This is a genomic window from Nitrogeniibacter aestuarii, assembly GCF_017309585.1.
GTDB lineage: Bacteria > Pseudomonadota > Gammaproteobacteria > Burkholderiales > Rhodocyclaceae > Nitrogeniibacter > Nitrogeniibacter aestuarii.
In genome coordinates, this window is sequence record NZ_CP071321.1 from 2,811,352 (window position 1) to 2,925,120 (window position 113,769).

Consider the following 113,769-nt stretch of genomic DNA (forward strand, 5'->3'; position numbering starts at 1 on the left):
CAGAACATGTGCTGGTTGGGCAGGCCCGTCAGCTTGTCGAAGTTGGCCAGGCGCTGGATGCGGTCGTCAGCCTGGCGGGCTGCACGACGCGCTTCGGCACCGCGCAGTTCGCGTTCGATGACCGGCACGAGACGCTCGTAGCGCCCCTTTTCGATCACATCGTGCACGCCGTCGTACATGGCCGAGGTGGCCAGTTCGTCGGCAATATGCCCCGAATGGATGATGAAGGGAATGTCGCGGCCGCTGTGTTTGAGCACCTCATAGGCCCCCAGCGCGTCGAACCCCGGCATGTTGTGATCGGAGATCACCAGATCCCAGGTGTCGTCGGTGAGTGCGGCCGCCATGTCGAGCGGATTGTCCACGCGTCGATAGTCGATGACCACGCCCCGCTGCCCCAGCTCAGCCTTGAGCAGATAGGCATCGTCTTCCGAATCGTCCACGATCAGCGCGTGGATCGGATCTTCCAACTTGGGAGCGAGGTTGTAACTCATTTACACATACCGGTGAAGCGAACGGACGGCCTTTGGAAAATTAGCGGCGCGTCATATCTGTTCTTGAGCCTTTGGCGTACCGTCCGTCGCCGAATCAACGACGGACAGCTGAGGCGCTGCGCCGGGTGCGTGTTGCACCGTCGCCACCTGATTCCGGCCCTGAGCCTTGGCCACGTAAGCGCCCTGATCCGCACGCTTGATCATGGCATCGGCGTCCGCCATGCTGCTGTCGCGCTGCGCCACGCCGACGCTGATGGAGGTGCGCAGTCGCAACCCATTGACGGACACTTCGTTGGCATGGACCGCCAGCCTGATGCGCTCGGCGCATCGCATGGCGGCCTGCAGATCGGTGTCCGGGCACAACACCAGGAACTCGTCCCCCCCGGTCCGCGCCACCACGTCCTGGGATCTCAAGCTGGCATTGATGCCCGCCGAGGCATGTTTGAGCACCGCATCGCCCACGTCGTGACCGTGCGTATCGTTGATCTGCTTGAAGCTGTCCAGATCGATCACCATGCACGAGAGCGGCCGACGCGAGCGGATCGAGGCTGCCCACTCCTGCCCGACACGGTCGATGGCATAGCGCCGATTGCGCAAGCCGGTGAGCTGGTCGGTCAGCGCCACCTCCTGGAGTCGACGATTGGTGACCGCCAGTTCGGCGGCAAAGCGCCGGATCTCTTCCCGATCTCGCTCGATCTCCTGCTGCAGGCGGATGACACGATGACCGGCACGAAGTCGTGCCGCCAGCACCCGGCTGCGGATCGGCTTGGAGATGAAGTCATCGACGCCGTTCTCGAAGGCCTCGATGAGTCGCTCATCATCCTCCACAGAGGTCAGCAGAAGAATGTAGATCGCACGCCCGATCCGCGTCTGACGCAAGGCGCGGGTCAGCGCCACGCCATCAAGTTCGGGGAGCTGGGCGTCGACCAGCATCATCTGGGGCTGCACTTCCAGTGCCAGTTCAAGGCCATGGCGACCATCGTCGGATTCGAAGACACGATGTCCGGCGCGTTCAAGCACGCCACGCAGAGCGTTGCGCACCTCGGAGCTGCGCTCGACCACCACCACGCGCATCGAGACGCCCGAACTGGGTGACATCGCGGCGTCACCCCCTTCCCCACCTGCGCCCCGGCCATCGGATCGGCCTTTTGCGCCGGCGCGCCGTGATTGTTCCGAGGGAATGGGCGCATGGGTGGCCACCTGAAGCATCTTGCCCCACTCCACCCAGGCCCGAGTCACCTCGCCAATCATGGTATCGAGTGCCGCAGCGTCCAGACCCACCTTGGCCGCGACGCGTTCGAGGTGCTCCTTGAGCACCGGACGCGCGGCCGGGTCAGCCAAGCAATATTGCGCAATCTCGGAGGCAATGTAGGCCGTTTCGAGCACCGACGCATCACGCCCGTGCTCCTCGAACGGCGCACCGGATGGCGCCTCGAAGTGAAACGCCACCTCCTGAAACACCTTCGGCATGCCCCAGTCGCCCAGCATGGCTGCGCTCAGATCGCGGTGCGACATCGCAAAGGCCTCGCGCTCTAGGCGCACCAGCCCTTCGACGTCGCTGGCGCGGGCTTCCACCAGCACTTCGCTGTATTCGGACGGGAACAGGGTCGCCATCGCCAACTCGCCGATCCGTGCCAGCAGACCGAGGCAGAACATTTCATCCGGCGATGCACAACGCAGTCGCTTGGCCAGCATCTGGCAACTGATTGCCATGAGCAAGGCGCCGGACCAGTAACGGTCGTAATCGAAATGCTCGCAGCGGCCGTTGCGGTAGTTGGACAACAGGGAGAAGCCCAGCGCCATGTTGCGCACTGCCGGCAAGCCCACCACCATCAGGGCATCCTGAACGGACACGATCGGGCGCCCCGGCAGCAACGCGGCACCGTTGGCCGCCTTGACCAGTCGCCCGACAAAGGCCGGATCGGTCTTGATGACGCGCGCCAGTTCGGCCAGCGACAGATCATCCTTCCGCGTCAGCCGAATAATGGCCAGCGCCGAGCCCTTGGGCGAGGGCAGATCGCCCGAGGCCTTCAGCTGCTGCAATTGGGTAATGTCGATTGGAGGCGACATGCGCCGGGTACCATCCAGTCAGCCCCTCACCGGTGATCGGATCGGGAACAAATTCGTTGCCAGTTTCTACGGGTATTATGCGCCGGACTTGAGACAAAATTTGACATCCCGGCATGCAAATTGCCCGAAATGAAAGCGTCGGCCCGACACCGTCCTCATGGGGTTGAACGCCTGCTAGAATGCGCAAAACCGGAGACTTGAATGAATTTCTGTTCCGCCTGTGGCGCCACTGTGAGCTTTAGGATCCCGCAAGGGGATTCGTTGCCGCGCCATGTCTGCGACACCTGCGGCGAAATTCACTACTCCAACCCCAAACTGGTGGTTGGCGCCGTCGCCGAACACGAGGGCAAGATCCTGCTGTGTCGCCGGGCCATCGAACCGCGACTGGGGCTGTGGACACTCCCCGCCGGCTTCATGGAAAACAGCGAAACCACGGCCGATGCCGCTGCACGCGAGACCCTTGAAGAGGCCTGCGCCCGCATCGAGGTCGTCGACGCGTTTTCCATGGTGAGCATTCCGCACATCAGTCAGGTGCATCTGTTCTACCGCGCGCGCCTGCCCGAGCCGGTGTTCGCCCCGGGCGAAGAATCGCTTGACGTGGCACTGTTCGACGAACAGGACATTCCGTGGGACGAACTGGCGTTCCGATCCGTGCGACTTGCACTCGAACACTATCTGGCGGACCGCCGCGCGGGCCGCTTCATCTTTCATTCCGACGACCTGGCCATGGAGCCGGTGAAAAGCATGTGACCCAAGGAACCGGACACGCCGTTTCCTGATCGAACCCGTTAGGCCGACGCATTGCCCGATGCGTCATCGCAGGAGGAACGACGCATCATGCACGCGGTGGATGTTTCCGATGTTCTGATCGGCACAGGCCGATCCCGACGCCCCTGGATTCTCACGCTCGACATCAATGGTCGCCCGCATCGCTGGGTCAGCTGGCAGGCAGCGTGCACCTATCACGCCCGCGGCATGGTGGCCTGGTCAATCGGTGACGAAGCCTTTCGCATCCTCGGCGGCACCAGCCGGATCACCGGCCAGCGCTCTTCCATGAGCAGCCAGAGCATCATTGCCATCAAGGGTCGCGCGCTACGCCCGGCCAGCTTCAGGCAGGTACCGCCCCTGAGCAACCGGGAGCTGTTCCGCCGCGATCGCCATACCTGTGCCTATTGCGGCACCACGCTGCCCGGCGCGCAACTGACCCGCGATCATGTGGAACCGGTCTCGCGCGGCGGGCGCGACGTGTGGATGAACGTGGTCACCGCCTGCCGCCACTGCAACCAGAAAAAGGACAACAAGCGCCCCGAGCAGGCCGGCATGGCCTTGTTGTATGCCCCTTACGTGCCCAACAAGGCCGAATTCCTCATCCTGTCGAACCGCAACATTCTGGCCGACCAGATGGACTTTCTGCTCCAGCATCTGCCCTCGCAAAGCCGGGTGCGCGATCTGGACGCCTGACCACCCGGCGCCCAGTCTGGCTCACGTTGCGGTCGCGGGCGCATCCGGCAAGTCGGGCTTGATGTCGGCGGTCTTGGCCGGGCCTGTCTTGGCCGCGCGTTTCGGGATCTCGGCCGGATCCGGATCGATCATCGCCAAAACCACCCAGCCCGCCTTGGGCACCACGGTGTTCTCATCGATAAACACCTCGATCTTGCCCTTTGGATCAAGCGCAAACAGCGGCGTGGCGCGGTCGCCGTACTTTTCGCAGAACTGCTCGAAACCGAAGGTTTCGGAAATATTGGTCTGACGAATTTCGCCCCCGCGCGCCAGACGACGCGACAGGTCGACAAAGGTGGCCTTCTCCCCGAATGCCCACTGTCCGCCACCGGTCGAGACGCTCTTGCGCCCTTTTTCGACCTGACTGACCCGCAGCGCGTAGGTCCGCTTCGGGCCGAAATAGGCACGAAAACGGGTACATGCCAGTTCGTTCAGATGCTCATCGGCCGTCAACGCGAGCACGCGCCCCAGGCCCGAGGTGTCGAGATAGACCTCGGCGTGCTCGGAGAGCGGGTTGCCGTAGTAGGTCTTCAACCCCGCCATGCGCGCACGGCTCACGTTGTCCCACAGGGTATCGGTCAGGCGGACCGACACGTCCTGCTGGGACAGTGCCTGCGCAATGGCGCGCGCCAACGGATTGGCGCCGACGATCAGAAAGCCGCCTGAGCCGGGTTCCGCCACCTTGAGGGCACGGGCCAGCGGCCCGGCCGTCAGGCTCTGCAACACGACCGTACCGATGATGACCACAAAGGTCAGCGGCACCAGCATCTCGGCCTTTTCAAACCCCTGCTGCTCAAGCTGAATGGAAAACAAGGCCACCACGGCGGCAGCCACGATGCCTCGCGGGGCGATCCAGCCCAGGAGCGCGCGCTCGCGCCAGTTGAGCGTCGAGCCTTTGGTGGCAAAAAGCACCTTGATCGGACGCGCCACGAACTGCATGACCAGGAACACCTGCACAGCCACCCAGCCCAGCTCCTGAAGCAGCCCCAGATCGAGGCGCGCGGCGAGCAGAATGAACAGCGCCGTGATCAGCAGCAGGCTGAGGCTTTCCTTGAACGCCAGAATCTCTTCGACCGGCACCCCCTTGCGGTTGGCCAGATAGATCCCCATCACCGTCACGGCCAGCAGACCCGATTCCATCGCCAGCGCATTGGACAGCGCAAACGCGCCCATCACCGACGCCAGGGTGGCCACATTGAACAGATAGTGCGGAAACCAGTCCCGGCGCAGCGCTTCGCCGAGGAAGTAACCCACTGCGATCCCCACGAGCATGCCCGAGGCAATCAGCTTGAAGAAGGTCATGAAGGTTTCGACCACGGCACCACCGGCGCTGGTCGACACCAGGAATTCATACACCAGCACCGCCAGCAAGGCGCCGATCGGGTCGATGATGATGCCCTCCCAGCGCAGGATACTGGCCACCTTGGCCGTGGGCCGAACGGTGCGGAGCATGGGCTGAATGACGGTCGGGCCGGTCACCACCATGACCGCACCGAACAGGATGGCGATCCCCGGCGGAAACTCGGCCAGCCACCACGCCGCAAAGGCCGTGATGGTCCAGGTGAACAACATGCCGGTGGTCACGAATCGCCGCACCACCTTCTCGAGGCCGGCGATTTCGGAAAACTTGAGCGTCAGACTCCCCTCGAACAGAATCACCGACACCGCCAGCGACACGAAGGGAAAGAGCAGATCGCCCAGCAGCGCATCCGGGTCCAGCCAGCCAATGACCGGCCCCACCAGAATCCCGCTGATGAGCAGGAACAGAATCGCCGGAAGGCGCATCCGCCAGGCAAGCCATTGGCAGGCGCCGCCGATCACGGCAATACCGGCCAGCAGGACAATGATGTGTTCCGACACTAGGCGATCCTCTCGCAGACGCTCAGAGGCGCCAGCATAATTCAAAAAAATTCATTTCAGGTACGTCGACGCACGCGACGAACACTTCGTTCCCCGCCTTCGTGTCCGGCCGATGAACGCCAACCGGCCGGCAATGCACCTTCGCACCACTGGCCGGGCGCGAGCGAATCAAGCGACCAGTCGCCGATCCGGGTCCGGATCAGGCGCAGCGTGGGGTATCCCACCTTGGCGGTCATGCGCCGCACCTGTCGATTACGGCCTTCGGTAATGATCAGTTCGACCCAGGTGGTGGGAATGTGTTTGCGCTCGCGTATCGGCGGCGTGCGCGGCCAGAGCCACTCCGGTTCCGCCACGATCCGCGCCTGTGCAGGGCGCGTGGTGAAATCCCCCAGCGAAACGCCCGTGCGCAACTGTGCCAGCGCGGCTTCGTCCGGGACGCCTTCGACCTGCGCCAGATAGGTCTTGGGTGCCTTGTACTTCGGATCGGAAATGCGCGCCTGCAGCCGGCCATCATCGGTCAGCAGCAGCAGGCCCTCGCTGTCGGCATCGAGCCGGCCTGCCGGATACACGCCCGGCACGTCCACAAGCGACTTCAGGGTCTGCCAGTCACCCTCGGGCGAAAACTGGCAGAGTACATTGAAGGGTTTGTTGAGGAGGATGAGGCGGGACATGGTGGTATCCCGCCCATCGGGACACCGCTGACCGGAATCGGTCAGGCGGCGTAGCAGCGAAGGCGCTGGGCGAATTCCTGCAGCTGGATAATGCCGCTACGCTCGGCGCGCTCCAGCCAGTCGCGCAGCTGTGCCAGCAACTGGTCCTTGGACGCCGTCGATCTCGCCCACAGGGCATTGAGCTCCTCGCGCATGTTCTCCAGGGTGGCAAGACGCTCACTGCGCTCAAGTGCCGCCTGACGCTGTGCGGCCTCCTCGGCTTCGAGCTTGTCAGCGAGAATCAGCCGGCGCATTTCGCCCGATTTCAGCGTGAAAGTCGATGCGTGCTTGACGCGCAATTGCTCGATTTCTTCCTGATACGTGGCCTTGAGCGAGCGCAGATAGCGCGTCATCACGTCGTAGCGATGGGTGATGATCGCCTGCAGCATGTCGCTATCGGGCACTGAGCGGGCCAGAACGAACTTGGGCGTGGGAATGGTCTTTTTCGGCTTCGCCATGCCGAGCATCTGCAGGATGCGAATGTACATCCAGCCGATGTCGAACTCGTACCACTTGGACGACAGCTTGGCCGACGTCGCAAAGGCGTGATGGTTGTTGTGAAGCTCTTCACCGCCAATGAGAATGCCCCAGGGCACCAGATTGGTGGCGGCATCGGAACAGTTGTAGTTGCGGTAGCCCCAGAAGTGCCCAATGCCGTTGATGACGCCAGCAGCCCAGAACGGGATCCATGCCATCTGCACCGCCCAGATCGTCAGACCGATCGGCCCGAACAGGATCAGGTCGATGACGGCCATGAAGGTGATGCCGAGCCAGTTGCGCTCATACACGTTCTTTTCGAGCCAGTCGTCCGGCGTGCCATGACCATAGCGATCCAGCGTTTCCTGGTTTTTCGCTTCGGCCCGGTACAGCTCAGCGCCTTCCCAGAGCACTTTGGACAGCCCGCGGGTCTGCGGGCTGTGCGGGTCTTCCTCGGTCTCGCACTTGGCGTGGTGCTTGCGGTGGATGGCCGCCCACTCCTTGGTGACCATGCCAGTGGTCAGCCACAGCCAGAAACGGAAGAAATGGCTCGGAATCGGATGCAGTTCAAGCGCACGGTGCGCCTGGTGACGATGCAGGTAGATCGTGACAGAAGCGATGGTGACATGGGTCATCCCCAGTGCCACCACGATGTAGCCCCACCAGGGCAGGTCAATCAAACCGGAAAACATGCGCGATTGCGCTCCTTCGACAAAGAATGTGTGGATTATACGTGACGGAAGCGTGCTTCAAGAATCTGCGACGCAACATGTCAATGGGCTCAAACGCTGTCACAGCGGGCGTTTCAATCACTCGACGAGCCGGACCGGCAGACGCTTGACAGGCTTCGCTGCCCTGTAATGCCGCTCCCAGTTGGCCAGGTAGGCGTCTGCAACGGGTCGGTTGTCATGAAAGATGACCACGTTTTCCGCGTTCTTGTTGGCGGCCGACCAGGAGTAGTTGTATGAGCCGGTCACGACACGACTATGACGCATTGCGACATCAATCAGCATGAGCTTGTTATGGGATGCCTGATAGTCGATTTCAAGGGCCACCGGGATATTGGCCGACAGCAAGATGGGTAGCGCGTTGCGGCCACGCTGGTTCTGCCGGGCATCGGCCATCACGCGCACCTCCACACCGCGCGCCTGAGCGCGGACCAGGGCGTGCGCGAGGGACTTGCGGGTGAAGACATACATCTGGACGTGAATACTGCGCTTCGCGCCGTCGATCAGTTCGATCAGCCGGGCTTCGACCGGGTCATGCGGTGAAAACAGGATTTCAACCTGCCCCTGAGCCGGAATCGGCCCCACACCCGCATGGGCCAGGTATGTGACGAGGCACAGCCCAACCAACCACAGACGCTTCAAGCAGACCTCACAAGGCGTGCCCCGAAAAAGCCGTCGGTATCGTGGTTGAGCGGATCGAGACGCATGGTGTCGGTCGCGCCCGGCAACGCGATGCCCTGCTTGGCCAGCACGTCATCGACCGGCGCCAACGCGAAGCCCGGGTGAGACGCGAGAAATGCCTCCACCACGGCTTCGTTTTCTTCACGCAGCACACTGCAGGTCGCGTAGATCAGCACACCGCCCGGTTTGAGCAAGCGCGCCGCTGCCGAGAGGATGCGGCCCTGCAAGTCGGTTTTCCCGGCGATATCGCTCATGTCCTGACGCCATTTCAGGTCAGGCGAACGGCGCAGTGTTCCCAGGCCGGAGCATGGCGCGTCGACCAGAACCCGATCCACCTTGCCGGCCAGGCGGTCGAGCCGACTGTCCTGCTCATCCTTGATGGCCATGGGATGAATCGATGTCACCCCGGCACGCCGCGCCCGCAGGGACAGTTCGGACAGGCGCCCTGCCGAGACGTCGAACGCGTGAATGCGCCCCTTGTCGCGCATCATGGCCGCCAGTTGAAGGGACTTGCCACCGGCACCGGCGCAGAAATCCACAATCAGCTCGCTGCGGCGCGCGCCCACCAGAAAACCCAGCAACTGGCTGCCTTCGTCCTGAACTTCGAGCGTCCCGTCATTCATCAACGGATGACGGTGCAAGGCCGGCTTGCCCTGCACCCGCAAGGCGTGGGGCGACCAGCGGCCCGGCGTGCTCTCGATGCCATCCTTCGCCAACTGCGCCTGAATCACTTCGCGCTTGGCCTTGGCAACGTTGACGCGCAGATCAAGTGGTGCGGGCTGGTTAAAGGCATCGGCCATACGGCGCCCCGCCTCGCCTCGCCCCCACGGCCACGCATCAAGCAACCAGTCGGGCATGTCGGCAGCCACCTCGTCATCCAGAGCGGCCACGTCGAGCCGGGCCCAATCGCCGTCGAGCCAGGCGCTGACCAGTGCGTCCGCATCGCCCGCGTCGGTGGCGGCCGCCTGCACACGGAGCAAATGGCGGACACAGCCGAACACGATATCGGCCAGTTGCGCACGATCACGCGCCCCGAGGCGACGTTCACGCTTGCAGTACTGAGAAATCACCAGATCGGCGGGCTGATCGAAGTGCATGACCTGCGCCAGCACCACGGCGGCATGCTCGCGAACGGCTTGGGGAATGTGGGTGCTCATGACGCATTGTCCCCCAGGATCACACGCTCCGCCTGCTGATCGAGAATCTCGCCTTTGCGATCGGTCATGCGGACCCGCACGGGCAACAGATGGTTATCCAGGGCCAGCCACAGATCCAGCGAAACCTCCTTGTTCAGGGAGCGCACCGCGAGATGCCGGGTGCGCACCTGCCCCATGGGCAGATCGAGTGTTTCGATGCCCTTGTCTTCGATGACGGACTGCGAGGCGGCCTTGTTGTTGATCAGCGTGATCTTCTGGTCGATCCCGTCGAGTTTCAGTCGCGGCAGCTGATGCATGATGCTCAGCACGTCCTGATCGCCGGGCTGGATCGCCGCTTCGCGCTTGCTGTCACCCCGGTCGATGAAGACACGCTGGGCATCCCAGTCAAATCGCGCGCTCTGGAACGGTTTGCCCTTCTGATCCGCGGTGAACCGGCTCGGCTTGAGCCCGGCTGATGTCACCGTGCCTTCGCTTTTCTGCTCCAGTCGGAAGTTCTTCACCAGCGCAGCCAGACCCGAGGTTTCGACCAGCGAGCGCATCGAATACGATTTGGCATCATGGCGCCAGGTATGCGTGGTCTTGCCCAGCCGCAGGCCGTCGTCACCGTAATACACCCGAAACTCGATGGTCCCCCGCGTCGGCCACGTTGCCGTAGCCTGGGCCAAGACCTGGCCGGACGCGACGATAGCAAACAGGGCAAGCGACATCAGCCGCAGGTATCGGAAAATCGGTTTCATCAGCACTCCAGTGCCGGATTGATGCTGCAGCCGGATTCAGGCGCCGCCAGCACGACCGCGCGGCCGTTCTCGAGCCGGACCCGGTCTTCAGCGATCCAGCGCACCGCTTGGGGATAGATGCGATGCTCCTCGACGAGCACGCGCTCGGCCAGGGTCTCTTCCGTGTCATCGGGCAGCACCGGCACCGCGGCCTGAATCACGATGGGTCCGTCGTCCAGCGTCGGTGTCACAAAGTGGACCGTGGCGCCGTGAAAGCGCACCCCTGCGTCGATGGCCCGTCGGTGGGTCGCCAGCCCGCCGAATGCGGGCAACAAGGACGGATGAATGTTGATCATTCGCCCTTCGTAGCGGCGCACGAAGCCGTCGGTCAGCACCCGCATGAAACCGGCCAGCACGACCAGATCCGGTGCATGTCGATCAATGGCCTCGGCCAGCGACTGATCGAACAGGGCTCGCGACTCGAAGGCTGTGTGATCGACCACCTCGGTATGAATGCCGCGCCCGGCCGCAAACTGCAGCCCGCCCGCCTTCGGCCGGTTGCTGATCACGGCCGCAATCCGCACACCGGGAATGTCTGCCTGAACGATCGCTTCCATGTTGGAACCGCGACCCGAAATAAGAATGACGATGGACTTCATGTGGCCTGGCGAAATTGGGGCTTACAGGGGAAGAAAAACGGCTGAGGCGGCACTCTGGATGACACGGGTGATGGTGCGCCCTTCACGCTCGGCGAGAATTTCGGCCAGCACATCGAGGGAGCCGATCATGCGCCCGAACTCGCGCTCGAAGCTCAGATTGGTCACCGGGCCAACCTCGTTGGACAGCAGCAGCAACTCGCCCGACGCCTCGCGGGCATTCGCGAGCTTCCACGCGGCGATCTCGAAATTTCGGGCAGCATTGTACAGGCGTTGCGGGTCCAGGTCGTCCAGCAGGAAAAATTCGGTGCGATCGCCCGTGGCCTGTTGCACCATCCCCGCCAGACCGACGATGAACGCTTCCACCCGATCGCCCGGATACGCCGGGTTCAGCGCGATCTGGACGGCTTCGGCGCCACGCCGGTAATTGAGCGACTCCAGTCGCCAGCGGTGATCCTGGTCGAAGAGTTTGCCCACGGCCGCGGCCGCATCGGCATGGCCCGCTTTTCGCCACTGGCCCGGATTGCGCAGATAAAGCTTCAAGGCCAGGCGTCGGAGCGAGTCGAACACCGCGCGATGATGCAGTTCTGCGACCTGATCGATGTCGGACTTGGCGAGCGACTGCAGCCGGAAGCCCTTGGCGCGCTCCCCCTGGGGTGCCGTACCGGGTGAAGCACACCCGGTGAGCGCCACGACCAGCGCCAGGGAATGAAGCGCGCGCGCCCGAACCATCAGGCCTCGATACGGCGCCGGTGACGCATCCAGCTGAGAAACAGGGGCATGAGCGAGAGCGCAATGATCGCGAGGATCACGAAGCTGAGGTTGTTCTTGATGAACGGAATGTTACCGAAAAGAAAGCCGGCGAAGGTGAGCGAATAGATCCAGATGAAGCCACCCAGAACATCCAGCGGCAAGAAGCGGCTGTAGGTCATCTTGCCCACGCCCGCCACAAAGGGCGCGAAGGTGCGCAGAATCGGCAGAAAACGCGCGATGATGATGGTCTTGCCACCGTGGGTTTCGAAGTAGCTGTGCGTCTTGTCGAACGCCGCGCGGTTGAAGAACTTCGATTCCTCCCACCGGAACACTCTCGGCCCGATGTAACGTCCGATCCAGTAATTCGTGTTGTCGCCCAGCACCGCGGCCAGGAACAGCAACCCCGACAGAATCCAGATGTTCATTCCCCCGGCCGCCGCGGCGGCCCCGGCCACGAACAGGAGCGAATCACCGGGCAGGAAGGGCGTCACGACCAGCCCTGTCTCGCAGAAAATGATGGCAAACAAAATGGCGTAGACCCACACCCCGTACTCGGCCAGCAGCACCGCAAGATGCTTGTCCAGATGCAGGATGATGTCGATAAACGTGGCGAACAGTTCCATGATGCACCGCAAAAATTGACTTGCCCGCATCATACCGAAGGTTCGATCCGGTCGCCTGCGAACGAGACCACATCCCTGCCTGGGCGGCAGCCAGTCCGCGCGAGACAAGCGCGGGCAAAGCATCCGTATAATCGGCGCTTTGACACCGCGCGACCCATTCTCATGACTGTCATTCACCGACTCTCGGACGCCCTCATCAACCAGATCGCCGCAGGCGAAGTGGTCGAGCGGCCGGCCTCGGTGCTCAAGGAAGTGCTGGAGAACGCTGTCGATGCCGGCTCGCAGGCCATCGAAGTGGCCCTCGAGGCGGGCGGCGTCAAGCGCATCCGCGTGAGCGACGACGGCTGCGGCATCGACAAGGACGACCTCGCCCTGGCGCTTGAACGCCATGCCACCAGCAAGATCAATTCCCTCGACGACCTCGAATCCGTCGCGACCATGGGCTTTCGTGGCGAGGCGCTGGCGGCCATTTCGTCGGTGGCGCGCACCACCATCACCAGCCGTGCACGTGCCGCGAGTCATGCCTGGCGGGTGGACAACCCGGGCAACGCGCCCGTGCCGGCGGCGCTGAACCAGGGCACCGTGGTCGACGTTCAGGATCTCTACTACAACACCCCGGCGCGACGAAAATTCCTCAAGACCGAGGGTACCGAGTTCGCCCACTGCGACGACGCCTTTCGCCGCGTGGCCCTCGCCCGCCCCGACATCGCCATGCAGCTGAGCCACAACGGCCGCGTCACGCAGCGCCTGCCGGCCGGTGACATGGCACGGCGCACCGGGGCCCTGCTCGGTGACGATTTTCTGGATCAGGCGCGTCAGATCGACGCCGAGGCCGGCACCATCCGGCTCACCGGCTTCGCCTCCCTGCCCGCCTATTCCCGCGCCAGTCGCGATGCCCAGTACTTCTTCGTCAATGGCCGCTTCGTGCGCGACAAGCTGATTACGCACGCCGTTCGCGAAGCCTACCGGGACATCCTGCATGGCAGCCGGCATCCGGCCTATGTGCTGTTCCTCGATATCGACCCGCATACGGTGGATGTCAACGTCCACCCCGCCAAGATCGAAGTGCGTTTCCGCGAAAGCCGGGCCGTCCATCAGTTTGTCTATCACGCACTCAAGCGGGTGCTCGCCGAGTCCGGTGCCGGTCTCGCCGTCCCGCCAATCAGTGACGATCCGATGCCGACCGGCGCAACGCCGATGCTCCGGCCCTCGCCCGGTTACAACACCGCACCCGCCCCGGTACAGAACACCCTGGCCATGGAGAGCGCGACCCGCAGCTATTACGACTTCGCCGCCTCGGCACAACCGGCACGCGTGCCGTCGTCCGGTAGCAGCGTCCCGCCACCGATGCCCATGCCGGATCACGCCCCGGGCGAAGCGCCGCCGCTGGGCTTTGCCCTTGCGCAACTGCATGGGGTGTATATCCTCGCGCAGAACGCGCAGGGGCTGGTACTGGTGGACATGCACGCGGCCCATGAGCGCATTCTTTACGAGCGACTCAAGACCGTGCTCGATGGTCAGCCGTCCATTCAACGCCTGCTGATTCCTGCGGTACTGTCGCTGTCCGCCAAGGAGATGGCCACCGCTGAGAATTGCCAGGATGTGCTGGCGGACATGGGGTTTGAAGTGTCGCCGGCCGGGCCGCAGGCACTGAGTGTGCGCAGCGTGCCCAACCTGCTGGCGTCGGCGGACGTGCCCGAACTCATCCGCGCCGTGCTGGCCGACCTGGAAGACATGCCGGCCTCGGAAGTGGTCACGGCACGTCGGAATGAACTGCTCGCCACCATGGCCTGCCACGGTGCCGTTCGCGCCAACCGCACGCTGACGATTCCGGAAATGAATGCCCTGTTGCGGCAGATGGAAACCACCGAACGGGCCGACCAGTGCAATCATGGCCGACCCACGTGGACCCAGTTCTCGATGGCCGAGCTGGACCGCTTTTTCCTGCGTGGTCAGTAGGCCGTCGGTACGATCGCCGGGCTCACCTTGCTGACCCGCCAGCCCATGCGCGCGAGCTGGGTCGGAATCCCCGTCTCGCCCACCATGTGGCCTCCGCCCACGGCGACGAACAATGGTTCCGGATCATCGAGCAGCGCGTGAATGCGCAACGACATCTCGGCATTGCGCGCATCGATCAGGTCGGTCATGAGCGGCTCGATGGCCTCGGCATCCATCCCTTCGAACATGAGCATCATCAGCGCCTCATCGTCGCCACGGGCCCACGCACCGATCATGCGCGACAGATAGGCCTGAAGTTGCTGATCCTGAACCAGGGTCAGCGTCTGCACCAGCGCCTCCTGCTGGGCCTCATCGCCGCCGGCCGACAAGGCCAGCACCTGGCGCTCCACCGTTTCGAGCGAGGTCAAGCGCTTGCCGGCTGCCACGGCACGGCCATGCAGGACCAGGTCGACCCCGTGGTCGGTCGAGAAACCCGCTTCGGCAGCCGCTGCACTCAGCAGCCAGTTGGTGGCGAACCAGGGTTGCATTGACTGCAATAGCGCTGACGGCAAGCCCAGGCGCTCGGCCACATTGCTCAGATCGCGAAACACGGCCTGCGGCAGGCGATGACTCAGGCGCTCTCCCTCGGGCAGCAACCCCGCCGCCGAGATGGCCGCAAGCACGGCCGGGTCCGTCACATCCAGTTCGAAGGCAACCCGTTCGGACCGGGAAAACGCGTCGTTGACCGGACCGGGCAAGGGATAGCAACTGGCGTTGCACAAGTGCACCGTCCCGAACAGATAAGCGCGAACCGAGCCCTGCGCGTCGCGCACTTCCCACAGGCTGGGGGCCGCCATCGCCTGTCCGACGAGGGCAAACATCACGAGCAGGCTTCGAAGGACGGCGTTCATGGTGATCAAGACTGGACACAGGCAGCACCCCGCTGTGGACGACAGCAGGCGGACGAGCATTCTAACGGAATAAAGACCACAAATCCTGAGCTCGGAGATGCCCCCTGAATCGCGCAGCGCCCGGAGGCATCGGTAGAATGCGCTCATGTCTCAGCATTTGCCCCCAGCCGTCCTGCTCATGGGCCCCACCGCCAGTGGCAAGACCGCGTGCGCGCTATCCCTGGCAAAGCACCTGCCGATCGAGATCATCAGCGTGGATTCGGCGCTGGTGTTTCGCGACATGGACATCGGCACGGCAAAACCCAGCGCAGCAGAGCAAGGTGTCTGTCCCCATCACCTGATCGACATCCTCAGCCCGGAAGAGGCTTATTCGGCGGCACGTTTCCGGGAAGATGCCCTGTCGCTCATGACGCAGATCACCGCGCGAGGGCGCATTCCTGTGCTGGCGGGCGGCACCATGCTCTACTACAAAGCCTTGCGGGAAGGCCTCTCGGAACTGCCGCAGGCCGACGAAGCCGTCCGTGCCGGGATCGACGCGCGGGCGCGCGCCCACGGGTGGCCGGCCCTGCATGCCGAGCTCGCGCAGCTGGACCCGTCCGCGGCCGCCAGCCTGAACCCCAACGACGCCCAGCGAATCCAGCGGGCGCTCGAAATCGTCTCGCTCACCGGCCGCTCCCTGGCCGAGAACTACGCGCAGCGGGAGATGAGGCCACCACCTTTTCGCTTTATCGGCGTCGCGCTCGACGCGGCCGATCGCAGTGTGCTGCATGCCCGCATCGCTCAGCGTTTCGACGCCATGCTCGACGCCGGCTTCGTGGACGAACTGCGCCGCTTGCGAGAACGCTACGTGCTGGATGTCACCATGCCCAGCATGCGCAGTGTGGGTTATCGACAGGCCTGGGCGTATCTCGACGGCGAAGTGGATGCCGCGACGTTTCGCGAGATGGGCATCGCCGCCACCCGGCAGTTGGCCAAGCGACAAATCACCTGGCAGCGCAAGTTTCTGAGTCAATGGCCAGATCTCACGCCTGTGGACTGCCTCGACCCGGACCTTCCGGGCACGGTCAGCGATACCGTTCGACGTCAGTTGGACGATCCGCTCCCGCCTGCGCTGGATTCGTAGTAACCGGCCCGGCGCATGATGAACTCCACCTCGCGCTGAGACTCGTTCACCACCCGGTCCACCGACCAGCCCAGTTCGAACATGTTGCCGACGTTGACACCCACCGCGTGGCCGATCGCGGTGAACTCGGGGATATTCACCCACTGGATGCCGATATACGGCTTGGGCTCCAGGGTTGAATCGATCTGGTCGGCCGCTTCGATCGCACTGAGCACAAAGCCCGCAAACGGCGCGGCTGCCTGATAGGCCGGATTCGCGTAGGTGGACCGACGGGTGCCGGGCGGCACCGCGACCCAGCCCCGGGCCTTGGCCACCCGGGCAATGTAGTCGCGCGACGTGGCCCATTTGATGAAGGTCTGGGCGGCTTTGCCACGCGCCGAACTGCTGGGCACCGCCAGTGCCCAGGTCCATAGCCAGTGGGAGCCCTTTGCGGTTCGGGCCGTCGGCGCCGCTGCAAAGCCCAGCTTGTCGGCCACGCTCGAGGTGCCCGGGTTGTAGAGTTTGCCCGCAGCAACCGTGGCATCGACCCACATGGCGCAGTGCCCATTGGCAAATAGCTCAAGCGACTCGTTGAATCCGTTCTCGGTCACACGGGGCGGGCCAAACTGCCCGATGAGCGTGCGGTAGCGTTGCAGCGCCTCACGCCAGGCGGGTGAATCGAGATCGGGTCGCCATTGCATATCGAACCAGCGCCCGCCGTAGGCATTGACCATGGTCGACACAATCCCCATGTTCTCGCCCCAACCCGGCTTGCCGCGCAAGCAGATGCCGTAGACGTCATCCGCGGGCGCATGAAGTTTCCCGGCAAAACCAAGAACATCATCCCAGGTGGGCTGGCCCGGCATCTGCAGCCCCTTGGCTTCGAACAGATCCTTGCGGTAATAGAGCATCGAACTCTCGGCGTAGAACGGCAGTGCGTAGAGCTCGCCGTTGAAGGACAGCGCCTCGCGCACACTGGGCAGCAGGTCGTCCAGACCGTAGGCTTTGCTCACCCGGACCGGCTGCAAAAAGCCCTTCTGAGCCCAGATGGGCGCCTCGTAGGCGCCAATGGTCATCACATCCACGTAGCCTTCGCCAATCGCCAACTCACTGAGCAGCCGACGGCGCAGTGTGTTCTCCTCGAGCACGCGCCAGTTGAGCCGGATGCCCGGATGTTCAGCCTCGAAATCAGCGCTCAAGCTCTTCATGACCAGCATGTCTTCATTGTCGACGGTCGCAATGTTGAGCGTGACTGTCCCCGCCGTTTGCGGCACCGGGGTCGCCAGTCCGTGGTCCTGTTGCAAGGCGAGCAACCCGCCCGTCTCCCGAAGGCGGGCCAAGCCCTGATTGAAGGCGTCGAGCATGGCCTGCCCTTGAGCCCGCCCCCGGGGAATACCGAGGCGAAATTCGCTGCGAGAGACCATCACCGGCAGGAATTCGAGCTTGCCGATCAGGTGTGGCCGACGCTCGACCATCACCGCAGCTGCGGCGAACTTGTCGATCAGGGCAAAATCGATTCGGCGTGCCACCAGCTTGTCGATGTTCTGCTGGTTATCGACCGCAAATTGCAGTCGCCCCACACCCGCGCGCTCGAGCACGGCGGCCGTCCCCGCCCCCCGTACCACGCCAATGCGAAAACTCTCGAGTCGCTCCAGCAACTGCCCCACGTCACCCGCCTCGGCCAATCGTGGATCGAGCGCTTCGCTCTTGAGCTTGAGCAAGCCGATATCACCCGCCGGAAAGGTGTCGCTGAAGATGAAGTCGTGGTCGTCGACCGAGTCGTCAATGACCAGCACACCATCCTCGACACCCCGAATTGCCTGCAGACGGGCGCGCGCCGGCGGGAAGAAATCGATCTTGGCCTGATAGCCGCCCAGGCGAAACGCCTCGACCACCACTTCGTGCGCATACCCGTCACGACGAAGAGCACTGCCGATATACGGGCTGTACTCGACGGCAGCGATCCGCACCACCTTTTCCGTCGCCCAGGCGGAGCCCGCGGTGTTCAGGGCAACAACCATCATGAGGCACCGGGTCACCCGGGCAAACGAGCGCATCAATCGAGACTGCATGTCGGCCACCCCGTCAGGGCCGCACCGGTGCGTGGCACGGTCGGCTCCATCTGAACGAATGAACAATCAAGGTCATTCATTCACAACGGCCACAATCACCCCGGCTTGAACGCGCTGAAAGCCCGGGCCACCATGACTGCCAAAGGATTTCATACGAATAAACGATTCCCGTTCAAGACTCGTCGTCATACACCCGTTAGTACCTGCATAAGTCAATCCGGATGCCCGCCTCGGGCATACCGGAGAACCTCAGCTCGCCCTCGGGAGAAACAAGTGACGTCGACCGTCCGTACAGAAGACCTCAACACGCGCGTGGACGCGCCCATCAAGCCCCCCGGCCTCATTGACCTGAGCCAGAGCGCCCGCCTGCGCACCTCGATGTTCGGCATGGCGGTGCTGTTCTTTGCCGTGCTCGGCAGCCTCGCCATCTTCGATATCGTCAGCGGCACCGCCATTGCCGTGGTCGCCTGCACCTTCGGCGCCGGCATCGCCTTGGCCGACGCCGTCCAGATCCGCAAGATGGATTCGACCATCGACCAGATGGCCACCGCGTTGCAGAACAATGAAGAGATGAACGATCTGTCCAGCGAGTTCGTGCTGCCGGAACAGGCCCCGATGCGCCATATCGCCACCCTCATGGCGCAGCGCGACCGCAAGGTTCGCGACCTGGTGGTGCGCGTTCGGCGCGGCACCATCGGCATGAGCTGTGAGACGGCCCGGCTCAAGGCCTTCCTGCGGGAGTCCAGCGCCCTGGCAGACCACCAGCGCAAGCTGGCCCAGGGTGTCTCGCAAGCCAGTGAAGACGCTCGCGGCGCGGCCGAGATGGCACTCAATACGGCGGACGAATTACAGGAGGCAACCCGCCGCAACATCGACGCCGCCAAGGCCTCGCAAAACGAACTGCGCGAGGCCAGCGCGGGGGTTGGCCGTGTCGAAGAACACCTGACCGCCTTCGATGGCAAGGTGGGCGAGCTGGAGAAAAACTCCGGCGAGATCAGCGAAGTGGTGCGCATCATCAGCGAGATCTCCGATCAGACCAACCTGCTGGCCCTCAACGCCGCCATCGAAGCCCAGCGTGCGGGCGAAGCCGGCCGCAGTTTCGCCGTGGTGGCCGACGAAGTGCGCGAACTGGCCGAACGGGTCAAGCACGCCACCGACCAGATTTCCGAACGCATCGGCAGCATGAGTCAGCTCGTGGGGTCCACCCGCGAAGAGAGTTCCGTCATTCTCGGCCACACCCATCACATGGCCGAGGCCGTTCGCCGTGCCACCGATCGTTTCGACCACATGGTGGGCGACTTCGAATCCATGAGCGGCCAGCTGCTCGAATCGGCCAATGCCATTCGCAGCCTGGGCGAAGCGAACCGCCAGATCGATCACCAGGCCGGTCGCATCACCGACAGCTGCGACCAGGTCAGCGACTCGATGCTCAAGGCCGAACACAACATCAATCGCGTGACCCAGGCCGGCGAGAACATCCAGGCCATGACGGCAGGCTTTCATATCGGTGCCGACGGCCTGGAAAGCATGCTGGCCGCCCTGCGCGACGCCCGCACCCGGATTGAAGCGCAACTCGCTGACGGCATCTCCGCCTGGCGAGAGCACATGGACAGCCGCAACGAGGGCGCTTCCGTGCTGGCCCAGGGCGCCTGCCTGCAGGCCGTCCAGAGCGCGGTGGAATCCATTCAGCGCGACATCAAGGGGCTCACCTATGCCGCGGTCTCCGCCGCCAACGGCAACACCGTGGCCGGCAGGATCAGCAACGACCGGGCCTTGCCTGAGGTGACCCAGCGCGCACTGAGCAGCGACCGCGACATGCTGCTGCAGACCTATCTGGACGATGACGACGGTGCCGCCTGCGACATCTCGATGCCGCTGATGGCAGGTGGTCGCAACGTGGGCGCCATTCGCATCGGGCTCTCGCCCCGTCATCTCACGCGCTGAAAAAACGGCATCGGCCGCGGACCGCGCGGCCCGATGCGGGTACTACCCTGTCAAAGATCACGCGCACTGCATTATTCCCCTGGCAGTGCGCGCTGATGGTTTTACAATACCCCCTTTCTTTGACGGGACTCGAACATGGCCATCCGTGGCGTTTTCCATGCCGTGCCGCGCAGCGCATTCGGCGCCACAATCCGTACCACCGATGACATCGCCCGCTTTCTGGCAGGCACGCACCCCGTCCGCAGCCCTGCACAACTGGACGTGGCCGACGCCTGGGCATGCCTGGGCGCACTGTGCGCGCACTTCGAGTTGCCACGGGTCATGGGCATCGAACCCCTGGCAATCCCCGACCAGCTCAGTACGCTGTACATCCCGGCCTATCGGGTTCCCGGCATTGCCAGCGCGCTTGAGCAGATCGGCCCCGGGCAGCTCGCCGCCGGCATGGCGGCACTGAGCGCGGCGCCACCTGCCGACGGTGCAGCCTGGGCACGCGACCAACGCGGTCTCGCCCTCATGTTCCTGCAGCTCAAGAAGCTGTACCGGGCCTGCGCCGACAACGGCTACGACCTCATCTTCGTCAAATCCAAGGGCGCGCCGGGTCACTGAACGCACGGCCCGGCGATCAAGCTGCGCCCCATTGACGCATCGCAAGGTCTACCAGCCCATTCGCGCGACAATACAGACGTTGATTCACTGACCGCGCCCCATTGCCGGGGACGGACGTGGTCACCCCTGCCCACCCCGGCGCGATGGAGGTGTCTCATGAATCAGCGCGCAATCCGTCTATCCCTTCTGGCGCTCACGCTTGCAGGCAGCCTGGGCCTGAGTGCCACAGCACTCGGTCAGGGCGGCCCCGGGCCAGCCCCCTTCAGCGCTTTCGACACCAACGGCGACGGCAAGATCAGCGCCGAAGAGTTTGCCCGGCATCGGGCCGAACGCATGAGCGCCCGAGCCGAAGAAGGCCGCCCGATGAAAAACGCCGGTCAGGGCCCGAGCTTCGAGTCCATGGACACCAATCGAGACGGCGTACTCACACCGGACGAAATGCGGCCCATGCGCCCGCCGCGTGCGGGCATGTCGGGCGGCACGGCTCAGCCGCCCATGGGGTCACGACCTCAGCCCCCGCGTTTTGCGGACGTGGACACCAACGGCGACGGCAAGATCGACGCCGACGAACTCAATGCCATGCGCGCCGGACGCCTGACCGAACGCGCCGCGGAAGGCCGCCCGATGCAGAACGCCGGCAACATGGAGTCCTTCGAGCAGATGGACCTCAACGGTGACGGGGGCATCAGCGCCCAGGAGTTTGGCGCCCATGTCGAGCGCGACCGGGCGCGCATGCGGCGTTAGGCCGCCAGGGCCTGCCATATCAGGCGCGCTGCCAGGGCACTGAGGACGAGGTTGAAGAGCAGCCCGAAATGATGGTCTTTCATGCGCTTGAGCACATTCAGGCCGACCCAGGTGCCCAGGGCGCCACTGGCGATCATGGCGATCCACAGGCCCGCCCAGGGCATCAGATCGAACCCCGCGTGCGAGAACACCGAAATTTTCAGTACGTTCTGCATGCACATGGCCATCGCAAAGGTGGCCACGGTGCGGAAACGGTCGGCGTGAATCTGCTTGATGAAGGCCGCCACCAGCGGGCCGGTGGCACCGGCAAACAGCGTGGCGAAGGTGGTCAGGCCACCGGCAATGGCGACGCCTGCGGGCCCGAGCACCAGCCGGGGTAGCTTGGGGCCCCAGCACAGATAGAGAATGAAGCCGGCGATGCACAGATACAGCACCGCCGGCGGCAGGCGCACCAGCACCAGCGCCCCGAGCACCGCGCCCACCACCGCCCCCGGAATGAAGGCGGCCATGGTTCTCCAGTCGATATGGCGCCAGGCCATGAGCGCACGCCCGCCATTCGAGCCCAGCTGAACGACGCCATGCAGGGGAATGATCACCGCCGGGGGCAGTACCTGAGCCATGACCGCCAGCAGCATCACCCCGCCCCCGGCCCCCAGGCTGGCCGTCAACAGCGAGGTAAAGGCGGCGACGCCCACCAGTAGCAGATAGATCGCGGGCGGGATGTCACCAGGCAGGAGCAGCCATTCAGGCATTGGGGAATTCCAGATGAGAATGCGGGTCAACCCGCGGACAGGAGCCCACCGGGCTCGTTGTGCAAAGGATACATCTGCTCGCAAAACGCGCCCGCAGTGACAGCGACTCGTCGTATGATGCGCTGCGCAAAGGCGCCCAGCCACGGACCCAATTTCTCGAGTCTTCACTCCAATGGATCGACGCGATTTTCTGAAAGCTTCCGCCACCGCCCTGGCCGCCATCGGCCTGCCGGCCATCTCTCCCCTCACCCACGCCGCCGAACTGGTCAAGGTGGGCGCTGCCCAGGCCTTCGACTACGCCTGGCTCAAGGGCAAGGCCCGTACGCTGGCGGCCGCGCCCTACGAGGCACCGGCGCAGATCACCCAGCCGGAGCTCAAGGCGCTCACCTTCGACACCTTCCAGGCGCTGCGCTTCAAGCCGGAGCATGGCCTGTGGGCCGGTGAAAACCGCGGGCTGGAGGTGCGCTTCTTCCACCCGGGCTATATCTTCCCCACCCCGGTGCACATGTACGAAGTGGTTGACGGCGAAGCCCGGCAGCTGGCCTACGACCCGGACATGTTCGAATACAAGGGCACCGGCGTGAATGGCCGCAAGCTGCCCAAGGATCTGGGCTTTGCGGGCTTCAAGCTCATCAACCACACCGACCCCACCCGCGACATCGCCGCCTTTCTGGGCGCGAGCTACTTCCGTGCCGTGGGCGGCGAGATGCAGTTCGGCCTCTCGGCGCGCGGGCTGGCCATCGACACCGGCATGCCCAAGCCCGAAGAGTTTCCGGTCTTTACCGCCTTCTGGTTCGAGCGCCCGCCCACGAACTCGGAACACATGACGGTCTATGCCCTGCTCGAGTCACCCAGTGTGGCCGGCGCCTATCGCTTCATCATCGAGCCGGGCAGCACCATGGTCATGGATGTGGATGCCGCCATCTACCCCCGCACTGGCGTCGAGCGTCTGGGCGTCGCCCCGCTCACCAGCATGTACCAGACCGGCGAGAACGATAAGCGCATGGCCAACGACTGGCGGCCGGAGATACACGACTCCGACGGCCTGGCCATGTGGACCGGCAGCGGCGAATGGATCTGGCGCCCACTCACCAACCCGGAGAACCTGCGCTTCAACGCCTATGGCGATGAGAATCCGCGCGGCTTCGGTCTCATGCAGCGCGACCGCAACTTCGACCACTACCAGGACGACGGCGTCTTCTACGAACGCCGCCCCAGCCTGTGGGTGGAACCGAAGGCGGCCTGGGGCAAGGGCTCGGTCCAGTTGGTCGAGATTCCCACCGTGGACGAGACCTTCGACAACATCGTGGCCTTCTGGCATCCGGAACAGCCGGTCGAAGCCGGCCAGGAACTGCTCTTCGGCTACAAGCTGTACTGGGGCACGCAAATGCCTGCCGATACCCGCAAGGCCAAGGTGGTCGCCACCCGCACCGGCATTGGCGGCGTGGTCGGCCAGCCGCGCACCTACTTTTCATGGCGTTTTGCCATCGACTTCGCCGGCGGCCAGTTCCCCATGCTCGGCGGCGACATCAAGCCCGAACTGGAACTGAGCACCTCCGCCGGCAAGGTGGAACTCACCTCGGTACGCCCCTTGCACGCCATCAATGGCTATCGGGCCATGTTCGATCTCGTCCCGCCCGAGGGCGACAACACCCCCATCAACCTGCGCCTGTTCCTCAAGGCGGACGGTCATGCGCTGAGTGAGACCTGGATTTACCAGTACTCACCGCCCAACAACCGCTGAGTGCGCCACGGCCCGAACACCCCTGCAGCCAGGGGCGTTCGGGCCGCTTGATTTCTGGTTCGGTCTGGCTCCTCCGGGGCGCGCTGAAACCTGCCCCTGTCACAGCCCCTGGTGGCGCTGCATGATGGCCAACACGGACTGGAGCCGCTGTGCCAGGCTCTCATCGTGATTTGACAGCGCACCGTCGATCCCGAGTCGAGCCTTTTCCATGAAGTCGTAGCGGACCGTATCGGTGGCGATATCGACCGGCTTTCCCGATGCCACTGCGATTCTCATGGTCATGCCCATGAACGGCGCACCTTCTTCAACGCTCATGCGCCCGCCCCGAATCTCTTCATTGACCCAATCGAGCATTTCCCGACGCGTCATCCGGGTAAAGTCCGCCGGGCCATTGGCATGCTCTGTTGCCGTTGCCAGGGCCGAGGCAAATGTCGGTGCACCGTCGGCACGATGTCTCGACGAGGCTTGGGGACGACTGGCATTCAAACGAACACTTTCCTCGGTGATTTTCACGATTCTCTCCCTCAGAACGGGGCGCTGTTGCCGCTCAATGAACCGGCATCAAACGGCCGCCGTTGCAAATACGATTGAAACCGGTGCCTTCAGGCACATGGAATACATCCATTAAGGTTAGCCCAATCTGCCATGAACGCCAGATCAGCCAGCCCTGCGCACTGCTGGCGACACACTCGCTCACGCCTCCGGCCGCCAGTACTCACGCGCCTCGGCCGGCAATCGGGCCAGCACAGCGTCGAACGCGTCGTTATCCACATGCTTGCGAAGCGCCAAGGCAACGGCCGGCACCGCGTTGGCGGGTGAAAAGTTGTGCTCATGACGCACGGAGCGCACATCGGCAAGCCAGTCATCGGGCCGGCCGAAAGGCACCACCTCCTGCTCGAAGTTCCAGTCTTCCAGAAACAGCGCCCGGATCATTGGCGGTAGCACCAGGGCAAAGCTGAGCGCCTGGCCGACCGAAAGCCGACGACGAAACGCATGGAGCACCCCCACCACCATGTTCCAGGCCATGTTCGTGGTGGGTAGATGCGCGCCATCCCGTGCATCGACCATAAATCGCTCGAACTGGAGGGTGGGGTTCTGATACTCGAACGGCAGGGTCATTTTTGTTGCTGGTTTATCTGACATGAAGAAGTGCCGCTGGCGCACAACACGGCACGGTGAAACATCGACAAGGCGGCAGGAAAGCCACGTGACTTCGCGCGCCAGACGCTGCCGACTGAATGCAGTTCAATGATAAAAGCATCCGCCGGGCACTGCACACGCCGTCCGACGCCACACGCACCCGAGCCGGGGCCGGGCATCCACCCCGACAGCGCCCCCGCCTGAAGAACCTGAAATAATGCCGACGTGCCCCGCATCCAGAGCTTCGCGCCCGTGAGCGCCCCCGACGCCAACCGCCTCATCCTCGGCAGTATGCCGGGCAAGCGCTCGCTCGCCGAAGACCAATACTACGCGCACCCGCAAAACGCCTTCTGGCGCATTGTGGCGACCGTGTTCGGATTCAATCCTGAGCTGCCCTACCCGGAGCGCTGCCACGCGCTTTTGAACGCACGGGTGGCCCTCTGGGATGTGCTTGGCGAATGCGAGCGCCACAGCAGCCTTGATTCAGACATTGTCGAAACGAGCATCCGGGCCAACGATTTTTCCGGCTTTTTTGCCGCCCATCCGCACATCACCGCCATATTTTTCAACGGGGCCAAAGCGGAACAGAGCTTTGTTCGCCATGTGCTTCCCGGGCTGGAGGCGCCCTTCGCGTCGATCCCGCGCATGCGCCTGCCGTCCACCAGCCCCGCTCACGCGGGCATGCGTTTCGAGGCCAAACTTGCCCTGTGGCGCACCGCCCTGACCACCGCCGCCGACGATATCCGTTAAGCATTTACCGGGTTTCACTTCGTTTCCTGCACAGCTGTTTTGCTCAAACAGATGTCAATTTTTCGCAACATGCGCCCGCTATGGTCCCCCCTCAGCAGTGGACTCAGGCTGCAGGTCGCTCGGCGTCGAGCGGCCCCAAACCGCGATCAGGACTCAGGAGAGAACAAATGAAAATGACCAAGCTCGCGCTGGTGTGCGCGACGGTATTTGGCGTGGCCGCTGGCGCCCACGCCGGGGGTGACCGCCACCATCACGGCCACGGCCTGGACGTCGTCCCGGCGGACCAGAAAAACAACGCCTACTGGCAGCAAGGTGTTGAAGCCCTGAAGGAAAAATACCCGGCCCTGCGCGGTGCCAAGAACGTCATCCTCTTCGTCGGTGACGGCATGGGCGTATCCACCGTGACCGCCGCCCGTATCCTCGAAGGCCAGCTCAAGGGCATGCTGGGTGAAGAGAACGATCTGTCGTTCGACACCTTCCCCTACACCGCCATGATGAAAACCTACAACGTGGACGCACAGACCCCCGACTCCGCCGGCACCATGACCGCCATGATGTCGGGCGTGAAGACCGACGTGGGCGTCATCGGCGTGGATGAAGACATCGTGCGCGGCGACTGCGCCACCGTGGCCGGCAACGAGCTGATCACCGCCCTGGAACTGGCCGAGATCGCCGGCAAATCCACCGGCGTTCTGTCCACCGCCCGCATCACCCACGCCACCCCGGCGGCCACCTACGCCAAGTCCGCCGACCGCAACTGGGAAGACATCTCCGACCAGCCGGCCAGCGCCCAGGGCGAGTGCGAAGACATCGCCTCGCAGCTGGTGAATTTCGAGTCCAACCTCAAGGCCCGTTTCCCGCGCGCCAGCAAGGTCAACGGCATCGAGGTGGTCATGGGTGGCGGGCGACGCCACTTCCTGCCCAAGGACGCCGCCTTCAACTCCCCCGACGCCGTCAGCGCCGTTGAGGGTGATCGTACCGACGGCCGCGACCTGACCGCCGAGTGGAAAGCCGCCTACCCGAACGGCGCCTACGTGTATGACCAGGTCGGCTTCGACAGCATCGACCCGGCCACCACCGAGCGCGTGTTCGGCCTGTTCAACGAGTCGCACATGCAGTACGAAGCCGACCGTGCCAACGACATCGCCGGCGAGCCCTCCCTGAGCGAGATGACCGACAAGGCCATCGATATCCTCGACAACAACCGCAAGGGCTTCTTCCTGATGGTCGAATCCGGTCGTATCGACCACGGTCACCACGCCGGCAACGCCCATGCCGCCCTGACCGACACCATCGAATTCGCCAAGGCCGTCAAGGTGGCGGTCGAGAACACCAACCCGAAGGACACGCTGATTCTGGTCACGGCCGACCACTCTCACGTGTTCACCATCGCCGGTTACCCGAAGCGGGGTAACCCGATCCTCGGCAAAGTGGTCAGCGTGGGTTCCGACACCCCCGCCCTGGCCGCCGACGGCATGCCCTACACCACCGTGGGCTACATGAACGGTATGGGCTTTGCCGACCTCGGTTCCGAAACCGACGCCGACGCCATCTACAGCGGCACGCCCAACGCCGGTCGTCAGGACCTGACCGGTGTCGACACCACTGCCCCGGGCTATCACCAGGAAACCCTGGTGCCGCTGGGCTCCGAAACCCACGCCGGTGAAGACGTGGTGCTCTACGGCAAGGGCATGGGTTCGCACCTGGTGGGTGGCACCAACGAGCAGAGCTACGTCTTCCACGTGATGAACGCCGCCGGTCGCCTCGAAAAAGCTGCCGCCAAAGGCATGCGCTGATCCAGGTGCCTGAACGCACCATTGCATGCGGCTGATGCCGATTGTGAGGGGCCACCGTGCCCCTCACGTTTTTCATTTCCAACGCTCAAGACCATGAAAACACCCCTGATCCTCACCGCCGCCATCGTTCTGCCACTACACAGTGCCATCGCCTGCGACATGGACGCCAACCATCTCGGCGCCCGCTATGAATCAACCGTCCACAGCGGCCACACCAACACGCACGCGGACGACCACGCCCACGACCAACAGGTCACCATGACCCTGTGGCGCAACGGCAAGCGAGTCGCGCACGAGTTTCCCAAGGCCGGCATTACCGAAATCTGGTGGAACACGCCGAACGGTTTCCTGGCCGTCACACGCAACTTCGACAGCGCCCGGCGCAGCATCGAATACGCCCCCATGGACCTCAACCGTGGCAAGGGCGACTCGGACTGGAGCGTCAAATACCAGCTCGTGAGCAACACCCTCAAGAACAAGATGCAACTGACCCGCCAGGAAGGCAGCGGCTGCGAAAAGATCGAGCACTACACGCTCAGCGAAAACGGCATCACCTACCGTCTCGCCTGGCAACCGGCCCGCCAGCTCGTGCAATCGTACGAAGTCGAGCGCCCCAACGCCGTCGAACACTGGACGCTGCAGGACGTCATCACCGACACCGACCGCATCGCGCAAAGCTTCGAGCGCCGCGACGCCTACCAGAGCACCGACTACGCCGACATCGGCGACAACGAAAGCGACCCGTTCCTGCTCAAGCTGGTCAGCCTGGGCTTCGTCACTCACGCCTCCGGCTTTTACAACGCTGACGGCACCCCCATCGACGACGGTCATGGGCACGGCCACGAAGGCCACGCACACTAAAGAAACGCCGGCCGAGCCCATCGCGCGGCCGGCGATCTATACTTGAAGCGAAGGGGCCGTAGCTCAGCTGGGAGAGCGCTGCGTTCGCAATGCAGAGGTCGGGAGTTCGATCCTCCTCGGCTCCACCACCCACCGGCCGCGAGCCGGCGAACCTTCAGTCTTTTCCCGGCTCGTTCAAGACCCGGACGACGTTGAACCCCTCCTCTGCCAACGGCGGCTCGAAGTACGCCGTCACTCGTTCGAACATCTCCACCGTATCAGTCGCCGCCCGTTCGGGTTGCTGCGTTCGACGGAGGGCAATACGCGCAAGACACACCTCATCAGTCACATCGATGAACTCGAGCCGATGCGGCGCCCCGGCATTTTCGAAGATGTCGCGAAACCACGCACGCTGGCGCACCGTGTTCGCCGGAAAGTCCATGACCACGTTCGTTCCGGCCGAGAGTACTGACTGCACAAGCAGCTTCATCGGCGCTCTGAGGCGCTGAGCCCGGGAGATGTAAGCCTCCACCGAATGGATCTGGTCAGGATAAAGGGCAGAGAGCCAGGCGTCCTCGGAGATCAGTACGGTACGCGGCGCACATGCGAGTTCAGCGGCACGGGTCGATTTCCCCGCGCCCATCTTGCCGCAGAAAAAGATGAGGGTTCCGGTCTTCATACCGCATCAAAGTGATCATAGCGTCCAGGAAACCCAGGACGATTCAAAGTGAATGATCCGATTCGACCAGACCGTCGATCAGACTTGATTTGTGGGAGCCCATATACGCCTTGTCAGGCACAGCGAACTCAAATCCTCAGTTCCATCGTTGTAACGCCGCCAAACCCCAGAATACTCTTCAGTTGAGGGAACCTCTCCGTTTTCACACCTTTAAAGCCGAAGCGTTCATAGAGTTTGCGTGCTTTCGGGTTGGTATCAATAACATCCAACCTCACTCGATTGAAGCCGTGGATCTGCGCAAATGTTCGGATCTCTCCCAGTAATCGCTTTCCGATACCCATCCCCCTCGCCTGAGATTGAACAGCAATACCATCCATAACGAGTTCATTCGGGCTTGGCGTTCGTTCGAAAAGACTGAACACGATTGCGGCCCGATTCCCTCCAAGAAAACCCAAATGAGATAGCAAATGGCGATACTTCACACCGCTGGTGAGCGACTTACCATGGGCATGAAACCCTGCGATCCCAACGAGGCTACCGTCCACTAGTGCCGCTATGGCGGAGTCAAGATTGAACCCTTCGGCAAACAGCGCCTTTCGCTTCTCCCCATCTGGTACGGCCAAGGCGAGCTTTTCACCAAACGCTTCATCGAAAAGATCGACGGCGACAGACCTATGTTCGTCGGGGATTCCCACTTGGTAAGTGACTGTTTCTGGTTTCACGATCTTGTATGGCTAACGTTTGAATTCATCGGCCTGCCCAGCTTTTCGCGCAGGTCCGGTGGAATGATGGGTTGGGGTTCGGCTACGGAAGAAGCACGTTGCCGTAACCCGAGAGAAATGCCGTAGCGCAAACGACAGCGCCACCGACCACCACAATGAGCGCAGCAGGGATTCTTGAAAAGGCTGTAGCTACAGCAAGCAGCCCAAGGAGCGCAGCGACACTGGCGACGAGATATTGCGCATGAGCAACGAAGTGTACGAGCCACGATACCCCGATGTAACCCAAGAGGCCGACACCGGAAACAACAGTAGCAAATAGACCGAGCCCCACAAGGGTTCCAGCAAAGCCGGCAATTCGGTCGAGGGCGTCGGCTATGGGGCCTCCAAACAGCGGTCTGAGCTGCGGAAAATTTATTTCCAAGAAGGCAGGCTGTGACTCGAGATTCATTGCGCGGCGAACGTCGACAAGCGAAACAATGACTAGCGGCAGAAACAGGAGTAGCGAAAGCAACAGCGCGACGAGCCCAAGAGCCGTCGGCCAATATTGGTATGAGACGGCACTTCCACCGAGCAGCAGGGGCAAAGACCAGAGGCGCTTGAGTATGTGAGGCACTAAGACGCCCAACGTGCTAGGTCAGCGGCGGGCGAAGGCCGTCCGCTGGAGCGGAGGGTTGGGCGTCTGCTTCGCGGCCAAGTAGCTCCAGAACGGTGAAGTGCGCGATTCGCTCGGCGCCGGCCATAAGGAACCCCACCTGGCCCACACGTAGCCACTGCCGCAGATCCTCTCGATATTCCGGCTGGTCGAACAACACCCACATAGTAGCCGTTCCACATTCCAACGGTTCATCACTCTCTGGAATGGGTTGGCGCGCCACTGACTCGAACTCCGGCCAAATAGACCACTGTCGAGACTGGTCGTCGTCGGCCGCCCAATGCACATTGCTGCGCATGTGTTGAAAGAGACGCTGCCGCGCTGGCAGCCGCTTGTACGCGACCCTAAAGTCCGGAGCCCTTCCAGTTTTCTCGGTGTAGCTGTTCATGACGCCCAACGATTGAGTTGTGGGGCCGCGGAAAATGCGCAGCATTTTGCACGGCCCCACACGAACGTCTTGTTATACGGCGCGCTAACTAGCATTCGGCATCTTTCCAATAAGAAAAGCAGGCTTCAAAGCGACCACCATGTTAATGGTAGAGATAACTGCCAGCGGTAAAATCCAAAACGAATACTCGGCAAAACCGTAGACAGCATAAGAAAATATCACACTGAGTATCAGCGCTGAATTTCCTGAAATAGAAATTTTTTTGAAGTACTTGTCGCGCAGTTGACGTCCGAGCTTTAGGCTTCTGCGATACGTTATAACGAAGCCTATCGCCGCAAGCGGACCGGTTAAAAGGAGAGCAAAAGCGATTGTTGTTGCTAGAGACAATTCTCGATATAAAACAAATGCTCCCAGCGCCACTAGCGGGAAATTTAGTGCCATGGTCACAAAGAGTGTTACGTCGCGCCTTTTCATGACAACATCCCTACGCCACATAACGCCAGCCAGCATGCGCGGCTGCGAAATGGAGGCGAAGCCGTAATGTAGCAGGCGTCGCCGTGCCTGGGCTTGTTATGTGCTTACTCGTCATATTCAATGAAATCCAATAGGCCTTCGTCCTTGAATCTTTGTATAGCCTTTTCCATCAACTCCAAGGATACCGAATCTCTAAACACCGTAACGGTCCTAGTTCTTTCTGTGTCATCTCGGAAAATCTCTATCACAAGCTCGTCATCTTGGTATATCTCGACACCAATACCGTCTCTTGGATTCACATCGCTAGCAACAACGACTCTATCTTTTGGGAAGGACATTCAGCCCCCGTGACACCTAACGAATGAAAGGGACTTCCCCGTCCCGGGTGTGCGGGCGAAGCCGCGCTCGGCATCGGGTGCCATGATGGAAATAGCGGTTCTCATCAATCACGCAGGAGGGGAAGTCCATGACCATTATTGTCCTTGAGATCGATCTGGCCAAGAGCGTATTCGCTGTGCATGGGATCGGTCAATCCGGCAAGCCCGAACTGGTGCGCCCTCGGGTAGCGCGTGAGCAACTGCTTGAGCTGGTTGCTTCGCTGCCGCCGTGCCTGATCGGCATGGAAGCGTGCTCGGGTGCGCATCACTGGGCCCGGCAGTTCCAGGCCCTGGGTCATACCGTGCGGCTCATGGCGCCCAAGTTCGTCGCCCCTTACCGGCTCAGCGGCCGACGCGGCAAGAACGATGCGGCCGACGCGGCGGCCATCTGCGAAGCGGTGCAACGGCCCAACATGCGCTTCGTGCCCATCAAGAGCGAACAGCAGCAAAGCGTGCTTTGCCTGCATCGCACCCGCCAGGGTTTTGTGACCGAGCGCACCGCCACCTACAACCGTATCCGCGCGCCTGATCAGCGAATTCGGGATCGTGCTGCCACTGAAGGTCGAACGGCTCCGAGTGCAGATCCGGGCTCATCTGGATCAACTCCCCCCGTGGGCGCTTCGCTGTGTCACCGATCTGCTCGAACACGCCACCGAGCTGGAGCGACGCATCGAGGAATACGACCACATCCTCAAGCAGATGGCTCGGGAGGATGGACAAGCCCGTGCCCTGATGCGTCTGCCCGGCATCGGCCCGGCCACCGCCAGCGCGCTGGTGGCCAGCGTCGGCAACGGACACGACTTCAGCAACGGCCGCCAGGTGGCCGCGTGGCTCGGGCTGGTGCCCGGCCAATACAGCAGCGGTGGAAAGACACGACTGGGGCGCATCACCAAGGCGGGAGACGCCTATCTCAGATCGCTGCTGCTGATGGGCGCCCGGGCGATCTTGTCCGGGCTGGGCGAGAAGCAGGATCGGTTCAGTCGCTGGGCTCGATCGCTGGTCGAAAGACGCGGCTACTGGAAAGCGGCCGTGGCCATCGCAGCGAAGAACGCGCGTCTGGCCTGGGCGGTATTGCACTACGGTGATCAGTTCCGGCTTAAGGCCGATCCGGTCGAATGATCTAGAACAGGAAATGAATTCTGGCAGGACAACACAGCGTTGATGTGAAGCGGTTTGGACCCGCGTGGGGCGTACCTGATTAACTCCAGGGGTGGCAACACCGAGCCCGGCTAACGAATGAGGCCCCCACGCGCGTCTTTCATCAGGGTCCGGGCCATTAATGCCCAACATGACCGGTTGTAGTACCGCAGTCCTTCAGCTTCTTCGACACGTCGTGTTGCCAGCACCAGGAGAATCAAATGATTTGAATCGATGCTTGCGATTCGGGGGGAAGCCCTTGTAGCCGTGTTAAGGAGCGGCTGGTGCGCAGCAGCGGTTGCGCAACAATGGCGAAGCCATGCGCAACAAGCTGCGGAGTGCCAGACGTCCCAGCGAGCATAGCGAGCGACTTGAACGCCTTGTTAGCCTATTCTTCAACGACTCTTTCGACCACCGATGCTTTTGCCGCTTTCGGGCATTCGATGCTCAAAGTTTCCGAATGCGAATTGACGGTGCCCCATTCTCTCGTAATTTCCCAATCGGGCAATTCATCGATATCGACATTCGACGGAGAAACCGCGAATGACCAATGACCTGTGTAGTGCACGTGGATGAAAAGCCCCTGAGCATCATCACCGCTCGAAATAGAGAAAGTTGCGACGTGACCTTCGGACCTCATATTGGGGTGGTTGTATGTTGTGAATTCATTGTCTTCACAATCAACCCCGGAACAACAAATCTGACTGTCTCCGGCGCCCCAAAACTTCGCTATTCGCGTTTTTGAAAAAAGTCCCATGATTCTCCTTATTGAAGGCTAACGAATTAGTTGTGGGGCCGGGAAAAATGCGCAGCATTTTTGACGGTCACACACCAACGCTTTGTTGGGCGGGAGTATCACTTGTGCGCAGCCTCATTCGCAACATGATCAATTTCTGCAAGAACCCGTGAGACGAACTCATCTTCGTCGCGAGCCTCCATGCCAAAGACAAATTCAGGGTCGCGAACCAAGGATGACACTTCAAAACCTTGGGTATCGTGCGACACCAAAGGTGGCGAAGGCAATGCCAGCGTGGCGGCATAGATACGATATGACCAAATACGGCAGCGATAGACCGCCGGCAACTCTGTTGATGTGAATATCTCAACCCGAAATATGGTGTCGGTAGGGCCGACACTGGGACCAACTCGAGAACGCGCGCCAACCGGAAAGTTCTGTAGCTCATTGCCTAGCGCTCTGCTGCCCAACGCCAAGCTCAGCCGCGCGGTTTTTGCGTCGGCTGGGGCGCCGTGTTAGGTGCCATTAATCCAACCAGCTTCGAAATCAATGCCTTTTTCATTTGCATTAGCCTCAGCTTCGTTTTTTATTGTTTCTAAACTGTCAGTAATTATATTGCTACCTGGGTCTATTTCAGTCCAGCTATGAGACCTAACATTATCACCGGCATCTCTCCAGCCAACCCAAGCCTGATACCTAAAACCATAGGTATTATTTTTCCTTTGAAATATCTCTAAAACTATATCTTTAGTTAAATTACTTCGATAAAGAATCGTATGTTCCAATGGAATATATTCGTCTTCCGGCGGAATCACCGGATGCATAAATTTTCCTACCAAAGTTTGCAATTGTAATTTCCTTTATACGCCTAACGCCTCAAACACCGGCGTGGTGAAGTTGGCGGCTTTTGTGCGTGTTTTTGCACAAAAGGTGACAGCTTTGCCGCGTCCGCGTGCTTTGAATTGTTACACGTTGCTTACTATTGAAAGACATTACCTTCACCTGCTTGCGCGGAAATTTCACCGTATTGAAGCTGGCCATTGTTTAAGGTGTAAGGAAGCAGAACAACAATAGAATAGCCGGACTCATGATCCAGCTCGATAGCTAATGCATCTGAAGGTTCGCCGTTAGCTAATCGAACCCTGACATCGTAGACAAGAGCAGTAGCCTTATATTCCTTATTCTTGGCTGCTGTATGAAATGCCTTATGAAGCATGTCTATGACATCTGAGGAGGCAGGATGCTCGTCGCCATCATATGCTGCGACACTTACAATTTTCCCTTCAGGAGTCATTGCGCCGCCATAAGGAAAGAATTCACCATGTTCGGACAATAGTTTTTCTGCAAGCGGTAATACTGCATCCATTAATTTTTGAGATTCTTCTTTTCCTTCTTGCACAGTTCCCCCGAAGCAAAATCCTGAAAATACCAATAATATTGTTGCGATGGTTCGTTTAATCATGACGTGTAACGCCTTGGTCAGTGGACCAGTGTAGTGGAGCAATTTTTATGGCAAAAAGAGCGCAGCGATACCATAAAAATTGCGTAACGAAACTGGTTCCACTGCACCAAATTGTTATGCTTGCACACGCTATTTTTCCTTCGCTTTTATTGGAATATATATCTCAAAGACGGAATTTTCATTGTCGGAACCCAAAAACCTTGCATCGTATTTTTCAAAGTCAAATGGTCCAGCAAGCTCATATCCTGATTCTGGCAACCAGTCTTTGTAGATATACTGAAACTGCTCACCTAATCGGGCCGTAATTGAACCTTTGTACTCAAATACAGCATACTTGTTCGGTGGTATGTGTTTAGCTGACATTTGCACTGGAACGTTCGAGAGATCTTCTACTTGCCGTCCTGCCATGTAGAACCATTTACCTTGCGTGTGGTGCTCTTTGGTATAAGTCTCGATCCCGTATGAAACCGTATCATTCGTAATATTCGGTATTGATCCTTCGAAATTAAAAAGTGCAGACCACATGTTCGGGAATGACCCATCAGAAGGATTTCCAAATGTCTGCATCCCCACAACGTGGAAACCATCTAATTCAACTATTCTTGGGCTCATGACTTCACTCGCATTACTCATCCCTATTGTAAAAGCCAACAATCCAATCAATAAAATCGATCTCATATGCACGCATCCTTAATCAGCATAACGTTGGAGTTGCGGGGCCGGGAAAAATGCGCAGCATTTTTGACGGTCCCACACGAACGAATTGTTGGGCCGGTCATTACGCAATATGCCGGAATTGCCGGTGGGGCCGAACCGGGAAAATGAGTATTGAGGGTTCATTGTTGGAGTACGAGAAAGAGAGCAATGACACCAATGGCGACTAGCGCGCCGCGAATCGGGAATAACGCCCAAGCGTTCAGCGCAATAAACGCAACTTTCAGAACCCCGTGAGGCCATAGTGGTTGCTTCCGGTACCACTCTAGCTTTTCATACGCGCCTTTCCGCTCCTGCGACGTGGCATAGAGTAGCCAATAAGCCGGCAGGCCAATTAGCCACAAAAATGCTAGAAATGCGGCGAAGAACGCTAATGACATGCTAGGCCCAACGATTTACATAAGGGGCGCAGCGCGAAGCGCAGCGTCCCAGCGCGAAGGGCGACTTGATGTAATTGTTAGGCGACGGCACGTGCAATTTGAGGCCACCGACGCCAGAGACCGACAACAACGGCGCAACCCAGCGTAAGCAAAACAATAGGCAATACATATTGCGGAAACTCACCAACACGGTAGATGGGAAGTACCCAGAGTGCCTCCCACGCACGAGTTGAAGGAAAGCTCAGCCCCAACTGGGGATACACATAAGCCGCAAAAAGCCGAACCGGTACGGTAACAATAAGCCAAATGAAGAACACCGAACCATATGCCAGCGCCGAACCCACCAGAATAAATGCCCCACGCTGAGGCACGGCGTGCCCACCGCGAACTACTAGAGTCAGCGCAACGAGAAGCGGAGAAAAAACGAACGCGAGAAGTGCTCCGAAAACAGAGAACGCCAGCAATAGGTCAGACATGTATTTACGGCGCCTAACGCCTCGCTAAACGGCGAGCGTCAGCGAGTCCGGTGGAGGCCACGCCTTTTGTGGCCGGAACGTATTTGAGCGGCTTGTTATACGTTTGCAACTAGATTACCGAAGTCATTTGCAGCAAACACCAACTCCTCAGTTTCATGGTCTAGCCAGTAGACCGTATTACCAATACTACCGTTGCTTTCTATTTTATACACGAGCACATCGCCACCTCCATTGTTACCAATAACAATTAAATTTTCGGGAAGACGATAATGTGCACGCGCATTATTTGTTTCGTGGACAATACTATTGCATGTTCTTTTAATGCGCTTCTTGTCTGATGTGTCGTAGAACGGATGAAGCTCAAAGTAGTCTGTTGATACCTCTACACCGCCGCCGTTTGATTTCATCATCTTTTCTCTGAACGAAGCAGGAAACTTTACTCCCAGTTCCGCCTCAGCATTAGCTATGTATTTCTCGTCTACGGGGAATGCCATGCTGACCCTCTTACGTATAACGTAGAGCTCAGGGACGCGCCGCTTGCGGCGCGTCCCCTGGAGCGCCTTGTTCGGTGACTGGCGCGGGCAAATGTGCCTTCCACTTTTCCTTCACATACTCCATAAACCCATCTACGGGCGCGCTCCCACAAATTGGTGCTAACTCTTGGCCAACTCTTGTAAGTAGTGCGTGTCCGAGTTGCAACTCATTGCCTGTGTCTTTGGGCATCTCTAGAAGTAATGGCTGGCCGTAGTACAAGACGTGGAATTTTTTTGGCAATTCGAGTCGTCGGAACCCGGAAAGGCTATTGAATTGGATTAATCCAATGCTTTCCAAGTGGCTTAGGACGCCGAAGTCGATTTGGTTTTTATTATAAATTTCTGCTTGAACATCGAATATTAGTGGGACGACATTGCCAATCTGCCAACAAAACCCACAAAGCCTCGTAAATGAGTCTGCATCAACTTTATCGAGGTCGCCCAAAAAATTAACTGTGCGCTTGGAATATGTGCCAGGTTTATTTGCCTCCCCGGCCAATACACGTGACCAAAGCCCCTGCATTTCCTTGTTTGAAACAATTCGCGATTTGTCGAAGAAATTAGTCACCCAGTCGTCATCCATCTGTGCGGCATCGGCTTTTTCTTCAAGGTGCGGTATTGCTTGGCACGTAATATCTTCAATGTTTTGCTGTTTTTTCGCCTCTTCATCAATGAAACGATGCATGGCACGACGATGTAACTCGGTAATTTGTATTTCGGCTTGTGCCTTGATGATTGCGGCTTCCGCCTCAGCTTTGGCAATCCGCTTTATTTGATAAGGCTCGAATATGCCACCTACGGCCTTTGATACCTTTTTGATCAAAGTATCCGCAGGCTTGGAAATGTCGCCGAGGTTGACTAATGAGTTGTTCGTTTCATTGGGCATGATTTGTCACCGAACTACTAGTAGACACCAAATGGTGTCATAAATGAGATATACGACAGGTGCATATCCTGCCGAAAGCGTGCTAACCTACTGTAATTTCTTACAGCCACAGGATGATATGCACCAAATGTCCAATAATCTTCCACCATCATTTCCTGGGCCGCGTTTGCTGGATGTTGTTCGGGAGCGTCTTCGCGTGAAGCACTACAGCATCCGCACGGAGAAGACATATGTCACCTGGATCAAACGATACATCCATTTTCATGGCAAGCGCCACCCGAAGGAGATGGGCAAGGCGCAGATTGAAGCATTCCTGACGGCGTGGCGGTCAAGCGGAACGTATCGGCAGCGACGCAGAATCAGGCGCTTTCAGCCTTGCTGTTCCTCTATCGCGAGGTACTTGAGATGCCCCTGCCCTGGCTGGACGATGTCGTTCGGGCCAAACGGCCGGCCCGTTTGCCGGTTGTCCTTACCAGAAAGGAGGTTGCGCAGATTCGCAGCCAGATAGAAGACCCCAGGCTCAAGCTCATTTACGATTTGCTGTATGGCTCCGGGCTACGACTCATGGAAGCTGTTCGACTCAGAATCAAGGATATCGAGCTTGAACGCGGCGCGATCCTTGTACGGGACGGTAAAGGCGGCAAGGATCGCATCACCATGCTGCCGGATTGTCTGGTCGACGCCATCTCAACACAGATCAGGCAGGCGACGGCACTTCACGATCTCGATCTCAGCAATGGCTACGGACGTGTCTGGCTGCCGCATGTCCTTTCAGTCAAGTATCCGAACGCGGCCACGTCTTTAGCCTGGCAATATGTTTTTCCCGCGGCCCGCATGTCGATTGACCCACGCAGCGGCAATACCGGGCGACACCATCTGGATGAAAAACAGGTGCAACGCACGGTCAAACGTGCCGTGAAAGCTGCAGGGATCAACAAACCAGCAACGCCCCACACCTTGCGCCATTCGTTTGCCACCCATCTGCTGGATTCGGGCTACGACATCCGCACCTTGCAGGAACTGCTGGGTCATTCAGACGTAAAAACCACCATGATTTACACGCATGTATTGAACAAGGGTGGCCGCGGGGTGAAAAGTCCCCTCGATACGCTGGATTGACGCCCCCGAGCGCAAACGGGGCGTCAGCGCTTGGCGAAAACGGCCACAAACAACGGGGTCGCAACCCAGCGCTCGAGCCAGCCACGCACCGCGGGCAACGGAGCACTCGCGAACCACGCTCGATCAACCCCCGCAAACTGCCGCACAAACGGCATGAGCGCAGCATCGGCGATGGACACCCCCTCACCCGTCAGGTTGGCGTGCCGCGCGAGGCGCGCGTCGAGATCCGCCAGATGCATCTCCACAGCCGCATCACGCCATTGCGCTTGCGTACGCGCCGGGTGGCGCTCGGGGTATTTGTAGGCGTCGAGCAGCGGTTTGAAGTCGAGGTCATTACGGCGGATGAGCGCGTCGATTTCGTCCGCCGGCGCGGCGGTGAGCCAGCCGTCCGAGTCGTTCTGCCCGAGCGCCCAGCGCATGATGTCCAGGCTTTCGTCGATGACCGTACCGTCCGGCAATTGCAGCACAGGCACGGTGCCCTTGGGGGAGATGGCGAGCATCTCGGGCGGTTTGTCGCGCAGGACGACTTCACGCAGGTCCACCTCGAGGCCCGCCTGCCAGATGGCGAGACGGGCGCGAATGGCGTAGGGGCAGCGGCGGAAGGAGTACAGGACAGGGAGGGTCACCGCGTTCCCACGCGCTGTCACGGCTTGAGCCGGTAGCCGGTCTTGAAGATCCAGGCGACCACGGCGATACACACGGCCAGGAAGAAGATGGTCATGCCCAGGCTGAGCGCGGGGCTGACATCCGCCACGCCATGAAAGCTCCAGCGGAAGCCGCTGACCAGATACACCACCGGGTTGAGCAGGGTCACCTTCTGCCAGAACGGCGGCAGCATGTTGATGCTGTAGAAGGTGCCGCCCAGGAAGGTGAGCGGCGTGATGATCAGCAACGGCACAAGCTGGAGCTTTTCAAAGCCATCGGCCCAGATGCCGATGATGAAGCCGAGCAGGCTGAAGGTGATGGCGGTGAGGATGAGGAAGCTCACCATCCACACCGGGTGGTCAATGGTGAAGTCCACAAAGGCGGTGGCGGTCACCAATATGATGAGGCCGAGAATGATCGACTTGGTGGCCGCCGCGCCCACATAGGCAATGACGATTTCCAGATACGACACCGGTGCCGACAGCACCTCGTAGATGGTGCCGGTGAAGCGCGGAAAGTAGATGCCGAACGAGGCGTTGGACAGACTCTGCGTGAGCAGGGACAGCATGATCAGGCCGGGCACGATGAAGCTGCCGTAGCTGACCCCGTCCACTTCAGGAATGCGCGAGCCGATGGCGGCGCCGAAAACCACGAAGTACAACGAGGTGGAGATGACCGGCGAGATGATGCTCTGGGTCAGCGTGCGCCAGGCCCGGTGCATTTCGAACATATAGATGGCGCGAATGGCGAGCAGGTTCATTGGGCGCCCTCCTTGAGCAGGGAGACGAAGATGTCTTCCAGCGAGCTTTGTTCGGTGTGGATGTCCTTGAAGTCGATGCCGGCGGCGGCGAGCGCGCCCAGCAGTGCCGCGATGTTCGGTGGCTCGCCTTCGCGCCCGTAGGTGTAGATCAGCGCACTGCCATCGTCCGACAGATTCAGCGGCCAGCGATGGAGGCTGTCGGGGATCTGTTCGATCGGCGTGGGCAGTTGCACGGTGAGTTGCTTCTGGCCGAGCTTGCACATGAGGGCCGCCTTGTCTTCGACCAGGATGATCTCGCCCCGGTTGATCACGCCGATGCGGTCGGCCATCTCTTCGGCTTCCTCGATGTAGTGGGTGGTGAGGATGACGGTGACCCCATCTTGCTGCAGCGTGCGCACCAGATCCCACATGTCTCGCCGCAGTTCCACGTCAACGCCGGCGGTGGGTTCGTCGAGAAAGAGCACGCGCGGCTCGTGGCTGAGGGCCTTGGCGATGAGCAGGCGACGCTTCATGCCGCCCGAGAGCGTCATGATCTTGTTGTTGCGCTTGTCCCATAAAGAGAGGGACTTGAGCACCTGCTCGATGTAGGCCCGATTGGCGGGTTTGCCGAACAGGCCACGCGTGAAGCTCACCGCGTTGAACACCGTCTCGAAGGCGTCGGTGGTGAGCTCCTGCGGTACCAGACCGATCATGCCGCGGGCAGCGCGGTAGTCCTTGACGATGTCGTGGCCATCGATCGTGACGGTGCCGGTCGAAGGATTGACCAGACCGCAGATGATGCTGATGAGCGTGGTTTTGCCCGCGCCATTGGGGCCGAGCAAGGCGAAGATTTCGCCTGCCTGAATCTGCAGGTCAACCTGCTTGAGTGCCTGGAACCCGCCTTCATAGGTTTTGGTCAGGCCTGAGATGTTGATCATGGTTGTCATGGGCTGAAACAATATCAGAGACCCATGCCACCCCGGTTTAAGTTCCCGGTCATCGGGTCCGCCCCAAAAGAAAAAACGCGGGACATGCCCGCGTTCTGCAAGAAGACGCCTGGAGGGTGCGTCTCTGACCAGCCCCGTGCCCTGGATCGCCTCCGTTATCCGAAGGTCGCCCACTGACACATGGGGTTCCAGCTTTTTGCTGTTCTGCTTCTCTCTTTGGTATGGATTTTTCGCTGACCGGCGATCACTCACCGGGCAGGCACAGCTTACGAAACACTTTGCAAACTGCCGCGGCAGTATCTCACACAAACGTTCATTCGAAATTTCAATTTAGCCGAACGAGTGCCTGAGGCGTACCAAGGCCGGGGCCTTTGCCGTAAAGTAGCCTCAAAACACAAAAAACCCTTTGGAGGCAGACACATGAAAGCAGTGGTCACCGGTCACAGCAAAGGGCTCGGCGCCGCCATTGCCAGCGCGCTGCTCGAGCGCGGCATACCGGTCATGGGCATTTCACGCAGGGCCAACAGCGACCTGGCCCAGCGCCATGGTGAGCAACTGACCGAGGTGGAACTCGATCTGGCCCATGGCGCTTCGGTGGCCCACTGGCTCACTTGCGGCGATCTGTCGCGCTGGCTGGCCGACGCCGATACCGCCCTGCTCATCAACAATGCCGGCGTGGTCACCCCCGTGGCGCCGCCGGGCAAACAAGGTGCTGCAGCGGTTGCGCTTGCGGTCAGCATCAACGTGGCGGCACCGCTGATCATGGCCGATGCGTTTGTGTCGGCCACCCAACACATGCCCGACCGCCGCATCGTTCATATTTCGAGCGGTGCTGCACGCAAGGCCTATGCGGGCTGGAGCGTTTATTGCGCCACCAAGGCGGCGCTCGACCACCATGCCCGCGCCATGATCGAAGATGCCGTGCCAAACCTGCGCGTCTGTGCCCTTGCCCCCGGCGTGATCGACACCGACATGCAGACCACGCTGCGTGGATCGTCACAGGACAATTTTCCGTCCCTGCCCCGCTTCGAGGCGCTCAAACGCGAAGGCGGGCTCACATCCCCCGAGGATTGCGCTGCCCGGCTGGTGCCCTATGTGCTGTCGGACGCCTTCGGCCAGGCGGCCACGGCCGATCTGCGCGACATCGACTGAGCGCTCAGCGGTTCGGGACCAGACCGTAGGCCTTGAGCTTGCGGTACAGGGTGCGCTCCGAGATCCCCAGGCGTTCTGCCAGCGCATGGCGGCTGCCCTCGTGAGCCGCCACGACGGCCATCAGGGTGCGGCGCTCCATCTCGGCAAGATCGGTGGTGAGTTCAAGCTCGGGTGAGGCCGGGTTTGCGGTCAGCGCCTCTTCCAGATAGATATGTTCCGGCCCGATCTCGTCGCCGTCGCACATGAGGCTGGCGCGCTCGAGCACGTTGCGCAACTCGCGCACATTGCCGGGGAAGCGATGTTGCACCAGCCGCTGCACGGCGCCCGGTGCAAGCTGCAGCGCCCGGCCCGGCGTCAGGCGCCGCAGCAGCACCTCGGCCAGCAACGGGATGTCCTCGATCCGCTCGCGTAACGGCGGCACCTCGATGGGAAAGGTGTTGAGCCGGTAGTACAGGTCGCGGCGAAAGCGGCCGTCTTCAACCATCTCGCGCAGCGGTCGATGCGTGGCCGAGATGATGCGGATGTCGGCCTTGCGGGGCTCGGTCGCCCCCAAGCGGCGGTAGGTGCTGGTTTCGAGCAGCCGCAGCAGTTTGACCTGCATGCCCAGCGGAATGTCGCCCACCTCGTCCAGAAACAGGGTGCCGCCACTGGCCGCTTCCACCAGGCCGATCTTGCGCTGTGTGGCCCCGGTGAAAGCGCCGCGCTCGTGGCCGAACAATTCACTTTCGAAGAGCGTTTCGGGCAGACCGGAACAGTCGATCGCCACGAAGGGCTGACCGGCGCGACGGCTGGCCTGGTGAATGGCCCCCGACACCAGTTCCTTGCCGGTGCCCGACTCTCCCTGCAGCAGCACGGTGGCGTCGGACGGTGCGACCCGCGAGACCAGCTCGAGCATGGCCTGAAAGCGAGGCGCGCGCCCCACCAGCCCGGAGGCATCCGACAGACCACGCGCCACGGGCAGCGGCGCCATCTTCTCGATGAAATGGGTGATTTCGCCTGCAGTATTGCGTACTGGGGACAGTTCGATGCTCTCGTAGCTCTCGCCTTTGGGGGTATGGTGCAGATGCATCACCCGTTCGCGCTGCCCGGAGCCCAGCGAACGCGCCAGCGGGCAACTTTCGCCCGCCTGGTCGCACGGTACGGCATAGTGATGCGACACCTCGTAGCAGGTGCGCCCGATCACGCTGCGCCCGGTGCCGTGGGCCCGTCGATAGGCCGCGTTGGCCGCAAGAATGCGGTAATCCCGATCGAAGAGGATATGCGGCTCGTCGAAGCTGTCGAGAAACGAGACCAGTTCGGCCAGCGGGCGGATGGGTGCAGTCATTGCGTCACTGCCAAAATGTCAGCGAGACTGCCAGTTTAGCACCGGAATGATGACAGAGCTCGCACCGCCGACAGGTTGCCTGCGCAACATTTCGTTGATTTCCATAGCAAATTTTTCAATGAAACTTCTGGCACGTCCCATGCACTTAGAGATGCATGCAGCACTGCCCACCCAAACCCATGACAGACGCCCTGCTCCTGAAAAAACTTGCCGTCGTCATCACCATCAAGCTCGTCGCCATCACGGCGTTGTGGTGGCTCTTTGTGCGTGACGAGCGCGTCACCGTCGAACCCGCCTCGGTGGCCGAGCACATCGGACGCAGCGCGACCGAACCCCCAACCCATCCCGATACATTCAAAAACCAAGGAAAGACCGATGGTCACTGAGCAACTCGTCGACCTGTCCCGTCTGCAATTCGCCATCACCGCGCTGTACCACTTCCTCTTCGTGCCGCTGACCATCGGCATGGTGTGGATTCTGGTCATCATGGAGTCGGTGTACGTGATGACGGGCAAGCAAATCTACAAGGACATGACCCGATTCTGGGGCAAGCTCTTCGGCATCAACTTCGCGCTTGGTGTCACCACCGGCATCACCATGGAGTTCCAGTTCGGCACCAACTGGGCCTACTACTCGCACTACGTGGGTGACATCTTCGGCGCGCCACTGGCCATCGAGGGCCTGATGGCCTTCTTCCTGGAATCGACCTTCATCGGGCTGTTCTTCTTCGGGTGGGACCGCCTGTCGCGCAAGCAGCACTTGCTGGTGACCATCCTCATGGCGATCGGTACCAATCTGTCGGCGCTGTGGATTCTCATCGCCAACGGCTGGATGCAGAGCCCGGTGGGCGCCGAGTTCAGCTATCAGACCATGCGCATGGAAATGGTCGATTTCTGGGCCATCGTGTTCAATCCGGACGCCCAGGCCAAGTTCGTGCATACGGTCTCGGCCGGCTATGTGACCGGCGCGATGTTCGTGCTCTCCATCTCGGCCTACTACCTGCTCAAGGGCCGGGACCTGGCGTTCGCCAAGCGCAGCTTCCGCATCGCGGCGGCCTTCGGCTTCGCCTCTGCCCTGTCGGTGATCGTGCTCGGTGACGAGTCCGGCTACACCGTGGGCGAAGCCCAGCAGACCAAACTGGCCGCCATGGAGGCCATGTGGGAGACCGAGCCGGCTCCGGCGGGCCTGAAGCTCATCGCCGGCATCAACGAAAAGGAAATGAAGAACGACTGGGAGGTCGAGATCCCCTACGTGCTCGGTCTGATCGGCACCCGCTCGCTGCACCATGAGCTGCCCGGCATCAAGGACATCATGGCGGAGAACCGCAAGCGCATCATCTCGGGCATCGAGGCCGTCAAGGCCCTGGAGGCAGTGCGCGCCGATGCCGGCAACGAAACGGCCAAGGCGACTCTTGAGCGCCACATGGATGACCTGGGCTTCGGTCTGCTGCTGCGCAAATACGTGACGAGCATGGACGACGTCACCCCCGAGATCATCGACAAGGCCACGGCCGACACCATCCCCCGTGTCACCCCCATGTTCTGGGCCTTCCGCGTCATGGTGGGCCTGGGCTTCTGGATGCTGGCAGTGTTCGGTGCCGCGCTGTACTTCTCGGTGAAAGGCAACTTTGCCCACAAGCCCTGGCTGTTGCGTGCGGCACTGTTTTCGCTCCCCGCGCCCTGGCTGGCCTGCGAGGTGGGCTGGTTCGTGGCCGAGTACGGCCGCCAGCCCTGGACCATCTACGGGGTGCTGCCTACCCATCTGTCGGTGTCGACCCTGAGCGTGGAATCGCTCTACGGATCGCTGGCCGGCTTCGTGGGCTTCTACACCCTCCTGCTGATCGTGGAGATGTACCTGATGATCAAGTTCGCCCGCACGGGCCCGGGCAGTCTGGGCACCGGCCGTTACGCCAACGAAGCGGCCCACGCCTGAGGAGACTGACATGCCGATCGATTACGAAACACTCAAAGTCATCTGGTGGCTGCTGGTGGGCGTGCTGCTGGTGGGCTTTGCCATCATGGACGGCCACGACATGGGCGTGGGCACCCTGTTGCCCTTCGTGGGCCGCGACGACACCGAGCGCCGCGTGGTGATCAACACCGTGGGCCCGCACTGGGACGGCAACCAGGTGTGGTTCATCACCGGCGGCGGCGCCATCTTTGCCGCCTGGCCGCTGGTGTATGCCACCGCCTTCTCCGGCTTCTACTGGGCCATGCTGGCGGCGCTGTGGGCGCTGTTCTTCCGCCCGGTCGGGTTCGACTACCGAAGCAAGCTCGACAGCCCGCGCTGGCGCGCCACCTGGGACTGGGGCCTGTTCGTGGGCGGCGCCGTGCCACCGCTCATCTTCGGTGTGGCCTTCGGCAACCTGCTGCAAGGCGTGCCCTTCCACTTCGACAACCAGCTGATGTCGTACTACGAAGGCACGTTCTGGCAACTGCTCAACCCCTTTGCGCTGCTGTGCGGCGTGGTGAGCACGGCCATGATCACCTTCCATGGCGCGATCTATCTCATGCATCGAACCGATGAGGCCGTGTACGCACGCAGCCGCACCGCGATGCTGATCTTCGGCACGCTGCTGCTGGTGGGCTTCTCGGTGGCCGGCGTCTGGCTGCAGAGCATTCCCGGCTATGTGATCACCAGCGCGGTCGATCCGTCCGCCCTGCCCGACCCGATGGCCAAGACGGTAATGCGCGAGGCCGGTGCATGGATGCTCAACTATCAGGCCATGCCGGCCACCATGGCGCTGCCGGTGCTGGCCTATGTGGCCACGCTCGCCGCCATGGGATTCGCCGTCCTCGGGCGCACACTGCTGGCATTTATCTGCTCGTCACTCGCACTGGTGGGCGTGATCGGTACGGCGGGCGTGAGCATGTTCCCGTTCATCATGCCCTCCTCGACCGACCCGCGCTCGAGCCTCACGGTGTGGGACAGCGTATCGAGCCATCTGACATTGACGATCATGTTCTTCGCCACCGTGATCTTCATGCCCATCATCGTGGCCTACACCAGCTGGGCCTACAAGGTGATGTCCGGCAAGGTCACCGCCGCCTACGTGCGTGAAAACAGCCACTCGGCCTACTGATTTAGGAGACGAACACCATGTGGTATTTCGCCTGGATTCTCGGTGTCGGCTTCGCCGTCCTGCTCGCCATCCTCAACGCCATGTGGGGGGAAATGGAGATGGAGCGGCAAGCCAGCCATCAACCACCCACGGAGCCGCCCAATGAGCACGGCCACTGAGCCCGACACCGGCACCCGGATCGCCTGGCTGCCGCTGCTGGCGGCCATCGCGATCACGCTTGGCATCACCGCCAATCCGCGCCTGCTGGCCGATGGCGCCGGCAGTGCCGACCACTGGGCCGCCATGGCCCTGTTCTGGGCCATGAGCGCGGGCTTCGTGCGCGGGGTAGGCTTCATCCCGCGTCAGCCGGTGCTGCGCTGGCTGTTTTCCGGCTGGGCATGCGCGGTCGGGATCGGTCTGGCGCTGCTGCGTCTGCTCTGAGCGGCGGGCATGTACTTTCGCCAGCTCCCTCACGTGCACAGCGGCGCCTTTTGCTATCTGCTGGCCGATCCATGCGCCCAGGAAGCGGTGGTGATCGACCCGCATCCGGATCAGGCGGACCTTGTTCTGGCCATCCTGCAGGAACGCGATCTGCGGCTGATTCACGTGCTGCGCACCCATCTGCACGACGATCATGAACCCTGCGGCGCCCTGTGCGACTTCACCGGCGCCACCCGGATCGCCGGCCCGGGCTCGTCCGACACGAAGGCCTGCATTGTCACGCACGGTGACACCTTGGTGTTCGGCTGCGAGGTGGTCCGCGTGCTCTCGACCCCGGGGCACACACCCGACGCGGTGAGTTACCTGTGGCGAGACCGGCTCTTCAGCGGCGATGCCCTCCATCCGGATGGCTGCCCCGCCCCGCTGACCACCACCGACCCGGGCCAGTGGTACGACAGCGTCACCCGCCGGCTCTTTCTGCTTCCGGACGAAACGCTGGTTTTCCCGGGCCACGCGAGTGCCGGGCGAACGGTGAGCACCATCGCCGAGGAACGACGTCGCAACCCGGCCTTTGGTGCAACGAGTCGCGACGGCTTCATAACCGACACCCTCGCCCGAACGGCAATCCCCCGAGACTTCTGACCCAGATCAAATGCCTTGCGCATTGCGGTGACGAACGGACGCTCACGCCCTTGAATGCGCGAAACCACGCGCGTAAAGTGACTTTGCCGCACCGCAACATCCGCGGCGTGCTCGGCTGCAGCCGGACCGAGCCGAATGCCTCAACGACAATTCGTCCCCGACTGCCCGCCGATCCATTTTCCTGGAGGTATCGGTCATGGACAGCACAAGCATTTCAATCGCCCTGAGCGGTTCAGGTGGTACCGGGGTCATGACGGCGGGCAGCCTGTTGCTCGACGTGGCGGCTAGGGCGGGCTACTACGGGTTGATGACCCGCACACTGGGTCCGCAGATTCGTGGCGGTGAGGCCGCAGCACTCATGCGCCTGGGCGTGGCCGAGGTCACCGGCCCGGACGACACCTATCACGTGCTGCTCGCGCTCGACTGGGGCAACATCGAGCGCTTTGCCGCCGAAATCCCCTTGAACGCTGAAAGCATCGTGATCAGTGATCCGGCCCATGGCCCGGTGCCCGAGGTCATCGCATCGACGGGCGCGCGACTCGTCGAGATCCCGCTGGGGGCCCTGGCGGCCACCGTGGCCAATGGACGACCCAACATGGTGGCGCTCGGCGTGCTGACTGCGCTGCTGGGCCTCAATCTCGAGCACACGACCGCGGTCGTCGCGGCGGAACTTGCCGATCGCGACGACGAAACCCTGGCCGCATCGCTCGGCGCCGTGCAGGCGGGTTTCAGCGCGGCCGACCCATGCGTCTGCCCGGTCACCCTCGCGCCCCCTGCGCGCGCAGCCGGCACCCCACGGTGGGCGCTGTCGGGCAATGAAGCCACCGGCGCCGGCGCCCTGCGTGGCGGCGTGCGCTTCGTGGCGGCCTATCCGATCACGCCGGCGACCGACATTCTTGAATACCTCGCCGTGCACCTGCCGCGGCTGGGCGGTGCGCTGGTGCAGGCTGAAGACGAGCTGGCCTCCATCAACATGATCCTGGGCAGTTCGTTCGGCGGCACCCCCTCGCTCACGGCCACCTCAGGCCCCGGGCTGGCACTCATGACCGAATCGATCGGGCTGGGGATCGCAGCGGAAGTGCCGGTGGTGATCTGCAATGTCATGCGCGGCGGCCCCTCGACCGGTATCCCGACAAAATCCGAACAGAGCGACCTGAACATCGCCATCCATGGCGTTCATGGCGACGCGCCACATGTGGTGACCGCGCCCACCTCGATCTCGGATTGCGTCTTCACCACCCAATGGTCGGTGCATCTTGCCGAGTGTCTTCAGGTCCCCGTCATCACGCTGTCAGACCAGGCCATGGGCCAGGCGCGAACGGTGATCGACGCCCCTGCCATCGTGCCGCTGAACGGCCAGCGCAAGCTCGCGACCACCACCGTCGAACACTATGAGCGCTATGAAGTCACCGCGGACGGCATCTCGCCCATGGCGCTGCCCGGCACACCGGGGCTGGAGTACACCGCCGATGGGCTTGAGCACAGCCCCCGTGGTACGCCATCAACCCAGGCGGCCCATCATCAGGAGCAGCTCGACAAGCGCCAGCGCAAGCTCCTGCAGTTCGACTACGGCCCCTTCTGGGCGGACATCGCCGGCGACGGTGACATCGCGATTCTCACCTGGGGTTCCGTGACCGGTGCGGCCATGGAAGCGGCCGAGCGACTGCGCAAAGGCGGTGTGGCAGTCAAGGTGATTGCCATGCGTTTGCTCTCGCCCGCCTTGCCGGATCGGCTGGCAGACGCCTTGGTCGGCGTGGATCGCGTACTGGTGGTCGAGCAAAGCCACAGCCAGCAGTTTCTGCACTATCTGCGGGGCCACTTCGCTTTACCTGCGCGCACCCGGACCCATGCCCGCCCCGGCCCGGTGTCGATTCGACCCGCTGAAATCATGGCCGCGGTCGATGACCTGTTTCAGGAGGCCTGAACCATGAACACCACTGAACCGACCCGACTCACACCCAAGCAATACAAATCGGACATCAAGCCCGTCTGGTGCAAGGGCTGCGGCGACTTTTCCGTCATCGCCGCCATTACCCGTGGTCTGTCACAGCTGCAATTGCCCAGGGAGAACGTCGCTTTCGTCTCGGGGATTGGCTGCTCGTCACGCATCCCGGCCTATTCGGCTGTCTATGGCTTTCACGGCGTCCATGGCCGCGCGCTGCCCATCGCGACCGGGCTCAAGCTTGCTCGACCGGAACTGACCGTGCTGGTGGCCGGTGGCGATGGCGACGGATTCTCGATTGGCGGCAACCACTTCATGCACAGTTGCCGACGCAACGTGGACCTCACCTACGTGGTGATGGACAACAGCGTCTATGGCATGACCAAGGGCCAGGCCTCGCCCACCACCGCCAGCGACTGGACGGGCAGCAAACTCACGCCGGAGGGGCCGGGCATGCCGCCCTTCCGCCCACTCGAGATCGCCCTGTCGGCCGGTGCGAACTTCATCAGCCGTGCCACGGCCAACGACCCCAACGGCATGGCCGAACAGATCGTCGAAGCCATCCGGCACCCGGGTTTTTCGCTGGTGCATGTGCTGTGCCCGTGCGTCACCTACCGCCCCGAACAACAGGAGCTGTTCAAGGCGCGGGCGCACGCGGACTGGCAAAGCACGACCGAACGGGCAGAAGCCATGCACCGCCTGGCCGACGACGACGGCTACACCACCGGCATTCTGTACCAGGGCGACCGCCCCGCCTTCATGCCGCCGCCCGAACCGCGGGCAACGCTCGAACAGATCGAGACCGAATTCCGGATCTGACCCGCACCCACCAGGCAAAAAAAACGCCCCGAACGGGGCGTTTTTTCGTGTTCGGCCGCGGCTCAGCGATCAGCGCGGCGCAAGAAGAATTCGAATTTGCCTTCTTCGATTTCACCGCTCTTGAGCAATTCATTACCGGTCTGGCGGGCAAAGGCCTCGAAATCGCGGACGGACCCCGGATCGGTGGCCAGTACGCGCAACACCTGGCCGGTCTCCATGGTGGCGAGCATCTTCTTGGAACGCAGGATCGGCAACGGGCAGCTCAGGCCACTGGCGTCGACTTCGTTATCAAAATTCATGGGTTCTCTTGCCTTGATTCAGGTTCGCCTCGGCGGGCGTTGTGGGGTCATTCTAGCGCCAGCACTCAGCCCCCGCTACGGCGCCGCTCGGCGCGCTCTTCGTCCGCACGGGCACGCAGCTCGCGCAAGCGGGCGTCAATGGCGGATTGCGTGTAGAAATCGCCCTGGTTGCTGCGCTGAGCCAGTTCGAGCTGCTCAACGGCGGCAACCCACAAGCCCTGATTGGCATAGACCTCGCCCTGGGCGCGGTGGTACTGACTGGTCTGCCCGGTGCTCTGGTAGGCCCGCGACAGTCGCGACCACAGCCGAACATCGTCGCGACGCTGGATCAAGGCCGAGTTGAGCACCTCGATGGCCGCCTTCGGCTTGTCGGCATACAGCTGCGCATCGGCCAGGCGGTAGACCAGGTAGTAGGCATCGGGGTAACGGGCAATGGCGTCGGTGAATATCTGCTCGGCGCGTGGCCAGTCCTTGCGCGCCGTGGCCAGCTCACCCCCGAGGCTCAGCACCAGGGCATTGCGATCGGTATCGCCGAATCCGTCGTAGATGCGCTGGGCCTCGTCCAGCTCTCCGGCATGCATGAGTGCATTGACATAGGCGTAGCGCTGACCCGGCGTAGGCTGCTTGCTGCGCAGAAACAGGGACTTCTCGCGCTCGACCATCTCGCGGGCATCGCCGCCCGACGAAGCCAGGCGTGCCTGGATCAGCAGAAACTCTTCGGAACTGGGCACCTGGCGGAAACGCATGCCGGCCACGCGGTTCTCGATGTCGGCAATCCGCTCGGTGGTGAGCGGGTGGGTGCGCAGGTAACCCGGTGCGTTGTTTTCATAGAGCCGCGATTCACGCTGAAGACGCTCGAAGAAGACGGGCATGTCGCGCACGTCGAAACCTGCGTTCTGCAGCGACTGAATGCCGATACGATCGGCCTCACGCTCGAAATCGCGGCTGTAGCTGAGCTGATTCTGCGCACCGGCCGCCACGCCCCCGACCACGGCCGCCTGTGCCAGATCCCCGCTACCCCGCGAGGCGAGCACCGCCAGCAGCATGGAAGCGAGCATGATCATGCTGCCCTGCCTCTGTTGCCCCACCATGCGCGCAATGTGGTGCTGGTCGACGTGGGCCACCTCGTGAGCGAGCACCGACGCCAGTTCGGATTCACTCTGTGCCGCTTCGACCAGACGGGTATGCACGCCGATGAACCCACCGGGCATGGCGAACGCGTTGATGGTGTTTTCGCGCAAGGCGAAGAACTCGAACGACTGAGTCGAGCCGGCCCCCTGGACGATGCGGTTGCCGATACGGTTGAGGTAGGCCTCGGTTTCCGGATCGTCGAGATACGCCGGATCGCGCCAGCGAATTTCGCGCATCACCTGCTCGCCGATACGCTGCTCGGCCTGGGGTGACAGATCGGTGGCGGAAGACTCGCCCAGGTCGGGCAATCCATTGGCCATACCTTGCGTGGCAAGGCAGGCGCTGAGCATGAGGGCAAGGGCGCGTTTCATCATCGTGGTGCTATGATACCTGCGCTCAAAATCAGTTCCACACGCCATACACTCCGATACCTTTGCCTTACCTATCATGACAGATCGCCTTACGCATTTTGACGCTGACGGACAGGCCCATATGGTCGATGTCGGCGGCAAGACCGAGACCAAGCGCGTTGCCGTTGCCGAAGGGCGCATCACGATGGAACCGGCCACCTTCCGGATGGTGAAAGAAGGCTCTGCCAAAAAGGGTGACGTCATCGGCATCGCGCGCATCGCGGCCATCCAGGCCTCGAAGCGCACGTCTGACCTGGTCCCCCTGTGCCACCCGCTTCCGCTCACCCGCGTCGCCGTCGATTTCACGCTCGACGAAGCAGCCAGCAGCATCACCTGCAACGTGACCGCCGAAACGGTCGGTCGCACCGGTGTCGAAATGGAAGCGCTGACCGCGGTACAGGTCGGCTTGCTCACCATCTACGACATGTGTAAGGCCGTCGATCGCGGCATGTGCATGGAAGGCATCCGCCTGCTCGAGAAGCTCGGCGGCAAGTCTGGCCACTGGAAGTTCGACGCCTCCTGACAGCGTGACTGCGGGCGCGCCGGTGAGCAATCTCATCAAACCGTAACCTAACTCAGGTGATACTCCACCGCCCATGAGCAAGGAAATCGAACTCAAGCTCGCGCTACCGAAGGCCGCACTGACGGCCCTTCGCCGCCACCGTATGCTCCAGAGCGCTGAAAAGCTCGGCAACGCGGTCACGCTCATCAACACCTACTACGACACGGCCTCGCTCACCCTGCGCGATCGCAAGGTGGCCTTGCGAACCCGCAAGCAGGGGCGCAAATGGTTGCAAACCGTCAAGTGCGCGGCCGTCTCCGCGGGCGGACTGTCGTCCCGGCCCGAGTGGGAAAAGGACTTCCTCGGTGCCTTCGACTTCACTGACGTCACCGATGGTCCCACCGCAGCACTGCTCGACGAGGTCGCTGATTCGCTGGTGCCGATCTTCACCACCAACTTCCGCCGGGACACTTACCGCCTGAATCCGGACAGTGGCGTCGAAGTCCTGCTGATGATCGACAACGGCAAGGTCGAAGCCAACGAGCGCAGCGCCGACATCTGCGAGGTTGAGCTTGAACTCGTCAGCGGCAAGCCCGACGACCTGCTTGCGCTCGCCTGCGAGCTGGCCACCGACATACCGCTCATGCCCGCCGATCGAAGCAAGGCAGAACGTGGGTACCGTCTGTTCAACGATGTGCCGGAGTCGCCTGTGCGCGCAGCGAAATCGGCGATCAGGCCCGATCAGTCGCCGATCGATGCGTTCAAGGCGCTCGCCAGCGAATGCCTGAGTCAATGGCAGGCCAACGCCCTGGCTGCCGTCAGCGAAGACGAGCCGGAATACGTGCACCAGATGCGCGTGGCCCTGCGACGCCTGCGCTCGCTGGTCAAGCTGTTTGCGCCAGCGCTGCCGGACGAGTTCGTGCAGACCTGGGCGGCGCTACTACGTGACACGGCCAGCGAGATGGGCGATGCACGCGACTTCGACGTCTTCCTTGAAGAAGTGCTCGACCCGGTCACGCCCGCCCCCATGTTGTCAGAAACGCTCACCAACTGTCTGCGCGAGCGTGTGCTTGCCGAGCGCGCACGGGCTCGCGCCGAGGCACGTGACCGGCTCACCCACTCGGATCAGGGCTTGCGCATGCTGCGATTCGCTCGCGCACTTCACGCGATGCAGTCCAACGCACTCGATGCGTCGGCCGATCTGACGGCCTTCGCCCTGCTACAGATGGACGGACTGAAAAAGCGGGCACGCAAGCGCTTTGCGCTCGCGCAGGGCCCGGACCCTGACCACATTCATGAATTGCGGGTCGCGCTCAAGCAGTTGCGCTACGGCAGCGAGTTTTTCTTGCCCCTGTTCGACGCTGACGCCATGAAGCCGTTCATGGCATTCATGCGACGGGCGCAGGAACAGCTGGGCTACCTGAACGATGTCGAGATCGCCCGGGGACGCATGCTGGGCTGGCTTGATGCCAGTCCTGAACTGAGCCCTGCTGCACACTTCGTGATTGGCTGGCATGCCCCGCGCTGCCTCAAGATTCGCCGACGCATCCTGCTCGAAGTCGAACCCATGCTCTGGGGCAAGGCGGCATGGAAGCGGCCGCGAAAGCAATCGAAACCGAAGGACTGAGGCACCATGGATCTTCTGTTGTGGCGGCACGCCGAGGCGGTCGACAGCATCCCCGACAACCTGCGCGAACTGACCGATCGTGGCCACAAGCAGGCGCGCAAGGTCGCCAAATGGCTGGATGAAAACCGCCCCAAGCGCCTGCGCGTGATGGTCAGCCCGACCATGCGGACACGCCAGACAGCCGCCGCCTTCACCGACGATTTCGAGATCATCACGGCCCTGAGCCCGATGCACGGCGTCTCGGACATCCTCGCGGCCACCGGCTGGCCCGAGGGTCGCGGGGCCGTGCTGGTCGTCGGCCACCAGCCCACGCTGGGCCGGCTGGCGTCCCTGCTGCTGTCTGGCGAAGAGAACTACTGGTCGGTCAAGAAAGGGGCCCTGTGGTGGTTCACCAACCGGGTACGCAACGACGAAACCCAGACCGTACTGCGTACTGTCGTCTCGCCGGATCTGCTCTGATCCGCCCCTTCGGTTGGTGCACCGCAAGCTCAAGCACGCCTTGTTTTTTGCCGTTATGGCACCATATTGAGCTTGTCAGCCAGCGGTAAGATTGTCGCGCCAGACTCCACTCCCCACAGCCGGGAGATCCGGTCCGGGCGCATGATCGAGGGGTACATGATTCGCAGATTCCTGCCGTCTCACGAAAGCATCAAGGAGCATCGCCTGCTGCGCTGGGTCGGCCCGCGTCTGCACGACCCCTCCCTCTGGAAGCTCAACCGGCGCACCGTCGCCAAGGCAGTTGCCATTGGCGCGTTCTTCGGGCTGATGATCCCGGTGGCACAGATCCCCGCTGCGGTGATCGCGTCCCTATCATTTCGCGCCAATCTGTGGATCGCCGCCGTCAGCACACTGGTGAGCAACCCGTTCACCTATGCGCCCCTGTATTACTTCGCCTATCAGCTGGGCGCGGGGATTCTTGGTGTTCCCCCGAAACCCGAAGTGGTCGAGGCCCCCGTGGTCGAGACCTTCACCCAGTGGCTCGTCCACGCATGGACCTGGGTGACCGGCATCGGACAGCCACTGCTGCTGGGCATGCTGCTCATGGCGGTGACCGGCGCCATCGTCGGCTACTACCTGACCCAGACCGTTTGGCGCTACCATGTGAAGCGTAAATGGCGTTCGCGCGGACACGGGCGACGTCATGGTGAGGCGCACTGAACGGCAGTTGCCGTTTGTCGATGCTGCTCTGCACAAATCAAAACGTTTGTTTTACACTCCACGGTCCTTTCTGACGACCGACGGACACATTCCTCGGGCTGGTGATTCACATGGATGAAAAACCTGCTGAAGGCACCCGACGCATCATCAACGGGCGCCTGCGCGTGCACTACGACGGTTTCTGGATCAAGGTCTACGACCCGCCGGAAGACAATCTCTCGGCTAAAAAGAAGCTGATCGAGGCACTGACCCGTCGACTCTTCAACCACGTCGAGCACGGAATCAACATTCCGGGCCGACGTCTGGAAGCGGCCCGCAAGGCCTATGAAGAAGAGGAAGACGCAGCACTCAAGCGCGTCAAGGGCGGCATGCTGGCAGGCGCCCTGTTCAATCGGGCCGCCGACATCTTCACTAAACTGGTGGAGTTGCAATCCATGGGGGTGGAGATCGAGGGCGACAATCCGCTGATGCGCCAGTGCGGGGCCTGTTTGCAGAACGCCCTGGAGCTGGGCAAGCTGGTGAACCATCTGTCCGGCGAGGAAGGCATTGATGAACTGTGGGGCGAGCCTTTCCGGGCCTTCTCGATCCCCATTGATGCCTTTTACGAGAGTCGCTACATCAAGATCGCGCAAACCATGCGCGACATCGATCTGATCTCCCATGCCATGGTCGGCACGTTTGCCGGCAACACCTCATTCGAGGGCATCGAGCCCCTCATCCGCGAGTACGCAGATGCCGCCCGCGAGAAGTGCGAAACACTTCGTACCGATCCGCACATCTTCGATATCTGGCCGATGTTCGTTGTGGCCGGCGAAAAGCTGAACCGGTTCCAGCCGCATCTGCCTCCACGGGCAGCACGCACCCAGGTGCGCATGGCCGAAGGCGGGCTTGACCTGCTCAAGGCGGGCACGGCGCTGGTGACCTACATCACCCGCGCCCGTGTGCCCATGCCCAAGAGCACCCGTGACTACATCGAACAGTGCAACGCGTTTCGCCTGCGCTGGAGCGGGCTGGACTGTACTCCGCCGGCACGCATCCGCGTCGCCTGAAGCCGCACCCCTCAACAAAAAAGCGACCTGACGGTCGCTTTTTTTCTGCCCAGACACCCGGTCAGGCGATGATGCCACCGCCAAGGCACACCTTGGATTCGTAGACCACCACACTCTGCCCCGGCGTCAGCGCCCACTGCGGTTCGGCAAAGGCAATGGTGGCACCGCTGGCACTCACTGCATCGATTTCGCACGGCTGGTCGGGTGTGCGGTAGCGCGGCTTGGCCGTATAGACCCAGTGCGTGTGCGGATCACGACCTGAAATCCAGTTCAACTCGATCGCCTCAAGCTGCGTCTTGAGCAGGGCCGGATGGTCATGCCCCTGAACCACGTAGAGCACGTTACTGGCCATGTCCTTCTTCGCGGCATACCAGGCGTCATGCTCACCGGCGTCGTCCTGGTTGCCCTTTATGCCGCCGATCAGCAAGCCCTTGCGTTGACCGATGGTGTGATACATCAGCCCTTGATGCTCGCCGAGCACCCGATCATCGTCCAGCGCACGAATCTCGCCCGGTTTGGTTGGCAGATAACGCCCGAGAAACTCTCGGAACGGTCGCTCGCCAATGAAACAGATGCCGGTGGAGTCTTTTTTGGCGTGGACGTGAAGCCCGGCCTTCTCGGCCAGTTTGCGCACATCGCGCTTGTAGATGTCACCGAGCGGGAACAGGGTCTTGGCCAGCTGCTCCTGATTGAGCCGATAGAGGAAGTAGCTCTGATCCTTGGTGCCGTCTTCGGCCTTCATCAGCTGGAATTCACTACGCCCATCGCTTTTCCATTCCCGCACCCGTGCGTAATGGCCGGTCGCGATCTTGTCGGCCCCGAGACCCATGGCGTGATCAAGGAAGCAGCGGAACTTGATCTCCGAATTGCACAGGATGTCCGGATTGGGCGTACGTCCGGCCTCGTATTCCTTGAGGAAGTCGGCGAACACCCGGTCCTTGTACTCGCTCGAGAAATTGACCACTTCCAGATCGATGCCGATCACATCGCAGACCGAGGCCACATCGATCAGATCCTGACGGGTCGAGCAGTATTCATCGTCGTCGTCATCTTCCCAGTTCTTCATGAACAGGCCGACGACGTCATAGCCCTGCTCTTTGAGCAGCAGGGCCGCCACCGAGGAATCCACACCACCGGACATGCCGACGACCACTTTCATTCCGTTCGGGTCCATCTCACGGGACATAAGGTCCATCTCCATCAAGCCAGTCGTCCAGAGGCAGTACCACGGCGGGCGCCCCCTGTTCGACAAACCAGCTGTCTATCACGAATTTTGCACCGTGCGCTGCCTCCTCCGACATTTGTCGGGGCGCAGAGACCGCGGGTGCCTCAGGGGCCGGACAGTCACACAGGGCCATCAGCACTGGCACGTGGTCAGGCAGCGACAATGCCGCTGTCGCGGCGGCGGAAGCCACGCCCTGAATCTCCTCGACCACCGCGGAAAAATGCTGAAACAGGACCAGCGAGGTCCGACGCTCACGGGGTGCCACCCGATGGAAACGCAACAGCCCGCGCGCCTGCAACACCTCAAGCAGTCTCATGGTGGTGGTCGAGTGGTCGATGCAGTCCATCTTCCCATACACGCCCTGATCGGCGAAATTGCCCGCGCGGTCAGCGCTGATGGGGGATTGGACGCCCGCCGCCCGATACAGTTGCCCCACCGCCACGGCGATGCGCTGACGCTCTTCCTCAGCACTGCGTGCCTTGGCGAGCCCCTCGGCCACCTCGTCGAGCTGTGTCTCGGAGAATTCCACCGTCGCCTGGGCCTGACATCCGTAGTTGAAGCACACATCCACTTGCGTGGCCGCCCAGAGGGCCTGGGAGATCAGCAACAGGAGAATGGCAACCGGCAGGCGCACGCGGGATTAGGCGGGGATGTAATGCCGGATCACATCCAAGGGAAGACGGCGCCCGCTCAGGTAATCGTCGACACACTGCATGACCAGCGGACTGCGATGCCGATCCTTGCAGGCGATGATCTCTTCCCGTGTCAGCCAGACAGCGCGCACGATGCCATCATCGAGGACCCGATCAGCCACGCGCTCGCCGGTGTCGCCGGTGAAGGAAAAACGCAGGTAAGTGACCTTGCCGTCGGGGCGCGGCCACTGGTAGATACCCAGCAGGTGCGTCGGCTTGAACGGATGAGCGGTCTCCTCGAGCGCCTCGCGGGAAGCCGCCTCGATCAGCGATTCGCCTTTCTCCAGATGACCGGCGGGCTGGTTGAACCGAAGGCCTTCGGACGTTTCTTCCTCCACCAGCAGGAAGCAACCATTGCGCTCGATGACCGCACAGACGGTCACATTGGGTTTCCACACTCTTTGCATATTTGATCGCACCGCAACAACAGCCGACATTCTAACCTGCCCGCACCCTTGAGAGGGGGTTCGGTAACGGACAATTTCCACAGCAAACGAGTGAATCCGAGCCGCGCCGAATCGGCGAAGATGCGCTAGAATCTCGCGTTTGGCGTGCCCTCTCGGGCAAATGGCCGCAACCACAGACACAAGCTGGAGAATTAACCATGTCCATGGCCGATCGCGACGGTTTCATCTGGTACGACGGAAAAATGGTGCCCTGGCGTGAGGCCACCACCCACGTGCTGAGCCACTCGCTTCATTACGGCCTTTCTGTCTTCGAGGGCGTCCGCGCCTACAAGACGGCCAAGGGCACGGCCATTTTCCGCCTGCGCGAACACACCCAGCGCCTGGTCAACTCGGCCAAGATCTACCACATGCCGGTCAATCATTCGATTGACGAGCTGATGGAAGCCCAGCTCGAGGTGGTGCGCTCGAACAAGCTCGAGTCCTGCTACCTGCGCCCGATCATCTTCTACGGCTCAGAAAAGATGGGTATCTCAACCCGTGGGGTCACCACCCACACGGCCGTTGCCGCATGGCCCTGGGGTGCCTACCTGGGTGAAGAGGGTCTGGAAAAAGGCATCCGCGTCAAAACGTCGTCTTACGCCCGCCACCACGTGAACGTGACCATGCCGCGTGCGAAGGTCGCCAGCACCTACGCCAACTCCATTCTGGCCAACCTGGAAGCCACCCAGGACGGCTACGACGAGGCGCTGCTGCTCGACGTGAACGGCTTTGTGGCCGAAGGCGCCGGCGAGAACCTGTTCATCATCAAGGACGGGCGCATCTACGAACCGGAAATCGCCTCCGCGCTGACCGGCATTACCCGCGACTCGGTGATCCAGATCGCCCGCGAATTCGGCATGGAGGTTTCCCCCCGCCGTCTGACGCGCGACGACATCTACATTTGCGACGAAGCCTTCTTCACCGGCACCGCCGCTGAAGTGACGCCGATCCGCGAGCTCGACAACCGCACCATCGGTACCGGCCGTCGCGGCCCGGTGACCGAGCGCATCCAGGCGCGTTTCTTCGAAATCGTGGGCGGCCAGGCCCCTGAGTACGACCACTGGCTCTCCTACATCTAATCTCACGGACACGAGAACTGACATGGCTGAGAAACAGGACAAGGACCAAGTCATCGAGGTCACTGCCAAGGACCTCCCGCTGCACTGCCCCGGCCCGGGCGCCCCGCTGTGGTCACGTCACCCGCGCGTCTTCCTGGACGTGCTGACCGAAGGCGAGGTCACCTGCCCCTACTGCAGCGCGAGCTACAAATTCACGGGCGAAAAGCCCAAGGGCCATCACTGATCTCCGGGCCGCCCGGAGACGGCCGGCCCCCAACGATCGGAGCCTTGCGTGAGCAAAGCGGTTTTTACGTCCCCACAGGAAGTTGAAGACGCGTTCTACGACGCCTTCGCCCGTGCCGACCTGGAGGCCATGATGGTCGTATGGTCGGAAGACGAAGAAGTCATCTGCATTCACCCGGGTGCGCCCCGGGTGGTCGGCCTCGCCGCCGTGCGAGACTCATGGCGCCAGATGTTCGCCAGCGGCACACGGATGCGGATCAGCGTGTCGAACGAGGTGGTTTCATCCGGCACGATGATGGCGATCCACTGTGTGCTCGAGCACATTCAGGTCGAAGGCGACAACGAGTTCCATTCACCCATCGTCGCCACCAACGTATTCATGCGCGGCCCGATGGGATGGCGCATGGTCGCCCATCACGCTTCGCCCACGCCCGAGTTCGAACCCCTGAGCGCCAGCGGCGGTCCGCATATCGTGCACTGAGAAACAGGCGCGTCCGATGAGCGAATCCGATTATCTGGCGCCCGTCTGGCTTCCGGGTGGCCATCTCCAGACCATCTGGCCATTGACCCGGATGCCGCCGCGCCCGGATTACATGCGGGTGCGCTGGGAGACACCCGACGAAGATTTCATCCACGCAGACTGGATCACGAAGCGCCCCGGTGTACCGCTGGTGGTGTTGTTTCATGGACTTGAAGGCAGTTCCGACTCCCACTATGCGCGCGCCATCATGGGGCATTTTCACAAGATCCGGTGGAATGGTGTCGTACCCCATTTCCGGGGCTGTTCCGGCAAGCCCAACCGGCTCATGCGTGCCTACCACTCCGGCGACAGTGAAGAAATCGGCTGGATTCTGTCGCGCATCGCCGAGCGCTACCGCGAAGGTCCGATCTTTGCCGTGGGCATCTCGCTCGGTGGTAACGCGCTGCTCAAGTACCTCGGCGAGCAAGGCCAGGAAGCGCGCAGCCTGCTGCGCGGCGCCGCGGCTGTGTGCGCTCCGCTCGATCTAGAGATCTCCGGCCGCGCCCTGGGCGATGGCTTCAACCGGGTGTACACCGAGCGCTTCCTGAGGACGCTCAAACGCAAGGCCCTGGACAAGATCGACATCCACAAAGCCACCGATTACGATGTGGACCGAATCCGCAAAGCACGAACGCTTTATGAATTTGACGACGCCTTTACCGCGCCGGTCCACGGTTTCGACGGGGTGCTCGATTATTGGCGCCGGGCCTCTGCGCGGCCACTACTGCACGGCATCCGGGTGTCGACCCTCCTGCTCAATGCACGTAATGACCCGTTCGTCCCTCCTGAAATCCTGCCGCCGCCAGACACGCTGCCCCGTCACCTGACGCCGGAGTTTCCCGATGCAGGCGGCCACGTCGGCTTTCTGCGGGGGAGTTTCCCCGGGCATCTCTACTGGCTACCGCAACGACTCGAAGCGTTCTTCAGACGCCGGCTCAAGCCGAAGAGTCGCACAGTGTCACGCACGAAAAATATCAATCTGGAATAATCCGCCCCATTCTCACCCCATTCTTCCATTCACGAGAGACTTCTAATGCAACTGGACGCATCGATCTTCAAGGCCTACGACATTCGCGGCATCATCGACAAGACCCTCACGCCAGAGGTTGCTCGTGCCATCGGCCATGCACTGGGTAGCGAAGCGGCTGCGCGCGGGCAGTCTGCCATCGCCGTCGGCCGTGACGGCCGCCTGTCGGGTCCGTCACTGGCAGGCGCCTTGGCCGAAGGCATCTGCGCAGCAGGTGTTGACGTGGTCGATATCGGTTGCGTACCGACGCCGCTCACCTACTACGCCGCCTACCAGCTCGGGACAAACTCCTGCGTGAGCGTCACCGGCAGTCACAACCCGCCTGACTACAACGGTTTCAAGATGGTGCTGGGGGGGCAGACCCTGTTCGGCGACCTGATCCAGGATCTCAAGCGCCGCATCGAGGAAGGCGATCTGGCCTCGGGCCAGGGCACTGTCCGCCAGGCGGACGTGATTGGCGACTACGTCGAACGCGTCGTTGGCGACGTCAAGCTCGCCCGTCCCATGAAGATCGTCATGGACTGCGGCAACGGTGTCGCTGGTGCCGTCGCGCCCGAGCTGTTCCGTCGCCTCGGTTGCGAGATCGTCGAGCTGTTCTGCGAGGTCGATGGCAATTTCCCCAATCACCACCCGGATCCCTCCAAGCCTGAAAACCTCGCGGATGTCATCCAGGCACTCAAGGACACCGATGCCGAACTGGGTCTGGCCTTCGACGGCGACGGCGACCGGCTGGGTGTGGTCACCAAAGATGGCGAAATCATCTATCCGGACCGCCAGCTCATGCTGTTTGCCGAAGACGTGCTCTCCCGCGTTCCCGGCGGCCAGATCATCTATGACGTGAAGTGCACCCGCAACCTGGCCAGCTGGATCCGCGAGCGTGGCGGCGAACCGGTGATGTGGAACACCGGCCATGCCCTGGTCAAGGCCAAGCTCAAGGAAACCGGCGCGCCCCTGGCCGGTGAAATGAGCGGACACGTGTTCTTCAAGGAGCGCTGGTACGGCTTCGACGACGGCCTGTACACCGGCGCCCGCCTGCTCGAAATCCTCTCCGCCCGCCCGGACGCCAACGCAGCACTCAAGGCGCTGCCCGATGCCGTGTCCACGCCGGAACTCAACATCAAGATGAACGAAGGCGAGCCCTTCGAGCTGGTCAAACGTCTCAAGGAAAAGGCCAGCTTCGACGGCGCGCGCGAACTCATCACCATCGATGGCGTACGGGTCGAATACGAAGACGGTTTCGGTCTGGCACGTCCGTCCAACACCACACCGGTCGTTGTCCTGCGCTTCGAGGCCGACAGCGAAGCGGCGATTGCCAAGATCCAGTCCGCCTTCCGCGAAGCCATCGAAAACGTCTGGCCGGGTATCGAACTGCCCTACTGATCAGCGCGTCCAGACACGCGACCATGCACCTGTGCCGGCGCTGCCATGCGCCGGCATTTTATTTCCATCATCCGCAAGCACGCCCGTGACCCAGACCGCCTACTGCCCCGCCCTGCTCGTCTCCGCACCTGCCTCAGGCCAGGGTAAGACCACTGCCACGGCCGCACTCGCCCGCTGGCATGTGCGCCAGGGGCGTCGGGTGCGCGTCTTCAAGACCGGGCCGGACTATCTCGATCCCATGGTGCTCGAACGCGCCAGCGGCCAACCGGTCTATCAACTCGATCGCTGGATGGCGGGCGACGCGCATTGCCGCCAGCTACTGCATGAGGCAGCACAGACCTCCGATGTCATCCTGGTGGAGGGCGTCATGGGGCTGCACGATGGCATTGCCTCCAGTGCAGCGCTCGCCGAGACATTCGGCCTGCCCGTGCTGGCGGTTATCGACGGTTCGGCCATGGCCCAGACCTTCGGTGCCATTGCGCTGGGTCTGGCCACCTATCGCCCCCAGCTCGATTTCTTCGGCGTGCTTGCGAACCGCATCGGGAGTGACAGCCACGCCACCATGCTCCAGGAAAGCCTGCCCGACGGTATCGCCTGGCTCGGCGCGCTCAAACGCGACGCTGACGCTGCGCTTCCCTCCCGTCACCTGGGGCTTGTCCAGGCCGATGAAATCGCCGACATCGACGCCCGCATCGACCGGGCGGCCGATGCCTTCGACGCGATCAATCCGCCATTGCCGGCCCCGATCGCGTTCGCTGCACCGACACTCGAGCCACTGCCTCGACACCTGGCTGGCAAGACCATTGCCATTGCCCGCGATGCTGCCTTTGCGTTCATCTACCCGGCCAATCTGGACTGCCTGCGTGCCATGGGCGCGCAACTGGCGTTCTTCTCGCCATTGGCCGATTCAGCGCTGCCCGAGTGCGATGCCCTCTATCTGCCCGGCGGCTACCCGGAGCTGCACCTGGACACGCTCGACGCCAACGACGCGATGCGCGATGCGATCCAGAAGCACGCCGGCGCGAGCAAACCCATCGTGGCCGAATGTGGCGGCCTGCTCGCCTGTCTGGAGGCCTTGAGCGACGCCGATGGCAAGACGGGCCGCATGCTGGGCCTACTGTCCGGCACCGCAAGCATGACCAAGCGCCTGGTGAATCTGGGCATGCACAGTGTCGAACTGGATGGAGAGGTCATTCGCGGACACAGCTTTCACCATGCCCGTACCGAGGTGACGGAACCCGCCCATGCCACGACACGCCCGGAACGACTCAATGGCACGCCGGAAGCGGTCTATCGCAAGGGCAGCGTGTTTGCCAGCTTCCTGCACATGTACTTCCCGTCGAATCCGGCCGCGGTCGCACGCCTCTTCAATGGCGTCTGAGCGCTCTAGACGGCGTCGACCTGAAGACTTTCCAACCAGTCGAGCACCGCGAACCCCGTCCCACGCTCCCACCCTTTGAGACGTTCTTTCGGGATCAGCTTCACCTCGGCCAACTCTTCATTGAGCGTGATCTCGCCCGTCACCTGCACGTGATAGACCAGCAGCACCTGGTTGGCTTCGGCAAACGGGTAGTTGCCGATCCAATGCACTGCCTGGGCATCGAGTCCGGTCTCTTCCTTCACCTCCCGGACGACCGCCGCCTCGGGGTGTTCTTCGCGTTCAAGAAAACCGGTCACCAGCGCGAACTTGCCCTCAGGCCACGCGGCATTGCGCGCCAGCAGCATCTGTCCGTTCCGATCCAGGCATTCGATGAGCGCGCAGACCACCGGGACCGGATTGCCCCAGGCAACGAATCCGCACGCGTCGAGCGTGCATACACGCCGTATGGCACCGCCGAGTTCCCGGTCGGAGAGCGGGGCGGCACATTTCGGGCAGAACAACCAATCACTCATACCGGACTTCTCCGCTGTGGAGCAGCCCCCCGGTCCCCAGACGTGGGGCTGCCCGGAACTGCGTCACTTGAAATACTTAATTGTCATATGTAGGGTGCGCACTTTCCTGAGAAAACGCATCCGACGCAAATGACAGACAAGACGATCAAAGGCACCTTCAAGGGCACCCCGTTCAAGGCGACACGAACCGCTGACTTTGCCGCCCGCCTCGCGGCCGCCGGTATTGATGTCACAGTCGAATGGAAACGCAACCACAAGCCGGCCAAATCGCCGGAGTCAGCCAATTCGGCGACGTTCAATGTCGATGGAACTCCAATACTGACGCAGGTAGGCGCCGCCGGAAACTTTACGACAGAACCGCTGGACCCGACGCAGACCGATACGTTTATCTCCCTGCTCAAAGAGGAGGACATCGTCCAGGAACCGAATGGCGCGCTGGCACTCATTCTGGTGGGGGTCTATTGCGTCCTGCACGTGGCCCTGTTCGGCTGGCGACTGAACAGTTTCAACCCCGATGAGGTCATTCTTTTCCTGCATGGCGTCGGCGTGCTATGCGCGCTGATCGGCCTGATCATGATGCACGCCCGAGAACTGCCTGACGAAGGGCGCGCATCCCTCGTGGTCCCCGGCATTTTCGCCATCCCGGGCTTCATTCTAACGGTACCGTCTGCCCTGTTGCTTCTGCCAGCCTACCTGTATGCCGGCCGTCGTCACGCGTATGACGTCATCCACCAGTACGGCGAAGTCCCCGACGCCGACGCGACCGCAACTGCGTGAAAAAAACGGGGCGCAAGGCGCCCCGTTTCGTTCTTCAGCACGGCGTGCTTAAAGCTTGCCCGCGACCCAGTCAGCCACGCTAGCGAGCGCAGCCGGCAGATTTTCCGGCTGCGTGCCACCGGCCTGAGCCATGTCCGGACGACCACCGCCCTTGCCGCCGACCTGCTGAGCCACCATGTTCACCAGCTCACCGGCCTTGATGCGGTCGGTGGTGTCTTTCGTCACACCCGCGATCAACGTGACCTTGCCGTCGTTGGCCGTGGCCAACACGATGGCGGCGGTGCCAAGCCGGTCCTTCAGTTTGTCCATGGTTTCACGCAGGCCGGCCACATCGGCGCCTTCCATCAGGGCGGCGAGCACTTTCACGCCCTTGATATCGACCGCCTGACTGGCCAGATCGTCTCCGGCGCTCGCGGCGAGCTTCGACTTGAGTTTGGCCAGTTCCTTCTCGAGTGCCTTGACCTGATCCTGCATCTGACCGACCCGCTCGGGCAGTTCGACCGCAGGGGCCCGAGCGGCTGAAGCAGCCGCCTCAAGCAGCACTTCCTGCGCCTGAATGCGCGCCAGTGCGCCCGTGCCCGTGACCGCCTCGATACGACGTACGCCCGCCGCCACACCGCCTTCGGAAACGATCTTGAAGAAACCGATATCACCCGTGCGTGCCACATGAGTGCCGCCGCACAGTTCTCGGGTGGAGCCGATGGTCAGCACACGCACTTCGTCGCCGTACTTTTCGCCGAAGAGCATCATTGCACCCGTTTTCTGGGCCTCCTCGATGGGCATCACCGTCGCGTCCGTAGCCGCGTTTTCGAGAATCTCTTCATTGACGATGCGCTCGATCTCGCGAATCTGGTCCGCCGTCACCGGCTGGTTGTGCGAGAAATCGAAGCGGGTCTTGTCCGGGTCGACCAAAGAGCCTTTCTGCTGCACATGGCTTCCCAGCACGACGCACAAAGCCTTGTGCATCAGGTGCGTGGCCGAGTGGTTACGCATGGTGGCGGCACGGGCGATCGGATCGACACGGGCTGCGACCGCGTCACCGACTGACAGCTTGCCCGTCGTCAGGGTGCCATGATGGCCGAACACGGCCGCCTGAATCTTCTGGGTGTCTTCCACCTGGAAGTGGCCCTGACCGCCAATCAGCAGGCCTTGATCGCCCACCTGACCGCCGGACTCGGCATAGAACGGGGTGTTGTCGAGCACCACCACGCCCATCTCGCCCTCCGCCAGGGATTCGACCTTGGCACCATCCTTGTACAAGGCCAGCACCGTCGCAGACTGCTCAAGCGAATCGTAGCCGTGGAAGACCGTCTCGGCCCCTTCGTACTCCAGCTGCATGGCCATCTTGAACTTGCCGGCCGCGCGGGCCTGCGCCTTCTGGCGCGCCATGGCGGCATCGAAGGCGGCCGCATCCACGGTGACCTCGCGCTCACGGCAGACGTCGGCCGTCAGATCGAGCGGGAAGCCGTAGGTGTCGTGCAACTTGAAGGCGGTCTCACCATTGAAGACCTTGATACCGCCCTTCTCCATCTCGGCCAGTTCGGCTTCGAGAATGGCCATGCCATGTTCGATCGTCTCGAAGAAGCGGCTTTCTTCCTGGCGCAGCACATCCATGATGCGCGCCTGATCGTCCACCAGTTGCGGATAGGCTTCACCCATCTCCTTGGCCAGGTCCGGCACCAGCTTGTGGAAGAAGGCGGCACGGGCACCCAGCTTGTAACCATGGCGGATGGCACGGCGGATGATCCGGCGCAGCACGTAACCGCGCCCCTCGTTGCCCGGGATGATGCCGTCGGCGACCAGGAACGCGCAGGCGCGAATGTGGTCGGCAATCACCTTCAGCGACGGGCTGTCCATGTCTGCGTCCGACGTTTCGCGCGCGGCGGCGGCGATCAGATTCACGAACAGGTCGATTTCGTAGTTGGCGTGCACGCCCTGCAGCACGGCGGCGATGCGCTCCAGGCCCATGCCGGTATCGACCGAGGGCTTGGGCAGCGGATGCATCACGCCCTTGTCGTCCCGGTTGAACTGCATGAACACGTTGTTCCAGATCTCGATGAAGCGGTCGCCGTCTTCCTCGGGGCTCCCCGGGGGACCGCCCCAGATGTGCTCGCCGTGGTCGTAGAAGATCTCGGTACAGGGGCCGCAGGGGCCCGTGTCGCCCATCATCCAGAAGTTGTCGGAAGCGTAGCGCGAGCCCTTGTTGTCGCCGATGCGGATCACGCGCTCGGCGGGCACGCCGATCTCTTTCGTCCAGATGTCGAAGGCTTCGTCATCTTCGGCATACACGGTGATGGTGAGCTTCTCGGCCGGCAGGCCGAAGCGCTGGGTGAGCAGCTCCCACGCGTAGTGGATGGCGTCTTTCTTGAAGTAGTCGCCAAAGCTGAAGTTGCCCAGCATCTCGAAGAAGGTGTGGTGACGCGCGGTGTAGCCGACGTTTTCCAGATCGTTGTGCTTGCCGCCGGCACGCACGCACTTCTGCGAGGTGGTCGCACGGCTGTACGGCCGCTTGTCGAAGCCAAGGAACACGTCCTTGAACTGGTTCATCCCGGCGTTGGTGAACAACAGCGTCGGGTCGTCGTGCGGCACCAGCGAGCTGGAGTCGACGATTTCGTGACCCTTCTCGCGGAAAAACTCGAGGAAAGTGCGGCGGATCTGGGCGCTTTTCATGATCGGGCTATGTGCGTGACGGCGTGTTGGCCGCCCGAAAAATCAAAACGCCCATCTTATCATGGTGCCCGGCGCAATCGACCCCGCCCACGCGAGTGCGCAGGCGGGTTTCAGCGGGATTTACGGCAGGTTGAAAATCAGCGAAATGCGCGCCAAAGGGTCGACGATCACACGACTGCCGTGATGGTGATCATGTCCCCGGTCCCGATAGCCTCGGGCTGGCGCACGGTCGTGCCCCCGGTGATAGCCGCGATCCCAGCCGTCGTGACGACTGTAGCGGTAACCGCGCCAGCGCTCGCCATCGTGGCGCTCCTGGTGGATGCGGCGATCCTGCCGTGCGATCTCTTCGCGGAGATGGCGCCGTTCGTGACGATCCACATGACCGTCGCGACGCGCCTGGCGCTGCATCCGGTCGATACGGTCCTGCCCCCGTTCGAGGCGACGCACTTCGTGGCGGGTCAGATCGCCGGAGCGATAGCCCTGTTCGATACGATGCTGCTGGCGATCCTGGCGCTCATCGACCCGGTCGCCACCCCGAGCCATGGCAGGCACGGCAACGGTGCAACCGGCGATGATGGCACTCAACGTGATCAGTTTCTTCATGATCCTGCTCCTTGTGTTTATCTGTGAGTGGGGCCCACACCCGCATCAACGCGGGGGCTGTGTAAAGCGCGCACACACAGGTTGTAAGCGTTGGTAAGGCGCCCCAAGGCGCAGAACATCCGCCACGGCTACAATCACCGTTCAACACAGGGAGAAGACACACATGGGACACCGCCTTTCGAAGATCTACACGCGCACGGGCGACGCAGGCACCACCGGACTAGGCAATGGCAACCGGGTTTCCAAGAACAGCCTGCGCATCCATTCGCTGGGCGACGTGGACGAACTGAACGCCAACATCGGCATGCTGCTGACCGAAGCCCTGCCCGATGACGTGCGCGCCCTGCTGGTGGACGTCCAGCACGACCTCTTCGATCTGGGGGGCGAGGTGTGCATCCCCGGCATGAGCATGATCACCGACAAGCAGGTGGACAAGCTCGAAGCCGCGCTCGACGCCTGGAACGAAGCACTCGAACCCCTCAAGGACTTCATCCTCCCCGGCGGCTCCCGTGCCGCCGCCCAGGCCCATCTGTGCCGCACGGTCTGCCGCCGTGCCGAACGCATGCTGGTCGCCCTCACCCAGGAAGAAGCGGTCAACGACGGCCCCCGCCAATACCTCAACCGTCTCTCCGACCTCCTCTTTGTGCTCGGGCGCCATCTGAACAGGGTGGACGGCCATGGCGACGTGCTGTGGCAGAAGGGCAAGAACGCCTGAGGCGGGCACGGCCGGAGCGAACGAATCAACTTCCGCGGGGTCTCTGGCAGAACAGGCCAACGTGGCCAGGAGGGGTCCATGTCGTATCTGTCAGCCCCGGGCCGGGTCGTCGCCCTCGTTGCCATCCTGATCGGTAGTGCCGCCGCGCCTGCACGTGCGGCAGAGGCGTTGGCCACCTTCGCAGGCGGATGCTTCTGGTCACTCGAGGCCGCTTTTGACAAGCTGCCCGGCGTCCTCGAAACCACCACCGGCTACACCGGCGGCCAGGACGATGCCCCCACCTACGAGCGCGTCACCTCCGGTAGCACCGGGCACCGTGAAGCCGTCCGGGTCCGCTACGACCCGGAAAAGCTCACCTACGAAACCCTGTTGGTGACGTTCTGGCACAGCATCAACCCGGTCGACCGGCAAGGCCAGTTCTGCGACGTGGGGCCCTCATACACCACGGCCATCTTCACCCACTCTGCCGAGCAGAAACGCCTGGCCGAAGAGTCGCGAACGTTTCTGGAACAGCTGAAGTTTCGACGCCCGCTCGCCACGGACATCCTCGACGCCAAGCGCTTCTATCCCGCCGAGCCCGAGCATCAGGACTTTGCCCGGCAACACCCCCAGACCTACGCCCGCTACCGGCGGCAATGCGGCACTGACCTCGGCTTGGCCGCCATCTGGGGGCGATAGCGCGACCGCCGTCCGGCGCCGTGGCGGGCGCAAACGTGCCACGCGCCCGGGGCTCGGACTACAATCGCCGCCTTGCCCGTTCCAGCCAGCTCCATGCGTATCGAAGACCTCCGCCAGCACCTGCGCGCCCTCGGCGCCAAGCCTTGCCACGAAGACAAGATCTTCCGTGCCTGGGCTCAGGTGCGCGCCTTCGATTCGGGGCCGCACCCGGCCGAGCATTTCCTGCCGCTCAAACTGCGTCGGGCCCTGGACGAATGGCTGCTGCCGTCCATTGAGGGGCTGGCCCGCGTCAAATCCACCCACCGGGCCGAAGACGGTGCGTCACGCCTGCTGGTGGAACTGGCCGACGCGCAGACCGTAGAGAGCGTGCTGCTGCCTCGCGGCGGTGTGTGTGTATCGACGCAGCTGGGCTGCGCGGTCGGCTGCCAGTTCTGCATGACCGGCAAGGAAGGCCTGATTCGCCAGCTCGGCAGCGCGGAGATCGTCGCCCAGGTGGTGCTGGCGCGGCGTCTGCGCAAGGTGAACAAGGTGGTGTTCATGGGCATGGGTGAGCCCTCGCACAACCTGGACAACGTGATCGAGGCCATCGAATTCCTCGCCACCGAGGGCGAAATCGGCCACAAGAACCTGGTGTTTTCCACCGTGGGCGACCGGCGGGCCCTCGAGCGCCTGCCCCAGGCCCGCATCAAGCCCGCCCTCGCCCTGTCACTGCACACCACGCGCGACGATCTGCGCCGGCAATTGCTGCCCCGGGCGCCGCACATCACGCCTGAAGAACTCGTCGAGCTGGGTGAAGCCTACGCCCGCGCCACCGACTACCCGATCCAGTACCAGTGGACGCTCATCGACGGCGTCAATGACAGCGACGCGGAGATGGAAGCCATCGTGCGCCTGCTCAAGGGCAAGTACGCGGTCATGAACCTCATTCCGTACAACCAGGTCGAGGGGCTGCCCTATCGTCGGCCGGACCCGGCACGCACCGCCGAGCAGGTGCGCTTCCTGCATCGGGCCGGCATCCTCACCAAGACACGCCAGTCGGCCGGGCAGGACATCGATGGCGGCTGCGGTCAGCTGCGGGCGCGACAGATCACGCTGGAGCGCAAGCCACGGGCGGCGTTCAAGACGGGGCCGGCGGCTGAGGCCTGAGCTCCGGCATCAGCGCGCCGGGTAGCCGGTCATCTCCAGATAGCCGACGCCATCGCGCCCGTCGTTGATGGTCACCACGCCTTCCCAGTAGGGAAACTGCCCGCCCATCCACTGATCCTCCTGCGTGGCCTCGACGCGCCACGATTTACCCATGCGCGGCAGGCTGACGGTCCAGCGCAGGGGCAACTCGCGAGTCTCGTCGGGATTCGACGCGCCCGGTGTCTTGACGAGGCGCCGCTCCAGCACCTCCAGCGAGATGTCCTCGGGGCCCAGCGTCGTGCTCTCGCCCGCGGGTGTCACCCAACTACCGCTGAGCCAGTGTTGCCCGTCGTCATGGCGCAGGCGATACACCATGAGCGCATGCCCGTCGGCCAGATGCAGCGAAAACCAGTCCCAGCCCTGCTGATTGTCCGCCAGCGGCTGCGAACTCCACTCGCGGTCCAGCCAGCCCTCGCCCTGCACGGCCACCGGCTGGCCGTCGACCGTGATGCGCCCGCTCAAACGCAGATGCGGCTGGCTGTAGTAGTAGCTCGCCTGCCCCTGTGAGGATTTCTGGCTGAATCCGCCCGAGCCCTGTAGCACGTAGGGCGTCTCGCTCGCGATCATGAGCTCGACCTGCGCGCCCTCGGCATCGAACACGAGCTGCGCCGGGAACATATCCTCGCCGCGCGCGCGCAACTGCCAGTCGTCCAGCCAGGCCTTGAACCCGCCATCGTCGAGCCCCACACCGGCCTGGCCAATGCCGCCACGGGCGTAGCGGCGTGCATGGCGATGCCCCTCCGGCGTCGTCACCGCCGCATGGGCCATCCAGACCACGTTGCTCGACCAGCCGCCGGGGTCGGGATCGGGGGACTGCTGGGAGCGAAACAGGGTCCACTGGATGCCCCATCGGCGACCCGCCTCGTCGGCGAGGTTGCCGGTGAGGTACCACCACTCGATGCGATACCCCGGATGAAGCTGGTGGTCCTGAGGGAATGCGAACACCCGCCCCGGTGTCACCTGCTCGAAACCGTCGCCGCTGTGCCTGAGCGTGTCGTAGGGATCGACGCTCTGGGCGAATCCGGTACAGGTCAGCAGCCACAGGAGGCAAGCACTCAGCCATCGCATCATGCGCCCGCCCCCACCTGCGCCATGGCTTCCGGCAAGCGCTTGCGCATCAGGACCATCACCAGGGTCAGAACCAGGGCCAGCAGCGCCGCCACCAGCGACAGCAGACGAAGCGATGGCGCCGGCGACCACAGCATCGGCATGGTCCAGCCAAAGGAGACCACGTTCAGGTCGTGAATCAGCAGCCAGGAGAGCACCGCACCGAGCGGGACCGACAACATCCACGTCACCAGGGCGAACAGCCCCATGGGCACCGCCACCACCCCGAGCAACTCCTTGCGGGTCACCCCGAGTGCCCGCCAGCGCGCGAACTCGGGCATGCGCTCATGCAGAATGGCCAGCCAAGCACTGAGTAGCGCCACCGCAGCCACCAGCAGGGTCAACGTATTCATGGCCGCGGTCATGGCGAAGGTGCGGTCGAAGATATTGAGCGACAGCTGCTTGATGTCCCCCTGCGCGATCCACTCACCCGGCAACACCCCCGCGTCGAGCAGCGCCGCCTCCAGATCCGCGGTGTCGGAGCCGGGCGTGAGCCACAGGGCTAGGCCGAATCCTGGCGCATCGGGCCACACCTGCCTCATGCGCGCTTTGGGCAGATAGAACTGGTACATGGCGTTCCCGTAGTCATGGAAAAAACCCACGACCCGGAATGTCTGAACACCGCCCGGTGTTGTCAGCGCCACCGTGTCGCCCAGAGCCAAGCCGCCCAGAAAATGCGCCTGTTCATTGGCCAGAATGAGTGCCTCACCCGTGCCCGACGCACGCCAGTGGGCCAGCGCATCGGGCAAAGCGTCGCTCAAGGGCAGTTGTTGCGTATCGGGCGCCTGCGGATCGAGGCCGAGCACCCGGGTCGGCCGGCCGTTCCAGCGCACCATCTGGCCAGTGCGTGCATGGCCGGATGCCAGCCATGGCGCTCTTGCGTGTTCCGCCAGAAACACATCCGCATCCAGACGATTGCTTTGCACATACACATCTGCACCGATCCTCACCGCCATCCAGTCGCTCAGCGCTGTGCGAAAACTCGTGATCAGCGTCTCCACCCCCAGATTGGCGGTCAGGGCCAGCAGCAGGGCCATCATGGCGGTGCGCAAGGCGGGCAGTTGCGCCCAGCCATCACTCACCATCCAGCGTGCGCGCAACCCGCGCGAACGCGATGCGGCCGCGATGCGCCCGTGCGCCCGGGCCAGTACCGCGGGCAAAGCCCAGGCCGCGGCGAAAAGCACCAGCCCGAGCAGCACGAAGCCGCCCTCCACCGTGCTCATGGCCTGGTAAGTGATCAAGGCCGCAAGACCGAGACCGCCCGCCCCCAGCAACAGGCGCCGTCGGGCCCGGGCGTCGGCGTGCCAGCCGGCCGTCGCCACCGAAGCCACGGCCGGCACCCCGAGCTGCTGCCACATGGGCCAGGCCAGCGCAAACAGCAGGCCGATCAGGGTCATGCCCCAGGCCAGCAGCATGGTGCGGGCCGAGAGCAACAGGTCGGCGCCCACCACGGCACCGTAAAGATTCTGCAGGCTGGCACTCACACTCGGCAGCAAGGCATGGCTGATCCCCCAGCCCGCGAGCAGCCCGCCAAGCGTCCCGACGACGCTCCACAGCAGCGTCTCGCCGAGCACGCCCAACGCCAGCAGACGCACGCTCACGCCCATGAGTCGCAGATTGCGGAACGTGGGTCGGCGATACCACAGCGAAAAGCGCACAGCGTTGAAAACGATGAAGAGGCCCACTGCGAAGGACAGCAGGCTCATGGCCGTCAGGTGGGTGTGCAGGCTGGCGGTGAGCTCGGTGAGATCCAGCCGCTGCTGGTTGGGCTCCAGCCGCAGCCCCTGGGGCAAGGCCGCCTGCAAGGCCTCGCGGCGAGCACCGTCCATGGGGCCGACCGCCAGAGACGTGAAGCCCTGCCGCCCCATGAGCGCGAACGCAGCCGCCACGTCCATGAACACCTGCCGCCCCTGCTGCTCACGGCTGGCGATACGCGCCGGCGGCAGGAATCGCCCGTCACGCAGCTGCAGCCGATCACCCTCGCCGACACCGAGTTCGCCGGCCAGATCAGCAGGAAACCAGGCCTGAAACGGCGGCTGCACATGCGCCAGCCAATCGATCCGGGCGCCATCCCCACTACCCGACATGCCTTCGGGCAGAGCAAGAACGTCGGTCGCGATCAGGTGGATGGGCTGGTCATCGCGCGTTGAGACACGCAACTGAACCAGAGGGAACACCTCGGTGAAGCCCGCCGTGCGCAGTGCGATGTAGTCTTCGGGCGCAACTTCACCGCCATCGGCGCGACGGATCCAGTCGCTCGCCTGGGCGCCCAGGATGGCATCGGCCTCGGCGTAGCTCGCGCGGGCGTGGCTGTTGATGACCTGCACCGCTGACCACAAGGCCACACCGGCAACGAGCCCGGCGAGCAGGAAAAGGCTTTGCCACGGGTGACGCCAGTAATGACTCAGCAGTGCCCGCAGAACCCAGGCAAACCGTCGGAGACGCGTCGTCACGCAGCCTCCGCGGCGTCCAGGCGCGACAGGCATCCCTCATGCAGCCAGTACTGGGTATCGAGAAAACCGGCCATGGCACGGCTGTGGGTCACCATCAACAGGGCGCAGCCGGCGTCGCGCACCAGCTCGACGAACAGCGCCATCACCGCCTGACTGCTGCGCTCGTCCAGATTGCCCGTGGGCTCATCGGCCAGTACCAATGGTGGCCGATGCGCCAGCGCCCGTGCGATGGCCACCCGCTGCTGCTGGCCGCCCGAGAGCTGGTGCGGGTACTTTCTCAACTGATCGGACAAGCCCAGACGCGCGATCAGATGCGCTTCAAAATCGGCATCTTCGCGCCCGCATAGCGCCGCCTGAAAACGGATGTTGTCCGCGACATTCAGGGTCGCAATGAGGTGGAACTGCTGGAAGACCAGGCTGACCGCATCGCGCCGCAAGGCCGCGCGGCCCGATTCACTGAGGCCATCCACACGCTGTCCGTCCACGAGAACATGACCCGCGTCGGGCAGGTCGAGCCCGGCCGCCAGTTGCAGCAAGGTACTCTTGCCGCTGCCACTTTCGCCCAGCAAGGCGGCCGACTGGCCGCGTTGTAGCGAGAAGTCGACACCGGCGAGCACCACCGTTTCACCCTCGGGCTGGGCGTAGCGCTTGACCACGCCACGCATGTCGAGCATGGGCAACGCGTTCATCGATGCATCATCGGCGGTGTCTCTCCACCCAGCGCGATCTCGACCGAGTCCTCATCCTCGCCGCTCAGCCAGCCGGCGCTGCGATAACGCACGGTCACCTTGTCGCCCGGTGCCTTGTCCAGCAAGGCAAGCTTGAGATCGGCGAAGGTGGGGGTGGGAATGCCGTCGATGGCGACAATCACATCCCCTTCGCCCACGCCCACCGGCTTGAGCGGACTGTCGTCCACCAACCCCTGAACCTTGACCGAATCGCCGGTGGTATCGAGAAACGCGCCCAGTTTTCCGGCCGGCGGCAACACCTGCTCTCGCGACAGTACGATGAAGTCGGCCACATCGGCCTCACCCACCAGTTCGGCGCCCACCAGCAGGCGCGTGCCCCGTATGCCGGTCCGGCGCTCGAGGCGATCCGGAATGCCATCGCCGTACATTACGTGCCCGCTGCCCGCCAGCACGACCATGCGCCGCCCCGGATGAGCCGCGAGATGGTCGGCTGCGCGCTGGGCCATGGTCTCGTCCCAGGTCTGCATGACCTCGAAGAAGTGATCGAAGCTTTGCCCCTGGGGCGGGTGCGCGTCGAAGGCGGCTTTCACGCGCGTGCGGTAGCCCTCTTTGACGGGGCCATACTCGGCCGGCAATGTCGCCCGCTCGTCGGCCGGCAGTGCGCCAAGCCCGTCCTGCCCGATCTTGCGGGTCAGTTCCACCGGCGCGTTGAGGGCGATGATGGGAATGCCATTGTGCTTGGCGTATTCGATGATGGGCCGGTAGAGTCGATAGTCGAAACGCCAGCGATCGAAATAACCGCTGCGATCGAGCATCTGTGCTTCGGTAATACGCCCGGCCAGATAATCATCCAGCGCGGGTTGCGCAGGGGTCTGGAACCATTCCACCCCGAGGGCTACATCGCCATGCCTGCGGTGCAGGAACTTGAGCACCTCAAGCTGAACCAAGTGATGATCGTAGCGGGTGTGTGATTCACCAACGAAGACAATGCGGTCGTCCGGCAAGGCGGCGAGCATCTGCTGCAGCCGCGGTGTTTCGCCCACGCTCAGCACCGGCGGGTCCATGGCGGTATCATCCGGCGCCTGCGCGGTTTCCATGGCGCCACAGGCCACGGTGCCCAGGCTCATGGTCGTGACCAGTACAGACTTAAGAAGGGTCTTTTGCCACATGCGGTTCGTTCCATCCCGTTGTTATGCTTTTCACCGGCTCGCAGGGCTCATCCTGCTCGTCGGCGCACTCATGCTCTCCCCGGTCGCCATGGCGACCCCACCGATGGTGATTCAGCATGATCTCACCGTCAGCGTGGCGCCGGCCAGGCACCGCATCGAGGTCAGGGACACCCTGACGCTTCCGGCCACCGCCCCCGTGCCGATCCGCTTCTGGCTGGGCAGCGAATTCACGCCCACCGCCACGGGGGCCACGCTCAGCCGGTTGGACGCCACTTCCGACGGTCGGTTCCGCGTGTGGACACTGCGCCCCGACGGCGATCGACGCACCGTGACCCTGGAGTATGCCGGCACCATCGACGACAAGCCACGCAGTCCGGCCCACGGCATGCCCACGGCATGGGTCGACGACACCGGAGTCTATCTGGATGGCGGCAGCGGCTGGGTACCGCGCACCGATGGCGATGCGCTCACCTTCACCCTGAGCATCACGGGTCCGGCCGACTGGACCTGGATCAGCCAGGGCGAACGCAGTGCGGATGGCCGCCAGTGGTCGATCACCACGCCCCAGGACGACCTCTACCTGCTCGGTGGGCCCTTCATCCGCCAGGCGCAGAAACATGGTGCACTGACCCTGGAAACCTACCTGCTCAAGGACGACCCGTCCCTGTCGCGCATGTATCTGGCGGTCATGGGCGGCTATACCGACTTTTTCAGCGAACTCATCGGCGCCTATCCTTACCCGCGCTTCGCCGTGGTGGAAAATCGCTGGCAGACCGGTTACGGCATGCCGGGCTTCACCCTGCTGGGCAGCCAGGTGATGCGCTTGCCCTTCATTCTGCACAGCTCACTCCCGCACGAGATCCTGCACAACTGGTGGGGCAACGGCGTGTGGATCGATGCGCGTGGTGGCAACTGGGCCGAAGGGCTGACCGCCTACCTGGCCGATCATCTGATCAAAGAGGCCAATGGCGGCGGCGCCGAATACCGCCGCAAGCTGCTGGAGCGCTACACCAGCTTCGCCAGCGAAGGCCGGGACATCGCCCTGCGGGACTTCCGCGCCCGTCACAGCGACGCCACCCAGGCCGTCGGCTACGGCAAGATGCTCATGCTCTATCACATGCAGCGGCGCCAGATGGGCGATGCCGCCTTTGTCGATGCCTTGCGCACGCTGTGGAAGCGCCGGCAGTTCCAGTTCGCCAGCATGGATGATGTGCTCGATCTGATGGCCGCTGGCAACACGACCGGCGCACTGTCCCCCCAGTGGCTGGACTCCCCCGGTGCCCCGCAACTGGCCATCGAGTCCGTCGACACAGCCACCGACGCAAGCACTGCCCCGTCTCTGGTCATCCGGCTCAGGCAAACGCAGGGCGGTACGCCCTACCCCCTGTCGGTCCCGGTGTTCATCCAGACGGCCGACGGCCATCAGCAGCTGGAGACGCTGACGTTCGAGGGGGGTGTGGCCCAGTGGCGCGGTGCGCTCGACAGCCCGGCCGTGCGGGTGGATGTGGACCCGTTTTTCGACGTCTTCCGCCGACTCGACCCGACGGAGCAACCGGCCTCGCTCTCGCGCCTCTACGGGGCCCAGACGCAATGGCTGATTCTGCCCTCCAAAGTCCCCCCCGAGCAGTTGGCGGCGTGGCGCCGTTTTGCCGAGGCCTGGCAAGCACGCTTCGGCAATGTGAAGACCCTGCTCGATAGCGAGCTGGCGCACCTGCCTGACGGCGCTGCCTTCTGGGTCCTGGGGTGGGACAACCGGGCGCTGGCCGCCATTCGCGACCGCATCAACAACCGCAGCCAGCGATTCGAAGGCCCTTCGATGATGGTCGATGGCCTGCGCTACGAGCCGGAGCGCAGTGCGATGATCCTGCTCGACACCGACAATCGCCGCCCGCCCCTGGGCTTCATCGGCGCCCGCGCAGCACAGGACATTGACGGCCTCGCCCGCAAGCTGCCCCATTACAGCACCTATGGCCGCCTGATCTTTTCCAGCGGCACGCTCAAGCGCGAGCTGGCCGACACCCTCCCGGTGGCCAACTCACCCCTGCGCGTGGTCCTGGGCGCCCGCGATCCGGGCCCACCGACCGACCCGCGACCTCCGCTGGCCGATCAGGTGAAGGCCCCCTTACCGGCACAGCGCTGAGCCCCGACAGGCAACCCTTTAACGCGTCGCATTCATTGACATCGCAACGGAGACGACCGTCTTGGGACCTCGTCCATGCGAAGGCAACGCCCGGCGGGCATGACGACCCATCTAGCCTTGGGTTCCGATCGGCGACAGCAGCGCCGGATTTTCAATCAGATTACGCACGCCATGCGCGTGATGCTCCTCAAACTCGTTCTTCTCGCACCAACGGCCCACCGTGGCGATATCCACCTTCGTCACATGGGGGTTGACCTGCCAGGTGACCTGATACGGTGAGCCCTTTTCGTTGTAGCCGGGCCCTGTGGTCGAGCCTTCGTATTCCACCATGTCGCTGGCCTGCAGCGCGGTGTCCGACGCTTGAAAATAGCCGCCTTTCTGTCCGACCCTGGTCAAGGCACCGAAATCCATGGCATTGCGATCATTGACCAGAACGAACACCTGAGCATCGACCCGCAGTTGCGGATTGCTGACGGACTCGCTCAGGCAGGAGTTCAGAGTCGGTCCGGGGCGGACCGTGGCGGTGGAATACACATAATGAACCTCGATGGTGTCGCCCGGCACCAAAGCGCCATGTTCGCCCGCGCAAACAGGTTGAGCCAGCGGCGTCAGTTCGGCGCGCGTCAGATGCCCTGAAAAGCGGTACCCGCTTTCATTTCCGAGCCCGTCACCATCACCCGCGTAGTCGCCGAACGCCTCGCCCTTGTGCTCCGCATTCTTGTGAAAGTGGATATTGCACAAGTTCATCTGCGCGATCGGTGGCGCCATCGAAAAGACATCGGTGTTCGATCCGCCCTTGCGATCGATATCGCGCGGCGACTGTGGGCCAAAACCCTTACCCCGCGTGCTCTGCGCCAAATGCTCGCGCTGCTCCGCAACAGTCGAGAGATGATGATCCGATCCGGCCGAAGGAAAGTCAGCGGCACTTGCCGCGCACCCGACCAGGGACAGAATTCCTGCGAGATAGCATTTCGTCTTTGTCTGCATATTTGTACTCCGAGAGATTGAGGTGAGCTTCACCAGTGATAGGCGGTCTGCGACAGACCACCGAAAACGAAGCGCTTCAAACCCCACAGCTGCCTTCGGGCAGGCGGACAGATCACCGACTCGATGCGACACCGGCACATCCGCCCCCTGTGGGAGATCGCGATGGTCAAGGCAGCAGTTCCACGGAGGGATCCACCCGTGCGCCCGGTGGGCATGCATGGCGGGAGATCAACGGGCATGTGATGACGCTGTCCTGGACGTGATCACAGTGAATCGCACGATACGTGCCAGGCCAGCACTCAGTGAATTCGACGGGTGAGAGACAGGGACGGGGCGTCATGGTGGAAAACCACCACCCGACAAGGGGGAAAACCACCGCCCGACCGGTGGATATTCTCCAGTCGCGGTCAATCCCGTTTCAACGCAGCAGAAGCCTGCGTCTTAAGCTTCGCCAAACAGATCCGGCTGGGCTTCGGGGTCGCTGTCGTCCGAGTCGACAAAACGCACCCCCACCCCCAGCAGGCGTACCGGCCGCCCCTTGCGGGCATGGCCGGTGCGCAACAGCGCCCGCCAGCGATCTGCCGATGGCGCATCGGCCACGCACTCGACCGTGGTCTGGCTGAAATCGTTGAACTTGATCTTGACGAAGGCCTTGTGCACCGGCGGTGCCGGATTGAGCTTGCCGAAGCGTCGAAAGAAGTCGTCCATGATGGGCGGTAGCGCTGCCTCACAGGCCGCCAGATCGGTCAGATCGGTGGCGTAGGTTGTCTCCACCGACAAGGACTTGCGCTTGCGGTCGGGTGCCACCGGCCGGTCATCGATGCCCCGGCAGAGGCGATAGAGACTCCTGCCGAACTTGCCGAAGCGCCCGATGAGATCAGCCATCGACCATTCGCGCAGATCGCCACAGGTGACCACCCCGAGCTGCTCCAGCTTGCTCGCCGTCACCTGACCGACACCGAACAGCTTCTTCACCGGCAGCGCAAACACGAAGGCATCGACCGCCTCGGGGCGCACGACATACTGCCCGTTGGGCTTGTTCCAGTCACTGGCCACCTTGGCCAGAAACTTGTTGGGCGCAATCCCTGCCGAGGCCGTGATCCCCACCTGGTCGAAAATGCGCTGGCGAATCTCCTCGGCCATCAACGTGGCACTACCCTTGCAACGATCTACGCCCGACACATCCAGATAGGCTTCGTCCAGGGACAAGGGCTCGACCAGTTCGGTGTAGTCGCGATAGATCTCCAGAATCTGGCGCGACGCGCTCCGGTAGCGCTCGAAATCCGGCGGCACGAGAATCAGCTCGGGGCACAGGCGCAGCGCCCGGCTGGTGGGCATGGCCGAACGCACACCGAAGGCCCGCGCTTCGTAGTTGCAGGTGGCGACCACACCGCGCGAGTTGGGGCGCCCCCCCACCGCCAGCGGCTTGCCGACCAGGGTCGGGTCATCGCGCATTTCGATGGCAGCGTAGAAACAATCGCAATCGCAGTGAATGATCTTGCGGGTCATTGAATTCAGCGCAGACAGTGACAGATGCTCGCTCGACAACACGTCGCGCGCGGGTCCGAATGATAGCGCCTTCACCCATTCATCCCCCATGGTGCACGCCAAACGACACCCCACCCCCACCAACGGGGGGGTTACACCTACCGTAACACTGTTATCTTAGCCATATGTAATAAGACAGCTGCCACGCACAGCATGCACCACGCGCACCACAACAACCTGCTGCCGCCATTGCTCGAGCACTTCGCAGCTGAAAGACAACTCGTCCAATCGTTCCTAGACCGCCTCGACACCCTGTTCCCGGGCCTGTCCGCAGACGGCAATGCCTCACCGCGCGAGAACCGGGGCGCGTTCGCCGATCTGCTCTTCGAGACCATCGTGGCACTCGAAGACCACGCCAGCGAAGAAGAAGCCTTCATGAAAAAGCTTGCGCTCGAACGCGGCACTCCGATTCAATACGAAAGACATATCGAGGATCATGCTGCCCTCGCCGAGGCCATGAACCGGATCGTTGACGCCTACACGATCGAAGATGCCCTCGACTGCGCCCGGTATCTACGTCTCGTGCTCCAGCGATGGAGGCAAGACCATATCGAAACCTTCGACAAACAAATGCTCGGCTGGATCTGCAAAGACGCATGACCCGTCTGGTAAAGCACACTCGCTGGTGATTGCCACGAATCCGGCCGACACCAACAAGACACTCGACGAGCGACTGGTGGCCGCCAAGCTCGTCCCGTCGCCACCGTCCACGTGGGCGGTCACCCGCACCGAGTTGCTTGCCCTGCTCGATACGGCAACGAACAAGAAGCTGGTCACGCTCACCGCCCCACCCGGGTTCGGCAAAACCACCCTCCTGGCCCAGTGGGCACGGCAGACACACGTCACCTCGCCCGTGTGGCTCTCGCTCGATCAGTACGACAGCAGTGCGCACATGTTGCTTCGCTATCTGGTCGCCGCCTTTGAGCGGGCGGACGCAAGCCTTGGCGCACGCGCGGCGCGCCTGCTCGAAGCAGACCCGCTCTCGCCAGCCCACGTGCCGGCATCGCTGCTGCTGGCGGACATTTCAGCCTGCCGGCGCCCGATGACCCTGATTCTCGATGACATCGATCGCGTGACCGACGCGGAGGCCATCGAGTTACTCAATCTGCTGGTCGATCGCTCGCCCCCCACGCTGGGTTTCGTGGTGGCCGGCACACACTGCCGCCCCATTCGCCCCCAGGCGCTCCTGAGCGAAGGGCGACTCGGCCGCATCGAGTCCAGCCATCTGCGCTTCAGCCTCCATGAAACGGAAGTGCTGATCCACCGGGCCGGCATCCCCGATCCGCAGATGGCGGTCCGCCTGCGGCGCGAGGCCGATGGCTGGATCACCGGGATGCGCCTGCTGCTCAGTACCCTCGACCCCGGTTCGCCCCCCTCACTTCGAGTTCCCTCTGCGCGCCAGCGTCAGGACATCCACGAGTTCTTTCATCTGAGTGTGCTGCCGCGCCTGCCCGAGGCTCAAGTCACCTTTCTCGAGTCCATTTCGGTGCTCGATCGCTTCAACGCCGCACTGGCCAACGCCGTGCTTGAGCGCACCGACGCTGCCCAGATGATCGAATCGCTCGATGCCCAGGGCGTCTTCATCCAGCGTCTTGACTCGGCCGACGGCTGGTATCGACTCGACCACCTGGCCCATTTCTCGTTCTCGCGCCGGCTGACGAGCCGCCACCCGGGGCGCGATCGGGCGATCAACCTGAAGGCCGCCCACTGGTTTGTCGACAATGGCTACTGGCGCGACGCGGTGGCCAGGGCCATGGCAGCCGGGGCGCCCGAACAGGCGGCTGGGTGGTTGGCCCAGCGCGCGATGAGCCTGATCGAATCGAGCGACCTCCGGTCGGTCAAGGACTGTCTGGCCCTGCTCCCCGACGCGTTGGTCTCCAGCCACCCGGCCCTGCTGCTTGCCAAAGCCTGGGCGCATACCCTGTCGCTCGAAACCCGCTTCTCCGAGGCCTGCCTGCACCACCTCGCGACCGGCGCGCCATCGACGAGTCCGGTCGATGACGGCGAGTCGGTTCAAGTCGAGATCGAAGCCATCCAGGCCATGAACCTGACGCTCATGGACGACAGCGAAGGCGGCCTCCGTGTTGCCCGCCGCGTCCTGGCCCGACAGCCAGCGGCCGGCAGCTGGACCTGGCGCATGGCGCGCACCGCCGAAGTCATCGGCCTCATCTATCGTGGCGAGTTCAGCGTCATCGATCAGCTCCAGGCAAGCCTGGTCACCACGCGCGACAAGGCGCGCGACATGCCCACCTATGCGCGGGTGTACATGAAGAGCGTGTTGGGGCTGGGCTACCTCATTCGCGGCGAGTTCGCGCGCGCCGAGCACATCCTCACCCGCGCCTACCGGCTGGCCGTCGACACCATTGGCCGCGAATCTGCGGCAGCCGCCCTGCCAGCCGGTTATCTCACCACCATCTACTATGAATGGGACCGGCTCGACGCACTCGACCACCTGCTTGAACAACACCCGAAAGAGATTGTCGCCACGACGGCCATCGGGGCTGCGGCGCGCTTTGCCTCGATCAAGGTGCGGCGACGCGTCCAGCGCGGCAGCCCGGACGAAGCCAAGGCACTGATCCGGGCAGGGCAGCGCGTGGCCATCAAGAACGTCTGGCCGCGCATGATGTGCTACATCCAGGCCGAGACCGTGCGTATGGCCGTGCGCGAAGGCAACCTGGCCGAAGCGGCCATGGCGTTCGACACACTGAATGCCGAATGGTCGCCCTCCTCGCATGAGCCGATGGGTACCGAGCTCGAGAACTGGGCGCTTCACGCTCACGCCGCCGCCCTGCTGGCCCTCGCCCGGGGCATGCCCGAGCAGGCCACGAGCACACTCGAACCACTGATCGACCGACTCGCTCGGCTGGACATGCAAGGCCTCAGCCTGTCACCGCGACTCCTGCTTGCCATGGCCTGGCGCGCGCGGGGTAACGATGCCGCGGCGCTCGATATCGTCGAGGCGGCCCTGCACCAGGGCGCCGCCTGCTATGCGATCCGTCCGTTCGTCGACGCCCCCGAAGGCATGCGCGATCTGCTCGAACAGTTCGTGGCCGAGCGTCTGTCGCGCTCACCGGCACTGAGCTGGTTCATGCAAACGCTGTTCGGTGCGTTCGATCAGGCGCGAGCGCCCGTGTTCAGCACCGCGCCGGGCGTGTCCGCTTCCGAAGAGGCACTGACGCCGCGCGAGCAGGAGATGCTTGCGGGTCTGTGCGAGGGCATGTCGAACAAACAGCTCGCGAACCATCTGGGTGTCTCGCAGGAGACGGTCAAATGGCACCTGAAGAACATCTACGCCAAGCTGCGCGTGCGCTCGCGCAGTCAGGCCATCATCATCGGCCGGGAAATTCTGTGCGCTTCGCGACCTGAAACCAAACCGAAATAATCGCCAGCCTACCCGCCGTGTATGCTCGTCGGACAGACGGGAATCACCCCGAACGGAGCGTGGGTGCATGCACGGATTGTCGGAACTGGACGAACTCGAACGCATCATCGACGCGGGCGCACCTCATCTGGAAGCCAGCGTCATCTGCCAGGTTCAGGCACGCGGCAAGCCACTTCCCGTCTATCGAATCACCCTGGGCAACCCGGACCCGACCCTGCCCGCCGTCGGCTGTTTCGGCGGCGTCCACGGCCTGGAGCGCATCGGCTCTGCCGTTGTCATCGCCTATCTGCAAAGCCTCGTCGACCGCCTCCGGTGGGACGACCAGGCCCATCGCCTGCTCGATGCGGTGCGCATGGTGTTCATTCCGATCGTGAACCCGGGCGGCATGTGGATGGGCACCAGGTGCAATCCGGCCGGCGTCGACCTCATGCGCAACGCCCCGATCACTGCCGCCGAGCGTGTGGCCTTCATGGTGGGCGGGCATCGCATCAGCGCCGCCCTGCCTTGGTACCGGGGCGGCGAAAACGCCCCCATGGAACCGGAAAGTGCCGCCCTGTGCCAGCTCGTCGAAGCCGAGTTGCTCACCCGGCGCTTTGCCGTCGCGCTCGACTGCCACTCGGGCTTCGGCACCCGCGACCGCATCTGGTTTCCCTACGCACACACCAGCGCGCCGATGCACCACCTGGCCGAGGTGTATGCGCTCAAGCACATCTTCGAAAGCACCTACCGCAACCATCGCTACGTGTTCGAGCCCCAGAGCCATCAGTATCTGACCCACGGCGACCTGTGGGACCACCTCTACCAGCAGGCCTGCGTCCAGCCGGAGCGCACCTTTCTGCCGCTGACGCTGGAAATGGGCTCATGGCTGTGGGTGAAGAAGAATCCCCGCCAGCTCCTGATGCGCGAGGGCATGTTCAACCCCTTGCTCAAGCACCGCATTGCCCGCGTGCTGCGCCACCATGTGTTTCTGCTCGACTTCCTCGCCCGCGCGACGGCCAGCTACAAGCGCTGGCTGCCGGGCGAGTCCGACCGGGCCCGCCACCACCAGGACGCCCTCGCCCACTGGTATGCCGAGGCCGAACAATGAGCACGTGGGTACTGGTCCGCGGACTTGCACGCGAACATGAGCACTGGGGGGATTTTCCTGCGCGCCTGCGCGCGGCAATGTCGCCGTGCCAGGTGCTCACGCCCGACCTGCCCGGCAACGGCCTTCGATATCGTGAAACGAGCCCGACACGGATACAGGCCATGGCCGACGCCCTCGCGCGCGAGCTGGAGGATTCAGGCCATCGTCCCCCGTATCACGTGATCGCCCTGTCGCTGGGCGCCATGGTCGCGGTCAGCTGGGCTCAGCGACACCCCGATGCGCTGTCACGCATGGTGCTCATCAACACCTCCATGCGACCGTTCAACCCGTTTTACCGACGTTTGCGCCCGGGCGTCTGGCCAGCATTGATCGGAGCCGCGGTTCCGGGACGAACTGCGGAGCAACGCGAACGCGCCATCCTGGCGGTCACGAGCAACGATGCTCGGGCGCGCGCGCTGGCGCTGCCGACATGGGCGCACGCTGCACGGTCGCGCCCCGTCACCGGCGCCAATCTGGTCCGCCAGCTATGGGCGGCGGCCCGATTCACCGCCCCCCGAGGGGCGCCCACGGTCCCGACGCTGATTCTCGCAAGCACTCAGGACCGACTGGCCTCGGTGCAATGCTCTCGCACGCTCGCCGCCCGCTGGCACTGTCCGATCGTCGAACACCCCACCGCCGGTCACGATCTGCCGCTGGATGCCGGCGACTGGGTCGTGAGCGAAGTGGCGCGCTGGATTCAGGCATGAGCGGCGCGATGTCTCGCCATCAATCGGGTACCGGAACCGGATGGGTCATCCCCGGGAAGAACCGCCCAAGCACATAACCCGCCATGCCGCGCGCCAGCTCCTCTTCACCAAAGAAGACCGCACCAACGCCCTCCTGGCGCAACAAGACAGATTCGGATTCGCTGTGGGTGCGCAAGACCAGTTCAATGTCGGGATTGAGCGTTCGCGCAATCTCGACAGTGGCGCGAATATCCATCAGGTCCGGGGTAGCCACCACCATCATGGCGGCGTTGGCGATGTGCGCCTGAATCAGCACCGCCGCATCGGTCGCATTGCCGGATACGGCGGGCACCCCCTTGCGACGCAAGGCTTCGACCACCTCCCGACGCTGCTCGACGACCACGTAGGGAATATCGCGCTCCACCAGGGCGTCCGCAATGCGCCGCCCGACGCGACCGAAGCCCACAATGACCACCTGCCCCTCCAGATACCGCCGGGCCGTGTCGGTGGGCAACTCGGCATAGGGATCGACGCGAATCTCCAGCGCCCGTGCGATGTCCGAACGCGCCAGGAACCATCGCCGCACGGGCTCGACCATGGCGAACAGAAGCGGATTGAGCGCAATCGAGATGAGCGCGGCGGCAAGAATGAGGCTCATGCCTTCCGCAGGCAGCAACCCGAGCGCCACGCTCAGACCTGCCAGAATGAACGAGAACTCACCGATCTGGGCCAGACTCGCCGAGACGGTCAGCGCCGTGTTCAGGGGGTAACGGAAGGCAAGCACCAGCAGCAACGAGGCCAGCCCTTTGCCGACAACGATGATGAGGACGACGGTCAGCACCTTGATGGGCTCGAGCATCAGCACCGCCGGCTCGAAGAGCATGCCGACGGCCACGAAGAAGAGCACCGAAAACGCATCACGAAACGGCAAGGACTCCTGTGCCGCCCGATGAGCGAATTCGGATTCGCGCATCACCATGCCGGCAAAGAAGGCGCCAAGCGCGAACGAGACGCTGAACAGTTGTGCAGCCCCGAATGCAATGCCGATGGCCGCCGCAATCACGGCCAACGTAAACAGCTCGCGGGAACCCGTGCGCGAGACATGCCAGAGCACCCAGGGAATCAGCCGGCTACCCGCCACCAGCATGAGTGCAACGAAGCCAGCCACCTGAAGCAGCGTGATCCCCAGCGTGACCCAGATGGGCACATCGCTCGCGGCTGCCGGCGCCTGGTTCGCGCCACCCAGCACACTTGCCAGCGGCGGCAGCAGCACCAGCACCAGCACGGTGGCAAGATCTTCGACGACCAGCCAGCCGACGGCAATGCGTCCATTCATCGTATCGAGGGCACCACGCGCTTCGATGGCCTTTAGCAGCACAACCGTGCTTGCACACGAGAGCGTCACCCCGAAGACCAGCGCCTGCCCCCAGGGCCAGCCCCAGGCGTAAAAGGCCAGCAAGGCGCCCAGCACCGTCGCGAATGCCATCTGGACAATGGCGCCAGGGATGGCAATGCGCCGTACCGCCAACAGATCGCGAAGCGAAAAATGCAGGCCGACACCGAACATCAGCAGCATGACCCCGATTTCAGACAGCTGCGCGGCCAGCTGCACATCGGCCACGAATCCCGGGGTGTTTGGCCCGATGATGATGCCGGCAAGCAGGTAGCCCACGAGGGCCGGCATCTTGATGCGTTCAGCCACGAAGCCGAGCACCAGCGCGATGCCGAAACCGGCCGCCAGGGTGCTGATCAGGGAAATGTTGTGCTCCATACGAGCGATCCAGTTCGAGTTCAGGGAAGTGCCGGTGTCGGGTGCGAGAACCCACCGGAAACAGAGCTTTGCCACCGATACTGCCGCGCGTCATTGCAGCGATGACCGGTAACGAAAAATCGTCCGCAGACAAGGCCCCCATCAAGGCTCGATCGGGGCCTTGTCTGCGGCGTACCATCGACTCGTTCAGACCGCGCGGATGGTCGTGCGTTCCCGTCCTTTCTGGCGCCAAGCAAAAATTTGGCGGCTGTCGAGCGCCGTCATTCAATGACCACGCAATACCACGTTGAAGGACGTTCAGGCTTGCCGGATGGTGGCCATCCCGTCATGCCGTCGTGGCATGCGAGAGGCCGCCCCGAACCTGCCAATAACAGGATCTGCACGCCACCAGGTCGCGGCGCAGTTAACTGCCCCCGGGCACCACCTGATGACCGTGGCTCAACGGGGCGCCAGTGCCGGTAGGCCCATCCGCTGCGGCGCCCCCATGGTGCTACGGCGTTCCAGACGCTCGTCGGTGTGCATGCGCTGGGTACGCGGGTCGAGCACCAGACCGACAAACCGAGCGCCGAGGCGGGCATTCGAGTGTTCAAACACGTAGGTCACGCCTCGACCGACCGCGGACCGTGGGTGCCACGCCCGGCGCAGTTCAGGGGGCTGAAAAGCGTCACGACCACGGGGGCAGTCAACGCCTTCAGCCCGAACCGGCCGGGCAGCCGCCGTGTCAGAGGAAGCCGAGCACGCGAGGCAGGAACAGGGACAACTCGGGCACGAAGGTCGTCACCAGCATCACCGGCACCGCCACGAGGCCCATCAACATGAGCGCAGGGCGGACAGTCCGGTGGATCGACGCCCCACCGATGCGGCAGGCCATGTAAAGGATGGGCGCCACCGGGGGGCTGTTGGCGCCGATCACCACGGAACAGGCAACCACCGATGCGAAATGCACCGGATGCATGCCGGCGTGAACCATCAGGGGCATGAACAAGGGTGCCACCACAACGGTCACCGAGACGTCGTCCATGATCATGCCGGCAATGATCAGGACGAGGTTGACGGTGATCAGGATCATGAGCGGGTTCTGCACCAGCGTGGTGACCCATTCGGTCAGATCCTGTGGAATGCCCTCAGAGGCCATGATCCGGCCGATCATGAAACTGAACAGCAGAATCAGGATCACCGTGCCGGTGGTCTCGGCCGCGTCGATGACATTGCGCGCGAAGATCTTCAGCGTCAGGTCGCGATAGATGAAGAATCCGATCAGCATGGCCGCCACTGCGGCAACCGCAGCCGCTTCGGTCGGCGTGAAGACGCCTCCGTAGATACCGCCCAGGATGATGATCGGCAGCGAGAGGGCCGGCAGCGCGCGGATGGTGGCGCGCCCTTTAGTCGGCAGGGCCTGCCCTTCGGCTGCAGCGGTCAGGCTCTCGTCGAACAGTCGCCCGATACTGAAGCGGTTCGCCAGGATGAGGCCCAGGATCAGCAGAACGGCCGGGCCGATCGACGCAGCAAAGCAGGCCGCGACCGACTGACGGGTCACCACCGCGAACAGAATCATGGTGATCGAGGGGGGAATCAGGATGCCGAGGAGTGACGAGATACCCAGCAGCGCCGCCGAATAGTGGCGCGGATAGCCGCGCTGCTCGAGCGGCCCCACCATGATCTTGCCGATCGAAGCGACGGCTGCGGTGGCCGTACCGGCAATGGCGCCAAAGATGCCGGAGGCCAGCACCATCGATGCCCCCATGCCGCCACGCCGCTTGCCGACCATGACTTCGATGAAGTCCACCAGTCGGTGAGCGATACCGCCGCCTTGCATGAGGTAGCCCGTCAGCACGAAGAGCGGCAGCGCGATCAGGATGACCGAATCAAGCGAGCGATAGCCCTGCATCATGATCGTGTCGATGTTCGCGTCATAGGCCGTCACGAGGTAGGCAAGCACGCCCGCGAAGGACCACGCGACCGGAACACCCAGAATCATCAAAAACAGCAGGAGCCCTACTGCGATCAAGCCTTCCATGTGCGCTCCTCCTCGGTGTTGTGATTCACGGGCGGAGACCAGATCGCACGTGCAGCCATGATCATGTCGCGCAGCGCATACAGGCTGCTGCCAAACGCGGCGACGATGATCGCCGACTGGGGAATCCAAAGGGGAATGCCGAGACCGGGCGTGGTTTGCGGGTGGCTAAACCCCCACGCCAGCATTTTCCAGGACAACAAGGTGAAGAACAGCGCGGCGGCAAGGGTGATGCCCCCCACCACCAGCTTGTGAGCGGCCCGTGCGCGCTCGGAGGCGATCTTCTGCGCGAAGAAATCAATGACGAGATGCTCGCGGCGGCGGCTCGCAATCAGCGCACCGAGCATGTACACCCACATCCCGAAAGCCATGATGACTTCGAGCAATCCGATGATCGACCAGCCGAAAACGTAGCGCGCGACAACCAGAAAGAGCATCAGGCCGACCACGACCAGGCTCGCAATCAGGGCAGCGCCATCAAGCACCCGGGCAATGACCCGGCCTCCGATGGATGTTAGCGTCATGGAAAACCCCGTTCAGTAAAACGCTGGCCCGTCAGACGGGCCAGCGAGAGGAAAGCAGCAATTCGATCAGAGCGGAGAGGCGTTCTTTCGGATCGTGTTGACGATGTCGGCGCCGATTTCCTGTTCCATCAGTGGCCACACCTGCTCGCGGGCCGTCTTGGCCAGCGCCTTGAACTGCTCGTCGGTCGGCTCGATGTACTTGATGCCGGCCTCGACAGCTTTCTGCACGTAGAACTCATCCTGCTTGCGTGCGGCACTGAACTGTTCGTTCATGATCTCCAGCGACGCTTCGCTGACCGCCTTCTGCTGCGCCGGCGTCAGCTTTTCCCAGGCCTTGTCGTTCATGCTCAGGATGCCGGTCATGAAGAAGTGCTTGGTGCGCACGTAGGTGTTGATGATGTCGCGGAAGTACTCGTAGTCCCAGAAGATCACGTTACCCGCTTCGCCATCGACAACACCCGTCTGCAGTGCGGTGTAGACCTCGCCCCAGTCGATAGCAGCCGTCTGGTAACCAAGTGCCTGCATCGTCTGTGGCGCCGGGAACACGGTCATGGTCCGCACCTTGATGCCTTTCGCCTCGGGTACGGTGAGCGCGTGGCGATCACGCGTCGCAACGCCGTTGAAGCCTTCCGGCCAGGGGCCGAAGAACTTGAGGCCGATGTCCTTGTAGATGCCGCCCAGCAGGTCGTTCACCCAGCCGCCGGGGCTGTAGGCCTTCAGCGCTTCGTCCCACGAAGTGGTCATGTACGGCGTGTAGATCACGCCGATGCGTTTGTCGTAAGAGGTCATGGGCCAGTTCAGCATCAGTTGCACGTCGCCGGCAACATGCAGATCGAACACTTCCTGCTGACCGCCCAGTTCGTTCTGGTAGAACACCCTGACCTTGAGTTCCCCGTTCGATTTCTGCTCGATCAGCTCCGCCCATTTCTTCAGTGCGTCGCCCGCAGGAGAACCCTTGGTGCCCGAGTCGGTGGCCATCTTCAATGTGGTTGCCGCATAGGCCGGCTGGCCCAGCAAACAGGCAATCGCCGTCGCCGCTACCGCAAGGAATCGGGGCAGCTTGAGTTTTTTCATCATTTCCATTGTCTCCGAGAGTTGCGCTTGCGCCGCAGCGCTCCCGAGCTCGATTTCCAAGCCGTCGGGAGCACATTGGCTGTTGTCGTGTTGTGTCAATGAGTGACAACCGAAACGCATGAAACAGCAGAAAACCACCACGCAGCAAGGGGTACGTCGCTAACAGCAGGGCTGGAGGTCGCATTTAGAACAGTCTGTGTCTTTGCCAGGTAAATCGACGCTTCAAAGCCTCGGCGAGGCAGTCTTTTGTTCAGGCCGCTGCAGGTGTTTGAGCCGACAAAGTGAATCAGCCCACCGAGGATGAGATGGATGGCTATCCCGAGATGCCCCGGCACGACTCCGGTGCTCTCACCGCACTGACACCGAGTGTTTCCTTGTCGCCGCATATGCCGAGCGAAATGCAGCGTCTCGTCGCACCGGTCATGTTTCAGCGCATCTCGCACAGGGAGGGAATAAGGACGAGCCGGCGGCCACGAACGACCGGTTGGTGGATTGGCGCCGTACCAGAGCGGCTTCACGTCGCGCTGGGTCTGAGCTGCCACACGAAGATCGGTGAAGGATGCCGCGTCACCTGTTCCCGCAACACGCGACAAGTTCGCGTGATACGGAAAACGTGACGCCTCACGTCGATGTTGGCGTTCTCGTGCGAGGAACTGAAGTACGGCGTCCCGGCGGACAGTGGACAACCTGAGCCCCCAATGGCTTGGGCGAATTGACGCCTCCGGATGATCCCCCGGCATCGTATCCCGAGCCCCTAGGCGCTTCCAGAATGGTTGAGAGCATGGGTCGGGCGCAACGTCCGGACACATGCCACGCACTGAGCATCCGGGCTGTCCGCGCCATGCTGACATCCGACCTGAACCAGCCGGCGCGCTGAACGACATGCACGCGTCGAATTGACCGCCCCCCCCCGCCTCCGCGCGGTGACTCTCCGTTCAGCCAGGCGTACCCATCAGCTGCGGCACCACCATGGCGCTCCAGCGTTCCAGACGCTCGTCGGTGTGCATGTGCTGGGTTCGCTGGTCGAGCACCAGACCGACGAACTGGCCATCGACGACGGCATTCGAGTGTTCGAACACATAACCATCGATGGGCCACTGCCCCACGATCTGCGCACCAAAGCTCTTGAACATCACGTAGAGCGCAAACAGCGAGCTGCAGAATCGCTCCGAATAGCGCTCTTGCGCGCCGAGGCCGAAGAAGGCAATTTTCTTGCCGCTGAAATCGGGCTCTTCGTCGAGCCGGGCGAAGAACTCCTCCCAGTTCGGTTCGAAGCAGCCGGCGCTGCGGCCGGGAATATCGCCCACCCCATAGCTGGGCGTGCCGAGGATCAATGCATCGTATTGCAGCATGTCGCCGATGCTCGCCTTGGCCACGTTGATCGGCTTGTCTGCGATCTCGTGACCCAACTGGCGCTGGAGCTTTTTGGCCACCAGTCGGGTGCTGCCGGTTTCGGTGCCGAAGAAGATGCCGATCTTGCTCATGGGGTGGGCCTCCGCTCAGGCGCGAAGCAAGGCTTTCACCAGGCGCTCGGAGAGCTGATCTTCGGTGAACTGCGGTTCGTTCGGCGGATACAGGGAATCTTCATGAATCTCGAAGCCGTTGTCGCGGGCCAGGGCACGCAACTCCTTGATCTTCTGACAGGCCTTGAGTGCTGAGCCCAATTCGGCGTCGCTACGAGCCTTTTCCGAAAAAGCCTGAATGGTCTGAACGGACATGATTTCTCCTCTTGTCGATAAGCTCACTTGACCTGCCGCACCATCGGGCAAGTACCAACGCCACCTATCGCAATTCAGATGCCAGACCGATGACCATTTTTAAATCAATGCTTTAGGACACCTGCCCTTCGATTGGAGCACGACAAAAGACAACGCCCTGTCGCGAATGCGACAGGGCGTTGTGCGAGATCTCGCCGGAACCCGGCAGCGCCACAGCGCCGGCGTCAGAGTTCGACCTGAATGTCGCCGATCACCGCATTGGCCACTTCACGGGCGGCTTCGACCGACTCGGCGCGCGCCAGCGCCACGCCAAGGCGACGCTTGCCTGCCACTTCCGGTTTGCCGAAGAGGCGCAGCTGGGTGTCCGGGCGGCTCAGCGCAGCGGTGAGGTTGTGGTACTGCATGGTGGTCGAGTTGCCGGGCACCAGCAGCACGGCCGAGGCGGACGCGCCATGCAGCGCGATATTGGGAATCGGCAGGCCCAGAATCGCGCGGGCATGCAGAGCAAACTCGGACAGATCCTGCGAAATGAGGGTCACCATGCCGGTATCGTGCGGACGCGGCGACACTTCGCTGAAGATGACGTCGTCGCCCTTGACGAACAACTCGACGCCGAACAGGCCACGGCCACCGAGTTCATCAGTGACGGTCTTCGCGATCTGCTGGGCACGCTCCAGCGCGGTGGCGGTCATGCGCTGCGGCTGCCACGACTCCTGATAGTCGCCATCTTCCTGACGGTGGCCGATGGGTGCGCAGAAACTGGTGATGGTCTTGCCCTGCCCGTCGTTGTGGCGAATGGTCAGCAACGTGATCTCGAAGTCGAAATCGACGAAGCCTTCGACAATCACCTTGCCCTTGCCGGCGCGACCGCCTTCCTGCGCGTAAGCCCAGGCCGCGTCGACCTTGTCGGCGCTCTTCACGAAGCTCTGCCCCTTGCCCGATGAACTCATGATCGGCTTGACCAGGCACGGCAGCCCGATCGCCTCCACCGCGGCGCGATATTCCTCTTCGCTGGCGGCAAAGCGGTAGGTCGAGGTCGGCACGCCCAGGGTTTCGGCCGCCAGGCGGCGGATGCCTTCGCGGTTCATGGTCAGTTGGGCGGCGCGGGCGGTCGGCACCACGTTGAAGCCTTCTTTTTCCAGCGCCGCCAGCGTGTCGGTGGCGATGGCCTCGATCTCGGGCACGATATAGTGCGGCTTTTCCTGTTCGATCACGCCACGCAGCGCGTCGCCGTCGAGCATGGAGATGACGTGGCTGCGATCGGCCACCTGCATGGCCGGTGCGTTGGCATAGCGGTCGACGGCGATGACCTCGCATCCGAGGCGCTGCAGTTCAATGACGACCTCCTTGCCCAGTTCGCCCGAGCCGCACAGGAGAACACGGGTGGCCGTGGAAGAAAACGGAGTGCCGAGTGTGGTCATGGTGTGGTCCTTTTCAGAAATATCGTCCGCCACATTGCCCGGGCGTCTCAAGCGCTCCGGCAACAGATCAAGACGGCAAGAATACCCGAAGCACGACCGAAATTTCGCATCCGCTGGGGGCGCTGCCGGCACTGCAAAGGGATCGAATTCGTCAGCCCGTGGTCTCAGCCACGACAACCAACAAGCTCATCAGGACTTGATCAAATGAAGACACAACTGCTCGTGGCGATGTCGATCGCACTGGCCACCCAATTTGCTCACGCGGCCCCCGTCTGGAAAAAGTCAGGCGAGGTTTCCTACCTGTGCGGCGGTGTGGGCGAAGAAGAATTCACCAGTCTGGAATCGCTCAAGGCGTCATCGAACCTGGCGGTGTTGCTGACCGCCGGTGAGCGCGGTGCCTATGTGTCGGACGTGATGCTGACGGTCAGCGGGGCCCAGCTCAAGGTGCCGCTCATCATCGGCGCTGCGGGGCCGCTGTGCGTGTTCAGAATGCCGCCGGGGAGCTATGACGTTCAGGCCGAGCGCGCGGGCCAGATCAAGTCGGCCCGCGTTCAGGTGGGGTCGCGGGTGACATCCACCCAACTTCGGTTCGCTGAGTAGGCGACTCACAAGCCCGGCAGGGCTCGGCCTCTGAGCATGACCACCTCGGCCACGGCAAACCGCCGTGCGAAGGGCCGGGTCGATTCGATGCCCTCTTCGAAGCTCACGATCTCGTATTCGCTGAAGCCCTGCTCCAGCGCAAAGCGCTCGGCGTTGCGTTTGAGCACCTGGTTGGCCTCGCCGGCACCACCGGAGTGGAGAAACTTGTGCTTCATGGAGAAGCGGATGCGGCGCTCGTCGAGCTGGGCGGCCCGGATGTCCCAGTTGGGTGCCAGTGGATCATAAAGCGCCCATACGCTCACCGCGGCGGTGATGTTGGGCACGGTGAGCATGCCGGTCTGCATGGCCGTCAGCCCCGCCGCCGGAATCAGTAGCCACTGGGTCGAGGCGCCCTCGCCCGGCCCCGGCAGGGCGTCGATGGTGCTGCAGGCGGTGAGCGATGCGGCGGCAATGGCGAGACAGAAGCGGCGCATGGTGTTTCAGCTCAGGTAGTTGAACAGGGACAGGTTGGAGATGCGCATGAACGACTGTTGCGAGGCCTGCAGATAGGTTTGCTGCAAGGTGAGGTTGCTCACGGCCTCGGCGTAGTCCACGTCCTGAAGGCGCGAGAGGGTCTGCGCATACTGCACGTTGAGGTCGCTGGCCACGTCTTCGAGTGAGGCGACTTCATTCATGCGCGAACCCACCGATGCCCGCACCGTGAGCACCTGGTCCAGTGCCTCATCCATGCCCTTGATGGCCTGATCGACCGCACCGATGATGCCGACCGTGGTCGAGGGGTTTTCCAGCGCACGGACCATGTTGGTGTACATGTTGAACACGTTGGCACTGGGGCCGACCTCGAAAACGTCACCCACGGAAGGGCTTCCCCCCATCTCCAGCTGAACGGAATCGAAGGTCAGCGTCGGTCCGGCTTGCGAGACCACGGCGGCACCGGTGTCGACGTTGGTGACGTTGTAGTTGGTGCCATCCCAGGCAATGCTGTATCGGGTGCCGGTGTAGGCGGCCGTGGTCTGCGATTGTGCGACGTGGCCGGTGCCGCCGTTGGGCGTACCCGGCACGGCGAAGAATTCACCGAGCTGTGCGCGCACGTCGTTGAACACCTCCGAGCCGGAGTTGCTCACACTCATGATGCGCGAGGGCGACACCTGCAAGGTGCGCTCACCCTGATCGCCCTGAAAGGTCACACCATCGATGTTGCCGGTAAAGGGCTGCACATCGGCCTGATAGCCGGAAAACATGTACTCCCCGTTGCCATTCTGGCTGTTGGCCAGACCGAGCAAGGCGTCGAAGTTGGCGCGCACGTCGATGGCAATGCTGCCCAGCTCCGAGTCCGAGTAGCTGCCGTTGCCCGACTCCACCGCACGGGTCCGGGTGTGGATCAGGATCTCTTCGACCGCGGCCAGCTTGTTCTCCAGCAGACCGAGCGAATCCTTGGCATAGCCCTGGTTGGTCTGGAAGGTGAGGTTGAGCGTCTGCGCCTGGCTCACTTCGAGCGCCCGGGAAGAGGCGATGGGGTCGTCCGACGGCGCCACGACGCGCCGGCCGGTGGCCACCTGCTGCTGGGTGTTGAGCATTTCCGTCGTCTTCTGCTGGATGGTGCTGACGCCGGTCTGGTAGAGCATGCCAGTGCTGATTCGCATGATCTGTCTCCTATCGAGCGATGCTCAGGATTTCTTCGAACAGGCTGCCGGCAATGGACATCACCTTTGCCGAGGCCTGGTATGCCTGCTGATAACGGATCAGGTTGGCCGCTTCTTCATCCAGATTCACACCGGAGAGGGACTCGCGCGTGGCGTTGGCCTGCGCGTATAGGCTTTCCTGAGCCGTCTTGTTCACCTTGATTTCGTTGGCCTTGTTGCCGATCTCGCTCACCAGATTCGAGTAGGTCGACTGGAAGTTGGCGGTCGGATTGCCACCGGCGGCGAGCATGAGCTTGGTGGTCTGCAAGGCACCGAGGGCCACCGCGTTGGTGTTGTCGGCCACGCCGCTGGTGTTGCTCTGAAGGGAGAAGCTGTCGCCATTGGTCGGCACGCCCGACAGGGTCAGGTTGATGCCGCCGAGCGGCGCCGGCAGGGTCACGGTGGTGCCGGCCGACTGGGTGGCCGGGTTGTAGGCCACCGAACCGATGAGCGTGTTCGTGTTGTCGAACACGTCGTAGGCGTTGCTCCCGCTGTTGAAGGTCAGCGTGTAGTTCGGGATATGCGGATTGCCGCTGGCGAAGCCGGTCGCGTCGGTCACCGTCACCGCATCGATCGAACCGCTGCCCAGGTTGCCTGCGCGCTCCACGCTACGCACCGGACCGGCAGCGGCCACCAGGCGGGTGTCGCCGATGGCCACGCGAATGTCCTGTGCGGCAAAACGTGTCGGCTCGATCAGGAATGACTCGCCAGTCACGGTCGCCCCCGGCGGGGTGATCGTCAGCCCCACATCGGCGGCATTCACGGCCGTGCCGGTGGCGCGATCGATCAGGCTGTAAGCACCGGTGGCATTGGTGTAGGTCAGCGTGTAGGTCCCGCCGGTGAGCTTGCCGATATCACCGAAAGCCACCGTCGGCGTCGCGGTCGCGCCGGCCACGGGCTTGATGCTCGGGCTCAGCTGCGCGAAGAAATCGGTGCCCAGGTTGCCGTCCAGATCCTGGCCGAGGCGGTGCTGGGCATTGAAGGCTTCCGTAATGCCCACGGCCAGCAGGCCCATCTTGTTCTGAGCGGTATCAAGGGCGTCGCGACGGAACTCGAGCAGCCCCCCAAGCTCGCCCCCCGAGAGCAGGCTCTCGGGCATTTCGATGGAGGCGCCGGTGGGCATTTGCAGGCCGATCGCCAGACGGGTCGGGTCTTCATTGCTCGGCGTGGCGGTCAGCTGGGTGACCTGGGTGTTGACCACCAGCGGCTGACCGCTGCCGATGAACACGCTGACGGTCGCGTCGGACTCTTCGACCGTGGTCACGCGGATCAGCTGGTTGAGTTCGCGAACGAGGTTGTTGCGGGTATCGAGCAGGTCGTTGGCCGGCATGCCGGCCCCGGCGGCCTGAGCGATCACGATGCGCTGGTTCAGCTCGCCGATTTCGTTGGCGTAGGCGTTGATGGTCTCAACGGTGCTGGAGATGTTGGCCTCGGTGCCATCGCGCATCTCCGACAGGCGCGCGTCCAGGTACTGGAAACGGGCCACCATGGCCTGCGCGCTCGAGATCATGGACTGGCGCGCCGGCACGCTCGAGGGGTTCGCCGCCACTTCCTGCACGCCCTCGAAGAAGGTCTGCAGCGCCGGGGAGAAGCCCACGGTTGGGTCAGCCAGCAGGTTGTCGATCTGGCTGATGTTGTTTTCGTACACCTGCAGCGCAGCTCGCTTGGTGTCGGCCGAAAGCACCTGGTTTTCCAGATACTGATCGTAGGAGCGGCGCACGTTCTCGATGCGGGTGCCCTGCCCCAGGAAACCGGAGCCGGAATACAGCCCCTGCTGCGTCCCCTGAATGATGCTCTGCCGGGAATAACCCGGCGTGGACGCATTGGCGATGTTGTGGCTGGTCGTCGTCAGGCCCGCCTGTGCGGCGTTGAGGCCTGTGATTCCGACGCTGAGCATGCCTGCCATGATGAGTCCTCTCAGAAAAAACGCATTTACGGTGGACACATGGCAAGAGCAATGCCAGTTTCACAAGCCGCTGTTTTTATTGAATTTCCGAGAAAACAACAGGAAAACGAAGAAGACACGCCAGCCAGAGGCGGCAATGCTTGCCGCTGCGTTGCCGGTGGCCCGGCAAGAAGCGTTGGTCAGCCGGGGAACGCGCCCTTGAGGGTGGCGCCGTTGATGATGCGGGTGAGCTTCTCGGCGTAGCGCGGGTCGGTGGCGTAGCCGGCGTCCTGCAGCTGCTGGGCAAAGGCGGCGGGATCCTGCTGGCCAAGCACCTGCGCGTAGCGCGGGTTGTCGCTGATCAGGCGCGCATAGTCGCGGAAGGAATCCGCATAGGAATTGTAGGCACGGAAGCGCGACTGTTCGGTCACCGCACGGCCATCGACGTATTCGGTGGCGCCCACCGACACGGTCGGGCCGTTCCAGCTGCTGCCGGCCTTGATGTTGAACAGGTTGTGACTCGGCGCGCCATTGGCGGCCTTGAGCTGGTACTTGCCCCAGCCGGTTTCCAGTGCGGCCTGGGCAATCATGAAATGTGCCGGGATGCCGGTGGCGCGGCTGGCCGCCTGGGCATGCGGTAAGACTTCACGCACGAAGGCTTCAGCGTCACTGGAAATCTCGGCCGGTGTCGGCGCAATGGTGGTGCTCTGTCGAATGGCCGCCGACCGGGCACTGGTGTCCACCGGCGGAATCGGCATGGGCGACGCCCCGGCCGGCCGACGGATGACGGTGGCCATGTCGAAGCCGTTGAGGATCTGCTCAGGCGTCGGTGCCGTCTGCGCCTCGCCCCCCATCTGGCGGATCAGGGCCTTGGCCAGCCCGGTGCCGCCACTGGCCGCCATATTGGTCGCCAGCTGCTGGTCGAGCAGCCCCTGGTAGAGCTTGCTCTGGTCGTTATCCATGAGCCCGCTCATCTGCACCGACGAGCGCATGGACTTGAGCACCATGGACAGGAACAGCGCTTCGAACTGCTGCGCCGCCGCCTTGATGGCTTCGGGATTGTTGTCCTTGGCCAGGCGCTTGAGGTCGGCCATGGCGTTCGGATCGAGGGTGTTGATCGGCATTGCGTCCATGATGGGCGCCTCAGATCACCTCAAGATCGGCACGCAGGGCGCCGGCAGACTTCATGGCCTGCAGAATGCTGATCAGGTCCATGGGGTTGGCCCCGAGCGCGTTGAGCGCCTTGACCACTTCGGCCAGATCGGCACTCTCGGCCACGTTCATGAGGTAAGAGCCCTCCTGATCAATGGCCGCCCCACCGGTCTGGGTGGTTACCGTCTGCCCACCGGCCAGCGCATTCGGCTGACTGACCGCCGTCTCGTTCTGAACCGAAACGGTCAGGTTGCCGTGCGCCACCGCGCAACGCTGCAAGGTCACCTTCTGGTTCATGACCACGGAGCCGGTGCGCGAATTGACGATCACCTTGGCCTCCATGAGCTCCGGGGTCACCTGAATGTTCTGGATCTTGCCTAGGAAGGCCACACGCTGGCTCGGGTCCATGGGCGAGCGCACCTGCACCGTGCGCCCGTCGAGCGCTTGCGCGGTGCCCGGCAGGGTGGCGGCGTTGATGGCATCAACCATGCGTGCGGCGGTGCCGAAATCGGTGTCTTCCAGTTCGAGCATGATCACGTCGCCCTGCCCCACCGAGGACAGCACTTCGCGTTCGACCGTGGCCCCGTTGGGAATGCGACCGGCCGACAGATGATTGACCACCACCGACGCGCCACCGCCCTGGGCACCGGCGCCACCGACGATGACATTGCCCTGACCCATGGCGTAGATCTGGCCATCGGCCCCCTTGAGCGGCGTCATGATGAGGGTGCCGCCACGCAGGCTCTTGGCGTTACCGATGGAGGACACCGTGATGTCCATGCGCTGACCCGGCCGCGCAAACGCCGGCAGATCGGCAGTGACCATGACGGCGGCGACGTTCTTGAGCTGCAGGTTCGTTCCGGGCGGCATCTGCACGCCCATGTTGCCGAGCATGTTGATGATGCTCTGCACGGTGAACGGCGTCTGGGTGGTCTGGTCACCGGAGCCGTCGAGACCGACCACGATGCCGTAGCCCACCAGCTGGTTGCTCCGCACGCCGGCCACGTTGGCAATGTCCTTGATGCGTTCGGCCTGGGCCTGGGCACCGGCGAAGAGGATGAGGCCGATCAGCGCGAGACGAAGAAAGGTGGACATCATGACGGACCTCAGATCGGCAACAGGGCAATGAAGAAACGCTGCAGCCAGCCCATGACCTGACTGTCAGCAATGTAGCCACTGCCCTTGTATTCCATGCGTGCGTCGGCCACCTGGGTCGACTGCACCGTGTTGCTGGTGGTCACGTAGGTCGGGTTGACCACGCCAGAGAAGCGGATGAACTCGTCGCCCTGATTGATGGCGATCTGCTTTTCGCCCGAGACCAGCATGTTGCCGTTCGGATAGACCTCCACCACCGTCACGGTGATGGTGCCGTTGAACAGGTTGTTGGCAGCCGCCGCACCGGAGCCGTCGAAGGAATTGCTGGTGCCGGCATCCAGGCTCAGGCCGGCCAGGTTCTTGAACGGCAGCTTGTTGACGGTGTTAATGCCGCCGCTGATGGACGAATCGCGCCCGGCGCTGGCGTTGGAGGCCTTCTGGGCCGAGGTGTTTTCCACCAGATTGATGGTGATGGTGTCGCCCACGAGGCGGGCTCGCCGGTCTTCGAACAGCGGCCGGGTGGCGTTCGCCTGAAAGATGGCACCGTTGGCCGGCGCCATCTGCGCGCGCTGCGTCGGTCGGGCCGACATGGGCTGATGCACCGCCGTGGGCGGCACGCTGTCGAGCGCGGCGCAGCCGACCAGCAGGGTCGTCAGAAGGGCAGCGAACAGGGCACGCATGATCTGGCTCCGCTTACAGCTGGGTCAGACGCCCCAGCATGGCATCCGAGGTCTGGATGGCGCGGGAGTTCAGTTCGTAGGCGCGCTGGGTGGTGATCATCTGCACCAGCTCCTCGGCCACGTTCACGTTCGAGCCTTCCACATAGTTCTGGTTGAGCACGCCCACGCCGTTGGTCCCCGGGGTGTTCGGCGTCGGGGTGCCGCTGGAAGCGGTTTCGAGATAGAGGTTTTCACCCGCGCTTTGCAGGCCGCCCACGTTCACGAAGCTGGCGATCTGGATGGTGCCGACCTGCGTCGGCGCATTCTGGTTACCTGCCTGGACCACACTCACGGTGCCGTCCTTGCCGATGGTGATGGCGGTCGTGTCTTCCGGAATGATGATGGCCGGGTTGAGCGGATACCCGCTGGCGGTCACGATCTGGCCCTGGTTGTCGAGCTGGAAGGCGCCGTCACGGGTATAGGCCGTGGTGCCGTCCGGCATCTGGATCTGGAAGAAGCCCTCGCCCTGAATCGCCACGTCCAGCGCATTGCCGGTCTGCTGCAGGCTGCCCTGGGTGTGGATGCGCTCGGTGGCCACCGGGCGCACACCGGTCCCGATCTGCAGGCCGCTGGAGATCTGCGTCTGCTGGGTGGACTGGGCGCCGGGCTGGCGCAGGGTCTGATAGAGCAGATCCTCGAACACGGCGCGAGCGCGCTTGAAACCGTTGGTCGACACGTTCGCCAGGTTGTTGGAGATCACGTCGAGTTGGGTTTGCTGGGCTTCAAGGCCCGTTCTTGCGGTCCAGAGTGAGCGGATCATGTCGGACTCCTTGGTGGCCCCATGGGGGCCGATGTTCTTGGGCGGTCACACGGGGTGACCGATACCATCAATGTAAGCGTGGCCAGCCCGGTGTCTTCGGCAGAGAAAGCGCGAAAAAACCGGTCAGTTTTCAGGCTCAGCCGGCGCTCAGGATCTTGGTGGCCGTCTGGTCGTTGGACTCGGCCCGGCGCAGCACCTGCATCTGCATCTCGAACTGGCGCTGCACGGAAATCATGTTGGTCATCTGATCGACCACATTCACGTTGCTGCCCTCCAGATAACCACCGGCCACCTGAACGTTCTCGTCCAGGGGTGCGGGGGCACCGCCGGCAACGCGGAACAGGCCGTCTTCACCACGCTCCAGCGTGGCTTCATCCGGATTGACCAGCTTGAGGCGCCCCACCACGTTCACGGCGTTCTTGTCACCGGTGGCGGGAATGGCGGAAATCGAGCCGTCCTTGCCGATGACGATCTCGTTGTCCGGCGGGATGGTGATGGGCCCACCGTCGCCGATGACCGGGCGTCCGCTGCGGGTCAGCAGCACCCCTTCGGGCGAGAGCTGGAAGCTGCCATCACGCGTATAGCCTTCGGCCCCGTCGGCGCCCTGCACGGCAAAGAACCCCCTGCCCTGAATGGCCACGTCGTAGGTGCGGCCGGTGAACTTGATCGGCCCTTCGCTGAAGTTGGTGGCCACGCTGGCGTCGACCACGAAGGCGCGGCTGGGCAACGGCGAGTTGGTCACATCGACCGAGCGGAAACGATGCATCTCCTCCCGGAATCCGGTGGAGTCGGCGTTGGCCAGATTGTGCGAGACCGCCGCCTGCTGCCCGAGGGTGTGCTTGGCTCCGGTCATCGCGATGTAGATCAGCTTGTCCATGACGCGCTACCTGTGATGGATCAGAGGTTGACCAGGGTCTGCAGGATCTCGTCCTGAGTCCGGATCGACTGGGCGTTGGCCTGATAGGAGCGCTGCTGGGTGATCATGTTCACCAGCTGGGCCGTCAGATCGACGTTGGAATCTTCCACCGCGCCCGAGGCCAACAGGCCCAGGCTGCCACTGCCCGGTGCACCGACCAGCGGCTGGCCGGAATCAGGCGATTCGGCCCACAGGTTGTCACCGACGGAGATCAGGCCACTGGGGCTGGCGAAGTTGGCAAGCACCACCTGGCCCAGGTTGCGGCTCTGGCCGTTGGAGTAGCGCCCCTGCAGGATGCCGTCGGAGCTGATGCTCATGCCCGCCAGCGAGCCGGAGGCATAGCCGTCCTGCGCCGTGCGGTTCACCCCGAAGCCACTGCCGTACTGGGTACTGCCGGTGAAGTCGATGTCGATCGACTGGGGCGAGTTGGCGCCGAAAGTGGCCGGGATGGTCACCGAGATGGTCTGGTTGGCCCCGGCCGTCAGCGCGCCGGCACCATCGAAGGTCAGCTGCGAACCGAAGGCGGTGGCACCACCGCCATCGAGCTCGTGATAGACGTCCCACACCCCGCCGGAGGCCTTGCGGAAGTACATGGTCAGGATGTGGTCGTTGCCCAGCGAGTCGAACACCGTCACCGACGTCGATGCGTTGTAGGTGGTCGGGTCGGTGGCATCGAAAGCCAGGGTCGGCGTGGTGTTGCGCGAATCCAGGTTCAGGCCCAGATCGATGGTGGATGACGGGTTCGGCTGCAGGTCGGACGTATCGACCTGCATCTCCACCGGCGTGGCCGGCAGGATCGTGCCGGTGATCGTCGCTGGGTAACCGGTGAGACGGTAGCCGCCGGTATTGACGATGTAGCCGTCCTTGTCCACATCGAACTGGCCATTGCGGGTGTAGGCGATGGAGCCCTCGCCGCTCATCCGGAAGAAGCCGCCGCCGTTGATCGCCAGATCCAGTGGATTGTTGGTGGCGGTAATGCCGCCCTGGCTGAATGCCTGGGCAATCGACGCAGCGGAGGTACCGATACCGACCTGACCACCGGCGGAGCCCGTGGCACCGTTCATGGCCGAGGCGAAGACATCGGAAAACAGCGCGGAGCTGCCCTTGAAACCGACGGTGGAAGAGTTGGCCACGTTGTTGCTGATCACGTCGAGGGCGCGGGACGCGGCATTAAGACCGCTCAAACCTTGTTGGAATGCCATGACTGTCTCTCCCGTCAGAGGATTTGCTGAATTTCATCGAGTTGGAAAATGCCGAGGCTGCCGACCTGCACATCGACGCTCTTCGGCCCGCGGATGATGCTGGACACCTGGCCCAGCTCCAGCGCGGTTGAACTGACCTTGTTATCGCCCATGGTGGCGGTCACGTTGACCACATAGTTTCCGACTGCTGCCGGGGTGCCGTCCGTGGCGGTGCCGTCCCAGGTGAAGGTGTGGGTACCCGCATCGTGCGCGCCGAGGTCCGTCTTGAAGACTTCGATGCCGTTGGCGTCGGTCACCGTGATGTTGACCTTGTCGGCACCCGCGTCGAGCTTGAAGCCGCCCAGCGCGCCCTCCTCGGTCAGCACCAGACCGCGACCCGGCACGAACACGCCGCGCCCCACCAGTTGGGCGGCCTGCAGCGCGTCAGTCGACTGCTGGCCCTCGACCAGGCTGGCAAGCATGGTGTTGAGGCGTTCGATGCCGTCGACCGTGCTGATCTGTGCAAGCTGGGAAGTCACCTGGGCGTTGTCCATGGGGTTGAGCGGGTCCTGGTTCTTCAACTGCGTGGTGAGCAGCGTGAGGAAGCGGCCTTGAGCGTCGTCCATGGCGTTCGCCTCGGCAGGTTCGGTGCGGGCAAGATTGCTCAGAATCTGCTGAGCGTTTCCCGTGGCGGTGACAGTGGCCATTGTTCAAAACTCCTGCTGGATTACTGGCCGATGCTCAGCGTGCGCTGGATCAGCGTGCGGGCGGTGTTCATCACCTCCGCGTTCGCCTGATAGGAACGGGACGCGGAGATCATGTTGGTCATCTCCTCCACCACGTTCACATTGGGCATTTCCACATAGCCGTCGGCATTGGCCGCCGGGTTGGCCGGCTCATACACCATGCGCATCGGTGCCGCGCTGTCGACCACCTCCTTGACCTGCACGCCGATGGAATCGGCCGTGCCGCCGATCGGCTTGGCCGCAAACACCACCTGCTTGGCCTTGTAGGACTCGCCGTCCGGGCCAACCACGCTATCGACGTTGGCCATGTTGGAGGCGGTGGTGTTCATGCGCACCGACTGGGCATTGAGGGCGGAGCCGGCAATCTTGAAAACGTTAAGCATGCTCATGACGTCTCACCCCTCACTGGTTCTGCATTGCCGACTGCATGGAGCGCAGCAGGCCGTTGATGAAGGTGATGCTCGCTTCGTAGTGCAGCGCGTTCTCGGCAAAGGCGGCGCGCTCCACATCCATATCGACGGTGTTGCCATCGACGCTGGCCTGTGTCACGTTGCGATACTGGGCCAGCGAGTCGAACGGCGACGCCACCTTGCCCTGCTGATGCCCCGCATTGGTCGTGGCCAGCGCGATCGGGCCCATGCGCATGTTCAGCGCGCCGGTCAGCGCCTTGGTGAAGTCGATGTCTTTCGCCTTGTAGTTCGGCGTATCGGCGTTGGCGATATTCGACGAGAGCAACTGCTGGCGATAGGCACGCAGATTCAGTGCGGTCTGATGAAACTGCATTTCTTGATCGAGCCGGTTGGTCATGCTGTCACCTCTTGTTCAATTCGGTACCCGGGGCATCGATGCGTCGGGCACCACACCCATTGCACCATCCGTGCCAGGCATCCTACGGCCCGTCAAATCAAGGCAATGCGCTGAACAGGCCGGCAAAACAGGGGTTTTTCATTGCCGATGGGCGGCAAGCCCAGCCGGGAAGCGGCAAGCTTTGCCGATTCGCCGATTTGGCCGGCAAAGCCCCCCTTTTTCTCGCGGACACTCTTGCCGGGCCCATGGTCGAATGGGCGCCATGAAACGCTTTGTCTCCTGCTTTTTGCTGCTGATGACTCTGTCGACGGGCGCGGTCGCGCAATCGCCGGGCACCGTGCGCGCCGTGGTCTACGAGTTCCTGCGCGGCCAGACCGCCGGCCAGAACGGTCAGGTGAAGATCGAAGTGGAGCAACCGACCATCCCCGCCCATATGCCGCGCTGTGACCGGCTCGAACCCTGGCTGCCTGCCGGCGCACGGCCGTGGGGCAAGGTACGGGTGGGCGTGCGCTGTGTCGGCCAGGGCAACTGGGCCTTGTACGTGCCCGCCCAGGTGAGCATCCTGGGCAACTATCTGGCCGCCGCCCGGGCGCTGAGACCGGGCGATGTGCTCACGATTGCCGACATCGAACTGCGCAGTGGCGAAATCACCACCATGGGCCGGCAGTTACTCACCGAACCCGAGCAGGCCGTTGGTCAGCAGATGCGCTTTGCCGTCGCCAGCGGTCAGCCCTTGCGCGCCACGATGATGGCGGCGCCCATCGTCATTCAGTCCGGCCGTCCCGTGAAGGTCATCGTTCAAGGCAGCGGCTTTTCGGTCGCTAATCAGGGAACGGCCCTGGGCAACGCCCGCGCCGGTCAAGCGATTCGCGTCCGCCTTGCCTCAGGGAAGGTCGTCTCCGGTGTGGCGACCGATAACGGAGAGGTGCTGATCCGGCCGTGACCCGTGTCACGACTGGGATGCAGGAAAGATTCGTTTACATGTTTTATCGATATGGCGTACTAAAGTTTTTACAGGTGGCGCCGTAACAGCAGATGTAGTCAAATAAAAAACAATTGAGGACCATTGCTGTGAAAATCGATAACTCTGTGAAATCGGTGGGGAACACCCCTGCCGGCGAGCAGCGCGCCCGAGCGACGGGTCAGGCCCCGGGGGGCCAGACCCAAGGCGATCAGGTGCAACTGTCGTCGCTTTCATCGGGTATGCAACAGGCTGAAAAGGCCATTGCAAATACGCCGGTGGTCGACCAGGCGCGCGTGGATGAAATCAAGCAGGCCATGACCGAAGGTCGCTTCCAGGTGGATGCGAACAAGGTCGCAGATGGTCTGATCGACAGCGTTCGCCAGATGCTGGCGGCGCAACCGGCCCAGACGTGACGACCCAACAACCTGTAAAAATCCGTCTCCTTTCCTTGCTCAGTGACGAAGCCGCGCAGTTGCGCAGCTTCGTCGCTTTGCTTGTGAACGAAGAACAACTGCTGGTCAGTGGCGAAACCGATGCGTTGATGGCGCTGGCCCAGCAGAAGACCGAGCAGTACCGGAAGTTGCAGCGGCTCAACGACGACCGGCTGCGCCTGCTCACCCAGATCGGACTGCCGGCCGACGACGAATCCGTTCGCAAGCTGTGTGGCGCCGAGCCGAACGCAGCCGCCCCCTGGGATACCGTGCTTGAACTGGCTCGCGATGCCCAGGCCCGCAACACGCGCAACGGCAAGCTGATCACCGAGCTGATGCAGCACAACCAGGCCGCACTCTCCACCCTGCTCTCCGCCGCCGATCAGCCCGCGCTGTACGGCGCCGATGGTCAGAGTCGCCCGATCGGCGGTGGCCGAAAACTCGGCAGTGCCTGATCCGCGACAAATGCGGTAATGTCAGGCGCCATGACGCCAGACGAATCCATTCTCGAAGACTTCATTGCCACCCGGCTGGCGGCCGATCCGGCCCACGACATCGAGCACGTGCGCCGAGTGGTGACCAATGCACGGCGCATCGCGGTGGCCGAAGGCGCAGACCTGGACGTGGTCCTGCCCGCCGCCTGGCTGCACGACTGCGTGTGCCTGCCCAAGAATCACCCGGAACGTTACCTGGCCTCACGTCAGGCCGCCCGCATGGCCACTGAATACCTGCAGGCTTTCGGGCTGTCCCAGGACCGCCTGGAGGCCATTGCCCACGCCATCGAAGCCCACAGCTTCAGCGCCGGCATCCAGGCCCGGACGCTGGAAGCCAGAGTCGTTCAGGACGCCGACCGTCTCGATGCCCTCGGCGCCATCGGCATCTCCCGTTGCCTGCTCACCGGCGGCGCCATCCAACGCGCCCTCTACTCGGGCGAAGACCCCTTCTGCACCGTCCGCGAACCGGACGACAACCGATTCTGCATCGACCACTTCTACCGCAAGCTATTCACCGTGGCCGGGACGCTGCACACGCGCAGCGCGCGACAGGAGGCATCGAACCGCATCGCTTTCATGCAGGCCTACCTCCAGCAACTCGGTCACGAAATTGGTCAGCAAGCGCCCTGAGCGGCCCCTCACTCGGGCCTGGAATCATCCGCCTTGCGCTGAGTGCGCCGTGGCTTTGGCTGCTGCGACTTCGGCGCAGACTCAACCACGTTGTTTTCCATGCGTTGCACCAGAGTCGCGATGCTTTTCACTTCGTCCCAGAGGCTGTGGTCGAGCTTCATCTTGAGGTAGGTGGCGTTCACCAGTGGCAACAACACCTTCTCGTAAGAAGCATGCATCTGCTCGAGCGCTGATCCGATGCCGCCCAGATCCACAGGCGCGGCCTGAACGCTGACCTCCGGCTTCAGGCGTGACAGTGCGGCGTCGATCCTTGCGAATCCCTCTTTGACGGCAGATTCCGCGTCTCCATTCGGCCGGAGCGTCTCGATGGCGCGAGCGACATCAAGCACGGTATTGGCGATGCGGGTCGTCCCGTCGGCATCGTCGCCACCCATCTTGCGGCGACGCACGAAGGCCTCGCGGATGTCCGTCCAGCGCGCCTGCTCTTCGGGTGTCGCGTCGCCGATCATGTGCGCGAGCTTGAGCAGGTTTTCTTCTGCGCCTGTGGTGAGCGTCTGCGCTTCGCCACGATAGTGATCGCGTAGCGCCAGATCCAGTTCTTCGTCGCTCATCAGCGGCGTGATCTTTGCCGCCAGCTTGGCCATGTTGCGGTAGCTGCCCTGTAGCTTGAACGGCGGTTCAGTGCGGTATTCATCCTTCTGGGCCGCCGATTCGATATAAGCCAGATTGACCTTGAGCAACAGCGAACGCACCTTGCCCATGCGCTTGAAGACTTCGACCAGTTCGTTGAGTTCGATCCCGCTGTAGGCATGGGAAAACTCGCTCGAAGGCACCTCTTCGCCCTCGGCCATTCTGAGCAGACGCTGCACGTCCTCCGGATCGCGCGAGGCCAGCGGCTGAAGCAAGGGATTGGCGGTCAGTGCATTCTCCAGATACGACATGGCGAACAGGCGCTCGTTGCCGGAGAGCACATCGCCCAGGTTGTAGATGTCCGCCCGGTTGGCGAGCATGTCTGGAATCTTGAAGACATCACCCGATTCGGTGTACGGGTTGCCCGCCATCACGATGGCAAAGCGCTTGCCGCGAAGATCGCAGGTGAAGGGCTCACCGTTGCGAACCGCTTCGATGCGTCGGGTGCCATCGGCCAGTGCAATGAACTTCTGCAGGAACTCCGGATGCGTGTGCTGGATATCATCCAGGTACAGCATGACGTTATTGCCCATGGCCAGACCCAGATTGAGTTTTTCCAGCTCCTGGCGGGCACCCGTGCTGCGTGCCGTCGCCGGGTCGATGGACGTGATGTCATGGCCCAGCGCCGGGCAGTTGATGCGCACGAAGATCAGACCGAGCCGATCGGCCACATATTCCATCAGCGTCGTCTTGCCGTAACCCGGTGGTGAGATCAGCAGCAGCATGCCCATGCGATCACTTCGATTCGCGTCGCCGGCGGCGCCGATCTGCTTGGCCAGGTTGTCGCCGATGATGGGCAGGTAGACTTTGTCCAACAACTGATTGCGCACGAAGGACGACAAGGGCTTGGCCTTGAACTGATCCAGGCGCAGACGCGCGCGCTCCTCCTCCACCAACTGCATACGCAAGCGCTGGAGCGCCTCGAACGCCGGGACAACGATCGCCTTGTGCGCACTGAAACGCATCCAGAAATCATTGAGATTCAGCGCCAGTGCGCCCTGATGGATGCGCTCGTGCTCGCCGAGCAGGCCGGAAACCTGCATGTCCAGATGCACATTGCGGCGTTCGCGTTCGACGTCGAACATGAGTGCAGTGGCGGCGTCGAGCGCCCAGGCGGAGTCCCCCGCATCGCTTGCGCTCTCGCTCGCGGCGTAGGCCTCGCACCACTGCCGCACCATGCGCCAGCGCTCTTCGGAAGCCGCGGCATCGATATCCTGCTTCCACTGCACCAGCCGGCCACCCTGATCGAGTTGTCGCTCCAGGGCCGCGGCGATGTCCATGCCGGCGCCCGAGATGACCCAGACGTCACCGCCTCTTGGCACAACAAGCTGGTTCAGCAGATAACGGGCGGCTTCGCCGGCCAGCGACGAGGCGTCCACCTCGAATCCGAAACGAGGTCCGAACTGCGCCAGGGCGGCGGTCAGCTCGTGCTCGAACGCCCGCTGCATGCCCGAAGCACCAAAACAGTTGCGGATACCATGGGCCGTGCGCGCTCCACGCAGCCATGCCCGCCGCTCTTCGTCACGACATCCCACCTGCCAGTAGAGCAGCGCCAGCGCACGCGCGACGGGCGGATGGGCCAGCAGCCCGGCCTCGGCCTGCATCGGCACGAGCGCCTTCACCAGCATCAGGGCGTCGTGATCATGCACCCCTTTCTGATAGCCCTCCTGATAGCGCGAGGTGGCGAACTGTCGAATGAGTTTCTCGACACTCTGCGCCCCCGTCTCACCCTCAAGACACAGCTTGTGCAGGGCATCAAAATCGATGTCCCCTTCGCCTTCAAGGGATGCGCTGACGAACAGACCGGCCAGATACTCGGCGCGGTACAGCGCGTTTGTCTCCGACACCAGGGCCTGATCGAGGTAGGACGATAGCGCGTCGAGACGCTCGTCCCGAATGGGATCGAAGTAATCCGTCCCGTTCAGGTGAAAGTGCATCGCGCCCGAGCGCGGCACGAGGGTGAGATCAAGCGGTTGCTTGTTAATGGTGAACAGGTGTTGGCCGAACCGCAGCGCGTTTCCATCATCGGCAAGAAGATCCTGCTTGTCCCTGACCGCTCGAACGGCCTGATCCCGTGCCGTCTTCAGCCGCGTTTCAAGATCCCCCGCCAACACCGACGCCCCGAGTTCGCGCACCGATTCAATCTGCTGGCGAAGCTTGGTGATCAGCGCGTCTGCGGCAAAGTAGGCGTGAACGGCGTCGATATCCTTGATCTGCGACACACGGCGCGGAATACCGCTCAGAATGCGCTCGGCAGCCTCCGCAAGGGCCTGGCTGCGACGCTGCCGGGCTTCCTCCAGGCTTTGACGTCGCGCCGACATGGCCTCGTACAGGGCCTCCCGCTTCTCTGCGATGTCGGCGAGAAACTGATCATGTTCCGAGAAGCGCCCTTCGATCTCCTCGAGCTGGGAGAGCAAGCGCGTCAGTGCGTCATCGCACTTCTCGGGGGTGTCCGACAACTCGAGTGCATTTTCGATCGCCTGGCCGAACAGCTTGAACTGGGCCCCGAATTCGGCCCTGGCTTCATTGACGCCCAGAGACGCCTTGAGATTCCTCGCCTGCGCCCGAACCTTGTTGAGATAGGCATAGACTCCGGAGATCCGCTCCATGATCTGGGTGCGAACCACCGCATCCCCATCGCCCAAGCCGGCCAGATGCTCTGTGAGCAGATCGAGACCGGCCGCGAGCGAATCAAGGGCGTCGAGTTCTTGA

At 62.7% G+C, this 113,769-nt stretch carries 114 protein-coding genes, 1 tRNA gene and 2 pseudogenes (2 of these 117 cut by a window edge); 50 read left to right on the forward strand and 67 right to left on the reverse strand.

The genetic code is table 11. The features are described from left to right. Positions 1-491 carry the start of a putative bifunctional diguanylate cyclase/phosphodiesterase gene (locus J0W34_RS12995; protein ID WP_230969061.1) on the reverse strand. 1,252 nt of this gene lie to the left of the window's left edge, so only the first 491 of its 1,743 coding nucleotides appear in the window; it begins with the start codon at positions 489-491; its stop codon lies off the left edge, out of view. A 51-nt stretch (positions 492-542) separates the two neighbouring features. Continuing rightward, complete coding sequence (locus J0W34_RS13000; RefSeq protein WP_230969062.1) at positions 543-2,561, reverse strand: GGDEF domain-containing response regulator; 2,019 nt, start codon at positions 2,559-2,561, stop codon at positions 543-545. 201 nt (positions 2,562-2,762) lie between these two features. Here J0W34_RS13000 and J0W34_RS13005 point away from each other — a divergent pair, with 201 nt between their 5' ends. Together J0W34_RS13005 and J0W34_RS13010 are read left to right on the forward strand one after the other, a co-directional pair. Then, positions 2,763-3,311: an NUDIX hydrolase gene (locus tag J0W34_RS13005; protein ID WP_227814093.1), complete on the forward strand. Its 549-nt coding sequence runs from the start codon at positions 2,763-2,765 to the stop codon at positions 3,309-3,311. A gap of 87 nt (positions 3,312-3,398) precedes the next feature. Further along, positions 3,399-4,022: an HNH endonuclease gene (locus tag J0W34_RS13010; RefSeq protein ID WP_230969063.1), complete on the forward strand. Its 624-nt coding sequence runs from the start codon at positions 3,399-3,401 to the stop codon at positions 4,020-4,022. A 21-nt stretch (positions 4,023-4,043) separates the two neighbouring features. Here the strand turns inward: J0W34_RS13010 and J0W34_RS13015 are convergent, their stop codons facing one another. The 9 genes from J0W34_RS13015 to J0W34_RS13055 form a co-directional block, all read right to left on the reverse strand. Continuing rightward, the gene (locus J0W34_RS13015) at positions 4,044-5,921 is read right to left on the reverse strand and encodes a cation:proton antiporter (protein ID WP_227814091.1); all 1,878 of its coding nucleotides are present in this window, start codon (positions 5,919-5,921) and stop codon (positions 4,044-4,046) included. Positions 5,922-5,977: 56 nt separating this feature from the next. Further along, positions 5,978-6,592 (reverse strand): rRNA large subunit pseudouridine synthase E, encoded by a 615-nt coding sequence (locus J0W34_RS13020; protein WP_227814090.1) that lies wholly within the window; start codon positions 6,590-6,592, stop codon positions 5,978-5,980. Positions 6,593-6,633: 41 nt separating this feature from the next. Next, the gene (locus J0W34_RS13025; protein ID WP_227814089.1) at positions 6,634-7,800 is read right to left on the reverse strand and encodes a DesA family fatty acid desaturase; all 1,167 of its coding nucleotides are present in this window, start codon (positions 7,798-7,800) and stop codon (positions 6,634-6,636) included. 117 nt (positions 7,801-7,917) lie between these two features. Beyond that, a complete protein-coding gene (locus tag J0W34_RS13030) occupies positions 7,918-8,478 on the reverse strand; it encodes a phospholipase D-like domain-containing protein (RefSeq protein ID WP_230969064.1) in 561 nt (186 codons plus the stop codon). Further along, a complete protein-coding gene (locus J0W34_RS13035; protein WP_230969065.1) occupies positions 8,475-9,674 on the reverse strand; it encodes an RsmB/NOP family class I SAM-dependent RNA methyltransferase in 1,200 nt (399 codons plus the stop codon). The genes J0W34_RS13030 and J0W34_RS13035 overlap by 4 nt, the downstream gene beginning before the upstream one ends. After that, entirely contained in the window at positions 9,671-10,411 is a 741-nt protein-coding gene (locus tag J0W34_RS13040; RefSeq protein WP_227814086.1) for a DUF3108 domain-containing protein, read from the reverse strand. Before J0W34_RS13040 ends, J0W34_RS13035 begins: the two co-directional genes overlap by 4 nt. Continuing rightward, positions 10,411-11,049, reverse strand: coding sequence for a phosphoribosylglycinamide formyltransferase (purN, locus tag J0W34_RS13045; protein ID WP_227814085.1), 639 nt, complete (start codon positions 11,047-11,049; stop codon positions 10,411-10,413). The genes J0W34_RS13040 and purN overlap by 1 nt, the downstream gene beginning before the upstream one ends. 21 nt (positions 11,050-11,070) lie before the next feature. Beyond that, positions 11,071-11,778 (reverse strand): hypothetical protein, encoded by a 708-nt coding sequence (locus J0W34_RS13050; RefSeq protein WP_230969066.1) that lies wholly within the window; start codon positions 11,776-11,778, stop codon positions 11,071-11,073. Then, a complete protein-coding gene (locus J0W34_RS13055; protein ID WP_227814083.1) occupies positions 11,778-12,422 on the reverse strand; it encodes a DedA family protein in 645 nt (214 codons plus the stop codon). The genes J0W34_RS13050 and J0W34_RS13055 overlap by 1 nt, the downstream gene beginning before the upstream one ends. Before the next feature lie 162 nt (positions 12,423-12,584). Between J0W34_RS13055 and mutL the strand changes: the two genes are divergently transcribed. Beyond that, positions 12,585-14,381 (forward strand): DNA mismatch repair endonuclease MutL, encoded by a 1,797-nt coding sequence (gene mutL, locus J0W34_RS13060; RefSeq protein ID WP_230969067.1) that lies wholly within the window; start codon positions 12,585-12,587, stop codon positions 14,379-14,381. On the opposite strand, the gene J0W34_RS13065 is transcribed toward mutL, so the two are convergent. Continuing rightward, on the reverse strand, positions 14,375-15,271 hold the full coding sequence (locus tag J0W34_RS13065) for a TraB/GumN family protein (protein ID WP_230969068.1): 897 nt from the start codon (positions 15,269-15,271) through the stop codon (positions 14,375-14,377). The two genes, mutL and J0W34_RS13065, sit on opposite strands and share 7 nt — an antisense overlap. A gap of 145 nt (positions 15,272-15,416) precedes the next feature. On the opposite strand from J0W34_RS13065, the gene miaA reads away from it, so the two are divergent. Next, positions 15,417-16,394: a tRNA (adenosine(37)-N6)-dimethylallyltransferase MiaA gene (miaA, locus tag J0W34_RS13070; protein WP_230969069.1), complete on the forward strand. Its 978-nt coding sequence runs from the start codon at positions 15,417-15,419 to the stop codon at positions 16,392-16,394. Here the strand turns inward: miaA and J0W34_RS13075 are convergent. Then, entirely contained in the window at positions 16,355-18,445 is a 2,091-nt protein-coding gene (locus J0W34_RS13075; protein WP_230969070.1) for an extracellular solute-binding protein, read from the reverse strand. The two genes, miaA and J0W34_RS13075, sit on opposite strands and share 40 nt — an antisense overlap. A 273-nt stretch (positions 18,446-18,718) precedes the next feature. Between J0W34_RS13075 and J0W34_RS13080 the strand changes: the two genes are divergently transcribed. The 3 genes from J0W34_RS13080 to J0W34_RS13090 all read left to right on the forward strand — a co-directional run bounded on the left by J0W34_RS13080 (position 18,719) and on the right by J0W34_RS13090 (position 21,739). Next, positions 18,719-20,389, forward strand: coding sequence for a methyl-accepting chemotaxis protein (locus J0W34_RS13080; RefSeq protein WP_227814078.1), 1,671 nt, complete (start codon positions 18,719-18,721; stop codon positions 20,387-20,389). Positions 20,390-20,524: 135 nt separating this feature from the next. Beyond that, positions 20,525-20,995, forward strand: a complete 471-nt coding sequence (locus tag J0W34_RS13085) for a hypothetical protein (protein ID WP_230969071.1) — start codon at positions 20,525-20,527, stop codon at positions 20,993-20,995. A 156-nt stretch (positions 20,996-21,151) separates the two neighbouring features. Beyond that, positions 21,152-21,739, forward strand: a complete 588-nt coding sequence (locus J0W34_RS13090) for an EF-hand domain-containing protein (RefSeq protein ID WP_230969072.1) — start codon at positions 21,152-21,154, stop codon at positions 21,737-21,739. Here J0W34_RS13090 and J0W34_RS13095 read toward each other — a convergent pair. Continuing rightward, positions 21,736-22,491: a sulfite exporter TauE/SafE family protein gene (locus tag J0W34_RS13095; protein ID WP_230969073.1), complete on the reverse strand. Its 756-nt coding sequence runs from the start codon at positions 22,489-22,491 to the stop codon at positions 21,736-21,738. The two genes, J0W34_RS13090 and J0W34_RS13095, sit on opposite strands and share 4 nt — an antisense overlap. 172 nt (positions 22,492-22,663) lie before the next feature. On the opposite strand from J0W34_RS13095, the gene J0W34_RS13100 reads away from it, so the two are divergent. Beyond that, positions 22,664-24,235, forward strand: coding sequence for a glucan biosynthesis protein (locus J0W34_RS13100; protein ID WP_230969074.1), 1,572 nt, complete (start codon positions 22,664-22,666; stop codon positions 24,233-24,235). A gap of 99 nt (positions 24,236-24,334) precedes the next feature. Here the strand turns inward: J0W34_RS13100 and J0W34_RS13105 are convergent, their stop codons facing one another. Next, positions 24,335-24,748: a hypothetical protein gene (locus J0W34_RS13105; RefSeq protein ID WP_230969075.1), complete on the reverse strand. Its 414-nt coding sequence runs from the start codon at positions 24,746-24,748 to the stop codon at positions 24,335-24,337. Between the two features lie 180 nt (positions 24,749-24,928). Further along, a complete protein-coding gene (locus J0W34_RS13110; protein ID WP_227814072.1) occupies positions 24,929-25,354 on the reverse strand; it encodes a DUF2267 domain-containing protein in 426 nt (141 codons plus the stop codon). Between the two features lie 246 nt (positions 25,355-25,600). On the opposite strand from J0W34_RS13110, the gene J0W34_RS13115 reads away from it, so the two are divergent. The 4 genes from J0W34_RS13115 to J0W34_RS13130 all read left to right on the forward strand — a co-directional run bounded on the left by J0W34_RS13115 (position 25,601) and on the right by J0W34_RS13130 (position 28,910). Continuing rightward, positions 25,601-26,125 (forward strand): DNA-deoxyinosine glycosylase, encoded by a 525-nt coding sequence (locus tag J0W34_RS13115; protein WP_230969076.1) that lies wholly within the window; start codon positions 25,601-25,603, stop codon positions 26,123-26,125. Positions 26,126-26,292: 167 nt separating this feature from the next. Beyond that, on the forward strand, positions 26,293-27,921 hold the full coding sequence (locus tag J0W34_RS13120; RefSeq protein ID WP_230969077.1) for an alkaline phosphatase: 1,629 nt from the start codon (positions 26,293-26,295) through the stop codon (positions 27,919-27,921). 93 nt (positions 27,922-28,014) lie between these two features. Then, positions 28,015-28,782 carry a hypothetical protein gene (locus tag J0W34_RS13125; protein ID WP_230969078.1) on the forward strand — a complete coding sequence of 256 codons (768 nt, stop codon included), beginning with the start codon at positions 28,015-28,017 and terminating at the stop codon, positions 28,780-28,782. Positions 28,783-28,834: 52 nt separating this feature from the next. Beyond that, positions 28,835-28,910: transfer RNA gene (locus J0W34_RS13130), tRNA-Ala, on the forward strand. A 26-nt stretch (positions 28,911-28,936) separates the two neighbouring features. Here J0W34_RS13130 and J0W34_RS13135 read toward each other — a convergent pair. The 5 genes from J0W34_RS13135 to J0W34_RS13155 form a co-directional block, all read right to left on the reverse strand. After that, positions 28,937-29,440 (reverse strand): AAA family ATPase, encoded by a 504-nt coding sequence (locus tag J0W34_RS13135; protein ID WP_230969079.1) that lies wholly within the window; start codon positions 29,438-29,440, stop codon positions 28,937-28,939. Positions 29,441-29,568: 128 nt separating this feature from the next. Then, positions 29,569-30,162 carry a GNAT family N-acetyltransferase gene (locus J0W34_RS13140; protein WP_230969080.1) on the reverse strand — a complete coding sequence of 198 codons (594 nt, stop codon included), beginning with the start codon at positions 30,160-30,162 and terminating at the stop codon, positions 29,569-29,571. A gap of 82 nt (positions 30,163-30,244) precedes the next feature. Further along, entirely contained in the window at positions 30,245-30,745 is a 501-nt protein-coding gene (locus tag J0W34_RS13145; protein ID WP_230969081.1) for a hypothetical protein, read from the reverse strand. 46 nt (positions 30,746-30,791) lie between these two features. Then, entirely contained in the window at positions 30,792-31,202 is a 411-nt protein-coding gene (locus J0W34_RS13150; protein ID WP_227814065.1) for a hypothetical protein, read from the reverse strand. Positions 31,203-31,286: 84 nt separating this feature from the next. Then, on the reverse strand, positions 31,287-31,676 hold the full coding sequence (locus J0W34_RS13155) for a hypothetical protein (RefSeq protein ID WP_230969082.1): 390 nt from the start codon (positions 31,674-31,676) through the stop codon (positions 31,287-31,289). Between the two features lie 466 nt (positions 31,677-32,142). Between J0W34_RS13155 and J0W34_RS13160 the strand changes: the two are divergent. Beyond that, positions 32,143-33,172 (forward strand): annotated as a pseudogene (locus J0W34_RS13160) (IS110 family RNA-guided transposase). A gap of 406 nt (positions 33,173-33,578) precedes the next feature. Here J0W34_RS13160 and J0W34_RS13165 read toward each other — a convergent pair. From J0W34_RS13165 to J0W34_RS13195, 7 genes are all read right to left on the reverse strand, one after another. Further along, complete coding sequence (locus tag J0W34_RS13165) at positions 33,579-33,947, reverse strand: hypothetical protein (protein WP_230969083.1); 369 nt, start codon at positions 33,945-33,947, stop codon at positions 33,579-33,581. Positions 33,948-34,441: 494 nt separating this feature from the next. Then, on the reverse strand, positions 34,442-34,774 hold the full coding sequence (locus J0W34_RS13170) for a hypothetical protein (protein WP_230969084.1): 333 nt from the start codon (positions 34,772-34,774) through the stop codon (positions 34,442-34,444). Between the two features lie 131 nt (positions 34,775-34,905). Then, complete coding sequence (locus J0W34_RS13175; RefSeq protein ID WP_227818347.1) at positions 34,906-35,388, reverse strand: hypothetical protein; 483 nt, start codon at positions 35,386-35,388, stop codon at positions 34,906-34,908. Between the two features lie 129 nt (positions 35,389-35,517). Further along, positions 35,518-36,066 (reverse strand): GyrI-like domain-containing protein, encoded by a 549-nt coding sequence (locus J0W34_RS13180; RefSeq protein ID WP_230969085.1) that lies wholly within the window; start codon positions 36,064-36,066, stop codon positions 35,518-35,520. A 493-nt stretch (positions 36,067-36,559) separates the two neighbouring features. Further along, positions 36,560-36,958 carry a hypothetical protein gene (locus J0W34_RS13185; RefSeq protein WP_227817374.1) on the reverse strand — a complete coding sequence of 133 codons (399 nt, stop codon included), beginning with the start codon at positions 36,956-36,958 and terminating at the stop codon, positions 36,560-36,562. 95 nt (positions 36,959-37,053) lie between these two features. Next, entirely contained in the window at positions 37,054-37,452 is a 399-nt protein-coding gene (locus tag J0W34_RS13190; RefSeq protein ID WP_227817375.1) for an SMI1/KNR4 family protein, read from the reverse strand. A 28-nt stretch (positions 37,453-37,480) separates the two neighbouring features. Next, on the reverse strand, positions 37,481-38,377 hold the full coding sequence (locus J0W34_RS13195; RefSeq protein ID WP_230969086.1) for a DUF2806 domain-containing protein: 897 nt from the start codon (positions 38,375-38,377) through the stop codon (positions 37,481-37,483). Between the two features lie 127 nt (positions 38,378-38,504). Here J0W34_RS13195 and J0W34_RS22375 point away from each other — a divergent pair. Beyond that, positions 38,505-38,734, forward strand: a pseudogene (locus J0W34_RS22375) (phage integrase N-terminal SAM-like domain-containing protein); the annotation flags it as partial. 18 nt (positions 38,735-38,752) lie between these two features. Continuing rightward, entirely contained in the window at positions 38,753-39,496 is a 744-nt protein-coding gene (locus J0W34_RS13205; RefSeq protein WP_456238059.1) for an integron integrase, read from the forward strand. Positions 39,497-39,519: 23 nt separating this feature from the next. On the opposite strand, the gene J0W34_RS13210 is transcribed toward J0W34_RS13205, so the two are convergent. The 3 genes from J0W34_RS13210 to J0W34_RS13220 are packed head-to-tail and all read right to left on the reverse strand — an operon-like array spanning position 39,520 to position 41,818. Further along, on the reverse strand, positions 39,520-40,122 hold the full coding sequence (locus tag J0W34_RS13210; protein WP_230969088.1) for a glutathione S-transferase: 603 nt from the start codon (positions 40,120-40,122) through the stop codon (positions 39,520-39,522). Positions 40,123-40,139: 17 nt separating this feature from the next. Further along, positions 40,140-40,901, reverse strand: a complete 762-nt coding sequence (locus J0W34_RS13215) for an ABC transporter permease (protein ID WP_230969089.1) — start codon at positions 40,899-40,901, stop codon at positions 40,140-40,142. Next, positions 40,898-41,818: an ABC transporter ATP-binding protein gene (locus tag J0W34_RS13220; protein WP_230969090.1), complete on the reverse strand. Its 921-nt coding sequence runs from the start codon at positions 41,816-41,818 to the stop codon at positions 40,898-40,900. Before J0W34_RS13220 ends, J0W34_RS13215 begins: the two co-directional genes overlap by 4 nt. Before the next feature lie 429 nt (positions 41,819-42,247). On the opposite strand from J0W34_RS13220, the gene J0W34_RS13225 reads away from it, so the two are divergent. Further along, on the forward strand, positions 42,248-42,979 hold the full coding sequence (locus J0W34_RS13225) for an SDR family oxidoreductase (RefSeq protein WP_230969091.1): 732 nt from the start codon (positions 42,248-42,250) through the stop codon (positions 42,977-42,979). A 4-nt stretch (positions 42,980-42,983) separates the two neighbouring features. Here the strand turns inward: J0W34_RS13225 and J0W34_RS13230 are convergent, their stop codons facing one another. Next, on the reverse strand, positions 42,984-44,303 hold the full coding sequence (locus J0W34_RS13230; protein WP_230969092.1) for a sigma-54 interaction domain-containing protein: 1,320 nt from the start codon (positions 44,301-44,303) through the stop codon (positions 42,984-42,986). Between the two features lie 179 nt (positions 44,304-44,482). Between J0W34_RS13230 and cydP the strand changes: the two genes are divergently transcribed. The 8 genes from cydP to J0W34_RS13270 all read left to right on the forward strand — a co-directional run bounded on the left by cydP (position 44,483) and on the right by J0W34_RS13270 (position 51,208). Next, entirely contained in the window at positions 44,483-44,689 is a 207-nt protein-coding gene (gene cydP, locus J0W34_RS13235; RefSeq protein ID WP_227817384.1) for a cytochrome oxidase putative small subunit CydP, read from the forward strand. After that, the gene (locus tag J0W34_RS13240; RefSeq protein ID WP_230969093.1) at positions 44,679-46,235 is read left to right on the forward strand and encodes a cytochrome ubiquinol oxidase subunit I; all 1,557 of its coding nucleotides are present in this window, start codon (positions 44,679-44,681) and stop codon (positions 46,233-46,235) included. The genes cydP and J0W34_RS13240 overlap by 11 nt, the downstream gene beginning before the upstream one ends. Positions 46,236-46,245: 10 nt before the next feature. Further along, the gene (cydB, locus tag J0W34_RS13245; RefSeq protein WP_230969094.1) at positions 46,246-47,385 is read left to right on the forward strand and encodes a cytochrome d ubiquinol oxidase subunit II; all 1,140 of its coding nucleotides are present in this window, start codon (positions 46,246-46,248) and stop codon (positions 47,383-47,385) included. Between the two features lie 17 nt (positions 47,386-47,402). After that, positions 47,403-47,543: a cytochrome bd-I oxidase subunit CydX gene (gene cydX / locus J0W34_RS13250; protein ID WP_230969095.1), complete on the forward strand. Its 141-nt coding sequence runs from the start codon at positions 47,403-47,405 to the stop codon at positions 47,541-47,543. Continuing rightward, entirely contained in the window at positions 47,527-47,805 is a 279-nt protein-coding gene (locus J0W34_RS13255) for a cyd operon YbgE family protein (RefSeq protein WP_227817388.1), read from the forward strand. The genes cydX and J0W34_RS13255 overlap by 17 nt, the downstream gene beginning before the upstream one ends. A gap of 9 nt (positions 47,806-47,814) precedes the next feature. Then, positions 47,815-48,447, forward strand: a complete 633-nt coding sequence (locus tag J0W34_RS13260; RefSeq protein ID WP_230969096.1) for an MBL fold metallo-hydrolase — start codon at positions 47,815-47,817, stop codon at positions 48,445-48,447. A gap of 196 nt (positions 48,448-48,643) precedes the next feature. Continuing rightward, the gene (locus J0W34_RS13265) at positions 48,644-50,371 is read left to right on the forward strand and encodes a 2-oxoacid:acceptor oxidoreductase subunit alpha (protein WP_230969097.1); all 1,728 of its coding nucleotides are present in this window, start codon (positions 48,644-48,646) and stop codon (positions 50,369-50,371) included. Positions 50,372-50,374: 3 nt separating this feature from the next. Then, a complete protein-coding gene (locus tag J0W34_RS13270; protein WP_230969098.1) occupies positions 50,375-51,208 on the forward strand; it encodes a 2-oxoacid:ferredoxin oxidoreductase subunit beta in 834 nt (277 codons plus the stop codon). A 62-nt stretch (positions 51,209-51,270) separates the two neighbouring features. Here the strand turns inward: J0W34_RS13270 and J0W34_RS13275 are convergent, their stop codons facing one another. Both J0W34_RS13275 and J0W34_RS13280 read right to left on the reverse strand, forming a co-directional pair. After that, on the reverse strand, positions 51,271-51,507 hold the full coding sequence (locus J0W34_RS13275; protein WP_227817392.1) for a sulfurtransferase TusA family protein: 237 nt from the start codon (positions 51,505-51,507) through the stop codon (positions 51,271-51,273). 65 nt (positions 51,508-51,572) lie between these two features. After that, positions 51,573-53,012, reverse strand: coding sequence for a M48 family metalloprotease (locus J0W34_RS13280; RefSeq protein WP_230969099.1), 1,440 nt, complete (start codon positions 53,010-53,012; stop codon positions 51,573-51,575). A gap of 73 nt (positions 53,013-53,085) precedes the next feature. Between J0W34_RS13280 and moaC the strand changes: the two genes are divergently transcribed. The 5 genes from moaC to J0W34_RS13305 all read left to right on the forward strand — a co-directional run bounded on the left by moaC (position 53,086) and on the right by J0W34_RS13305 (position 57,384). Next, positions 53,086-53,571 carry a cyclic pyranopterin monophosphate synthase MoaC gene (gene moaC / locus J0W34_RS13285; protein ID WP_230969100.1) on the forward strand — a complete coding sequence of 162 codons (486 nt, stop codon included), beginning with the start codon at positions 53,086-53,088 and terminating at the stop codon, positions 53,569-53,571. A gap of 73 nt (positions 53,572-53,644) precedes the next feature. After that, on the forward strand, positions 53,645-55,177 hold the full coding sequence (locus J0W34_RS13290) for a CYTH and CHAD domain-containing protein (protein ID WP_230969101.1): 1,533 nt from the start codon (positions 53,645-53,647) through the stop codon (positions 55,175-55,177). A 6-nt stretch (positions 55,178-55,183) separates the two neighbouring features. After that, entirely contained in the window at positions 55,184-55,636 is a 453-nt protein-coding gene (locus J0W34_RS13295) for a SixA phosphatase family protein (RefSeq protein WP_227817396.1), read from the forward strand. A gap of 156 nt (positions 55,637-55,792) precedes the next feature. Next, a complete protein-coding gene (locus tag J0W34_RS13300) occupies positions 55,793-56,335 on the forward strand; it encodes a DUF2062 domain-containing protein (RefSeq protein WP_227817397.1) in 543 nt (180 codons plus the stop codon). A 110-nt stretch (positions 56,336-56,445) separates the two neighbouring features. After that, positions 56,446-57,384: a hypothetical protein gene (locus J0W34_RS13305; RefSeq protein ID WP_227817398.1), complete on the forward strand. Its 939-nt coding sequence runs from the start codon at positions 56,446-56,448 to the stop codon at positions 57,382-57,384. A gap of 61 nt (positions 57,385-57,445) precedes the next feature. Here the strand turns inward: J0W34_RS13305 and mnmA are convergent, their stop codons facing one another. From mnmA to J0W34_RS13320, 3 genes are read right to left on the reverse strand one after another with little or no spacing between them, the layout of a single operon-like run. Further along, positions 57,446-58,543, reverse strand: coding sequence for a tRNA 2-thiouridine(34) synthase MnmA (gene mnmA, locus J0W34_RS13310; protein ID WP_230971681.1), 1,098 nt, complete (start codon positions 58,541-58,543; stop codon positions 57,446-57,448). A 16-nt stretch (positions 58,544-58,559) separates the two neighbouring features. Then, entirely contained in the window at positions 58,560-59,243 is a 684-nt protein-coding gene (locus tag J0W34_RS13315; RefSeq protein ID WP_230969102.1) for a hypothetical protein, read from the reverse strand. Between the two features lie 6 nt (positions 59,244-59,249). Beyond that, the gene (locus tag J0W34_RS13320; RefSeq protein WP_230969103.1) at positions 59,250-59,708 is read right to left on the reverse strand and encodes an NUDIX hydrolase; all 459 of its coding nucleotides are present in this window, start codon (positions 59,706-59,708) and stop codon (positions 59,250-59,252) included. A gap of 197 nt (positions 59,709-59,905) precedes the next feature. Here J0W34_RS13320 and J0W34_RS13325 point away from each other — a divergent pair, with 197 nt between their 5' ends. From J0W34_RS13325 to J0W34_RS13350, 6 genes are all read left to right on the forward strand, one after another. Beyond that, positions 59,906-60,826 carry a branched-chain amino acid transaminase gene (locus tag J0W34_RS13325; RefSeq protein WP_227817401.1) on the forward strand — a complete coding sequence of 307 codons (921 nt, stop codon included), beginning with the start codon at positions 59,906-59,908 and terminating at the stop codon, positions 60,824-60,826. 22 nt (positions 60,827-60,848) lie between these two features. Further along, on the forward strand, positions 60,849-61,049 hold the full coding sequence (locus J0W34_RS13330) for a zinc-finger domain-containing protein (protein ID WP_227817402.1): 201 nt from the start codon (positions 60,849-60,851) through the stop codon (positions 61,047-61,049). Positions 61,050-61,097: 48 nt separating this feature from the next. Continuing rightward, a complete protein-coding gene (locus J0W34_RS13335) occupies positions 61,098-61,529 on the forward strand; it encodes a YybH family protein (RefSeq protein ID WP_227817403.1) in 432 nt (143 codons plus the stop codon). Positions 61,530-61,545: 16 nt separating this feature from the next. Further along, entirely contained in the window at positions 61,546-62,556 is a 1,011-nt protein-coding gene (locus J0W34_RS13340; protein ID WP_230969104.1) for a hydrolase, read from the forward strand. A gap of 45 nt (positions 62,557-62,601) precedes the next feature. Further along, positions 62,602-63,975, forward strand: coding sequence for a phosphomannomutase/phosphoglucomutase (locus J0W34_RS13345; RefSeq protein ID WP_227817405.1), 1,374 nt, complete (start codon positions 62,602-62,604; stop codon positions 63,973-63,975). An 85-nt stretch (positions 63,976-64,060) separates the two neighbouring features. After that, a complete protein-coding gene (locus J0W34_RS13350) occupies positions 64,061-65,356 on the forward strand; it encodes a cobyrinate a,c-diamide synthase (protein ID WP_230969105.1) in 1,296 nt (431 codons plus the stop codon). A gap of 5 nt (positions 65,357-65,361) precedes the next feature. Here J0W34_RS13350 and J0W34_RS13355 read toward each other — a convergent pair whose 3' ends face one another. Then, positions 65,362-65,868 carry an NUDIX domain-containing protein gene (locus tag J0W34_RS13355; RefSeq protein WP_230969106.1) on the reverse strand — a complete coding sequence of 169 codons (507 nt, stop codon included), beginning with the start codon at positions 65,866-65,868 and terminating at the stop codon, positions 65,362-65,364. Between the two features lie 129 nt (positions 65,869-65,997). Here J0W34_RS13355 and J0W34_RS13360 point away from each other — a divergent pair, with 129 nt between their 5' ends. Beyond that, positions 65,998-66,645, forward strand: coding sequence for a hypothetical protein (locus tag J0W34_RS13360; protein WP_227817408.1), 648 nt, complete (start codon positions 65,998-66,000; stop codon positions 66,643-66,645). A 48-nt stretch (positions 66,646-66,693) separates the two neighbouring features. On the opposite strand, the gene alaS is transcribed toward J0W34_RS13360, so the two are convergent. Both alaS and J0W34_RS13370 read right to left on the reverse strand, forming a co-directional pair. Beyond that, entirely contained in the window at positions 66,694-69,315 is a 2,622-nt protein-coding gene (gene alaS / locus J0W34_RS13365; RefSeq protein WP_230969107.1) for an alanine--tRNA ligase, read from the reverse strand. A gap of 120 nt (positions 69,316-69,435) precedes the next feature. Then, a complete protein-coding gene (locus J0W34_RS13370; protein WP_230969108.1) occupies positions 69,436-69,918 on the reverse strand; it encodes a hypothetical protein in 483 nt (160 codons plus the stop codon). Positions 69,919-70,081: 163 nt separating this feature from the next. Here J0W34_RS13370 and J0W34_RS13375 point away from each other — a divergent pair, with 163 nt between their 5' ends. The 3 genes from J0W34_RS13375 to J0W34_RS13385 all read left to right on the forward strand — a co-directional run bounded on the left by J0W34_RS13375 (position 70,082) and on the right by J0W34_RS13385 (position 72,457). Beyond that, entirely contained in the window at positions 70,082-70,633 is a 552-nt protein-coding gene (locus J0W34_RS13375; protein WP_227817411.1) for a cob(I)yrinic acid a,c-diamide adenosyltransferase, read from the forward strand. A 78-nt stretch (positions 70,634-70,711) separates the two neighbouring features. Next, positions 70,712-71,311, forward strand: coding sequence for a peptide-methionine (S)-S-oxide reductase MsrA (msrA, locus tag J0W34_RS13380; protein ID WP_230969109.1), 600 nt, complete (start codon positions 70,712-70,714; stop codon positions 71,309-71,311). A gap of 93 nt (positions 71,312-71,404) precedes the next feature. Continuing rightward, on the forward strand, positions 71,405-72,457 hold the full coding sequence (locus J0W34_RS13385) for an RNA methyltransferase (protein WP_230969110.1): 1,053 nt from the start codon (positions 71,405-71,407) through the stop codon (positions 72,455-72,457). A 9-nt stretch (positions 72,458-72,466) separates the two neighbouring features. Here the strand turns inward: J0W34_RS13385 and J0W34_RS13390 are convergent, their stop codons facing one another. The 4 genes from J0W34_RS13390 to J0W34_RS13405 are packed head-to-tail and all read right to left on the reverse strand — an operon-like array spanning position 72,467 to position 77,872. Then, positions 72,467-73,567 (reverse strand): lipocalin-like domain-containing protein, encoded by a 1,101-nt coding sequence (locus J0W34_RS13390; protein ID WP_230969111.1) that lies wholly within the window; start codon positions 73,565-73,567, stop codon positions 72,467-72,469. Beyond that, positions 73,564-76,056, reverse strand: coding sequence for an FtsX-like permease family protein (locus tag J0W34_RS13395; RefSeq protein ID WP_230969112.1), 2,493 nt, complete (start codon positions 76,054-76,056; stop codon positions 73,564-73,566). Before J0W34_RS13395 ends, J0W34_RS13390 begins: the two co-directional genes overlap by 4 nt. After that, on the reverse strand, positions 76,053-76,745 hold the full coding sequence (locus tag J0W34_RS13400) for an ABC transporter ATP-binding protein (RefSeq protein ID WP_230969113.1): 693 nt from the start codon (positions 76,743-76,745) through the stop codon (positions 76,053-76,055). The genes J0W34_RS13395 and J0W34_RS13400 overlap by 4 nt, the downstream gene beginning before the upstream one ends. Then, positions 76,742-77,872: a ChaN family lipoprotein gene (locus J0W34_RS13405; RefSeq protein WP_230969114.1), complete on the reverse strand. Its 1,131-nt coding sequence runs from the start codon at positions 77,870-77,872 to the stop codon at positions 76,742-76,744. The genes J0W34_RS13400 and J0W34_RS13405 overlap by 4 nt, the downstream gene beginning before the upstream one ends. 112 nt (positions 77,873-77,984) lie before the next feature. On the opposite strand from J0W34_RS13405, the gene J0W34_RS13410 reads away from it, so the two are divergent. Further along, positions 77,985-80,054: a M1 family metallopeptidase gene (locus J0W34_RS13410; protein WP_230969115.1), complete on the forward strand. Its 2,070-nt coding sequence runs from the start codon at positions 77,985-77,987 to the stop codon at positions 80,052-80,054. A 111-nt stretch (positions 80,055-80,165) separates the two neighbouring features. On the opposite strand, the gene J0W34_RS13415 is transcribed toward J0W34_RS13410, so the two are convergent. Then, entirely contained in the window at positions 80,166-81,041 is an 876-nt protein-coding gene (locus tag J0W34_RS13415; RefSeq protein WP_230969116.1) for a delta-class carbonic anhydrase, read from the reverse strand. 441 nt (positions 81,042-81,482) lie between these two features. Further along, the gene (gene dinB / locus J0W34_RS13420) at positions 81,483-82,550 is read right to left on the reverse strand and encodes a DNA polymerase IV (RefSeq protein WP_230971682.1); all 1,068 of its coding nucleotides are present in this window, start codon (positions 82,548-82,550) and stop codon (positions 81,483-81,485) included. Positions 82,551-82,742: 192 nt separating this feature from the next. Between dinB and J0W34_RS13425 the strand changes: the two genes are divergently transcribed. The 4 genes from J0W34_RS13425 to J0W34_RS13440 all read left to right on the forward strand — a co-directional run bounded on the left by J0W34_RS13425 (position 82,743) and on the right by J0W34_RS13440 (position 87,804). Further along, positions 82,743-83,189, forward strand: coding sequence for a hemerythrin domain-containing protein (locus J0W34_RS13425; RefSeq protein WP_227817420.1), 447 nt, complete (start codon positions 82,743-82,745; stop codon positions 83,187-83,189). A gap of 25 nt (positions 83,190-83,214) precedes the next feature. After that, complete coding sequence (locus J0W34_RS13430; RefSeq protein WP_230969117.1) at positions 83,215-85,971, forward strand: LuxR C-terminal-related transcriptional regulator; 2,757 nt, start codon at positions 83,215-83,217, stop codon at positions 85,969-85,971. A 67-nt stretch (positions 85,972-86,038) separates the two neighbouring features. Beyond that, positions 86,039-87,058 carry a M14 family zinc carboxypeptidase gene (locus J0W34_RS13435; protein ID WP_227817422.1) on the forward strand — a complete coding sequence of 340 codons (1,020 nt, stop codon included), beginning with the start codon at positions 86,039-86,041 and terminating at the stop codon, positions 87,056-87,058. Continuing rightward, positions 87,055-87,804, forward strand: a complete 750-nt coding sequence (locus J0W34_RS13440; RefSeq protein WP_230969118.1) for an alpha/beta fold hydrolase — start codon at positions 87,055-87,057, stop codon at positions 87,802-87,804. The genes J0W34_RS13435 and J0W34_RS13440 overlap by 4 nt, the downstream gene beginning before the upstream one ends. 19 nt (positions 87,805-87,823) lie before the next feature. On the opposite strand, the gene J0W34_RS13445 is transcribed toward J0W34_RS13440, so the two are convergent. From J0W34_RS13445 to purT, 8 genes are all read right to left on the reverse strand, one after another. Continuing rightward, entirely contained in the window at positions 87,824-89,554 is a 1,731-nt protein-coding gene (locus J0W34_RS13445) for a cation:proton antiporter domain-containing protein (RefSeq protein ID WP_230969119.1), read from the reverse strand. A 438-nt stretch (positions 89,555-89,992) separates the two neighbouring features. Further along, positions 89,993-90,157 carry an NADPH-dependent FMN reductase family protein gene (locus tag J0W34_RS13450; RefSeq protein WP_230969120.1) on the reverse strand — a complete coding sequence of 55 codons (165 nt, stop codon included), beginning with the start codon at positions 90,155-90,157 and terminating at the stop codon, positions 89,993-89,995. A 118-nt stretch (positions 90,158-90,275) separates the two neighbouring features. After that, a complete protein-coding gene (locus tag J0W34_RS13455) occupies positions 90,276-91,571 on the reverse strand; it encodes a TRAP transporter large permease (RefSeq protein WP_230969121.1) in 1,296 nt (431 codons plus the stop codon). Then, positions 91,559-92,092, reverse strand: coding sequence for a TRAP transporter small permease (locus J0W34_RS13460; protein WP_227817426.1), 534 nt, complete (start codon positions 92,090-92,092; stop codon positions 91,559-91,561). The genes J0W34_RS13455 and J0W34_RS13460 overlap by 13 nt, the downstream gene beginning before the upstream one ends. A gap of 66 nt (positions 92,093-92,158) precedes the next feature. Beyond that, on the reverse strand, positions 92,159-93,169 hold the full coding sequence (gene dctP, locus J0W34_RS13465; protein WP_227817427.1) for a TRAP transporter substrate-binding protein DctP: 1,011 nt from the start codon (positions 93,167-93,169) through the stop codon (positions 92,159-92,161). Positions 93,170-94,101: 932 nt separating this feature from the next. Next, a complete protein-coding gene (locus J0W34_RS13470; protein WP_230969122.1) occupies positions 94,102-94,650 on the reverse strand; it encodes a flavodoxin in 549 nt (182 codons plus the stop codon). A gap of 15 nt (positions 94,651-94,665) precedes the next feature. Further along, positions 94,666-94,884, reverse strand: coding sequence for a Nif11-like leader peptide family natural product precursor (locus J0W34_RS13475; protein ID WP_227817429.1), 219 nt, complete (start codon positions 94,882-94,884; stop codon positions 94,666-94,668). Between the two features lie 224 nt (positions 94,885-95,108). Beyond that, entirely contained in the window at positions 95,109-96,305 is a 1,197-nt protein-coding gene (gene purT / locus J0W34_RS13480; RefSeq protein ID WP_227817430.1) for a formate-dependent phosphoribosylglycinamide formyltransferase, read from the reverse strand. Positions 96,306-96,509: 204 nt separating this feature from the next. Between purT and J0W34_RS13485 the strand changes: the two genes are divergently transcribed. After that, complete coding sequence (locus tag J0W34_RS13485) at positions 96,510-96,905, forward strand: hypothetical protein (protein ID WP_230969123.1); 396 nt, start codon at positions 96,510-96,512, stop codon at positions 96,903-96,905. A gap of 5 nt (positions 96,906-96,910) precedes the next feature. Here J0W34_RS13485 and J0W34_RS13490 read toward each other — a convergent pair whose 3' ends face one another. From J0W34_RS13490 to flgK, 3 genes are read right to left on the reverse strand one after another with little or no spacing between them, the layout of a single operon-like run. After that, positions 96,911-97,378, reverse strand: a complete 468-nt coding sequence (locus J0W34_RS13490) for a hypothetical protein (protein ID WP_227817432.1) — start codon at positions 97,376-97,378, stop codon at positions 96,911-96,913. Between the two features lie 6 nt (positions 97,379-97,384). Continuing rightward, positions 97,385-98,548 (reverse strand): flagellar hook-associated protein FlgL, encoded by a 1,164-nt coding sequence (flgL, locus tag J0W34_RS13495; RefSeq protein ID WP_227817433.1) that lies wholly within the window; start codon positions 98,546-98,548, stop codon positions 97,385-97,387. 10 nt (positions 98,549-98,558) lie between these two features. Beyond that, complete coding sequence (flgK, locus tag J0W34_RS13500; protein ID WP_230969124.1) at positions 98,559-100,493, reverse strand: flagellar hook-associated protein FlgK; 1,935 nt, start codon at positions 100,491-100,493, stop codon at positions 98,559-98,561. On the opposite strand from flgK, the gene J0W34_RS13505 reads away from it, so the two are divergent. Beyond that, complete coding sequence (locus J0W34_RS13505; RefSeq protein ID WP_230969125.1) at positions 100,492-100,695, forward strand: hypothetical protein; 204 nt, start codon at positions 100,492-100,494, stop codon at positions 100,693-100,695. The genes flgK and J0W34_RS13505 overlap by 2 nt on opposite strands. Here J0W34_RS13505 and flgJ read toward each other — a convergent pair. From flgJ to flgB, 9 genes are all read right to left on the reverse strand, one after another. Continuing rightward, on the reverse strand, positions 100,673-101,605 hold the full coding sequence (gene flgJ / locus J0W34_RS13510; RefSeq protein WP_230969126.1) for a flagellar assembly peptidoglycan hydrolase FlgJ: 933 nt from the start codon (positions 101,603-101,605) through the stop codon (positions 100,673-100,675). The two genes, J0W34_RS13505 and flgJ, sit on opposite strands and share 23 nt — an antisense overlap. A gap of 10 nt (positions 101,606-101,615) precedes the next feature. After that, the gene (locus tag J0W34_RS13515) at positions 101,616-102,722 is read right to left on the reverse strand and encodes a flagellar basal body P-ring protein FlgI (protein ID WP_321573673.1); all 1,107 of its coding nucleotides are present in this window, start codon (positions 102,720-102,722) and stop codon (positions 101,616-101,618) included. Between the two features lie 8 nt (positions 102,723-102,730). Continuing rightward, positions 102,731-103,399 (reverse strand): flagellar basal body L-ring protein FlgH, encoded by a 669-nt coding sequence (locus tag J0W34_RS13520; RefSeq protein WP_227817436.1) that lies wholly within the window; start codon positions 103,397-103,399, stop codon positions 102,731-102,733. 13 nt (positions 103,400-103,412) lie between these two features. Further along, positions 103,413-104,198, reverse strand: a complete 786-nt coding sequence (gene flgG, locus J0W34_RS13525) for a flagellar basal-body rod protein FlgG (RefSeq protein ID WP_227817437.1) — start codon at positions 104,196-104,198, stop codon at positions 103,413-103,415. 136 nt (positions 104,199-104,334) lie between these two features. Beyond that, positions 104,335-105,075, reverse strand: a complete 741-nt coding sequence (gene flgF / locus J0W34_RS13530; protein ID WP_230969127.1) for a flagellar basal-body rod protein FlgF — start codon at positions 105,073-105,075, stop codon at positions 104,335-104,337. Between the two features lie 20 nt (positions 105,076-105,095). Further along, positions 105,096-106,316 (reverse strand): flagellar hook protein FlgE, encoded by a 1,221-nt coding sequence (gene flgE, locus J0W34_RS13535; RefSeq protein WP_227817439.1) that lies wholly within the window; start codon positions 106,314-106,316, stop codon positions 105,096-105,098. Between the two features lie 14 nt (positions 106,317-106,330). Next, positions 106,331-107,002, reverse strand: coding sequence for a flagellar hook assembly protein FlgD (locus J0W34_RS13540; RefSeq protein ID WP_230969128.1), 672 nt, complete (start codon positions 107,000-107,002; stop codon positions 106,331-106,333). 20 nt (positions 107,003-107,022) lie between these two features. Further along, positions 107,023-107,430: a flagellar basal body rod protein FlgC gene (gene flgC, locus J0W34_RS13545; protein WP_230969129.1), complete on the reverse strand. Its 408-nt coding sequence runs from the start codon at positions 107,428-107,430 to the stop codon at positions 107,023-107,025. A 13-nt stretch (positions 107,431-107,443) separates the two neighbouring features. Next, positions 107,444-107,848 (reverse strand): flagellar basal body rod protein FlgB, encoded by a 405-nt coding sequence (gene flgB / locus J0W34_RS13550; protein ID WP_227817442.1) that lies wholly within the window; start codon positions 107,846-107,848, stop codon positions 107,444-107,446. A gap of 262 nt (positions 107,849-108,110) precedes the next feature. On the opposite strand from flgB, the gene flgA reads away from it, so the two are divergent. The 4 genes from flgA to J0W34_RS13570 all read left to right on the forward strand — a co-directional run bounded on the left by flgA (position 108,111) and on the right by J0W34_RS13570 (position 110,367). Continuing rightward, entirely contained in the window at positions 108,111-108,791 is a 681-nt protein-coding gene (flgA, locus tag J0W34_RS13555; RefSeq protein WP_230969130.1) for a flagellar basal body P-ring formation chaperone FlgA, read from the forward strand. Between the two features lie 128 nt (positions 108,792-108,919). Beyond that, positions 108,920-109,225 (forward strand): flagellar biosynthesis anti-sigma factor FlgM, encoded by a 306-nt coding sequence (gene flgM / locus J0W34_RS13560; RefSeq protein ID WP_227817444.1) that lies wholly within the window; start codon positions 108,920-108,922, stop codon positions 109,223-109,225. Next, positions 109,222-109,698, forward strand: coding sequence for a flagella synthesis protein FlgN (locus J0W34_RS13565; protein WP_227817445.1), 477 nt, complete (start codon positions 109,222-109,224; stop codon positions 109,696-109,698). The genes flgM and J0W34_RS13565 overlap by 4 nt, the downstream gene beginning before the upstream one ends. A 30-nt stretch (positions 109,699-109,728) precedes the next feature. Continuing rightward, positions 109,729-110,367, forward strand: coding sequence for an HD domain-containing protein (locus J0W34_RS13570; RefSeq protein WP_230969131.1), 639 nt, complete (start codon positions 109,729-109,731; stop codon positions 110,365-110,367). Positions 110,368-110,375: 8 nt separating this feature from the next. Here the strand turns inward: J0W34_RS13570 and J0W34_RS13575 are convergent, their stop codons facing one another. Next, on the reverse strand, positions 110,376-113,769 hold the 3' portion of the coding sequence (locus J0W34_RS13575) for a DNA repair ATPase (RefSeq protein ID WP_230969132.1). It continues 1,904 nt past the right edge of the window; only the last 3,394 of its 5,298 coding nucleotides appear in the window; the start codon falls outside the window, past its right edge; it ends in the stop codon at positions 110,376-110,378.

Coding starts and splice junctions, on each gene's coding strand:
- J0W34_RS13540 (WP_230969128.1), bottom strand. CDS start 107,002: ATGGCCACTGTCACCGCCACGGGAAACGCTCAGCAGATTCTGAGCAAT.
- J0W34_RS13515 (WP_321573673.1), bottom strand. CDS start 102,722: ATGATGTCCACCTTTCTTCGTCTCGCGCTGATCGGCCTCATCCTCTTC.
- J0W34_RS13290 (WP_230969101.1), top strand. CDS start 53,645: ATGAGCAAGGAAATCGAACTCAAGCTCGCGCTACCGAAGGCCGCACTG.
- J0W34_RS13000 (WP_230969062.1), bottom strand. CDS start 2,561: ATGTCGCCTCCAATCGACATTACCCAATTGCAGCAGCTGAAGGCCTCG.
- msrA (WP_230969109.1), top strand. CDS start 70,712: ATGTCGTATCTGTCAGCCCCGGGCCGGGTCGTCGCCCTCGTTGCCATC.
- cydX (WP_230969095.1), top strand. CDS start 47,403: ATGTGGTATTTCGCCTGGATTCTCGGTGTCGGCTTCGCCGTCCTGCTC.
- J0W34_RS13040 (WP_227814086.1), bottom strand. CDS start 10,411: ATGAAACCGATTTTCCGATACCTGCGGCTGATGTCGCTTGCCCTGTTT.
- J0W34_RS13225 (WP_230969091.1), top strand. CDS start 42,248: ATGAAAGCAGTGGTCACCGGTCACAGCAAAGGGCTCGGCGCCGCCATT.
- J0W34_RS13150 (WP_227814065.1), bottom strand. CDS start 31,202: ATGAACAGCTACACCGAGAAAACTGGAAGGGCTCCGGACTTTAGGGTC.
- miaA (WP_230969069.1), top strand. CDS start 15,417: ATGTCTCAGCATTTGCCCCCAGCCGTCCTGCTCATGGGCCCCACCGCC.
- J0W34_RS13485 (WP_230969123.1), top strand. CDS start 96,510: ATGAAGACACAACTGCTCGTGGCGATGTCGATCGCACTGGCCACCCAA.
- J0W34_RS13445 (WP_230969119.1), bottom strand. CDS start 89,554: ATGGAGCACAACATTTCCCTGATCAGCACCCTGGCGGCCGGTTTCGGC.
- J0W34_RS13320 (WP_230969103.1), bottom strand. CDS start 59,708: ATGCAAAGAGTGTGGAAACCCAATGTGACCGTCTGTGCGGTCATCGAG.
- J0W34_RS13135 (WP_230969079.1), bottom strand. CDS start 29,440: ATGAAGACCGGAACCCTCATCTTTTTCTGCGGCAAGATGGGCGCGGGG.
- J0W34_RS13215 (WP_230969089.1), bottom strand. CDS start 40,901: ATGAACCTGCTCGCCATTCGCGCCATCTATATGTTCGAAATGCACCGG.
- J0W34_RS13025 (WP_227814089.1), bottom strand. CDS start 7,800: ATGTTTTCCGGTTTGATTGACCTGCCCTGGTGGGGCTACATCGTGGTG.
- J0W34_RS13110 (WP_227814072.1), bottom strand. CDS start 25,354: ATGACCCTGCCGTTCGAGTATCAGAACCCCACCCTCCAGTTCGAGCGA.
- J0W34_RS13100 (WP_230969074.1), top strand. CDS start 22,664: ATGGATCGACGCGATTTTCTGAAAGCTTCCGCCACCGCCCTGGCCGCC.
- J0W34_RS13455 (WP_230969121.1), bottom strand. CDS start 91,571: ATGGAAGGCTTGATCGCAGTAGGGCTCCTGCTGTTTTTGATGATTCTG.
- J0W34_RS13360 (WP_227817408.1), top strand. CDS start 65,998: ATGACAGACAAGACGATCAAAGGCACCTTCAAGGGCACCCCGTTCAAG.
- J0W34_RS13520 (WP_227817436.1), bottom strand. CDS start 103,399: ATGCGTGCCCTGTTCGCTGCCCTTCTGACGACCCTGCTGGTCGGCTGC.
- J0W34_RS13325 (WP_227817401.1), top strand. CDS start 59,906: ATGTCCATGGCCGATCGCGACGGTTTCATCTGGTACGACGGAAAAATG.
- J0W34_RS13410 (WP_230969115.1), top strand. CDS start 77,985: ATGCTCTCCCCGGTCGCCATGGCGACCCCACCGATGGTGATTCAGCAT.
- J0W34_RS13260 (WP_230969096.1), top strand. CDS start 47,815: ATGTACTTTCGCCAGCTCCCTCACGTGCACAGCGGCGCCTTTTGCTAT.
- cydP (WP_227817384.1), top strand. CDS start 44,483: ATGACAGACGCCCTGCTCCTGAAAAAACTTGCCGTCGTCATCACCATC.
- J0W34_RS13385 (WP_230969110.1), top strand. CDS start 71,405: ATGCGTATCGAAGACCTCCGCCAGCACCTGCGCGCCCTCGGCGCCAAG.
- mutL (WP_230969067.1), top strand. CDS start 12,585: ATGACTGTCATTCACCGACTCTCGGACGCCCTCATCAACCAGATCGCC.
- J0W34_RS13085 (WP_230969071.1), top strand. CDS start 20,525: ATGGCCATCCGTGGCGTTTTCCATGCCGTGCCGCGCAGCGCATTCGGC.
- J0W34_RS13075 (WP_230969070.1), bottom strand. CDS start 18,445: ATGCAGTCTCGATTGATGCGCTCGTTTGCCCGGGTGACCCGGTGCCTC.
- J0W34_RS13095 (WP_230969073.1), bottom strand. CDS start 22,491: ATGCCTGAATGGCTGCTCCTGCCTGGTGACATCCCGCCCGCGATCTAT.
- J0W34_RS13475 (WP_227817429.1), bottom strand. CDS start 94,884: ATGTCCGTTCAGACCATTCAGGCTTTTTCGGAAAAGGCTCGTAGCGAC.
- J0W34_RS13405 (WP_230969114.1), bottom strand. CDS start 77,872: ATGAGCCTGGGCACCGTGGCCTGTGGCGCCATGGAAACCGCGCAGGCG.
- J0W34_RS13295 (WP_227817396.1), top strand. CDS start 55,184: ATGGATCTTCTGTTGTGGCGGCACGCCGAGGCGGTCGACAGCATCCCC.
- J0W34_RS13125 (WP_230969078.1), top strand. CDS start 28,015: ATGAAAACACCCCTGATCCTCACCGCCGCCATCGTTCTGCCACTACAC.
- J0W34_RS13255 (WP_227817388.1), top strand. CDS start 47,527: ATGAGCACGGCCACTGAGCCCGACACCGGCACCCGGATCGCCTGGCTG.
- flgJ (WP_230969126.1), bottom strand. CDS start 101,605: ATGGACGCAATGCCGATCAACACCCTCGATCCGAACGCCATGGCCGAC.
- J0W34_RS13055 (WP_227814083.1), bottom strand. CDS start 12,422: ATGGAACTGTTCGCCACGTTTATCGACATCATCCTGCATCTGGACAAG.
- flgC (WP_230969129.1), bottom strand. CDS start 107,430: ATGAGCATGCTTAACGTTTTCAAGATTGCCGGCTCCGCCCTCAATGCC.
- J0W34_RS13020 (WP_227814090.1), bottom strand. CDS start 6,592: ATGTCCCGCCTCATCCTCCTCAACAAACCCTTCAATGTACTCTGCCAG.
- J0W34_RS13375 (WP_227817411.1), top strand. CDS start 70,082: ATGGGACACCGCCTTTCGAAGATCTACACGCGCACGGGCGACGCAGGC.
- J0W34_RS13195 (WP_230969086.1), bottom strand. CDS start 38,377: ATGCCCAATGAAACGAACAACTCATTAGTCAACCTCGGCGACATTTCC.
- J0W34_RS13355 (WP_230969106.1), bottom strand. CDS start 65,868: ATGAGTGATTGGTTGTTCTGCCCGAAATGTGCCGCCCCGCTCTCCGAC.
- J0W34_RS13035 (WP_230969065.1), bottom strand. CDS start 9,674: ATGAGCACCCACATTCCCCAAGCCGTTCGCGAGCATGCCGCCGTGGTG.
- J0W34_RS13185 (WP_227817374.1), bottom strand. CDS start 36,958: ATGTCTGACCTATTGCTGGCGTTCTCTGTTTTCGGAGCACTTCTCGCG.
- mnmA (WP_230971681.1), bottom strand. CDS start 58,543: ATGAAAGTGGTCGTCGGCATGTCCGGTGGTGTGGATTCCTCGGTGGCG.
- cydB (WP_230969094.1), top strand. CDS start 46,246: ATGCCGATCGATTACGAAACACTCAAAGTCATCTGGTGGCTGCTGGTG.
- flgA (WP_230969130.1), top strand. CDS start 108,111: ATGAAACGCTTTGTCTCCTGCTTTTTGCTGCTGATGACTCTGTCGACG.
- J0W34_RS13470 (WP_230969122.1), bottom strand. CDS start 94,650: ATGAGCAAGATCGGCATCTTCTTCGGCACCGAAACCGGCAGCACCCGA.
- dctP (WP_227817427.1), bottom strand. CDS start 93,169: ATGATGAAAAAACTCAAGCTGCCCCGATTCCTTGCGGTAGCGGCGACG.
- flgF (WP_230969127.1), bottom strand. CDS start 105,075: ATGGACAAGCTGATCTACATCGCGATGACCGGAGCCAAGCACACCCTC.
- alaS (WP_230969107.1), bottom strand. CDS start 69,315: ATGAAAAGCGCCCAGATCCGCCGCACTTTCCTCGAGTTTTTCCGCGAG.
- J0W34_RS13305 (WP_227817398.1), top strand. CDS start 56,446: ATGGATGAAAAACCTGCTGAAGGCACCCGACGCATCATCAACGGGCGC.
- J0W34_RS13120 (WP_230969077.1), top strand. CDS start 26,293: ATGAAAATGACCAAGCTCGCGCTGGTGTGCGCGACGGTATTTGGCGTG.
- J0W34_RS13270 (WP_230969098.1), top strand. CDS start 50,375: ATGAACACCACTGAACCGACCCGACTCACACCCAAGCAATACAAATCG.
- J0W34_RS13340 (WP_230969104.1), top strand. CDS start 61,546: ATGAGCGAATCCGATTATCTGGCGCCCGTCTGGCTTCCGGGTGGCCAT.
- J0W34_RS13460 (WP_227817426.1), bottom strand. CDS start 92,092: ATGACGCTAACATCCATCGGAGGCCGGGTCATTGCCCGGGTGCTTGAT.
- purT (WP_227817430.1), bottom strand. CDS start 96,305: ATGACCACACTCGGCACTCCGTTTTCTTCCACGGCCACCCGTGTTCTC.
- J0W34_RS13275 (WP_227817392.1), bottom strand. CDS start 51,507: ATGAATTTTGATAACGAAGTCGACGCCAGTGGCCTGAGCTGCCCGTTG.
- J0W34_RS13155 (WP_230969082.1), bottom strand. CDS start 31,676: ATGAAAAGGCGCGACGTAACACTCTTTGTGACCATGGCACTAAATTTC.
- J0W34_RS13435 (WP_227817422.1), top strand. CDS start 86,039: ATGCACGGATTGTCGGAACTGGACGAACTCGAACGCATCATCGACGCG.
- J0W34_RS13175 (WP_227818347.1), bottom strand. CDS start 35,388: ATGATTAAACGAACCATCGCAACAATATTATTGGTATTTTCAGGATTT.
- J0W34_RS13490 (WP_227817432.1), bottom strand. CDS start 97,378: ATGCGCCGCTTCTGTCTCGCCATTGCCGCCGCATCGCTCACCGCCTGC.
- J0W34_RS13165 (WP_230969083.1), bottom strand. CDS start 33,947: ATGGGACTTTTTTCAAAAACGCGAATAGCGAAGTTTTGGGGCGCCGGA.
- flgK (WP_230969124.1), bottom strand. CDS start 100,493: ATGGCAGGCATGCTCAGCGTCGGAATCACAGGCCTCAACGCCGCACAG.
- flgB (WP_227817442.1), bottom strand. CDS start 107,848: ATGACCAACCGGCTCGATCAAGAAATGCAGTTTCATCAGACCGCACTG.
- flgG (WP_227817437.1), bottom strand. CDS start 104,198: ATGATCCGCTCACTCTGGACCGCAAGAACGGGCCTTGAAGCCCAGCAA.
- J0W34_RS13390 (WP_230969111.1), bottom strand. CDS start 73,567: ATGATGCGATGGCTGAGTGCTTGCCTCCTGTGGCTGCTGACCTGTACC.
- J0W34_RS13220 (WP_230969090.1), bottom strand. CDS start 41,818: ATGATCAACATCTCAGGCCTGACCAAAACCTATGAAGGCGGGTTCCAG.
- J0W34_RS13425 (WP_227817420.1), top strand. CDS start 82,743: ATGCACCACGCGCACCACAACAACCTGCTGCCGCCATTGCTCGAGCAC.
- J0W34_RS13190 (WP_227817375.1), bottom strand. CDS start 37,452: ATGGCATTCCCCGTAGACGAGAAATACATAGCTAATGCTGAGGCGGAA.
- J0W34_RS13010 (WP_230969063.1), top strand. CDS start 3,399: ATGCACGCGGTGGATGTTTCCGATGTTCTGATCGGCACAGGCCGATCC.
- J0W34_RS13370 (WP_230969108.1), bottom strand. CDS start 69,918: ATGAAGAAACTGATCACGTTGAGTGCCATCATCGCCGGTTGCACCGTT.
- J0W34_RS13400 (WP_230969113.1), bottom strand. CDS start 76,745: ATGAACGCGTTGCCCATGCTCGACATGCGTGGCGTGGTCAAGCGCTAC.
- dinB (WP_230971682.1), bottom strand. CDS start 82,550: ATGACCCGCAAGATCATTCACTGCGATTGCGATTGTTTCTACGCTGCC.
- J0W34_RS13415 (WP_230969116.1), bottom strand. CDS start 81,041: ATGCAGACAAAGACGAAATGCTATCTCGCAGGAATTCTGTCCCTGGTC.
- flgL (WP_227817433.1), bottom strand. CDS start 98,548: ATGCGAATCAGCACTGGCATGCTCTACCAGACCGGCGTCAGCACCATC.
- J0W34_RS13330 (WP_227817402.1), top strand. CDS start 60,849: ATGGCTGAGAAACAGGACAAGGACCAAGTCATCGAGGTCACTGCCAAG.
- J0W34_RS13440 (WP_230969118.1), top strand. CDS start 87,055: ATGAGCACGTGGGTACTGGTCCGCGGACTTGCACGCGAACATGAGCAC.
- J0W34_RS13005 (WP_227814093.1), top strand. CDS start 2,763: ATGAATTTCTGTTCCGCCTGTGGCGCCACTGTGAGCTTTAGGATCCCG.
- J0W34_RS13065 (WP_230969068.1), bottom strand. CDS start 15,271: ATGAACGCCGTCCTTCGAAGCCTGCTCGTGATGTTTGCCCTCGTCGGA.
- moaC (WP_230969100.1), top strand. CDS start 53,086: ATGACAGATCGCCTTACGCATTTTGACGCTGACGGACAGGCCCATATG.
- flgE (WP_227817439.1), bottom strand. CDS start 106,316: ATGGCATTCCAACAAGGTTTGAGCGGTCTTAATGCCGCGTCCCGCGCC.
- J0W34_RS13050 (WP_230969066.1), bottom strand. CDS start 11,778: ATGGTTCGGGCGCGCGCGCTTCATTCCCTGGCGCTGGTCGTGGCGCTC.
- J0W34_RS13570 (WP_230969131.1), top strand. CDS start 109,729: ATGACGCCAGACGAATCCATTCTCGAAGACTTCATTGCCACCCGGCTG.
- J0W34_RS13230 (WP_230969092.1), bottom strand. CDS start 44,303: ATGACTGCACCCATCCGCCCGCTGGCCGAACTGGTCTCGTTTCTCGAC.
- J0W34_RS13240 (WP_230969093.1), top strand. CDS start 44,679: ATGGTCACTGAGCAACTCGTCGACCTGTCCCGTCTGCAATTCGCCATC.
- J0W34_RS13090 (WP_230969072.1), top strand. CDS start 21,152: ATGAATCAGCGCGCAATCCGTCTATCCCTTCTGGCGCTCACGCTTGCA.
- J0W34_RS13345 (WP_227817405.1), top strand. CDS start 62,602: ATGCAACTGGACGCATCGATCTTCAAGGCCTACGACATTCGCGGCATC.
- J0W34_RS13505 (WP_230969125.1), top strand. CDS start 100,492: ATGATGAGTCCTCTCAGAAAAAACGCATTTACGGTGGACACATGGCAA.
- J0W34_RS13180 (WP_230969085.1), bottom strand. CDS start 36,066: ATGAGATCGATTTTATTGATTGGATTGTTGGCTTTTACAATAGGGATG.
- purN (WP_227814085.1), bottom strand. CDS start 11,049: ATGAAGTCCATCGTCATTCTTATTTCGGGTCGCGGTTCCAACATGGAA.
- J0W34_RS13300 (WP_227817397.1), top strand. CDS start 55,793: ATGATTCGCAGATTCCTGCCGTCTCACGAAAGCATCAAGGAGCATCGC.
- J0W34_RS13280 (WP_230969099.1), bottom strand. CDS start 53,012: ATGATGAAACGCGCCCTTGCCCTCATGCTCAGCGCCTGCCTTGCCACG.
- J0W34_RS13265 (WP_230969097.1), top strand. CDS start 48,644: ATGGACAGCACAAGCATTTCAATCGCCCTGAGCGGTTCAGGTGGTACC.